This is a genomic window from Stenotrophomonas sp. MYb238 (assembly GCF_009496535.1).
Classification (GTDB): domain Bacteria; phylum Pseudomonadota; class Gammaproteobacteria; order Xanthomonadales; family Xanthomonadaceae; genus Stenotrophomonas.
The window spans coordinates 1-113,562 of the sequence record NZ_WIDL01000005.1 but is presented as its reverse complement, the minus strand read 5'-3'; the positions used below and the strand labels follow the sequence as shown (position 1 = coordinate 113,562).

The window sequence follows — 113,562 nt, the reverse complement described above, 5'->3', positions numbered from 1 at the left end:
CGCAGCCATCCTTACTTCGTGCTGCCGATCAGGTGCTTGACGCGAGCGATCTCGCGGCGCACCCGGCGGGTTTCGTGGGTCTTCGGCAGCTGGCCGGTGGCGGCCTGCATGCGGAGCGAGAACTGCTCCTTGCGCAGGTCGACCAGGTGGGCCTTGAGTTCGTCAGCCGACTTCTCGCGGAGTTGTTTGATGTCCATCAGCGCACCGTCCGGGTCACGAAAGTGGTGGTGACCGAGAGCTTGGCCGACGCCAGGCGGAACGCCTCGCGCGCCACTTCCTCGGAAACACCTTCGATTTCATAGATCATGCGGCCCGGCTGGATCTGGGCGACCCAGTACTCCACGCCACCCTTACCGGCACCCATTCGGACTTCGATGGGCTTCTTGGTGATGGGCTTGTCCGGGAAAACGCGGATCCACATCTTGCCGCCACGCTTGACGTAACGGCTGATCGAACGACGGGCCGCTTCGATCTGGCGCGCGGTCAGCTGGCCGTGAGCGGTGGCCTTCAGGCCGTACTCACCGAAGCTGACGGCATTGGCGCTCCAGCTCAGGCCGTCGTTGCGGCCCTTGAACATCTTGCGGTATTTGGTTCGCTTGGGTTGCAACATTGCCGTTACCTCGCTTCACGAGCCGGGCGCGACGGACGGTCGCCACGGTCGCCACGATCATTGCGATCGCCGCGCGGGCTGTCGTCCTGCTTTTCCTGGCCAACCTGGGAGAAATCGAAGACCTCGCCCTTGTAGATCCAGACCTTGATGCCGATGATGCCGTAGGTGGTGCTGGCCTCAGCGAAACCGTAGTCGATGTCGGCGCGGAGGGTGTGCAGCGGCACGCGGCCTTCGCGGTACCACTCCGAACGGGCGATTTCAGCGCCGTTCAAGCGGCCAGCCACGTTGACCTTGATGCCCAGGGCACCCAGGCGCATCGCGTTGCCGACCGCACGCTTCATCGCGCGGCGGAACATGATGCGACGCTCCAGCTGCTGCGCGATCGACTCGGCGACCAGCTGCGCGTCCAGCTCCGGCTTGCGCACTTCGGTGACGTTGATGTGCGCCGGGACGCCCATCACTTCGCTCACTTCCTTGCGCAGCTTCTCGATGTCCTCACCACGCTTGCCGATCACCACGCCCGGACGGGCGGTGTGGATCGTCACGCGCGCGGTCTTGGCCGGACGCTCGATCAGGATCTTGGAGATACCGGCCTGCGCCAGCTTCTTGCGAAGCATCTCGCGGACCTTCAGGTCGGCCGCCAGGTAGCTGGCGAACTCGGCCTTGTTGGCGTACCACTTGGAGTTCCAGTCCTTGGCGATGCCCAGGCGGATACCAATCGGATGTACTTTGTGACCCATCGTTATTTGCCCTCGCCCACGACCACGGTGATGTGGCTGGTGCGCTTGAGAATGCGCGTGCCGCGGCCCTTGGCGCGGGCCATGAAGCGCTTCAGGCTCGGACCTTCATCAACCATGATGGTCTTGACCTTCAGCTCATCGACGTCGGCGCCCTGGTTGTTCTCGGCGTTGGCGATAGCCGACTCCACCACCTTCTTGATGAGGGCGGCGGCCTTCTTGTCCGAGAACTTCAGCAGATTGACCGCACGCTCGGCCGGAAGACCGCGGACCTGGTCAGCGACCAGACGGGCCTTCTGCGGGGAGATGCGCGCGGTGCGCAGGATTGCTTTCGCTTCCATCGTCATCTCTCCTTACTTGCCCGACTTCTTGTCAGCACCGTGACCCTTGAAGGTCCGGGTGATGGCGAATTCGCCGAGCTTGTGGCCGACCATGTTCTCGTTGACGAGAACCGGAACGTGGTTCTTGCCGTTATGCACGGCGATGGTGATGCCTACCATTTCCGGCAGGATCATCGAACGGCGCGACCAGGTCTTGATCGGCTTCTTGCTGCCCGCAGCGGCCTCCACCTTCTTGACGAGGTGGTGATCGACGAACGGGCCCTTCTTGAGTGAACGTGCCATGGTCGATTAGCCCCTACGATCGCGGACGATGAACTGCTGGGTGCGCTTGTTATGGCGCGTCTTGTAGCCCTTGGTCGGCACACCCCACGGGGTGACCGGGTGCGGGTTGCCCTGGCCGGCCTTGGCCTCACCACCACCGTGCGGGTGGTCCACCGGGTTCATGGCGGCACCGCGGACGGTCGGGCGGACACCGCGCCAACGCTTGGCGCCGGCCTTGCCCAGCTTCTCCAGGTTGTGCTCGTCGTTGCCGACTTCGCCGATGGTGGCGCGGCACTCGACCGGCACCTTGCGCATTTCACCCGAGCGCAGGCGCAGGGTGGCGTAGATGCCTTCGCGGGCGACCAGCTGCACCGAAGCACCGGCGGCGCGGGCGATCTGGGCGCCCTTGCCCGGCTTCAGCTCGATGCCGTGGATCGTGGTACCGACCGGGATGTTGCGCAGCGGCAGGGTGTTGCCGGTCTTGATCGGCGCATGCGCGCCGGAGATGACCTGGTCACCCGCCTTCAGGCCCTTCGGGGCGATGATGTAGCGGCGCTCACCGTCGACGTAGCACAGCAGGGCGATGTGGGCGGTGCGGTTCGGATCGTATTCGATGCGTTCCACGCGCGCCGGAATGCCTTCCTTGTTGCGCTTGAAGTCGATGATGCGGTAGTGCTGCTTGTGGCCACCACCAACGTGACGGGTGGTGATGCGGCCGTGGTGGTTGCGACCACCGGACTTGCTCTGCGACTCCACCAGCGCAGCGTGCGGCGCACCCTTGTGCAGATCGGGCGTGACCACGCGCAGGGCCGAGCGGCGGCCTGCGGAGGTGGGCTTGAATTTCATCAATGGCATGGGATGTACCTCAGGCCTTGGCCGTTACATCGATGGACTGGCCATCGGCCAGGCGCACGTACGCCTTGCGCCAATCGCCGCGGCGGCCAGCGCGGTTACGGAAGGACTTGCTCTTGCCCTTGACGTTGACCACGTTGACGGCCTCGACTTTGACGTCGAACAGCTGCTCGACCGCGGCCTTCACATCGGCCTTGGTTGCTTCGTTCGAGACTTCGAAGACGTACTGGTTGGAGAGTTCCTGCAGGCGCGCGGTCTTTTCGGAGACTCGCGGAGCGCGCAGCACGCTGAAGATTTTTTCGTTGCTGCTCATGCCAGCCACTCCTCGACCTTCTTGACCGCATCGGCGGTGATGACGACCGTGTCGGCACCCACCAGAGCGACCGGATCCAGACCCTGGACGTCACGCACCTGCACGTAGGGCAGGTTGCGGGCCGACAGGTACAGATGCTCGGAAGCCTCTTCGGTGACGATCAGCGGACGCTTGCCCACTTCCAGGCCAGCCAGCTTGCCGATCAGACCCTTGGTACTGGTCGCTTCCACGTCGAAGGACTCGACGATGGTCAGGCGGCCCTGGCGGTTCAGCTCGGACAGGATGGCGCACATGGCGGCGCGGTACTGCTTGCGGTTGACCTTCTGCTCGAAGCTGCGCGGCTTGGCCGCGAAGGTGACGCCACCGCCGACGAAGATCGGAGCGGTCAGGGCACCGTGACGAGCGCCACCACCCTTCTGCTTCTTCGACTTCTTGGTGGTACCAGCCACTTCAGAGCGCGTCTTCTGTGCCTTGGTGCCGGCGCGAGCGGCGTTGCGGTAGGCAACGACGACCTGGTGGACCAGATCCTCGCTGAAATCGCGGCCGAACACGGCTTCGGAGACCGAGACCTTGTTGTTGCTACCCGTGATAACGAGTTCCATCGTCATCTCTCCTTATGCCTTGCTCGCCGGACGCACGATCACGTCGCCACCGGCAGCACCCGGAACGGCGCCGCGAACGGCGATCAGACCGCGCTCGACGTCGACCTTGACCACTTCCAGGTTCTGCGTGCTCTGCTGCACGGCACCCATGTGACCGGCCATCTTCTTGCCCGGGAAAACGCGACCCGGGGTCTGGCGCTGGCCCAACGAACCCGGCGCGCGATGCGACAGCGAGTTACCGTGGGTGGCGTCACCCATGGTGAAGTTGTAGCGCTTGATGGTGCCTTGGAAGCCCTTGCCCTTGGTGACACCCTGGACATCGACCTTCTGGCCGACGGCGAAGATGTCCGCCTTGACTTCGCCACCGACGGCGTAATCGCCGACCTGGGCGTCCTCGACGCGGAATTCCCACAGGCCACGGCCGGCTTCGACCTTGGCCTTGGCGAAGTGGCCGGCTTCCGGCTTGTTCACCAGGGCGGCGCGACGGGCGCCGACGGTCACCTGCACGGCGCTGTAGCCGTCGGTTTCGACGGTCTTGACCTGCGCGATGCGGTTCGGGGTGGCTTCGATCAGGGTCACCGGGATGGACTGGCCGTCCTCGGTGAAAACGCGGCTCATGCCGGCCTTGCGGCCCACGAAGCCCAACGAATACTTCTTCGTCATGGTCGCAGTCCTCAGGTCAGCTTGATCTGAACGTCGACGCCGGCAGCCAGTTCGAGCTTCATCAGCGCGTCCACGGTCTTGTCGTTGGGGTCGACGATGTCGAGCACGCGCTTGTGCGTGCGGGTCTCGTACTGGTCACGCGCGTCCTTGTCGACGTGCGGGGAAACCAGAACGGTGTAACGTTCGATCTTGGTCGGCAGCGGGATCGGGCCACGCACTTGCGCGCCGGTCCGCTTGGCCGTTTCAACGATCTCGCTGGCCGAGCGGTCGATCAAACGATGATCGAACGCCTTCAGCCGAATCCGGATCTTTTGGTCCGCCATGACGGTGTTCCTATAGGTCTAAAGAGCGACAGGCCCGGCCTCTTGTGTACCGGACCCCATGAATGCGCGCCGGCACCAGTCAGCCGCCACGCGAATCCTTTCAAAACAGCAGGGCGGCCCGGTTTCCCGGCCCGCCCCAGACACAAACAAACGCGCAGAAAGCGCCCCGATGCCCTGGAGCGACCCACGCGACCTGTCCTTAGTCTGGCGAATACGAAGCGCTTCCTGCCCTTCCTTTCGCTGGTTGCGAAGCACATGCAAGCATGGCCTTCGCGAGTGGTCGTGCATTCTGTCAGCATTCCCGGGGCTTTGCAAGTACCGGATACGCCCCGCCTCCTGCGCTTCAGCTGGCGGCCATGCCGGACCGGGAGGCGACACGGCCGCGCTCCCGTCCTGCCCGCCTTATTCGGCGGCCGGAGCGCCCGCCTGCAGCAGGCTGTTGAACAGCAGCTTGAACGAGCCGTGGGTCTGCGAGCGGAAGGTGATGTCCGTGCCGAAGAAGGTCAGCCGGCCGGCGCCGACGTCGGCCTCGGCGGCCAGCACCCCGCCCTGCAGGTGCTCCTGGCCCCAGGCCCAGCCGCTGCGCAGCGGCGTGGCCGAGTCGAAGCGCAGCAGCGGACGGATGTCGGCGCGGCCGGCCGGCAGGTCGAACACCGGCGCATTGTCCCAGCGGCCGTCGGAGAAGTACACGTCCAGCCGCTGCGGCAGCCCCCAGTTGAGCGGGCGCGACTTGTCCACCGCCACCTGCAGCACGCTGCCGGGGATGTAGTACTCGCGCTGGCTCAGCGCCCGGGGCTGGTCGTCCCCTCCCTTGGCCAGCAGGTGGCTGCGCAGCGGCAGGCCGAGCTGCACCGCCAGCCCGCTGGACGAACCGGTGGCGACGACATGGCCGCCGGCCTGCAGGAAGCGGCGCAGCGCGGCGACCGCGGCCTCGCCCTCCAGTTCGCCGAGCATCGGCCGGAATTCGGCCGGGATGGTGGCCGGGTCCGGCGAGGCCGGCGTACGGCCGGCCTTGCCCTCGATCGCCAGCGCCTTGGGCAGCGGCAGCGCGCCGCTGGGCAGGATCAGCACGTCGAACCGGCTGCGCAGGTCGCCATCGAGGATCTGCCGCGGGTACACCACTTCGTAGTCGAAACCGAAGCTGTCCAGGACCAGCCGGGTCCAGCCGGAAACCATCGAGCCGCCGTAGTGGTCCCACAACGCGATCCGCGGCGCCTTCACCGGCTCGCCGCCGCTGGCGCGACGGTCGGCGGCGACGGCCGCCACGCCGGTGCCGCGCAGGGCGGCGGCCAGGGTCCCGCTCGGCGCGGCCGGCACGAAGAAGGCGCCGTCGCGGTCCTGCAGGCGCCGCACCTCCACGCCGGCCTTCAGCAGGCGATTGACCGCGATCACGCTGTTGTTGGCGCGCGCATCGAGCAGGTAGCCGGTGGCCGAGGCCGGCACCGGCGCGTCGACCGGCACCTGCAGTTGTCCGGCCGGCAGCGCCTCGAACGGGCCGTCGAAGCCTTCCAGCACGCGGTCGAACGCCACGCCCATCTGGAAGGCCAGCGTCCAGCCGGCCGAGTCGTACGGCGCGATCGGCGGACCGCCCGCGTATTCGAAGTCGTGCGGGTGGTCCTGCGGCTCGAACATGTCCAGCACGTGCGGCCGGAACGCCTGGTCGGCCTTGACCACGAACGAGCCCACCGGGTACCTGCGGCCGGCCACGGCGAACGGCCGGGTGGCGCGCTCCACCTCCACGCCCGCCAGCTGCAGCGCGTTGACGAAGGCGGTCGCGGTCGGGAAGTCAGCCTGGTCGGCCGGGATGATGTAGCCGCGCGGGTCGCGCTGTTCCGGGCGCCGCAGCAGGGCGTCGACCTGCCCCGCATCCAGTTCCGCCGCCGGCTTGCCGTCCTTGCCGGCTTCGGCGCGCGCCTTGGCCAGGACGCTCGGGCTGGCCGTCCAGGTGTCGCGGCTGCCGCGCTCGATGGAGTTGCGGCCCATGCGATAGATGTTCCACAGCAGCTGCTCGCGGTTGCGCGAGGCGTAGTCCAGCAGCGCCCAGTTGGCGGTCAGGCTGTAGTCGATGGACTGGCGGAAATGCCAGGTCTGCGCCGGTACCGGCGCCGGCAGGTTGCTGTCGGGCAGCTGCCGGTCCGGCAGGAACGGGATCTGCATCGGCGTCGGGTTGCCGGTGATCTCGGTGAGCACGCCCAGCATGTTGTGGAAGTACGGCATGGTGCGCAGGCCGCCGTTCCACCAGGTCGAATACACGCTGCCGCCCTTGGACACCGCGCCGGGCTTATTCTCCTGCAGGAAACGCAGGTTCATCGTCGAGCCCAGCGACTCCAGCCCGACCGGGATCATCGCGTCGATGTTGTAGTTGTACGGGTCGCGGTACGGCGGGATCACGATGACCGTGCCCTTGGGCGAGGTCTGGTGGTGGTTGTAGACGATCTGCGGGTACCAGCGCGTGTACATCGCCAGGTTGAGGTTGCGCGTTTCCTGCAGCGCGGCCATGTAGAAGTCGCGGTTGTTGTCGTGGCCGGCGTACTTCTGGTACAGGCGCGGCGGCTTGTCGAGCACGCGTTTGGCCGGCACCGGCTCGCGCATGTACCAGTCCGAATACAGCTCCTGCCCGTCCGGGTTGGCATGGACCAGCAGCACGATGGTGTCGTCGAGGATGCGCCGGGTCTCGGCGTCGTCGCGGCTGGCCAGCTGCCACACGGTCTCGATCAGCTGGTGCGCGCCGACGGTCTCGTTGGCGTGCAGGCCGCCGTCGATCCACACCACCGCCTTGCCCTGCTCCGCCAGACGGCGCGCGACGGCCTCGTCGTCGCGCGCCCGCGCCAGACGCTCGGAGATGCCGCGGTATTCGTCCAGCCTGGCCAGGTTGGCCGGCGAGGAGGCGATCAGCATCAGCTGCGGGCGCCCCTCGGAGGTCTTGCCCAGCTCGACCAGACGGAAGCGGTCGGACTCGGCCGCGACCTTGCGGAAATACGCCTCGGTCTGGGTGTAGTTGGCGAGCATGTAGTCGTCGCCGATGGTGAAGCCGAAATGCTCCTTCGGCGATGGTGCCGCCGCCTGCGCCACCGCGGCGAACGCCGCCAGCGCCAGTGCCAGTGCCAGCGCCGCCCTGCGCCGCCCTTGTCCCGATTCTCGCAACATCCCGTCTTCTCCTCGCGTTTGTCCTGCCGTCGGCCAGGCCATCGCACGCACCTTAGGCGCATCCGCCCTGCCGCTTCGCGTAGCGAAGGTCATGGCGGCGGCGTGGCCGGTGCGCGCGCACCTGCGCGGCCCATGGATACAAGAGCGGAGCGGGAAACGTTTTCCGCCATCCGCAATGCGGAAAATCGTCCAGCCGCCTGCCGCGCGATGCGGAGTCGGGAAGCGCGACCCGTCGAGGGGGGCTAGGGCCCCAAAGTGGCGACGGCTGTACCGGGAGTCATGCGCCGCCAGCCGGCCTGGCGGCAGTCCCCCATCCCTTGTGGTCATTCGAACGACCGAGAAGGGACGCGAACCCGCGCCACCGCGCATGGAGTCGCCGCGGACCGCGCCGCGCGGCCGGCGGCGGGGGCATGACGAGCCACGCACCTGTCGGACAGGGAAATCGACCCAGATGCCCGCTGCATTGGGGCGCATGGCGCGCCGCCGGCTTGCCGGTACGCGCCCATTCCCCTGCCCTACCAAGCCGCTCGCCGCCGGAAACGATCAGTCCCAGGCCGGCGCCAGGCCTTCCGGGCTGACTTCGCGGCCGTTGCGCTCGAGCGCGGCGATGCGCGCCATGTCCCCGGCATCGAGCCTCAGCCCGCGGGCGAGCAGGTTGCTGGCCAGATTCTCGCGCCGGGTCGACGACGGAATCACCGCATGGCCCAGCTGCATCGCCCAGGCCAGGGCGACCTGCGCCACCGTGGCGCCGTGCTTGGCGGCGATGTCGGCCAGCACGGGATCCTTGAGCACCTTGCCGTAGGCCAGGGTCATGTAGGAGGTGACGGCGATGCCCTGTTCCTTCAGGAACGCGGCGAGCCTGCTGTTCTGCAGATAGGGGCTGAGCTCGATCTGGCTGGTGGCGATCTCACCCGCGCCGACCGCGGCGATGGCCTGCCGGGTCAGTTCGATGTTGAAGTTGGACACGCCGATGCGGCGGGCCAGGCCCAGCCTTTTGGCTTCGGCCAGCGCGGCCATGTATTCGGCCGGTTCGACACCGTTGCCGGGCGCCGGCCAGTGGATCAGGGCCAGGTCGACATGGTCGGTGCGCAGCTTGGCCAGGCTTTCGCGCAGGCTCGGGACCAGCTTGTCGGCGGCGTAGTTGTCGACCCAGATCTTGGTGGTGAGGAACAGGTCCGCACGCGGAACGCCGCTTTCGGCGATGGCCTGGCCGATGTCGGCCTCGTTGCCGTAGATCTGCGCGGTGTCGATGGCGCGGTAACCCAGTTCCAGCGCCGTCTTCACCGAATCGATGACGACCCGGCCGGCAAGCCGGTAAGTACCCAGGCCGAAGGAAGGAATGCTCATGGAATGACTCCTGGAGGAAAGGAAGAAAGGTTGCCTGCCCGCGGGTTGGGCGGCCGGCCGCTCAGGCGCCCTGCGCCACGCGGCGGCGGCCAGCACCGCCCAGCCAGACCAGGCCCAGGCCGCCGGCGGCCAGCGCGGCGCCCGCCAGCGGCACGGCGGCATAGCCCAGCCCCTGGTCGATGACCGCGCCGCCGAGGGCGGCGCCGACCGCGTTGCCGAGGTTGAACGCGCCGACATTGACCGACGAGGCCAGGCCCGGCGCCTGCGTGGCGGCCTGCATCACCCGCATCTGTACCGGCGGCACGATGCCGAAGGCGGCCGCGCCCCAGACCACCAGGCCGATGGCCGCGCCGGCATGGGTGGTCATCGCCAGCGGCAGCACCGCCATGACCACCGCGAGCGCGCCGAGGATCAGCATGGTCGCGCCGTCCAGCGACCAGTCGGCCAGGCGACCGCCGATGCTGTTGCCCAGGGTGAAGCCGATTCCGATCAGCACCAGCGCGAAGGCCACGAACCCCGGGCTGGCCCGGGTGATCCCGGCCAGCACCGGCGCCACGTAGGTATACAGCGCGAACATCGCGCCGGCGCCGAGCACCGTGGTACCCATCGCCAGCAGCACTTCGGGGCGGGCCAGCACCTTCAGCTCGCGGCGCACGTCCGGACGCGCGCCCGGCTCGCCCCTGGGCAGCGCCAGCCACAGCGCGGCGATGGTGACCAGGCCGAGCACGGCGGTGCCGCCGAAGGCCAGGCGCCAGCCCACCTGCTGACCGATCCAGGTCGCCGCCGGCACGCCGCCGATGTTGGCGATGGTCAGGCCCATGAACATGGCCGCGATGGCGCTGGCCTGCCTGTCCCGGGGCACCACGCTGGCCGCGACCACGGCGCCGATGCCGAAGAAGGCGCCATGGTTGAGGCTGGTGACCAAGCGCGACAGCAGCAGGGTCGTATAGCCCGGCGCGAACGCGGACAGCAGGTTGCCGACGGTGAACAGGACCATCAGCCACATCAGCGCCGCGCGCTTGCCGAAGCGGCTGAACAGCAGCGTCATCACCGGCGCGCCGGCCATGACGCCGATCGCGTAGGCGGAGACCAGCATGCCGGCAGTGGGGATGCCGACCTGCACGCCGTCGGCGATCACGGGCAACAGCCCCATGGGAGTGAATTCGGTGGTGCCGATGGCGAAGGCACCGATGGCGAGGGCGGACAGGGCGCGGGAGGATTTCATGGCGCGCAGTGTGCCCGGCTAATATTTGCCGATTAAGCCCTGTATCCACCAAATTCATTTGATCCAGAATCAACAATGAAGACCACTCTCGATGAACTGCAGGCGTTCGTGGCCGTGGTGGATGCCGGCTCGATCACCGCCGCCTCGGAACTGCTGGGACTGACGATCTCGGCCACCAGCCGCACGCTCGGGCGGCTGGAGGAAAAACTCCAGACGACGCTGCTGCGGCGTACCACGCGGCGGCTGGAACTGACGGAGGAAGGCACCGCCTTCCTGCAGCGCGCCCGCGCCATCCTCGCCTCCGTGGACGAAGCGGAGGAACAGATGGCGGCCCGGCGCATGCGTCCGACGGGACGACTGCGGGTCGATGCGGCCACGCCCTTCATGCTGCACGTGCTGGTGCCGCTGGTCGCCGGCTTCCGCGAGCGCTACCCCGAAGTCGAGCTGGAGCTGAATTCGAACGAAGGCATCATCGACCTGCTCGAGAAGCGCACCGACGTGGCGTTCCGCATCGGCGCGCTGAAGGACTCCACCCTGCACGCGCGCCCGGTGGGCGCCAGCCGCGTGCGGGTGCTGGCCAATCCGTCCTATCTCGAACGCCACGGCATGCCCGCCATGCCCGACGCACTGGCCGGGCATGCGCTGCTGGGTTTCACCCAGCCCGGGTCGCTCAACGAATGGCCGCTGCACGACGCGGCCGGCAATGTCCTGCGCATCCAGCCGACGGTCGCCGCTTCCAGCGGCGAGACGCTGCGCCACCTGGCCCTGGCCGGCCAGGGCATCGCCTGCCTCTCCGACTTCATGACCCGCCGGGACCGCCACGAGGGCCGACTGGTGCCCCTGTTCCCCGCGCAGACCCTGGACGTGCGCCAGCCGGTCAACGCGGTCTATTACCGCAACACCGCGCTGGCGGCGCGCATCACCTGCTTCGTCGACCATGTGGTCCAGACCCTGGGCGCGCAGCCGTTCGACGGCTGACGCCTCCACTCTGCCTCGACCTCGCGCCGGGGCGTGGTTGCGATCACGGAGGACGGCAACTGGGGCCTCGCCGGAAGCGGGTGCCGGCACCCTCGGCGCCGATGTTCCGGGGCGCCGCCCCGGAAGGCGGCAACGAAAACCGCCGGGGGCGGTTTTTTATATTGCCCGCCGATGCTCCGAAGGGTGTCCGCCGCGGATGACGGCAATAAAAAAGGGCGGCCCGGAGGCCGCCCTTCTTCCACGCTCCCCGCGGACGGGGATGACGCGCTTACTTGGTGATCTTGGCGACCACGCCGGCGCCGACGGTACGGCCGCCTTCGCGGATCGCGAAGCGCAGGCCTTCGTCCATCGCCACCGGGTTGATCAGCGTGACCGACATCTTCACGTTGTCGCCCGGCATCACCATCTCGACGCCCTCCGGCAGCTGCACGGCGCCGGTGATGTCGGTGGTACGGAAGTAGAACTGCGGACGGTAGCCCTTGAAGAACGGGGTGTGACGGCCACCTTCGTCCTTGGACAGCACGTACACCTCGGCTTCGAACTCGGTGTGCGGGGTGATCGAACCCGGCTTGGCCAGCACCTGGCCGCGCTCCACGTCGTCACGCTTGGTGCCGCGCAGCAGCAGGCCCGCGTTGTCGCCCGCCTGGCCCTGGTCCAGCAGCTTGCGGAACATTTCCACGCCGGTCACGGTGGTCTTCTGGGTCGGGCGAATACCGACGATTTCGATTTCCTCACCCACCTTGATCACGCCGCGCTCGATACGGCCGGTCACCACGGTGCCGCGGCCCGAGATCGAGAACACGTCTTCCACCGGCATCAGGAACGGCTTGTCGACGTCACGCTCCGGGGTCGGGATCCAGCTGTCCAGCGCGTCGACCAGCTTCAGGATCGCCGGCACGCCGATGTCGCTCTGGTCGCCTTCCAGCGCCAGACGGGCCGAACCGTGCACGATCGGGGTGTCGTCGCCCGGGAAGTCGTACTTGCTCAGCAGCTCGCGCACTTCCATTTCCACCAGCTCGAGCAGCTCGGCGTCGTCCACCATGTCGGCCTTGTTCAGGAACACGACGATATACGGCACGCCGACCTGACGCGACAGCAGGATGTGCTCGCGGGTCTGCGGCATCGGGCCGTCAGCGGCCGAGCACACCAGGATCGCGCCGTCCATCTGCGCCGCACCGGTGATCATGTTCTTGACGTAGTCGGCGTGGCCCGGGCAGTCAACGTGGGCGTAGTGACGGGTCGCGGATTCGTACTCGACGTGCGCGGTCGAGATCGTGATGCCGCGCGCCTTCTCTTCCGGCGCGGCGTCGATCGAGGAGTAGTCCTTGAACTCGCCACCGAAACGCTCGGCACCGATCTTGGTCAGCGCGGCGGTCAGCGTGGTCTTGCCATGGTCGACGTGGCCGATGGTGCCGACGTTGACGTGCGGCTTGGTACGTTCGAACTTACCCTTGGACATTTTGCGATTCCTTGATTAGCTGAAAGTTTGAGGGAGAACCTGAGCCCCGGAGGCTCAGGCCTTCTTGATGACGGTTTCGGCGATGTTGTTCGGCGCCGGCTCGTAGTGGTCGAATTCCATCGAGAACGTGGCGCGACCCTGTGTCATCGAACGCAGCTGCGTGGCGTAACCGAACATTTCGCCCAGCGGAATCATCGCATTGATGACCACGCCCGAAACGCTGGTGTCCGAACCCTGCAGCACGCCGCGACGACGGCTCACGTCGCCCATCACGTCGCCCTGGTAGTCCTCCGGGGTCACGATCTCGACCTTCATGATCGGCTCCAGCAGCACCGGCTTGGCCTTGGAGAAGCCCTGCTTGAACGCCATCGACGCGGCCAGCTTGAACGCCATTTCCGAGGAGTCGACGTCGTGGTACGAACCGAACACCAGCTTGACCTTCACGTCCACCACCGGGAAGCCGGCCAGCGGGCCGCTGGTGATGGTCTCGCGCAGGCCCTTCTCGACCGACGGGATGAATTCCTTCGGAATCACGCCACCGGTGATCTCGTTCAGGAACAGGAAGTCGTCCTTGATGTCGGCGCCGTGCTTCTCGCGGTCGGCGGCGGTGATCGGGGACATCTCGATCACGACGTGACCGTACTGGCCCTTACCACCGGACTGCTTGGCGTGCTTGTAGTCCGACTTCACGTCCACGGCCTGGATGGTCTCGCGGTACGCGACCTGCGGCTTGCCGACGTTGGCTTCGACGTTGAACTCGCGCTTGAGGCGGTCGACGATGATGTCCAGGTGCAGCTCGCCCATGCCCGAGATGATCGTCTGGCCCGACTCCTCGTCGGTCTTGACGCGGAACGACGGGTCTTCCTGCGCCAGACGGCCCAGGGCCATGCCCATCTTTTCCTGGTCGGACTTGGTCTTCGGCTCGACCGCCATCGAGATCACCGGCTCCGGGAACGCCATGCGCTCCAGGACGATCGGGGCGTCGATGGCGCACAGGGTGTCACCGGTGGTGACGTCCTTCAGACCCACCGCCGCGGCGATGTCGCCGGCCAGCACTTCCTTGATTTCTTCGCGGTTGTTGGAGTGCATCTGCAGCACGCGGCCGATGCGCTCCTTCTTGTTGCGCACCGAGTTCAGCACCTGGTCGCCAGCGTTCAACACGCCCGAATAGACGCGGAAGAAGGTCAGCGAGCCCACGAACGGGTCGGTCATGATCTTGAACGCCAGCGCCGAGAACGGGGCCTTGTCGCTGGATTCGCGCGACATTTCCTTGGTCTCGTCGTCGATGTCGGTGCCCTTGACCGCCGGCACGTCGACCGGCGACGGCAGCAGCTTGATGACGCCGTCGAGCATGGCCTGCACGCCCTTGTTCTTGAACGCCGAGCCGCAGAACATCGGGACGATCTCGGTGGCCAGCGTACGGATACGCAGGGCGTTGTAGATCTCGTCCTCGGTCAGCTCCTCGCCGCCCAGGTACTTCTCCATCAGCTCTTCGCTGGCTTCGGCGGCGGACTCGACCATGAACGCGCGCGCTTCTTCGGCCTGCGCCTGCAGCTCGGCCGGGATGTCGCGGTATTCGAAGCTCATGCCCTGGGACTTCTCGTCCCACGCGATGGCCTTCATCTTCACCAGATCGACCACGCCCTGGAAGTTGTCCTCGGCACCGACCGGGATCTGCATCGGCACCGGCACGGCGCCCAGACGCGCCTTCAGCTGGTCGCGGACCTTGAAGAAGTTGGCGCCGGTGCGGTCCATCTTGTTGACGAACGCGATGCGCGGCACGTGGTACTTGTTGGCTTGGCGCCACACGGTCTCGGACTGCGGCTGCACGCCGCCGACGGCGCACAGCACGAACACCGCACCGTCGAGCACGCGCAGCGAGCGCTCCACTTCGATGGTGAAGTCGACGTGCCCGGGGGTGTCGATGATGTTGAAGCGGTGCTCCGGCATCGACTTGTCCATGCCCTTCCAGAACGCGGTGGTGGCAGCGGACTGGATCGTGATGCCACGCTCCTGCTCCTGCTCCATCCAGTCCATGGTGGCGGCGCCATCGTGCACCTCACCCAGCTTGTGGCTCTTGCCGGTGTAGAACAGGATGCGCTCGGACGTGGTGGTCTTGCCGGCATCGATGTGGGCCATGATGCCGAAGTTGCGGTAACGCTCGATGGGAGTGGAACGGGCCACGGGGAGCCTCTCAGATTTTTCGGATTTCGGAATGGCCGAATGCCGCCTTTCGGCGGCCTTCGGGTTGACGCGGCGATTCTGTCACCGCGAGGTGACACGCAGTGGTGTCACCGGCCTGTGTTCACAAGGCCTTCAAACTCACCAGCGGTAGTGCGCGAACGCCTTGTTCGCTTCCGCCATGCGGTGGGTTTCTTCACGCTTCTTGATGGCGCCGCCACGGTTTTCCGAGGCGTCCAGCAACTCGGCGGCCAGCTTGCGCGGCATCGAGTTCTCGCCACGCTTGCGCGCCGATTCGATCAGCCAGCGCATCGCCAGGGCCATCTTGCGCGAGGCGCGCACTTCGACCGGCACCTGGTAGGTGGCGCCGCCGACGCGGCGGGACTTCACTTCGACGGCCGGGGCCACGTTGTCCAGCGCCTTCTGCACCAGCTCGATGGCATTGGGATTCTTTTCGCCGATCACGTCCATGGCGCCGTACACGATCTTTTCGGCGACGGACTTCTTGCCGCTCTGCATGACCATGTTGATGAAGCGGGCGATGGTTTCGCTTCCGTGCTTCGGATCGGGCAGGACGGAACGCTGCGGAGTATTACCCTTACGCGACATAGTGCTCTCCCCTTAGGCCTTCGGACGCTTGGCGCCGTACTTGGAACGGGCCTGGCGACGCTTGGCGACGCCGGCGGCGTCGAGCGAGCCACGAACGGTGTGGTAACGCACACCCGGCAGGTCCTTGACGCGACCGCCGCGGATCAGGACCACGGAGTGCTCCTGCAGGTTGTGGCCTTCACCACCGATGTAGGAAATCACTTCTTCCTGGTTGGTCAGGCGGACCTTGGCAACCTTGCGGAGCGCCGAGTTCGGCTTCTTCGGAGTGGTGGTGTAGACACGGGTGCAGACGCCACGGCGCTGCGGGCACTTGTCGAGCGCCGGCGAGGCACTCTTGTAGGTGGTCGCTTGCCGCGGCTTGCGGACCAGCTGGTTGATCGTCGCCATCAGTAGGTTCTTCTGATTGGGGCCGTGAAAAACGGCCAAGGATGCGGAAAATGTAAAGCAGGCCCGAAATTCAGGCCTGCCGAGACAGACGATTGTAGCAACCCGTCCAGAACGCAGTCAAACGCGTCCTTTCCAGGCCAGCCCTGATCCCGGGCCGTTACAGGGGGGCCTCCATGTACCCCGTTCAGGTCGGGCGACCGGTCCGCGGACGGACCGGCATCCCTTCAAAGCGCCCGGCCGGAGCCGGACCTACCTCACTCCTCGCCGCCCGCAGCCTGTTCAGCTTCGGTCGACGCAACCTCCGACTCGACCACCGCGGCCGTGCCGGCCAGGGTCTCGATCTCCGACTCGGTCAGGCCGGAGGCGCCGCGACGGCGCTTGGTGTGGTACGCAAGGCCGGTACCCGCCGGAATCAGGCGGCCGACGATCACGTTTTCCTTCAGGCCGCGCAGGTTGTCCGCGGTGCCGCGCACGGCAGCCTCGGTCAGCACGCGGGTGGTCTCCTGGAACGACGCGGCCGAGATGAACGACTCGGTCGCCAGCGAGGCCTTGGTGATGCCCAGCAGCACCGGCTCGAAGCGGGCCGGCAGCTCGTTGCGGGACGCCAGCCTGGCGTTCTCCTCGATCACGCGCTGGCGCTCGGCCTGCTCGCCATTGAGGAACTTGCTGCTGCCCTGGTCGATGATCTCGACCTTGCGCAGCATCTGGCGCGAGATCACCTCGATGTGCTTGTCGTTGATCTTCACGCCCTGCAGGCGGTACACGTCCTGGATTTCCTTGACCAGGTAGCGCGCCAGCTCCTCCACGCCCTTCAGGCGCAGGATGTCCTGCGGGCTCGGCTCGCCGTCCACGATGGTTTCGCCGCGGCTGACGTGCTCGCCTTCGAACACGATGATCTGGCGGTACTTCGGAATCAGCTCCTCGTGCTCGGAACCATCGGTGTCCTTGATGATCAGGCGCTGCTTGCCCTTGGTGTCCTTGCCGAAGCTGATGATGCCCGAACGCTCGGCCAGGATCGCCGGATCCTTCGGCTTGCGCGCCTCGAACAGGTCGGCCACGCGCGGCAGACCGCCGGTGATGTCGCGGGTCTTGGACGCTTCCTGCGGGATCTTGGCGACCACGTCGCCCACGCCCACCGGGGCGCCGTCCTGCAGGTTGACGATCGAACGCGGCGGCAGCAGGTACTGTGCCGGCAGGTCGGTGCCGGGGATGGTCAGGTCGTTGCCCTTGCCGTCGACGATGCGGACCAGCGGACGCAGGTCCTTGGCCTGCGAACCGCGACGCTTCGGATCGGTGATCTCGCGCGAGGCCAGGCCGGTCAGCTCGTCGGTCTTCTCGATGACGGTGACGCCGTCGATGAAGTCGATGAAGCGGATGAAGCCGGCCACTTCCGACACGATCGGGTGGTTGTGCGGATCCCAGTTGGCCACGGTCTGGCCGGCCTTGATCTCGGCGCCGTCCTTGACGGTGATGGTGGCGCCGTACGGCAGCTTGTAGCGCTCGCGCTCGCGGCCGTGGGCGTCGAGCACCGACACTTCGCCCGAACGCGACACCGCCACCAGCGAACCGTTGGCGTGCTCGACCGACTTGAGGTTGTTGAACTTGACCGAACCGGTGGTCTTGACGGTGATGTTGTCCACCGCCGCCGCACGCGACGCCGCGCCACCGATGTGGAACGTACGCATGGTCAGCTGGGTACCCGGCTCGCCGATCGACTGCGCGGCGATGACGCCGACCGCTTCGCCGATGTTGACGATGTGGCCACGTGCCAGGTCGCGGCCGTAGCAGCGGCCGCAGACGCCGAAGGCCGATTCGCAGGTGATCGTCGAACGCACCTTGATCGACTGCACGCCGGCTTCTTCCAGCTTGTTCACCCACTGCTCGTCGAGCAGCGTGTTGCGGGTGACGATCGGATCCTCGTCGTTGCCCGGCAGGAACACGTCCTCGGCCACGACGCGGCCCAGCACGCGGTCCTTCAGCGGCTCGACCACGTCGCCGCCTTCCACGATCGGGGTCATGGTCAGGCCTTCGGCGGTGCCGCAGTCGACCTCGGTGATCACCACGTCCTGCGCCACGTCGACCAGGCGACGGGTCAGGTAACCGGAGTTCGCGGTCTTCAGCGCGGTATCGGCCAGGCCCTTGCGGGCGCCGTGGGTGGAGTTGAAGTACTCCTGCACGTTCAGGCCTTCGCGGAAGTTCGCCTTGATGGGCGTCTCGATGATCGAGCCGTCCGGGCGCGCCATCAGGCCGCGCATGCCGGCCAGCTGGCGGATCTGCGCCTGCGAACCACGCGCGCCGGAGTCGGCCATGATGTACAGCGAGTTCATCGACTTCTGGTCGACGGTCTTGCCTTCGGCGTCCTCGACCTTCTCGGTACCGATGGTTTCCATCATCGCCTTGGCGATGCGCTCGTTGGTGCGCGACCAGATGTCGACCACCTTGTTGTAGCGCTCGCCGGCGGTGACCAGGCCCGACTGGTACTGCTCCTGGATTTCCAGCACTTCCTGCTCGGCTTCGCCCAGGATGCCCTTCTTCTCGTCCGGGATCAGCATGTCGTCGATGCCGATCGACACGCCGGCGCGGGTCGCGTAGGCGTAGCCGGTGTACATCAGCTTGTCGGCGAACACCACGGTGTCCTTCAGGCCGAGCAGACGGTAGCTCTGGTTGATCAGGCGCGAGATGTTCTTCTTGGTCATCTCGGTGTTGCACAGCTCGAACGGCAGGCCCTCGGGCATGATCTCGCTCAGCAGCGCACGGCCGACGGTCGTGTCCTGGATCGAGGTCTTGCGGACCTTGTTGCCCTGCTCGTCGCGCTCGACCTGGGTGATGCGCACCTTGACCTTGGCGTGCAGCTCGACCACGCGGTTGTCGTAGGCGCGCTTCACCTCGTTGGTGTTGGCGAACACCATGCCCTCGCCCTTCTTGTTGATCAGGGCGCGGCTGAGGTAGTACAGGCCCAGCACCACGTCCTGCGACGGCACGATGATCGGCTCGCCGTTGGCCGGGGACAGGATGTTGTTGGTGGACATCATCAGCGCACGCGCTTCCAGCTGGGCTTCCAGCGAGAGCGGCACGTGCACGGCCATCTGGTCACCGTCGAAGTCGGCGTTGAACGCGGTGCAGACCAGCGGGTGCAGCTGGATGGCCTTGCCTTCGATCAGCAGCGGCTCGAACGCCTGGATGCCGAGGCGGTGCAGGGTCGGCGCGCGGTTCAGCAGCACCGGATGCTCGCGGATGACTTCTTCCAGGATGTCCCAGACTTCGCCTTCCTCGCGCTCGACCAGCTTCTTGGCGGCCTTGATGGTGGTGGCCAGGCCGCGGCGCTGCAGCTTGGCGAACACGAACGGCTTGAACAGCTCAAGCGCCATCTTCTTCGGCAGGCCGCACTGGTGCAGCTTCAGGTACGGACCGACGGTGATCACCGAACGGCCGGAGTAGTCCACGCGCTTGCCGAGCAGGTTCTGGCGGAAGCGGCCCTGCTTGCCCTTGATCATGTCGGCCAGCGACTTGAGCGGGCGCTTGTTGGTGCCGGTGATGGCGCGGCCGCGACGGCCGTTGTCCAGCAGCGCGTCGACCGATTCCTGCAGCATGCGCTTTTCGTTGCGCACGATGATGTCCGGAGCGTTGAGTTCCAGCAGGCGGCGCAGGCGGTTGTTGCGGTTGATGACGCGGCGGTACAGGTCGTTCAGGTCGGAGGTCGCGAAGCGGCCGCCGTCCAGCGGCACCAGCGGACGCAGGTCCGGCGGCAGCACCGGCAGCACGGTCATGACCATCCACTCCGGACGGTTGCCCGACTCCAGGAAGGCCTCGACCAGCTTGATGCGCTTGGTCAGGCGCTTGAGCTTGGTTTCCGAACCGGTGGAGGCGATCTCCTCCTTCAGCTTCACCATCTCGGCCTGCAGGTCGATGGTGCGCAGCAGTTCGTACACGGCCTCGGCACCCATGGCGGCGTCGAAGTCGTCGCCATGCTCCTGGCGCGCCTGCAGGTACTGTTCTTCGGTCAGCAGCTGGCGGCGCTCCAGGGCGGTCAGGCCCGGCTCGGTCACCACGTAGGCTTCGAAGTACAGCACGCGCTCGATGTCGCGCAGGGTCATGTCCAGCATCAGGCCGATGCGCGAGGGCAGCGACTTGAGGAACCAGATGTGGGCGACCGGCGAGGCCAGGTCGATGTGGCCCATGCGCTCGCGGCGCACCTTGGCCAGGGTCACTTCGGTGCCGCACTTCTCGCACACGACGCCGCGGTGCTTCATGCGCTTGTACTTGCCGCACAGGCACTCGTAGTCCTTCACCGGGCCGAAGATGGCGGCGCAGAACAGGCCGTCGCGTTCCGGCTTGAAGGTGCGGTAATTGATGGTTTCCGGCTTCTTCACCTCGCCGAAGGACCAGGAGCGGATCAGGTCCGGCGAAGCCAGGCCGATCTTGATCGCGTCGAAGTCCAGCGTCTGGCGCTGCTGGTTGAAGAGATTGAGCAGGTCTTTCATGGTGTTCTCCGAAAGGAGGAATGCTGTGTCGATGGGCTGTCAGGGCGCTGCCGGCGGCGCCGCCGCAGTGATGCAGCGGCGCCTGCGCGATCAGTTGTCTTCCAGTTCCATGTTGATGGCCAGGGAGCGGATTTCCTTCACCAGCACGTTGAAGGATTCCGGCATGCCCGCGACCATCTCGTGCTCGCCGTCGACGATGTTCTTGTACATCTGGTTGCGGCCCTGCACGTCGTCGGACTTCACCGTCAGCATTTCCTGCAGGGTGTAGGCCGCGCCGTAGGCTTCCAGCGCCCAGACTTCCATCTCACCGAAGCGCTGGCCGCCGAACTGCGCCTTGCCGCCCAGCGGCTGCTGGGTGACGAGCGAGTACGGACCGGTCGAACGGGCGTGCATCTTGTCGTCGACCAGGTGGTTCAGCTTCAGGTAGTGCATGTAGCCGACGGTGGTCTTGCGGTCGAACGCCTCGCCGGTGCGGCCGTCGTACAGCTGCATCTGCGTCTTGCTGGCGTTGAAGCCCAGCTGCTCGGTGTCGCTGTCGCCGTCCGGGTAGGCCAGGTTCAGCATCTCGCGGATCTCGTCCTCGTGCGCGCCGTCGAACACCGGGGTGGCCATCGGCACGCCGTCGGTCAGGTTCTTGGCCAGCGCGATCAGTTCCTCGTCGCTGAACTGCGACAGGTCCACGCGCTCGCCGGACAGCTTGCTGTCGTGGTTGTAGATCTTGCCCAGGAACTCGCGCAGCTCGCTGACCGCGCGCTGCTGCTCCAGCATCTTCTGGATGCGCCGGCCCAGGCCCTTGGCGGCCCAGCCCAGGTGCACCTCGAGGATCTGGCCGATGTTCATGCGCGACGGCACGCCCAGCGGGTTGAGGCAGATGTCCACCGAAGTGCCGTCGGCCATGTACGGCATGTCCTCGACCGGCACCACGTTGGAGACCACGCCCTTGTTGCCGTGGCGACCGGCCATCTTGTCGCCCGGCTGGATGCGGCGCTTCACGGCCAGGAACACCTTGACCATCTTCAGCACGCCCGGGGCCAGGTCGTCGCCCTGGGTGATCTTGCCGCGCTTGTCGGCGAAGCGACGCTCGAATTCCTTCTCGTGCGCCTGGATCTGCTTCTGCGCGCGCTCGATCGCTTCGGAGGCGTCCTCGTCCTTCATGCGCAGGGTGAACCAGTCGGCCTTCTTCAGGCCGTCCAGGAAGGCGTCGGTGATGGTGTCGCCCTTCTTCAGGCCGGCACCGCCGTTGGCCACCTTGCCGACGATCTGCGAGCGCAGGCGCGCGTAGATCGCCGCTTCCAGGATGCGGAACTGGTCGTCGAAGTCCTTCTTGACGCGCTTGATCTCGTTCTCTTCGATCTGGCGCGCGCGCTTGTCCTTCTCGATGCCGTCGCGGGTGAAGACCTGCACGTCGATGACGGTGCCGTCCATGCCCGGCGGCACGCGCAGCGAGCTGTCCTTAACGTCGGAGGCCTTCTCGCCGAAGATCGCGCGCAGCAGCTTCTCTTCCGGGGTCAGCTGGCTTTCGCCCTTCGGGGTGACCTTGCCGACCATGATGTCGCCGGCGCGGACTTCGGCACCGATGTACACCACGCCGCTCTCGTCCAGGCGGTTCAGCGCCTGCTCGGAGACGTTCGGGATGTCGGCGGAGATTTCCTCCGGCCCCAGCTTGGTGTCGCGCGCGACGCAGGTCAGCTCTTCGATGTGGATCGTGGTATAGCGATCCTCTTCCACCACGCGCTCGGAGAGCAGGATGGAGTCTTCGAAGTTGTAGCCGTTCCACGGCATGAACGCGATCAGCATGTTCTGGCCCAGGGCCAGTTCGCCGATGTCGGTCGACGGGCCGTCGGCCAGCACGTCGCCACGCGCGATCACGTCGCCCACGTTCACCAGCGGACGCTGGTTGATGCAGGTGTTCTGGTTCGAACGGGTGTACTTGATCAGGTTGTAGATGTCCACGCCGGCGTCGGCGGCATCGGTGATCTCGCTCTCGTTGACCTTGACCACGATGCGGCCGGCGTCGATCTGCACGATCTCGCCGCCGCGACGGGCGTTCACGGTCACGCCCGAGTCGCGCGCCACGGCGCGTTCGATGCCGGTACCCACCAGCGGCTTCTGCGCACGCAGGGTCGGCACCGCCTGGCGCTGCATGTTCGCGCCCATCAGCGCGCGGTTGGCGTCGTCGTGCTCCAGGAACGGCACCAGCGCCGCGGCGACCGACACGGTCTGCATCGGCGAGACGTCCATGAAGTGCACTTCCGCCGGCGGCTTGAGCAGCGACTCGCCCTGGTAGCGGCACGGCACGAACAGCTCGGTGAGCATGTTCTTGGCATCGGTCAGCGCGTTGGCCTGGGCGATGACGTACTCGTTTTCCTCGATCGCCGACAGGTACTCGATGTCGTCGGTGACCTTGCCGTCCACGACCTTGCGGTACGGCGTCTCGAGGAAGCCGTACTGGTTGGTGCGGGCGTACACGGCCAGCGAGTTGATCAGGCCGATGTTCGGGCCTTCCGGGGTTTCGATGGTGCAGACGCGGCCGTAGTGGGTCGGGTGCACGTCGCGCACTTCGAAGCCGGCGCGCTCGCGGGTCAGGCCGCCCGGACCCAGCGCCGAGACGCGGCGCTTGTGCGTCACTTCCGACAGCGGGTTGTTCTGGTCCATGAACTGCGACAGCTGCGAGGAACCGAAGAATTCCTTGATCGCGGCGGCGACCGGCTTGGCGTTGATCAGCTCCTGCGGGGTCAGGCCTTCGGACTCGGCCATCGACAGGCGCTCCTTGACCGCGCGCTCGACGCGGACCAGGCCCACGCGGAACACGTTCTCGGCCATTTCGCCGACCGAACGCACGCGACGGTTGCCCAGGTGGTCGATGTCGTCGACCACGCCGCGGCCGTTGCGGATCTCGGTCAGGACCTTGATCACGTCCAGGATGTCCGAGCTGTCGCCGTGGGCGGCGACCAGGCGCTTGGATTCCTCGTCGTTGCGCTCGCCGAAGTACTTGCGGTCGTAGAGCACGGCTTCGCCGGTGACTTCCTTGCGGCCGACACGGCGGTTGAACTTCATGCGGCCGACCGTGGACAGGTCGTAGCGCTCGAAGGTGAAGAACAGGTTGTGGAACAGGTTCTGCGCGGCGTCCTTGGTCGGCGGCTCGCCCGGGCGCATCATGCGGTAGATCTCGACCAGGGCCTCGAGCTGGGTCTTGGTCGGGTCGATGCGCAGGGTGTTGGACAGGTACGGGCCGCGGTCCAGGTCGTTCACCCACAGGGTGCCGATGGCGTCCACGCCGGCCTTGCGGAAGTTCTGCAGCTGTTCGTCGGTGATCTCGTCGTTGGCCTGGGCCAGCAGCTCGCCGGTGTTGGCGTCGACCACGTCGTGCGACAGGATGCGGCCGACCAGGTAGTCGTCCGGCACGGCCAGCGCGGCGATGCCCGAGGCCTGCAGCTGCTTGACGTGGCGCGCGGTGATGCGCTTGCCGGCTTCCACGATGACCTTGTCGCCGTCGGCCAGGTCGAAGCCCAGCGTTTCGCCGCGCAGGCGCTCGGCCACCAGCTCCAGCTGCACGCCCTCGCCTTCCGGCAGGATGTGGAAGGTGTTGATGTCGAAGAACTCGTTGAGCATTTCTTCGTTGTTGTAGCCGAGCGCGCGCAGCAGGATCGACACCGGCAGCTTGCGGCGGCGGTCGATACGGGTGAACAGCGCGTCCTTCGGGTCGAACTCGAAGTCCAGCCAGGAGCCGCGGTAGGGAATGATGCGGGCGCTGTACAGCAGCTTGCCCGAGCTGTGGGTCTTGCCGCGGTCGTGGTCGAAGAACACGCCCGGCGAACGGTGCAGCTGCGAGACGATGACGCGCTCGGTACCGTTGACGATGAAGGTGCCGTTGTCGGTCATCAGCGGGATCTCGCCGAGGTAGACCTCCTGCTCCTTCACGTACTTGATCGCCTTGGTGGACGATTCCTTGTCGTAGATGACCAGGCGCACGGTCACGCGCAGCGGCGCGCCGTAGCTCATGCCGCGCTGGCGGCACTCGCGCTCGTCGAACACCGGCTCGCCCAGCTTGTAGCCCACGTACTCCAGGGCGGCGTTGCCGCTGTAGCTGGAGATCGGGAACACCGACTTCAGCGCGGCGTGCAGGCCGTGGTCGGAGCGCTTGGCCGGATCAGTGTTTTCCTGCAGGAACTCGCGGTACGAGTCGACCTGGATGGCGAGCAGGAACGGCACCTCGAGGATCGAGCGCTGCTTGCCGAAATCCTTGCGGATGCGCTTTTTTTCGGTGTACGAATAGGACGTCATGGGATCTTCCACCTTGTTGTGCGGGCCGTGCGTCCACGACCCGGAAGGGAACTTTTAAATTGTCAGTTGGAAGTCGCTGGTATTGCCGGCACCAGCACGCCTTCTCCCGCTACTTCCAACTGCCAACTCGTCTGCCTGCCGCCCTGCCCGCCGCGCGATGCGCCGGCTGGCCAGGGTTGGAACGCAGCCCGTGCTGGGCTTCTCACCGCGCCGGGCATGCCCGGCTCTACAACGACCAAAGGCCGGGGGCTTTAGGCCCCCAGCCTTGGCTGCATCGCCGTGAATCGATGGCGACGCAAGGGAACTGCTTACTTCAGCTCGACGGTGGCGCCGGCGGCTTCCAGTTCCTTCTTGAACTTCTCGGCGTCTTCCTTCGAAGCGCCTTCCTTCACGACGCCACCGGCCTCGGCCAGATCCTTCGCTTCCTTCAGGCCCAGGCCGGTGATGGCGCGCACGGCCTTGATCACTTCGACCTTCTTGGCGCCGGCATCCTTCAGGATGACGTTGAACTCGGTCTGCTCTTCGACGGCAGCGGCCGGGCCGGCAGCGGCGACGGCCATGACCGGGGCAGCGGCGGAAACGCCGAACTTGTCTTCGATGGCCTTGACCAGCTCCATCACTTCCATCAGGGACTTCTCGGCGATGGCGTCGACGATCTGTTCGTTGGTAAGGGACATTTTGATTACCTTTGGAAAATATTCTGGGTTGAGGTTCTATTCAGAACCACGAAAACGTCGAACTCAGGCGGTTTCAGCGGCCGGCTCGGCGGCTTCGACAGCCGCACCACCGTTCTGCTTCTCACCAACAGCCTTGACGGCGCGCGCGAACATCGTGACCGGCTCGGTCAGGACGCGGGCCAGCATGGCCAGGGCCTGATCACGGGTCGGCAGCGATGCCAGCACGTCGACGTGGCTCGCCGGGTAGACTTCGCCACCCACGGCCACGATCTTCGCCTGCAGCTTGTCGTTGCCCTTGGCGGCATCCTTGATCAGGCGACCGGCAGCGCCGGGCTCCTCGAGCGAAAACGCATACAGCAGCGGACCGACCATCTGGTCCTTAGCGACTGCGAAATCGGTGCCTTCGACGGCGCGCGCGGCCAGCGTGTTCTTGACAACCTTCAAGAAAACGCCAGTTTCGCGGGCCTGCTTGCGCATCGCGGTCATCTGAGCGACCGTGGTGCCAGCGTATTCGGCTGCGATCAAGGAGTGGGCCTTGGCGGCGACGTCTGCCAGCTCGGCGACTACTTCTTGCTTCTGGGACAGATTGAGAGCCATTGCACTCCTCCAATTGAACTCCGCTTACGGCTCCTGCCGTGTGCGGTCCTGTGCGGCATCCGTCCTGGACGCCGGGAACATCGGGATGATGCTCCGGGGGTGGGCCGTTCTAGACCTGGAGTGGGCCAACCTGGGAAACCCAGACGTGCGTGAACCAGAAAAACTCCAGAAGGGCACCATCTACGCAGGGTGATTCCGGGGAATCGATTAAGCGATCCCGCTATGCCGGCGGCGACTCCTTGCCAGATCGAGCTTCCGTGCCCGTCGCCGGTATGCGCTGACCGCGCCTGCGGTCTTTGACGGCTACCGCGGACGATGCACTGCCCGCGATGCCTTCAAATGTCACGGCCACGGCACCGAAGCGCCGCGGCCGCTTGAAACGATTACTTCAGGGTCAGCGACGACTGGTCGACGGTGACGCCCGGGCCCATCGTCGAGCTGACCGAGACCTTCTGCAGGTAGGTGCCCTTCGAGGTGGCCGGCTTGGCCTTGATCAGGTCCAGCAGCAGCGCCTGCAGGTTCGACTGCAGCGCGGCGTTGTCGAAGCTGGCCTTGCCGATGGTGCAGTGGATGATGCCGGCCTTGTCGGTGCGGTAACGGACCTGGCCCGACTTGGCGTTCTTCACGGCTTCGCCCGGGTTCGGGGAAACGGTGCCGACCTTCGGGTTCGGCATCAGGCCGCGCGGGCCCAGCACGGTGCCCAGCTTGCCGACGACGCGCATGGCGTCCGGGGTCGCGATGACCACGTCGTAGTTCAGGTCGCCGGCCTGCATCTTCTCGGCCAGGTCGTCCATGCCGACGGCTTCGGCGCCAGCGGCCAGGGCTTCGTCAGCCTTGGCGCCGGCCGGAGCGAACACGGCCACGCGGACCGACTTGCCGGTACCGGCCGGCAGCACGGTCGAACCGCGCACCTGCTGGTCGGACTTCTTCGCATCCACGCCCAGGCGCACGGCCACGTCGATCGACTCGACGAACTTGGCCTTGGTGGCGGTCTTCAGGATGTTGATCGCGTCCTCGAAGGCATAGGTCTTGCCCGGAACGACGGCGGCCTTGATGGCCTTCTCACGCTTGGTCTGTGCCATCAGATTAACCCTCCACCACCAGGCCCATGGAACGGGCCGAGCCCGCGATCGTACGCACGGCGGCGTCCAGGTCGGCAGCCGTCAGGTCCGGCTCCTTCGCCTTGCAGATTTCTTCCAGCTGCTTGCGCGTGACCTTGCCCACCTTGTCGGTGTTCGGACGCTTGGAGCCGGAGGTGATGCCCGCGGCCTTCTTCAGCAGCGTGGTCGCCGGGGTGCTCTTGGTGATGAAGGTGAACGTACGGTCCGAGTAGGCCGTGATGATCACCGGCACCGGCAGGCCCGGCTCCAGCTTCTGCGTGGCGGCATTGAACGCCTTGCAGAACTCCATGATGTTCAGGCCGCGCTGACCCAGCGCAGGACCGACCGGCGGCGAGGGGTTGGCCTGACCGGCCTTCACCTGCAGCTTGATGTAACCGACAACTTTCTTTGCCATTTGAGTGCTCTCCGGGTGCTAGCGCCTTGCGACAACAGGCTCCCCATCGGACCGGGAATCACGCGTCCCGGCATCGCGTTTTGAAATCTTGGAATCGCGCCAAAGGCCACCTCGCGGCAGCCTTTGGTTTCAGCCCCTTGCAGGGAGCCGGCAATTCTAGCAGTTTTTCCAAGGCCAACCTGAACAGGCTGGCGATACGATCAGACCGCCTTCTCGACCTGGCCGAATTCGAGCTCGACCGGGGTGGCGCGGCCGAAGATCAGCACCGACACGCGCAGGCGGCTCTTCTCGTAGTTGACTTCCTCGACCACGCCGTTGAAGTCGTTGAACGGGCCGTCGATGACGCGGACCATCTGGCCCGGCTCGAACAGCACCTTCGGACGCGGCTTCTCGACGCCTTCCTGGACGCGGTCCAGGATCGCGGCGGCCTCGTCGTCGCGGATCGGCAGCGGGCGATCGGCGGTACCGCCGATGAAACCCATCACCTTCGGGGTTTCCTTGACCAGGTGCCAGCTTTCGTTGTCGATGCGCGGGATGCCGGCTTCCTCGTGGGTCTCGATCTGGACCAGCACATAACCCGGGAAGAACTTGCGCTCGGAACGGCGCTTCTGGCCGGAACGCATTTCCACCACTTCCTCGGTCGGAACCAGGACGTCGCCGAAACGCTCCTCCATGCCATCGCGGACGATGCGGTCACGCAGGGCCTGGGCAACCGACTTCTCGAAGCCCGAATAGGCGTGGACGACGTACCAACGTTTCACTGTTATCTCCTCAACGACCCAGGAACCACTGGGTCAGCTTCTGGATCGCGAAGTCGAAACCACCCAGCAGCAGGCTCAGCACGATCACCACCACGATCACCACCCACGTCATGCGGATGGCTTCCTGGCGGGTCGGCCACACGACCTTGCGCAGCTCGAAACGAGATTCGGAAAGGAATTCGCGGGCCTGGTGACCCTTGGCGGTGAGCATGAACAGCGCGCCGCCGGCAACCAGGCCGACGACCACGGCCAGCGCACGCAGCTGACCCGACCATGCACCCAACTGGGCCGAGCGCAGCGGAGTGGAGAACCAGAACCAGACGAACAAGCCCGCCAGCACCAGCAGCCCGGCGCCAACGTACTTGACCATATCGCCACCCGAAGCGGCGCTCTTGGAATGTTCGATCTTGCTGTTCATCCGACTCTTGTTGCGGGCGCGACCAAGGTCACTGGATAGAGTGTGGCAAGTGGCACGCCAGGAGGGACTCGAACCCCCAACCTGCGGTTTTGGAGACCGCTGCTCTGCCAATTGAGCTACTGGCGTATGACTTGGCTTGTTTCACGTCCCTTAGACGGCGAAGGCGGACCGAGGTTCCCGGCCCGCCATTCGCGTACCAGCGGCAGACTCAACTACCGCCGGATACTGCAGGCTTACTTGGTGATCTTGGCGACCACGCCGGCGCCGACGGTACGGCCGCCTTCGCGGATCGCGAAGCGCAGGCCTTCGTCCATCGCCACCGGGTTGATCAGCGTGACCGACATCTTCACGTTGTCGCCCGGCATCACCATCTCGACGCCCTCCGGCAGCTGCACGGCGCCGGTGATGTCGGTGGTACGGAAGTAGAACTGCGGACGGTAGCCCTTGAAGAACGGGGTGTGACGGCCACCTTCGTCCTTGGACAGCACGTACACCTCGGCTTCGAACTCGGTGTGCGGGGTGATCGAACCCGGCTTGGCCAGCACCTGGCCGCGCTCCACGTCGTCACGCTTGGTGCCGCGCAGCAGCAGGCCCGCGTTGTCGCCCGCCTGGCCCTGGTCCAGCAGCTTGCGGAACATTTCCACGCCGGTCACGGTGGTCTTCTGGGTCGGGCGAATACCGACGATTTCGATTTCCTCACCCACCTTGATCACGCCGCGCTCGATACGGCCGGTCACCACGGTGCCGCGGCCCGAGATCGAGAACACGTCTTCCACCGGCATCAGGAACGGCTTGTCGACGTCACGCTCCGGGGTCGGGATCCAGCTGTCCAGCGCGTCGACCAGCTTCAGGATCGCCGGCACGCCGATGTCGCTCTGGTCGCCTTCCAGCGCCAGACGGGCCGAACCGTGCACGATCGGGGTGTCGTCGCCCGGGAAGTCGTACTTGCTCAGCAGCTCGCGCACTTCCATTTCCACCAGCTCGAGCAGCTCGGCGTCGTCCACCATGTCGGCCTTGTTCAGGAACACGACGATATACGGCACGCCGACCTGACGCGACAGCAGGATGTGCTCGCGGGTCTGCGGCATCGGGCCGTCAGCGGCCGAGCACACCAGGATCGCGCCGTCCATCTGCGCCGCACCGGTGATCATGTTCTTGACGTAGTCGGCGTGGCCCGGGCAGTCAACGTGGGCGTAGTGACGGGTCGCGGATTCGTACTCGACGTGCGCGGTCGAGATCGTGATGCCGCGCGCCTTCTCTTCCGGCGCGGCGTCGATCGAGGAGTAGTCCTTGAACTCGCCACCGAAACGCTCGGCACCGATCTTGGTCAGCGCGGCGGTCAGCGTGGTCTTGCCATGGTCGACGTGGCCGATGGTGCCGACGTTGACGTGCGGCTTGGTACGTTCGAACTTACCCTTGGACATGGCTGCTTCTTCTCGGTAACAGGTTGGTTATGGCGCTTTGAGCAAGATGGTGCTCACGAAAGGAATCGAACCTTCGACCTCCTCCTTACCAAGGAGGTGCTCTACCGACTGAGCTACGTGAGCGAGTTTTGTATTATGGCATGTTTTTTCATTCGTTCAATGGAGCGGGAGACGGGAATCGAACCCGCACCATCAGCTTGGAAGGCTGAGGTTCTACCATTGAACTACTCCCGCACCGGGAACGACGCCACAACATGAAACTGGTGGAGGGAGGTGGATTCGAACCACCGAAGGCGTAAGCCAGCAGATTTACAGTCTGCCCCCGTTGGCCGCTTGGGTATCCCTCCGCTCCACCCCTCTTTGATGACCTTGGCCTAACCGGTCAGGGGTGGGAGAGCCCGCTATTCTGGTGATGGCGCACGATGCTGTCAACAGAAATTTTCACATTCCGCGAAAATTCCGCTGCCCGCCTCCGCCGCGCTTTCACTCGCCCGGCATCTTCAGCTTTTCGTCGGCGAAGACCGCCACGTGCGGCACGCCATCGGCACCGATCCAGCCGCGGTACATGCCCTCGGTATTGAACGGCGTGGCCGCCTTGCCGTCGGCCGACAGCACGATCGCGCCGCCATCGCCGCCCAGTTCCGGCACGCGCTTGACGATGACCTCCTCGCCGGCCTGCGCCGGGGTCTCCCGCAGGTACTTCATGCGCGAACAGATCTCGTGGGCCGCGGCCAGGCGGATGTAGAACTCGCCCCAGCCGGTGCCCGACACCGCGCAGCTGTCGCTGGCGTAGGTGCCGGCGCCGATGATCGGCGAATCGCCCACGCGCCCGTAGCGCTTGTTGGTCATGCCGCCGGTGGAGGTGCCGGCGGCGAGCTTGCCCTGCGCATCCAGCGCCACCGCGCCGACGGTGCCGAAGTGCTTTGCCGTCTCCAGGTCGGCGTGCGCTTGGCCGGCCGCCTCCTCCTTCAGTGCACGCTGCAGCTGCTGCCAGCGCTTCTCGGTGCGGAAATAGGAGGGATCGACCTGCTCGATCTTCTGCTCGGCGGCGAACATCTCCGCGCCCTGCCCCACCATCATCACGTGCGGCGAGTGCTCCATCACCGCGCGCGCCAGCAGGATGGGGTTCTTGACGGTATGCACGCCGGCCACCGCACCGGCGCGCAGCGTGGCGCCATCCATCAGCGAGGCGTCGAGTTCGTTCCTGCCGTCATGGGTGAAGACGGCGCCGCGGCCAGCATTGAAGGTCGGATCGTTCTCCAGCACGGTGATCGCGGCGGTCACCGCATCCATCGCCGGCTTGCCGGCGGCAAGCGCCTCGTGCCCCTTGCGCAGGGCGGCTTCCAGGGCGGCGCGGGCGGCGCGCATTTCTTCCGGCTTGAGGTCCTGGCGCTCCACGCCCGCCCCGCCGTGGATCACGAGCAGCGGCGACGCCGGCGCCGCCATGGCGGCCGCGGAAGACAACGAGGCCAGGCCCAGCAATACGGCGGAAGTCAGCTTCATGTTTCTTCACTCTGGAAAGGTGCCCGATTCTAGGCACGCCTTCGCCGCGCTGAACAGTCGCCGCGCCGGCGACGCCCCGCGCGGGCAAAAAGGAAAGGGGCCGAAGCCCCTTCCATCCAACGCCCCGGCGTACTGCCGCCGGTCAGTCCGGCTGGAGTTCCAGCTCCCCGTCCACCACGCTGGCGACCGCGGTGAACGCCGGGTTGTCCACCGTGAAGCCGTCCAGGTGCAGCCGGCTGCCGGAGCCCACGCCCGTCACCGGGATGGAGCTGAATTCCAGCGACTGCCCGCTGCTCAGGCGGTCGGCGGTGCGCTGCGGCATCACCAGCCAGGCATAGCCATCGTCGAGCGAGTACACGCGGCCGCGGCCGTCCGCTTCCACGCACAGGGCGGTGTCCTCGTCCACGCCGATGCCGACGATGTCGTCCTGCCCCTTTTCCTGGGCGGCGCGCGCGACGAACACGATCAGCCGCCCCAGGCGGTCGCGCTTGGCGAAATGGGTGTCGGTGACGACGTTGGACAGGTACGGCATGGCCAGGAAGTCCCGGTCCATGGTGACCTCGCTGCCCATCGGATCGCTCAGCGCGGCCGGCGAGTTGATGCTGCCACCGTCCAGCGCGCCGTAGCTGTAGCCGCCAAGGATCGCCAGGCCGGCGCTGGTGCCGCCGATCGGCTTGCCCGCCGCGACGTGCTCGTTGAGCGCCTGGTTCAATTCGGTCCCTTTCCAGAAGCGGATGTAGCGCGACTGGTCGCCGCCGGCGATGAAGATCGCATCCGCGCCGCGCACGACGCGCAGCACCGCCGGGTCGTCGGCCGCCTTGCGGCTGTCGAACACCAGGGTCTGCACCGAGGTGACCCCGCCGATGTCGTGGTACAGCTCCTTCTGCAGGTTGTCGTCGCCGGAGGCGCGCAGGATCACTACGCGGCCGTGGCCCGCGCGCTCGACCCACCAATGGAAGGCATCGGGAACCCAGTCGCCGCCGCCCATCAGCATCATCGCCGCCTGGGTCCGGCCGGGGCGCGGCGCGTCGAGATCGCCCACCTCGTAATAGCGGTAGCCCGGATCGGACAGCCCGCGGCTGCCGGCCGCCCCCGCCGCTCCAGCCAAGGCCAGCGCGGCCAAGGCCAGGACGATACGCCCGTAACGGAAGATCTCCGGTTTCATACCGCCCTCCAACACCGCATGTAATCGCTTCCACGCCGTAATGCCAGACTTTCCGGCAGTGGTCAAGCATGTAAAAAAGGTGTTAGATGACCACGCCCCATTCACGTTTCGAACGGGGCCTTCCCGGCGCTTGCGCGGGCCGACCAGAACACTCCCGGAACACTTTCAGCAGAGATCCGATTCATGCGCAGACACGCGATGGTGCGTTCAATCCAGTTGGCCTTGCTTGGCATGGCCGCCCCCGCAATGGCTCTGGCCCAGAGCACCGACAACGATCAAACCAAGCAGCTGGATACCGTGCAGGTCACCGGTTCGCGCATCCCGCGCGCGCAGGTCGAAGGCCCCGCCCCGGTCACGGTGGTCAACGCCGAGCAGATCAAGGCGGCCGGCTTCACCTCGGTCCCGGACGTGCTGCGCTCGCTGAGCCAGAACAACGGCTACACGCAGGGCCAGCAGAACACCACCGGCGCGCAGTCGACCCCGGGCGCGCAGGCTGTCGACCTGCGCGGCCTCGGCCCCAACCACACCCTGGTGCTGATCAACGGCCGCCGCGTCGCCGATTTCCCGCTGCCGCTCAACGGCAAGAGCAACTTCACCGACATCGGCAACATCCCGCTGGGCATGATCGACCGCATCGAGGTGCTGACCGGCAGCGCCTCGGCGGTCTACGGCTCCGACGCGATGGCCGGCGTGATCAACTTCATCCTGAAGAAGTCCACCGACGGCACCACCATCGACTACCGCTACGGCGACACCAGCCGCGGCGGCGGCGAATCCCACGACCTGACCCTCACCACCGGCTTCGAACGCGGCAACTTCAGCGGCATCGTCGGCGTGGAACTGATGGACAAGCGCCCGGTGTGGGGCACCCAGCGCAAGGTGCAGGACTCCACGCTCGACGGCCCGACCGCGCGCAGCCGGCTGCCGAGCCTGGTCGCCCGCCGCTACGACGTCGACGACGACGTGGCGCTCGATCCGGAAGGCGACTGCGCCGCGCTGGCGGGCACGAACAGCGGCACCACCCATCTGGCCGAGGACCGCTACGGCGAGCCCTATTGCGGCAGCGAGCGGGTCACCGCCCAGCGCACCATCAACAACCAGCGCAAGGGCGCCACCGCCTACGGTTCGTTCGAATACCGCTTCGACGACACCCTGTCCTGGTTCGCCGACGTCCAGCTCGGCCGCCAGGAGGTCAAGCTGATGACCGGCAACGGCAGCCCCACGGCGGTCAGCGACAACATGGGCTGGGAATTCCACGACCCGGCCTCGACCGACAACAACGACAAGGTGTTCTACAACGCCGGCACCGGCCACTACGAGATCTGGCAGCGGCAGTTCAGCCCCGAGGAAGTCGGCGGGCTGAAGAACCGCATGAACACCACCACGCAGAAGACGCTGTCGGCGACCACCGGCCTGAAGGGCATGTTCGGCGACGCCTGGAACTGGGAAGGCGCCTACAACCACTCCCAGTACAAGGCCGACGTGAAGATGCCGCGCATCAGAGCCGACGCCGCCAACCGCCTGTTCCTGGGCGAGCGGCTGGGCTACGACGACGACGGCTACGCGATCTACAACCCGGATCCGGAACGCCTGTTCAAGCCGCTGACGCCGGCCGAGTTCGCCTCCATCGCGGCGATGTCCACTTTCCGCCCCGAGGCCAAGAACGACAACGTCAGCTTCACCGCCGATACGTCGGACCTGTTCTCGTTGCCGGCCGGCGACGTGGGCTTCGCCGGCGTGGTCGAGTATGGCCGCCAGTCCTACGCCATCCACCCCGACCCGCTGGCGCTGACCGCGGACGCCTATTACGGCCCGCAGTACGGCGATGGCAGCGGCAGCCGCAACCGCTGGAGCGCCGCGGGCGAACTGCGCGTGCCGGTGGCGTCGAGCCTGCAAGCCAGCCTGGCCGGTCGCTACGACCGCTACAGCTTCGGCAACAGGCATCCGGGCAAGTTCACCTACAGCGCGGGCCTGGAATGGCGCCCGTTCGACACGCTGCTGGTGCGCGGCTCCTACGGCACCGGTTTCCGCGCGCCGGACATGCACTACCTGTTCGCCGGCGACGACTACTACCGCAAGGTCTCGACGGATTACTACCAGTGCCGCCAGGACGAGCCGGGCTTCAGCGACGGCGACTGCTGGGACGACGGCAGCTGGGACAGCAACACGCTCGACGTCTATGCCGGCAACAAGGACCTGGACGTGGAGACCAGCAAGTCGTTCACCGCCGGCTTCGTGTGGTCGCCCATCGCCAACTTCGACCTGGCGGTGGACTACTACAAGATCAAGGTGATGAACCAGGTGCAGTCGCAGGACCGCGAAATCCTGCGCATCACCGAAGCCAACTGCCGCCTGGGCAAGACCGACACCGGCGCGACAGTCGACCCGAGCTCGCCGACCTGCGTGGACGCGATGGCGCGCGTGATCCGCGATGCCGGCGGCACCATCACCAGCGTCCACTTCGCGCCGATCAACATCGCCCGCGAGGAGACGTCCGGCATCGACGTGGCCGCGAACTACCGCCTGCAGACGGCGGCGGCCGGCGACTTCAGCTTCACCGGCACCTACACCTGGGCCCATCGCCACACCCGCCAGCAGTACCCGGGCGATCCGACCGAGGACATGCTGTCGGTCACCTTCAGCGACACCACCCTGCCGCGGGTCAAGTCCAACCTGGGCGTGACCTGGGACAAGGGCGCGTGGGGCGCCAGCCTGTTCGGCGACTACCTGGGCCGCGTCGCCAACTACGACAACGATGCCTGGACCGAAGCCACCTGGCGTTTCAATGCCGGCGCGCGCTACGACATCAACGACCACCTGCGGGTGTCGCTGTCGGTCAACAACCTGTTCGACAAGATGCCGCCGCGCGACGCGACCTGGGCCGCGTACCCGTACTACAACACCTCGTGGTTCGACGCGATCGGCCGCAGCTACTTCGTACAGGTCACCTGGAAGCTGGGCGGCAAACCGCTGTAAGCCGGCAGCGCCCGGAAAGCAAACCGGAAAACCCGCCGAAAGGCGGGTTTTCCCGTCTTTGGCGGCAGCTTGTTCGCGCGCGTGCGGACGAATCGTGCGAACGGGTTCGCGGCCGAAGCCGCTGCTGCTCGGCGAGCACGCGTTGCCGTTGAGGCCATTGTCTGCACTGTGTGAAACGCGCCAAGGAAGACCGGCGAGGCGGATTCACAGCCAGCGAACCCGTAGCGGAAAACCACGGGGCAATTTTTCATGTACGGGATCGGGATCGCCCAGATCGCCTGGGCGTCATGCGGACCGCGTTTCGCGGCTGAAGCCACTCCTACGGTGCACCGGTACGCACGAGCTCGCCTTGCGCGTCGTGGTTGGAAGCCCGATGTGAATCGCGTTGGGGAAGCCCCGCAAATCGAGGAGGATTCGTTTCCGGCAAGCCGGAAGCGGGAATTCGCCGGGAAGTGGAATTTTCATCCATGGAAGCGGGATCGCTTTGATCGCCCAAGCGCCATGCGAACCGCGTTCGCGGCTGAAGCCGCTCCTACAGCGTGCGCCAATACGCACGAACCCGCCTTGCGGGTCCGGGCATGGCCTGCGCCGCGTTCTCGTCGTACTTCGGCTGACGGGGTGGATCAGTCTGGTGGGCCAGCACCGCGATCCTCTGACCGGCCATGTGCTCAGCGAGCTGTATCGGGTTCACGAAAGCGCCCTGCACTTCCAACAGGCCTGCGCACTCGATGCCAGTCTGCCCGCGCTTTTGCAAGCCTCCATCGGCCACGAAAACAACCAGGTGGATCGGGTGGCCGTCCACATTCAGGCAACGCTGGCGCAGGCACCGGAAGCTGCTTCCATTGCGGCCCACGATCAATTCCGCGATGACGATGATTTGCCCCCGATGCCGCCGTCGCCGGCAAGCGAGGCAGCTGACCCACTGCCATTGGCTGGCGATTCCGCTGGCAGCACGCTTGTTCCGCAACAGACCGGGCACGCTCGCCACATGACGACTGAGCAGAGCAGTACGTATAAGACGTATATGTATAAAAAAGAACGTACGTACCGCGCGCGCGAAGAAAACAGCGATCCCGCATCGCGGCGGTTGAGCTTGCCGCCCTGCCTGAGCAATGCCCAGGCAGACCAGCAAAAGGACGTGCAGGCCGCCTTGCGGCGGCTGCCGCCGCAGCATCGCCAGGAAGTGCTCGACGAGTTGCAGGCACGCAGCCAGAGCGGCACCGTGCGCAATGTCGTGGCCTACTTCTTCGCCTTGGTGAAGCGCGTCTTTGCGGGTGAATTCCGCCTGTGGGCAGGTCGTAAGGAGACATCTGCCGCCCCACGGCCTGCCGAAAATCGGCCTGCTGGTGTGCCACGCACCGAACACCGTCCAGAACCGACTGCGCCACCGGCATCGCGTGAAACCGCCCTGGCGCACATCGCCAACATCCGCAAGATGCTGAATGCCCCGACGAACGCTGGGGACATCGCAGCACAGGCAATGCAGACCAGGGGATGGCAGCCGCTTCATGCGTAGCAAATGCTGCCGCGAAACGGGTCGTCACTGCACGCCGCAGTGACGACCCCGCCCACGCCAGCAACAATGCGGGCGAATGCCGAATCCTATTGCGTGCGGCAGACATGATGATGGCCGCCCTACACTGACCGGGCAGTTGCCAAGACCGATGGGCTTTGTACATCGTTGCCCCCAACAGCGCAGGTTCCTGCAAGCGCTGGCCCGACAGGGTGAAGCCACCCCAGGTATGCCCAGGCTCAGACCGCATACCGACCCTACCCAAGGGCAGAGCCTTCTTCGTCTGTTTGAACTCATCCCTACCGCGCCGCCTTGCGCACCGTCCTTTGCGGCAATTGCCTTTGTGCAACGTACAGGGCTGCCGCTGCATTTCTCATCCCACTCACTTCATAGGAGGACTCGTCCACGTTCGCATCACTTTCGTCTTGTAGTACCTCCGTCCGGGCTTCCAGCAGGAAGCAAGACGGACGCCTCATTCGAGGCTCTGGTGTCTCCTGAACACCATGCCCTTGCCCTCACGGGATCTCGTCTTGGCGAGTTGGCACCAACACTAACCATTGAGTTTCAGGACAACGCAGTACGGCCATTTGCTTGGAGGCCGGAAGATGGACGACTTGACCTACACCCTGCGGCAGCTATGCCAGCGCAACCGTGACGGCAGCCACAACACACAGGCCGACCGGATGCCTTCTCTCGCGCTGGCTGCGCGGCAACTGCGCGAGGCCGGTTTCCGGCAGATGAAGGCTTCGTCGCTCAAGGGCAAACATGTCCAGGCGCTGCTGGAACGCTGGCAAGGCGAAGATTTGTCGTCTGGCACTATCAAAAATCGGCTCTCCCACCTGCGCTGGTGGGCGGAGAAGATCGGCAAGGCCGGCATCCTGCCCTCGGACAACACACAGCTTGGTGTGCCCGAGCGCCGCTATGTGACCAACATCAGCAAGGCCCAAAAACTGGGTACAGGTCTTGAACAGGTCACCGACGCGCACGTACGCATGAGCCTTCATCTACAGGCCGCCTTCGGATTACGTCGGGAGGAAGCGATCAAGTTCCAGCCCAGTTACGCAGATCGGGGCGACCACATCGCCCTGAAGGGATCGTGGACCAAGGGCGGTCGGGAGCGAACTGTGCCCATCACCACGACAGAGCAACGCGACGCGCTCCACGCAGCACACCGCCTGGCGGGCACAGGATCACTGATCCCGGCAAACAAGACCTACATCCAGCAGCGGCACATCTACGATGGGCAGTGCAAGGCGGCGGGGCTGAGCAATATGCATGGGCTGCGGCATCAGTATGCACAGATGCGATATGAAATATTGACGGGGTGGAAGTCACCAGCAGCAGGCGGACCTGGCAAGGCTCAATTCGGTCTGTCGCAGCGCTTGGTCGACCGCCACGCCCGCCAGCAAATCAGCCGTGAACTCGGGCATGAGCGGTTGACGTTGACGTCGATCTATCTGGGAGCTTGAGGTTGGCTAGGCGGGTGCTTAAATATCATTTCAATGATAGACTTCAGTCGATTTAAGACGACTTTAAAACATAATTCCAGAGCGCCATCGACATGAGCACTGAACCGTGGGTGACTGCTGAACACGTGGCCCAGCATCTGGGTGTCGCCAAAGACACTGTTTATCGCTGGAGAGAGCGCAAGGGCCTACCAGCGCACCGCGTAGGGCGGCTGTGGAAGTTTCAATTGTCCGAAGTGGACGAGTGGGTGCGCGCAGGCGGAGCTGACGAAGGTGCCACTGAGTCAGGGAGTCAACACACATGAGCACTACGGCTTTTACCCGCCCATGCAATGGCGCTCGTAAACCATTTGGGTCCTTGAGAAAAGAGTCATGACGACCTCAGAACAACAAATCGAACTCGATCTGATCGCCAAGCTTGGTGACCTCAAGTACACCTATCGCCCAGATATCCGGGACCGTGCTGCGCTAGAGGCCAACTTTCGCGCCAAATTTGAGGCACTCAACCGGGTGCGTCTGACCGACAGTGAGTTCCAACGCTTGCTGGACAGCATTATCACGCCCGATGCCTACAACGCCGCCCAAACGCTGCGCAACATCAACGCCTTCGAGCGCGACGACGGCACACCGCTGAACTACACCTTGGTGAACATTCGGGACTGGTGCAAGAACGACTTCGAGGTCGTCAACCAGCTGCGCATGAACACCGACAACAGCAATCACCGCTACGACGTGATCCTGCTTATCAACGGCGTGCCGGTGGTGCAGATCGAGCTGAAGACGCTGGCGGTCAGCCCGCGCCGCGCGATGCAGCAGATCGTCGATTACAAGGGCGACCCCGGCAACGGCTATGGCAAAACCCTGCTGTGCTTCTTGCAGCTCTTCATCGTCAGCAACCGCACCCACACCTGGTACTTCGCGAACAACAACGCCCGGCACTTCAGCTTCAATGCCGATGAGCGCTTCTTGCCGGTCTACCAGTTCGCCAGCGAAGACAACAAGAAGGTCACCCAGCTCGACAGCTTCGCCGACAAGTTCTTGGCCAAGTGCACTTTGGGCCAGATGATCAGCCGCTACATGGTGCTGGTCGCCAGCGAGCAGAAGCTGCTGATGATGCGGCCGTACCAAATCTATGCCGTCAAAGCCATCGTGGAGTGCATCCACCAGAACTGCGGCAACGGCTACATCTGGCACACCACCGGCTCGGGCAAGACGCTGACCTCGTTCAAGGCCTCCACCCTGCTCAAAGACAACCCGGACATCGACAAGTGCCTGTTCGTGGTGGACCGCAAAGACCTGGATCGCCAGACGCGCGAAGAATTCAACCGCTTCCAGGAAGGCTGCGTCGAAGAGAACACCAACACCGAAACACTGGTGCGCCGCCTGCTGTCCGACGACTACGCCGACAAGGTGATCGTCACCACCATCCAGAAACTCGGCTTGGCGCTGGACGAGAACAGCAAGCGCAACAAGCAGAAAGAAAAGCAGGGCCAGGAGACCTACAAGCAGCGTCTGGAGCCCCTACGGGAGCAGCGCGTGGTGTTCATCTTCGACGAGTGCCACCGCTCGCAGTTCGGAGACAACCACAAGGCCATCAAGGAGTTCTTCCCGAAGGCCCAGTTGTTTGGCTTCACCGGCACCCCGATCTTCAAGGACAACGCCACGGCCGTACAGATCGAAGGCCAGCAGGCCAGCTATCGCACCACAGATGACCTATTCCAGCGCTGCCTGCACGAATACACGATCACGCACGCCATCGAAGACCAGAATGTCCTGAAGTTCCACATCGACTTCTTCAAGCCCGAGGGCAAAAAGCCGCCCAAGCCGGGTGAGGGGCTGCCGAAGGCCAAGGTCATCGAGACCATCCTGGCCAAGCACGATGCCGCCACCAACGGGCGCAAGTTCAATGCCGTACTGGCCACCGCCAGCATCAATGACGCCATCGAGTATTTCGAGGCCTTCAAGGAACTGCAGGGTAAAAAGCGGTCAGAGGATGACAGCTTCGGTCCGCTGAACGTGGCCTGCGTGTTCTCTCCCCCTGCCGAAGGCAACAAGGACGTTCAGCAGATTCAAGAAGACCTGCCGCAGGAGAAGGCCGACAACCAGCAGGACCCCGAAGGCAAGAAAGCCGCGCTCACGCGCATCATGGCCGACTACAACGCGCGCTTCGGCACGAACCACCGCATTGCCGAGTTCGACCTGTACTACCAGGACGTGCAGAAGCGCATCAAGGACCAGCAATACCCGAATGCCGACTTGCGGCACAGCCAGAAGATCGACATCACCATCGTGGTGGACATGCTGCTCACCGGCTTCGACTCCAAGTACCTCAACACGCTGTACGTGGACAAGAACCTCAAGTACCACGGCCTGATCCAAGCGTTCTCGCGCACAAACCGCGTCTTGAACGACAGCAAACCCTACGGCAATGTGCTCGACTTCCGCCAGCAGCAAAAGCCTGTGGAAGAGGCCATCGCGCTGTTCTCGGGCGAGAAGACCGACAACCCGCGCGAAATCTGGCTGGTGGACCCGGCGCCCAAGGTCATCGACACCTTGCAAGCCGCAACGCAAAAGCTGGCGGACTTCATGCAGTCACAAGGCCTGACGAACGCCCCGGAAGAAGTCGCCAACCTGAAGGGTGACGCTGCGCGCAGCCAGTTCGTCAACCTCTTCAAAGAAGTGCAGCGCCTCAAAACGCAGCTGGATCAATACACCGACCTGTCGGAAGAGCAGAAAACGCAGATCAACCAGATCGCCCCGCCCGACCAGATGCTGGGCTTCAAGGGCGTGTACCTGGAGACGGCCAAGCGCCTGAAGGCCCAGCAAGATCGCGACCACACCCCTCCCGAAGTGCAGCAGCTCGATTTCGAGTTCGTGCTCTTCGCCTCGGCGGTGATCGACTACGACTACATCATGGGCCTGATTGCCCGCATGACGCAGCAGAAGCCCGGCAAGCTGACCTTGAACCGCGAGCAGCTCATCGGCCTGATCCAGGCCGATGCCAAGTTCATCGACGATCGAGACGACATCGCCGAGTACATCCGCGGGCTGCCCGTGGGCCAAGCCTTGGACGAGGACGCCATTCGCAATGGCTTTGACCGCTTCAAGGTCGCGAAGAAGCAACGTGTGATCGCCGACATCGCAAAGCGCCATGGCCTGGCAATCGATGCTCTTCAAGGCTTTGTCGATGGCGTGCTGCGTCGCCGCATCTTTGATGGCGAAGCGCTGAGTGAACTGATGGCGCCGCTGGACCTGGGTTGGAAAGCACGCACGCAGAAGGAATTGGCGTTGATGGAAGAACTGACGCCGCTGCTGCACAAACTGGCGCAAGGGCGAGAGATTTCCGGACTCAGCGCATATGAGCAGTAGAGGAATTCAACAATGAAAAATAGCGATCAAAAATCCATTCGATTGACAACCGCTCATATTCACTCACTTTTTTCATTTCCCAGCGAATGGGCCGTAAGGCCTCTGCACGAGGTTTTGCTAGAGCACGGCGAGAAAGACGACGGAAATTGCGAAGTCCACTCTGTTTCAGTGCAAAAGGGGATAATAAATCAAAGGGAACACCTCGGCCGGAGTTACGCCACCTCGGATACCGGAAAATATAATTTAGCGCACCATCATGATGTAGTTTACACAAAAAGCCCCACCGGAAGCTTTCCATTCGGCATAGTCAAGCAAAACAAAACAAAAAAAGATGTAATCCTGTCGCCACTGTATGGAGTTTTTCGCCCACAGAGCGCAAGCATTGGCTTAATTGTTGAAAGCTTTTTTGAATCCCCATCCCGATCAATAAAGTTTCTTGAACCGCTGGCCAAGAAGGGCGCAAAAAACACAATTCAAATTTCAAACAGCACGTTTCTTTCTGGAAAAATACCTTTCCCAAAAACGGCTGAAAAGCAAGATTGCCTGGCTGCATTCATATCTTCAGCCGAAGAGTTGATCAGCCTGGAGAGCGAAAGACTTGAATCCCTTAAAGAATTCAAGAGAGCTCTCCTGCAGAGCCTATTCCCTAGCAAGGGGTTAGCAACCCCAAGCTTGAGGTTTCCAGAGTTCCGCGAGACTGCCCCATGGGCTAAGCGCCCGGCAGCGGAGATTTTTAGCAATCGGGTTGATCGAGGAAATTCAAATCTCCCGATTTATTCCGTCACAATGACTGAAGGCATGGTTCCTCGATCATCGCTAGACCGAAAAATTGATGACCTCGCCGATTCCAACGGGAACAAAGCTGTAAAAAAGGGCGATATTGTCTATAACATGATGCGCATGTGGCAAGGTGCTCTCGGTGTTGCGCCGGAGGATTGTATGGTCAGCCCTGCCTATGTGGTCCTTGTCCCTCGAGACATAAATCCAAATTTCTTTTATTACCTCTTGAAACTGCCAGAGACAATGCAAGTCTTGACGGCACATTCTCGAGGACTAACGGAGGACAGGCTCCGATTGTATTTTGATGACTTTTCCAAGATACAACTGCACTGTCCACCCATCGAAGAGCAGAATAAGATTGCGGATTCGTTAATGTCTCTTGATGAGGTCCTCAACGTGCAAAGCAAGAAAGTGCAGGCATTGAGAACTCATAAGGAGTCTTTACTGCAGAGTCTATTCTTTGTAGGAACTCGGACTTCAGAATGAGAAATTCTAAATCCTTTGCAGGAATAATCGAAGTTTCCGCCCACCTCCGAAAAGAACTAGAAAACAAGAACGTAATTATTTTATATGCCTACAACGGCACGGGAAAAACACGCCTGTCCATGGCGTTTAAGGATATCGGCAAACAGGGTGGCGCTGACGATGATGTACGTGACACCCTCTACTTCAATGCCTTCACCGAAGATCTCTTCCACTGGGATAACGACCTGGAGGGGGACAGCGACCGCAAGTTGACGCTGAACGCCGACTCGCGCTTCTTCTCCGGCTTGGCCGAATTGGAGATGGACAACCGCATCCGGCCGCTGCTGCAGCGTTACGCGGACTTTGACTTCCGCATCGACACCCAGGAATGGGCGGTGCGGTTCTCGCGCACGGTGAACGGGGAGGTCATCGACAACATCAAGGTGTCGCGCGGCGAAGAGAACCTCTTCGTCTGGTGCTTCTTCCTCGCCGTCATGCGGCTGGCGATGGACCCGGAGATCGAGGCCTACCGCTGGGTGAAGTACGTCTACATCGACGATCCGATTTCGTCGCTCGATGAGCACAACGCCGTCTCCGTGGGCAACCACCTTGCGCAGCTATTGAACAAGGCAGACAACCCGCTGAAGATCATCATCTCGTCGCACCATCCGCTGTTCTTCAACGTGATGCACAACGAACTGGATGCGCGCAAGTCGAAGAAAGTCTCGGCGCACTTCTTGTCGCGATCCAAAACGGACGGCTCATACAACCTGGCCTACACCGGGGCGACTCCGTTCTTCCACCATGTGGCGGTGCTGACGGACCTGTACCAGGCTGCTCATTCGGGCGAGCTGTACACCTACCACTTCAACATGCTGCGCTCGGTGCTGGAGAAGTCAGCGAGTTTCCATGGCTTCTCGAAGTTCTCGGCCTGCATCCCGACCGACGATGCGGACGACCCGGAAGGCGTGTTGCATGCCCGGCTCATCAACATCCTGAGCCACGGCGACTATTCCTTGTTCGAACCCGTGCCGATGGGAGACGAGAACAAGGAGCACTTCAAGACGATTCTTGATGGCTTCCTGAATCGCTACCCGTTCAACCCCGATTTGTTCCCCCAGCCTGCACCGGCTGCTGGGCCAGCAGGTACACCATGACCGATTTCGAAAAGCAAAAACTGGGCAAGACCCTTTGGGCGATTGCAGACCAACTGCGCGGCGCCATGAACGCGGATGACTTTCGCGACTACATGCTCGCCTTCCTGTTCCTGCGCTACCTCTCGGACAACTACGAGGCCGCTGCCAAAAAAGAGCTGGGCCAGGACTACCCGAAGCAGATCGACGGTTCAGTCACTACGCCGCTGCAGCTTTGGTACGAGGCCAACGAAGGCGATGTCAAAGAATTCGAGAAGCAGATGCGCCGCAAGGTGCACTACGTGATCGAGCCGCAGTACCTGTGGGGCAACATCGCCGAGATGGCGCGCACCCAGGATGGTGAGCTGCTTAAGACGCTGCAGAGGGGCCTGGGCTACATCGAGACGGAATCATTCGCCAGCACCTTTCGGGGTTTGTTCTCCGAGATCAACCTCGCCTCGGACAAGCTTGGCAAGACCTACGCCGAGCGCAATGCTCAGCTGTGCAAGATCATCAAGGAGATCGCGAACGGGCTGAGCCAGTTCTCGACCGACAGCGACACGCTGGGCGATGCCTATGAGTATCTGATCAGCCAGTTCGCAGCAGGCTCGGGCAAAAAGGCGGGCGAGTTCTACACCCCGCAGCCCATTTCAAGCATCCTGTCAGCCATCGTCACGCTGGACGGGCAGGAGCCCGCCACGGGCCAACGCTCGCACCTGGACAGCGTGCTGGACTTTGCCTGCGGGTCTGGCTCGCTGCTGCTGAATGTGCGTCACCGGATGGGGCCGCACGGCATCGGCAAGATCTATGGGCAAGAGAAAAACATCACCACCTACAACTTGGCGCGCATGAACATGCTGCTGCACGGGGTGAAGGATTCAGAGTTCGATATCTTCCACGGCGACACCCTACTCAACGAGTGGGATGCCCTGCGCGAGACAAACCCGGCCAAGATGCCAAAGTTCGATGCAGTGGTGGCCAACCCGCCATTCAGCTATCGCTGGGAGCCCTCGGAATCGCTCAGCGAGGACATGCGCTTCAAGAACTATGGCCTGGCGCCCAAGTCGGCGGCGGACTTCGCGTTCCTGCTGCATGGCTTCTACTTCCTGAAGCAGGACGGCGTGATGGCCATCATCCTGCCGCACGGGGTGTTGTTCCGTGGCGGCGCCGAGGCCCGCATCCGCACCAAGCTGCTCAAGGATGGGCACATCGACACGGTGATTGGCCTGCCCGCCAACCTGTTCTTCTCCACCGGCATCCCGGTGTGCATCCTTGTGCTGAAGAAGTGCAAGAAGCCGGACGACGTGCTGTTCATCAATGCCGCAGAGGAGTACGACAAGGCCAAGCGGCAGAACGTGCTTCAGTCCGAGCACATCAACAAGATCATCGACACCTACCAGTACCGCAAGGAAGAGCAGCGCTATTCGCGCCGCGTGAGCATGGAAGAAATCGAGAAGAACGATTTCAACCTGAACATCTCGCGCTACGTGAGCACGGCTGAGGCCGAGGAAGAGATCGACTTGGCGGTGGTGCATGCCAACCTGCTCGCCGCCGAACAGAAGATTACCGAAGCCAAGAAGCGACACAATCAGTATCTGGCTGAACTGGGATTGCCTTTATTGCCCTAGGCGATCCCCCAAATGGGGTAATCCAATACAAATTACCCTATTTTTTACTTCACTACCCTATTTCCCGCATCAGCCTCTCGACAAAAGCAAACTGCAAGGGAACGGTATCCAAGGGACAAAGGCCCGAGCCAGAAAAGGAAAGGGCCACCCCTGTCCATTAATTCCGCGACACCCGGCCAAATCTTCCCTATGCTGTGCCGCTGCCCTCCGCCGCACCCAGATAGTCCGCCCAGTCCTGCAACAGCGTCCTTCTCTGATCCAGCAGCAGCGCCTTGTTGTAGGTCGCCCGTACCTTGTTGCTCTCCACGTGGGCAAGCTGTCGCTCGATCGCATCGGGCCGGAATCCGTTCTCGTTGGCCCAGGTTGAAAAGGTCGTCCGCCAACAGTGCGGTGTTGTTCCCCGGCCCAGGTTCATGTCGCGCATGGCATAGGTCAGCCGATTGGGTGTGGTGAAGCCCTTGCCGCTCCGGTGCGGGAACAGGTAGCGGCCACCGCCCGTGATGCGCTGCAAGTCCTTCAGTACTGCAACGGCCTGTATGGACAGCGGGCAGACATGATCGCGCCGGGCCTTCATCTTGGCCGCGGGCCGACGCCACAGCGCATCCTCAAAGTCGAACTCGTCCCACTCGGCATCCGCCGCCTCCCCTGGACGGCAGGCGGTCAGCGCAATCAGCCGCAGGCACAACGAGGTCTCCGGATAGCCCCGGTAGCCGCGCAACTCCTGATAGAACTTCTGGATTTGCTCTCGCGTCATCGCCGCCTTGCTCTCGCTGGACGGCACGCGCAGCAGCCCGCGCAGGCTGGGGATCGGATTGGCCTCGACCAGCCCCCGCACCACCGCGAACTCAAAGATCGCCGAAAGATCGCCTTTGACGTGGATGGCCGCCCACGCACCATGAGCCTTGCACTCCTCCAGCAACGGGCGGATCTGCTTGACGCCAATGTCACTCATCGGCATTCCGTCGAACTTGGGCGACAGGTACTTCCTGATGCGGGATTCTTTCGTGCGATAGGAACTGAGCGCAAAGACTGGCTTGATCTCGGCCAGGTAAGCCTGCGTCACCTTGGCGAACAAGCTTTCCTTTGCACGCTTGCGTTCCTCCAGCGCCTCCAGGTTGCGCTCTTTGACCTGCCGCCGCTCATGCGCAGGATGAATGCCTTGCTTGACCAGGGCACGCGCCGTCTCTCGGGCCGCACGTGCATCCGCAAGGCTTACTTGAGGAAAGCCGCCAATGGCAAAGAGGTTCTCCTTGCCTTGCAGGCGGTACTTCCACCGCCAGAGCTTGCCGCCGGTGGGCTTGACCAGCAGGAACAGGCCCCCGCCGTCTGAAAGTTTCCAGTCTCGATCAGTCGATTTGGCCGACCTAACCTTGAGGTCGGTGAGTAGATTCTCGGGCATCGTTGGACTCCACTGCGGGGAGATGTACCCCCACGGTTGAACACGAGTACCCCCAACGCTACCCCCAAATTTTTCAGACCTCGATGAACAATAGGAACGCTCAGCAGACCGTATTGTTTGGCAAGTCCTTGATTTAAAAAGACCTGCCCAATCCACCGAGCGCTATCAAGCGCTCATGAGTTCCGAAAAATCCGTCAGACGTTGAAGCGGAAGTGCAGCACGTCGCCTTCCTTGACGATGTAGTCCTTGCCTTCCAGGCGCAGGCGGCCGGCTTCCTTGGCGCCCTGCTCGCCCTTGAGGTTGATGAAGTCGTCGTAGCCGATGGTCTCGGCGCGGATGAAGCCGCGCTCGAAGTCGGTGTGGATCACGCCGGCGGCCTGCGGCGCGGTGGAACCGGCGCGCAGTTGCCATGCGCGGACTTCCTTCACGCCGGCGGTGAAGTAGGTCTGCAGGCCCAGCAGCTTGTAGCCGGCGCGGATCACCCGGTTCAGGCCCGGCTCGTCCAGGCCGAGGTCCTTGAGGAACTCGTCGCGGTCGGCGTCTTCCAGCTGCGACAGTTCTTCCTCGATCGCCGCGCACACCGGCACCACCTCCGCGCCTTCGGCCTCGGCGCGGGCGCGCACGGCATCGAGGTGCGGGTTGTTCTCGAAGCCGTCCTCGGCGACGTTGGCGATGTACATCAGCGGCTTGAGCGTGATCAGGAACATGTCGCGGATCAGCGCCTTCTCTTCCGCGTCCAGGCCGGCCGAGCGCGCCGAACGGCCCTGGTCGAGCGTGGCGGCCAGCTTCTCCAGCACCGGCTTGCGCGCCAGCGCTTCCTTGTCGTTGGCCTTGGCCGCGCGGGTGGCGCGGTCCAGCGCCTTCAGCACCGACTCGAGGTCGGCCAGCGCCAGCTCGGTGTCGATGGTCTCGATGTCGGCGATCGGGTCGACCTTGTTGGAGACGTGGATGACGTTGCCGTCCTCGAAGCAGCGCACGACGTGTGCAATGGCGTCGGTCTCGCGGATGTGGGCCAGGAACTTGTTGCCCAGGCCCTCGCCCTTGGACGCGCCGGCGACCAGGCCGGCGATGTCGACGAACTCCATCGTGGTCGGGATCACCCGCTCGGGCTTGACGATCGCCGCCAGCGCATCGAGCCGCGGATCGGGCACCGGTACGATGCCGGTGTTCGGCTCGATCGTGCAGAACGGGAAATTGGCCGCGGCGATGCCCGCCTTGGTCAGCGCATTGAACAGGGTCGACTTGCCCACGTTGGGCAGGCCGACGATGCCGCATTTGATACCCATGCCACAAACTCCAGGATTCGGGATTCCGGCCTGCGCTCTCCGGCGGCGTCGCCGCGCGCGAAAGCGCAGGCCGCAATCACGGTTTGCCCGTGTGCAGCCGCTTCATGGCCTCGTTGAAATCGCCCTGCACCGCCAGCGGCAGCACGTCGATGGCGTCGTCGATGGCGCGCGAGACCAGCACTTCGTCGTCCTTCGACGGACGGCCCAGCACCCATGGCACCACGCGGTCCTTGTGGCCGGGATGGCCGATGCCGATGCGCAGGCGGTGGAACCTGCCATGCCCGAGCAGGCGGATGGTGTCGCGCAGGCCGTTCTGGCCGCCATGGCCGCCGTCGAACTTCAACCGCGCCGTACCCGGCGGCAGGTCCAGTTCGTCGTGCGCGAGCAGGGTCTGTTCCGATTCGATCTTCCAGAACCGCTGCGCGGCGGTGACCGACTTGCCGGACAGGTTCATGAAGGTGGCCGGCTTGAGCAGCCATACCGGCTGGCCGCCGATGTCGGCCTTGGCCACTTCGCCGAACAGCTTGCCTTCGAGCGTCCAGCGCGCGCCCGCCCGTTCGGCCAGGGCCTCAACGAAATGAAACCCGGCATTGTGCCGGGTCCGGGCGTGTTCGGTTCCGGGATTGCCCAGACCGACGATCAATCTCAGGCCAGTCATGCGTCCACCGTTGGCTGCGTCCGCCCGGTGCGGGCGGACGCAACCGGCCGATTACTCGGCGGCTTCCTCGGCGGCGGCGCTCGGCGCCTTGGCGATGACGACGGCATCGTCGTGGTCCTTGCCCAGCTTCAGCGCCGGGATTTCCACGCCCGCCGGCAGCTTGATCTGCGACAGGTAGATGATGTCGCCGGCGGCCAGGGCGGCCAGGTCGACTTCGATCGACTGCGGCAGGTCCTTCGGCAGGCAGGTGATGTGCACTTCCTTCAGCTCGTGGGTGACCAGCACGTCGGCGGTCTTGCCGGCCGGGGAGATCTCCTCGTTGATGAAGTGCAGCGGCACGGTGGCGTTGAGCACTTCGTTCTCGTTCACGCGCTGGAAGTCCAGGTGCATGACCAGCTGCTTGTACGGGTGACGCTGCATGTCGCGCAGCAGCACCTTGTAGATGCTGCCGTCGAGGTTGAGGTCGATGATCGAGGAGTAGAACCACTCGTTCTGCTGGGCCAGCCAGATTTCGTTGTGGTTGAACTCGACCATCGCCGGCTCGCGGTCACCGCCGTAGACGATGCCCGGGACCAGACCGGCGTGACGCAGGCGGCGGCTCGCACCCTTGCCCTGCACGTCGCGACGGGCGACCTTGATTTCGTGGGACTTTGCCATTGTTGACTACTCTTCTTGGTTGTTGCACCGCAGGCGGTGCGTGATGGAGGCATCCCCGCGACCAGGGATGCCGCTGCCGGTTCCGGCAAGGCGCCGGAACCCGGGGTTCTTCAATCCACGTACATCGAGCTGACCGACTCGCCGAAGGCGATGCGGCGCATCGTCTCGGCCAGCATCTCGGCCACGCTGATCTGGCGGATCTTGGTGCAGACACGGGCCACGTCGGACAACGGGATCGTGTCGGTCACCACCAGCTCGTCGAGCTGGGAGTTGTTCAGGTTGTCCACCGCCGGGCCCGAGAGCACGGCGTGGGTGCAGTACGCGGCGACCTTGACCGCGCCGCGCGCCTTCAGCGCGGCGGCGGCGGCGCACAGGGTGCCGGCGGTGTCGACGATGTCGTCGACCATCACGCAGGTCTTGCCCTCGACGTCGCCGATGATGTTCATCACCGTGGCGACGTTGGCGCGCGGACGGCGCTTGTCGATGATCGCAAGGTCGGCGTCGTCCAGGCGCTTGGCCACCGCGCGGGCGCGCACCACGCCGCCGACGTCGGGGCTGACCACGATCAGGTTGTCGGTGCCGTAGGCGCGCCAGATGTCGGCCAGCAGCAGCGGCGAGGCATACACGTTGTCCACGGGCATGTCGAAGAAACCCTGGATCTGGTCGGCATGCAGGTCGACCGTGAGGATCTGGTCGGTGTGCACGGCCGAGAACATCTTGGCGGCGACCTTGGCGGTGATCGGCACGCGCGAGGAGCGCATGCGGCGATCCTGGCGGGCGTAGCCGAAGTACGGCACCACCGCGGTGACGGATGCGGCGCTCGCGCGCTTGAGCGCGTCGATGATCACCAGCAGCTCCATCAGGTTCTCCGCGCTCGGCGCGCAGGTCGGCTGCACCACGAACACGTCCTGCTTGCGCACGTTCTCCTGGATCTCGACCTGCACCTCGCCGTCGGAGAACTTGGAGACCAGCGCCTTGCCCGGCTGCACGCCCAGCTCCTTGCAGATGCTCTGCGCCAGGTGTTTGTTGGCATTGCCGGAAAAAACCAGCAGGTTCTGTGCATCTTGCATGTCGGCTTTCTCGGGCGGCGGCGAAAGAGCGGGAGCGGGGGAACATCCTGTGGCGGCAGCGTCTGGCATCCGGGGCCGGCGCGTTTGCTTCCCCGCACGGGAGCGTGCGGGCTGCCGCGGGAAAACCCGGGCAGTGGCAGGGGCGGTAGGATTCGAACCTACGAATGCCAGGATCAAAACCTGGTGCCTTGGGCCTCTTGGCGACGCCCCTGCATCAATCCATCACTGCTTCGTTTCCAGCGCATCGAGCAATGGCGAGCGCGCTGCGCCCGCGACCACCCATGCGCGCAGTTGGCCCGGCAATTCCGCCCGCGCCTGCTCGGCGGCAGCACGCGTGGCGAATTCGACGAAACAACCGCTTCCCGACCCGGTGAGGCGTGCCTGGCCGACGCGCGAAAGCGCCTGGAACACCGCTTCGACGGCGGGTTCCCGGCATCGCAGCACCGGTTCGAACGCATTCCCGAGGACGGTCCCGGAAGCGAAGTCCGCTATTTTCGCGGGCGCGGCATCCCGCGTCAAATCCGGGGAACCGAACAGGTCGGCGGTGGGCACGTGCACGCCCGGATCGACCAGCAGGTACCAGGCCGGCGCCAGGTCCAGCGGCGCCAGCCGTTCGCCCACGCCCTCGGCCCAGGCATTGCGCCCGCGCACGAACACCGGCACGTCGGCGCCCAGGCGCAGGCCCAGCCCGGCCAGCGCGTCCTCGTCCAGGCCGGTGTTCCACAGCGCATTCAGCGCGACCAGCACGGTCGCCGCGTCGGACGAGCCTCCGCCGAAACCGCCACCCGCCGGGATGCGTTTTTCGACGCGGATATCTACGCCTTGCGTGCAATTGGCCGCATCTTTCAGCGCAATCGCCGCGCGCACCACCAGGTCGTCGGCCTCGGCCACCCCGGGAACGGACAGCCCCTCGCGGCGGACCCGGCCATCGCCGCGCAGGCGCAGGCCGATGCGATCGCCCCAGTCCAGCAGGCGGAACACGGTCTGCAGTTCGTGGTAGCCATCCGGCCGCCGGCCGGTGATGTGCAGGAACAGGTTCAGCTTGGCCGGCGCCGGCCAGTACGACCAGCCGGCCGCGTCCGCGACGGTGCTCATTGGCCGTCCATGCTCCATTCGTCGACGATCAGCCGCACCTTGGCGTCGCCGTTGACCGCCTCGATGCGGCGCGGCAGGGCCGGCCGGGCCTCTTGCTGCGGGTACCAGTCCAGATAGTCGATGCGCCAACCGTCCTGCTCGAGGACCCGGGGCAGTCCTGCGGCGTCATAGCCCTGATAGGCCGGCGCGACCGCGCCCGGCGCGGGCATGCCGCGCACCCAGGCCGCCAGCCGTTCCACCGGAATCTCCCAGCCGGTGGCCTGCAGCAGCACCTGCCCCGCATCCGCGCCGCTGCGCGGACCGCCTTCCAGCCCGTCCAGCCGTACCGGCTGCCCGGCACCGCCGCTCAGCTGCCAGCTCTGCCGCGTCACCGGCGCGGCCAGGCCGACCTGGTAGGCATCGCCCCGCTGCTGCCAGTCGATGCGGCCATTGCCGCCGTTGCGGCCCTTGCTGATGGCGACCCGGCCCTGGAACGACCACATCGGCAAGGTATCCAGTACCGCCAGCCGCGCCGTTTCGAGGGCCGGTTCCGACGTCGTATGCACCTGCGCGGCCGGCGGCGCCTGCCGCGTCGCCATCGAACCGCAGCCCGCCAGCGCACCGGCCAGGAACAGCGCCGCCATCCACCGCCACATCGTCGTCATACGCCAAGCGCCTCGACCGCACGCTGCAGCGCGCGGTTGTCAGGGTCCAGCCGGCGGGCCTCGTCGAAGAAGCGCCGCGCCTCGTCCTTCTGCCCGAGCGCCCACAGCACCTCGCCGACGTGCGCGGCGATCTCCGGGTCCTTGTTCAGGCTCCAGGCGCGACGCAGCTGCACCAGCGCCTCCTCCTTCCGCCCCAGCCGGTAAAGCACCCAGCCATAGCTGTCGACGATGGCGGCGTTGTCCGGCTCGGCCACGCGCGCGCGGTCGATCAGCTCCAGCGCCTCCTGGTAGCGCGCGGTGCGGTCGGCCAGGGTGTAGCCCAGCGCGTTGAGCGCGGCCACGTTCTCCGGTTCGGCGACCAGGATCTTGCGCAGGTCGGCCTCGGCGCGCGCGATGTCGTCGCGCCGCTCCCAGGCCAGCGCGCGCGCATAGAGCAGCGCGCCGTCGTCCGGGTAGGCGGCCAGGCCGCGGGTCAGGATGTCGACCTCGGCATCGTTGTGTTCCTCGCGCTGCTGCAGCTCGGCTTCCAGCAGGTAGGCATCGCGGCGCACGTCGTCGTCCACCGAGGCGTCGGCCTGGATGGCGTGGACCTCGTCGGCGGCCTGCGCCTTCTCGCCGAGTTCGTGCAGGGCATTGACCGCGCGCAGCCGCGCTTCGTTGCGCTGCGGGCCGCCCGGCACGCCGTGGTACCAGTCCACCGCCTCGCGGTAGCGCTTGAGGTACTCGGCGATGCGGCCCAGCAGCAGGCGCTGGTCCGGATCGGGCTTGCTGGCCCTGGCGGAGATGTCGCGGTAGAGCGCCAGCAGCCCGGCGTCGTCCTTCTGCTTGGCCAGCAGCGAGGCGCGCATGCCCCAGGTCTGCACGTTCTGTTCGCCCACCGAAAGCATGCGCTCGGCGGCCCGGGGCTCGCCGAAGGCGTCGTAGGCGAACGCCAGCGCGTTGCGCAGTTCCTCGTCGCCCGCGGCCCTGGGCTCGATGTCCTTCAGCAGGGCCAGCGCATCGTCCTTCCTGCCGGCCTGGTTGAGCTGGGTGGCGTGCAGCAGGGCCACGCGCGGTTCGTCGGGGAACCGCCTGACCACCTCGCCGACCATGCGCTGGGCCAGTTCCGGACGCTCCATGCGCAGCGCCAGCCGGCCGAATTCCTGCCAGGCCTCCAGATCGTCGGGGATCGCGCCGGCATCGACCAGCTCTCCCAGCACCTTGGCCGGCGCGGCCGGATCGCGGCCGCCGGTGGCCAGGGCCAGCACCGCATAACGCCAGGCCCGCGGCTCGCGCGAGCGCAGCACCGCCAGCAGTTCCTTGCGCGCCAGCCGGGTGTCGCCCTGGCGTAGCGCCAGCGAGGCGCGGGTACCGCGCACCGCCAGCGCGCCGGGATCGCGCTGCGCCCACAGCGCCAGCGCCTCGGCCGCGCTGGCCTCGTCGTCGGCCAGCATCGCGATGCGGGTGGCGCGCTCGGCCAGCCCCACGTCGCCCGCGCCCTCGCGCGCGGCCTGCAGGTACCAGCGCGCGGCATCGGCCAGCTTGCCCGCCTGCAGCGAGAACTCCCCCGCCAATACCGGGGTCAGCGAGGCCTCGCCTGCCGTCGCCGGCGGTGGCGGGGCCGCCAGCAACGCCGGCGACGGCAGGCAGAGCAGCAGCAGGCCGCACAGGGATTTGAAGCGGGTTCGGTTGAAAATGGGCATCTACTGCAACCGGGCCGTAAAATGGGGGCCATCAACAGCCAGCAGCTTATCGCAAGCAACTGAACAGAATGACCCTGTGGGTGCTCGGACTGAACCATCAGACCGCGCCGGTGGAACTGCGCGAACGCGCAGCCTTCGGCGGCGAAGCGCTGCCCCGCGCACTGGCCTCGCTGCGCCAGTCGCCGCAGCTGGCCGAAGCCGTGCTGCTGTCCACCTGCAACCGCACCGAGCTGTATGCCATGGCCGAGGACGGCCAGTCCCTGGCGCAGTGGCTGGAAAGCCATGCCGGCGACCTGCAGGGCTACCTGTACCAGCACCGCGACGACGATGCGGTGCGCCACCTGTTCCGCGTCGCCACCGGGCTGGACTCGATGGTGCTGGGCGAGCCGCAGATCCTGGGCCAGGTGAAGGACGCCTGGGCGCTGGCGCACGACAGCGGCGCCATCGGCAACAACCTGGACAGGCTGTTCCAGCAGACCTTCTCGGTGGCCAAGCGCGCGCGCACCGATACCCGCGTCGGCGCCAACCCGGTATCGGTGGCCTCGACCGCGGTGCGCCTGGCACAGGATTCGTTCGCGCGGCTGGACGACTCCACCGTGCTGCTGGTCGGCGCCGGCGAGACCATCGAACTGGCCGCCAAGCACCTGGGCGAAGCGCGGGTGAAGCGCCTGCTGATCGCCAACCGCACCCTCGCCCACGCCCAGGACCTGGCCAGCCGCCACGGCGGCGTGGCGCTGCCGCTGACCGAACTGGAGCGCCACCTGGCCGAGGCCGACGTGGTGTTCTCGGCCACCGCCGCGCGCGAGCCGGTGATCCTGCAGCGGCAGGTCGCCGCCGCGCTGCGTGCGCGCCGGCACAAGCCGATGCTGCTGTTCGACCTGGCGGTGCCGCGCGACATCGAGGCCGGCGTGGGCGAACTGGCCGACGCCTATCTCTACACGGTCGACGACATGGAGCGCGCCGTGGAGGAAAACCGCCGCAGCCGCCGCGAAGCCGCGACCGAAGCGGAGGCCATCATCGACCTGCAGGTGTCCCGCTACATGGAGAACCTGCGCGCCACCCACCTGCAGGCGCCGCTCAAGCAGCTGCGCGCGTTCGGCGAGGCCACCCGCGCCGAACTGCTGGAGAAGGCCCGCCAGCAGCTGGCCCACGGCAAGACCGCCGACGAGGTGCTCGAGCAGCTCGCCCACGGCCTGACCAACCGCCTGCTGCATCCCCCTACCGCCGCGCTGCGGCAGGCCGCGCTGGAAGGCGACGCCGACCTGACCCGCGCCGCCGAGCGCCTGTTCCCGGCCGCGCCCGGGTACCGCCACCCCGTTGCGAGGACCGATGACGCCGACCCTGCGCCGTAAGCTGCTGGCCCTGGCCGAGCGCCGCGAAGAACTGGAACGCCTGCTTGCCGACCCGGACGTGGTCGCCGACAACGCGCGCTTCCGCGACCATTCGCGCGAATTCGCCCAGCTCGAGCCGGTCGCCGCCGCGCTGGCCGCCGAGACCCGCGCCCGCGCCGACCTCGCCTCGGCCGAGGCGATGCGCGCCGACCCGGAATTGCGCGAGCTGGCCGAGGAGGAGATCGCCGCGGCGCAGGCGCGCCTGCAGGCGCTGGACGAGGAACTGGCCCTGCTGCTGGTGCCCAGAGACCCGCGCGACGAAGGCAACCTGTTCCTGGAAGTGCGCGCCGGTACCGGCGGCGACGAGGCGGCGATCTTCGCCGGCGACCTGTTCCGCATGTACGCCCGCTATGCCGAGCGCCAGGGCTGGAAGGTGGAGATCGAATCGGACAACCCCGGCGAGCACGGCGGCTACAAGGAAGTGGTGGCGCGCGTGGTCGGCCGCGGCGCGTATTCGAAGCTGAAGTTCGAGTCCGGCACCCACCGCGTGCAGCGCGTGCCGGCCACCGAATCGCAGGGCCGCATCCATACCTCGGCCGCCACCGTGGCGATCATCCCGGAAGCCGACGATGTCGAGGACATCGCCATCAACCCGGCCGACCTGAAGGTCGACACCTTCCGTTCCTCCGGCGCCGGCGGCCAGCACGTCAACAAGACCGAATCGGCCATCCGCATTACCCACGTGCCGAGCGGCGTAGTGGTCGAATGCCAGACCGAGCGCAGCCAGCACGCCAACCGCGACAAGGCGATGAAGCGGCTCAAGGCGCAACTGCTGGATGCCGAGCGCAGCAGGCAGGCCGCGGCCGAGGCGCAGACCCGCAAACTGCAGGTAGGCAGCGGCGACCGCAGCCAGCGCATCCGCACCTACAACTTCCCGCAGGGCCGCATCACCGACCACCGCGTCGAGGGCCTGACCCTGTACGACCTGCCCAACATCATCGAAGGCGACCTGGACGCCCTGGTCGGCCGCCTGCTGCACGAGCACCAGGTGGACGAGCTGGCGCGGTTGTCCGAGGGCAGCTGAGCCACGCCTGCCGCTTCGCGCGGCCACCATCCGGAAGGATGCGCGGGCGCGGCGCCGGAATGGCGGCAGAATCGGACGCATCGCGACAGAGGGTCCAGCCACCGCATGAACGCCCCGTACGACGAACGCCAGCAGCTGCGCATCGCGGTGCAGCGCCAGCCCGCCGACTTCATCGCCTGGGTGATGCTGGCCGACGCCGAACTGGGCGCGGGCGACCTGGCCGCCGGCGAACGGGCCGCGCAGCGCGCGCTGCAGCTGCGCCACGACCATCCCGAGGCGCTGGCAAGGCTGGGGCGCGCGCGCTGGATGCAGGGCCGCCACGAGGAAGCGGCCAACCTGCTGCGCCACGCCTCGCGGCAGGTGCCGCAGCATCCCGGCATCGCGCTGTGGCTGGGCCATGCGCTGGAGGACGCCGGCCAGCCGGAAGCGGCCGCCGATGCCTACCGCCGCGCCCATGCGCTGATGCCGGAAGAGGCGTACATGGCCGCGCAGCGGTTGAACTGGCAGCGGCGGCTGTGCGACTGGCGCGGGCTGGAAGCGTTGTCGCGGCAGGTCCGCCACGCCGTGGCGCAGGGCAATCCCGCGGTGGAACCGTTCGCCTTCCTCAGCGAGGACGCCAGCGCCGCCGAACAGCTGGCCTGCGCCCGCCAGCGCGCACAGGCCGTCGCCGCCGCGACGCCGCGACTGCCGCCGGCGCCGCCGCGCGCGCAAGGCCCGCTGCGGGTGGGTTTCCTCTCCAATGGCTTCGGCGCGCATCCCACCGGGCTGCTGACGGTGGCGCTGTTCGAGCAGCTGCGCGCCCACGCCGGATTGCAGGTGCACCTGTTCGCGCTCAACCGCGACGACGGCAGCGGCATCCGCCAGCGCCTGCACGCAGCGGCGCATGCGCTGCACGCGGTCGACGCGATGCCGCACGCGGCCATCGCCCGGCGCATCCGCGAGGCCGGCATCGACGTGCTGTTCGACCTGCGCGGCTGGGGCGGCGGCGGCACCCCGGAAGTGCTGGCGATGCGGCCGGCGCCCGTGCAGATCAACTGGCTGGCCTACCCCGGCACCTCCGGCGCGCCGTGGATCGACTACGTGCTGGCCGACGGCTTCGTGCTGCCGCCGGCGCTGGAACCGGCCTTCAGCGAGAAGGTGCTGCGCCTGCCGCGCGCGTTCCAGCCCTCGGACAACACCCGCGTAGTCGAGCAACCGCCGTCGCGCCGCGAGTGCGGCCTGCCGGAGCGTGGCGACAACGGCGAAGGCGTCGTGTTCTGCTGCTTCAACAACAGCTACAAGCTCAACCCGCGCAGCGTCGCGCGCCTGCTGGAAGTGCTGCGCGGCGTGCCCGGCAGCGTGCTGTGGCTGCTGTCCGGGCCGGGCCTGGCCGACGACCGCCTGCGCGAGGTCGCACGCTCGCAGGACATCGATCCGGCGCGGCTGGTGTTCATGCCCAAACTGCCGCACATGCAGTACCTGGCGCGCTACCGCCACGCCGACCTGTTCCTCGACACCCATCCCTACAACGCACACACCACCGCCTCGGACGCGCTGTGGGCCGGCTGCCCGGTGCTGACCGCGCCCGGCGCCACCTTCGCCGCACGCGTGGCCGGCAGCCTCAACCATCACCTGGGGCTGGACGGGATGAACGTGGCCGATGACGCGGCCTTCGTCGCCACCGCGATCGGGCTGGGCAACGATCCGGCCGCGCTGGCAGCGGTGCGCGGGCGGCTGGCCGATGCCCGCCGCACTTCCGGCCTGTTCGACATGGCCGGCTTCGCCAGCGACTTCGCCGCCCTGCTGCGGGACCTGGCCGACCGGTAGGAGCGCACCTTGGTGCGCGATGAGGCTTTCCCGGTACGGCCCATCGCGCACCAAGGTGCGCTCCTACGGCGACGGCTAACGCAGCCGTTTCACCCGCTGCCGGTAATCGCCCACGTTGTCGCCGTCGATGCGCCGCTGCTGGGTGCCCTTCACCTCGCCGACCTTCCGCTCCGAACCGGTCACCGGCTTGGCGTCGATGTCGGTCTCGTGCTCGAAGCCATGCGATTTGTCGGTGTTGCGGTAGTACCGGTACAGCGCCCAGTACAGCGCGGTCGCGCCGGCCGGGCCTGCGGCCAGCAACCAGAGTCCACTGTCGTCGCTCATGAGGCAGCCACCAGGAATGCGATTGCGAGGGCTTCGATGATCGTGCCGGCGGTGAGCGCGGCCAGCAGCAGCTTCCACTGCTGCACCGGCACGCTGCCCATGGTCTCGCCGGTGCGGCCGTTGACCGCGATGTAGTGCAGCATGCCGCCGTTGCTGCCGGGCTGGTGGTAGGAGTACAGCCACACCGGCAGGTACATCGACACCCAGCGGGTACCGTGCACCTCCAGCTGCTCCTGCTCCCAGCGCACGCCGCGGTCGTAGCGGCGCACCGAACGTTCCACCTGCGCGCGCGCGATCGACAGCAGCTGGTCTTCCAGGCGCGGGCGCAGCTTCTCGACGTCGAGGTCGCGCTTCTCCGAGGTGAAGCCGGCCAGGTAGGAGGCGTTCCACTTCAGCGCGTTCTTGGTGTCGAACGGCAGGATGGTGTTGATGATGTTGTTGGTGTTGGCGCGCGTGTCCAGGTTGCCGCGCCCGGCGGAGGATTCCAGCGGCAGGTCGTCGACGGTGAAGTCCACCTGCCGCTCCACCTGGTAGACGTCGGCGTCGTAGTAGGTCTGCTTGTTCTTGTCGGTGCCGCGGGTGTATTCGCGCGTCTTGATCTCGCCCTTGCCGGCCACCGCGGCGCTGACGTTGCCGTCGACGATCATGTACGGCAGGTAGACGCCGACCACGTTCTCGGGCGTGAACTGCTCCTTGAACGCCTTGAGCGCGAACAGGCGGCGCTTGTCCACGAACTGGCGGATGCGCGCGACCGCGTCGTCCTTCCTGATGTGGAACGGCAGCACCGCGTCGGGCACCGCGCCGTTGGCGATCTGCTCGTTGACGCCGAACACGTGGCGGCACCAGTGGCAGCGCGCGGTCATGGTGCTTTCGGTGTTGACCGTGACCTCGGCGCCGCAGCCGCTGCACTTGAAGGTCATCAGCGCGGAGGTATCGGCGTCGATGTCGCGCGCGCCGGAGGCGATGACCGTGCCGCGCAGCTGGTCGATGGCCTCGCCGAGCCCGAACTCCTCCTCCACGCGTGCGCCATGCCATTCATGGCGGCAGTACAGGCAGACCAGCACGTCGGTGCCGGCGCGGGGGCGGATGTCGGTGGCGCCGCACTTGGGACAGCGGTTGAGGCCGTCCTTCAGCTCGGTGGCGGAGGTATCGATGGCCAGCGGATCGGGGGCTTCGACCTCGTCACGGATGGCCTGCGGCAGGTGCGCGGTATCCAGCGGGAAGCTGCCGGGCGCAGGCGGGACGTCACGCGGCGAACCCGGTCCGTCCAGCGCCGCCGCCGGCAGGGGCGGCGGTGCGGAGGCGGACCCGGGCAGCGGCGGAGGGCCGTTTCGGGGATCGGACATGGGCGTCGTGCGTCCTGCCGGTTACAGGCCCAGCGCCTTGGCTTTCAGCGCGTCGTAGTCGCCCTGAGTGATCAGGCCCAGGTCCAGCATTTCCTTGGCCTTCTTCAGCCTGGCGACCGGATCGTCCGCGGCCGGGGCGACCGGCTGCTGCATGCCGCCGACGCCGAACATGCCCGAGGCCATGCCGACCCCGACCAGCCCCGCCGCGCCGCCGTTCTCGCCGGCCGACTGGATGCCCTGGGCGACGCTGGCCTGCAGGTTGGAATTGCCGCGCGCGCCGGACAGCGCATCGGCGCGCTGCACGGTCTTGAGCAGTTCGCGGGTGTTGGCGTCGTACTCGATGGAGACGATGGCGGTCTTGACGATCGCCAGGCCGCGGTCGGACTGCCATTGGTAGGCCTGCTCGACGGCCGCCGACAGGCTCTGCGCGAAGCCGATCGAGTCCTGCTGCAGCTTGGTGATGCGGTTGCCCTTGCCCGGATCGTTCGTATACAGGCTGAAGGCCGGTGCCAGCGAACCCACCACTTCGTTGAACAGCTGGCTGGCGGCGGCGTTATCCAGGTCGGTAAAGTCGAACACCTGGCCCGGGCGCAGGTAGCTGGCCGGCACGAAGTTCTTCACGAACAGGATCGGGTCGACGATCTTCAGCGTGTACGAGCCGCGCGTGACCGCGCCGACCTGGGTGTTGAGGAAGCCGTCGTCCCAGTAGATCTCGGACTGGGTGCCGAAGCGGTTGTCCGGCAGTTCCTTCAGCGAGACGAAGAACGCCGCCTGCTGCGCGCCCGGCTGGCCGCCGAACTTGAAGCGCTCCCAGCTCTGCTTGATGAAGGTGCTGACCAGGCCGTCGCCGGCGAAGATCGACTGCGAGTTCGGATCGTCCGAACGCCACTCGTAGCCGCCCGGCTCGGCGACGAAACCGGTGATCGCGCCGTCCTGGAACAGCAGCAGGCCGTAGCCCTCGGGCACCACGATCTTCGAACCGTTGCTGATGATGTTGGACGAGCCGCCGGTATTGGAGCCACGGCCGGCGTTGGTGCCGCGCGGCACTGCCGCGAACAGCGCCGCCGTCGCCGGCAGGCCGTCCGGCACCGTGAAGAAGTCCTTCCACTGGTCGGCCAGCACGCCGCCGATCGCACCCTTTGCTGCCTGGACAAGCCCCATCGCACTGCTCCTGATCCATTGCCGGGCACCACGCCCGGCGCATCGGCAAAACTACATGAAAACCGGTGACCGAGACATCGCCCCGCGCGGCGCCGCAGGCCGGCCGCATGTCCCGACAACGCCCCCACGGCCGCTGCGCTAGGCTCGCACCTCCAGACAAGGAACCGCCATGGGCAAACTCAAGCGCAAGGAATACGAACGGCTGCTGGAACCGATGCAGCTGGAACTGGCGGCGATGGCGCGCTGGGTCCAGCATTCGGGCCAGCGCCTGCTGGTGCTGTTCGAGGGCCGCGACACCGCCGGCAAGGGTGGCGCGATCCAGGACGTCGCCCGGCACCTGAACCCGCGCCAGTGCCGCGTCGTCGCCCTGCCCAAGCCGACCGACCGCGAGAGCACGCAGTGGTATTTCCAGCGCCACGTCGCCCACCTGCCCGCCGCCGGCGAGATCGTGCTGATGGACCGCAGCTGGTACAACCGTGCCGGCGTGGAGAAGGTCATGGGCTACTGCAGCGACGCCCAGTACCAGGCCTTCCTCGCGCAGGCGCCGGTATTCGAGCGGCTGCTGGTGGACGACGGCATCCTGCTGTTCAAGTACTGGCTGTGCGTGGACCAGGAGCAGCAGGAAAAACGTTTCGCCGAACGCCGCGAGGACCCGCTCAAGGGCTGGAAGCTGTCGCCGGTGGACCTCAAGTCGCGCCTGGAATACGGCGCCTATACCGTTGCGCGCGAGGCCATGCTGGACGCCACCCACACCCGCCATGCGCCGTGGACGCTGGTGGATTTCAACGACCAGAAGCGCGGCCGCCTGACCCTGATCCGCGACCTGCTCGACCGGCTGCCGGAAACCGCCATTGATGACCCGCCGGTCGAACTGCCGCCGCTGCCGGGCAAGCCGAAGAAGGAAAGATACGGCGAGGTGAAGCCGCTGCCGCCCTACCCGGTGGCGTGAACCGCCGTTCGCCCGGAATGCCTGTGCCGGGTGAGCTCAGAACCTACAGGGCCACCGCACCTGCTCCCCGTAGAGGCGGGGCTTGTTCCGCATCGGGTCTCGCCGGGAAAGCCTGTGCTGGGAGAGCCCGACACCTACAGGGCCACCCCAACTGCCTTCCTGTAGATGCGGGGCTTGCCCCGCATGGCGCTTACCGGGGCAAGCGCCATCCATCTCTGCCGGGCGGCTTCAGGCCGCCTTGCCGCCGGCCTCGGCGATGGCCTGTTCGATCTGCCTGGCGTCCACCGGGCCGAGGAACTGCCTGGCGACCTTGCCGTCGGGCGCGATCAGGTAGGTCATCGGCAGGCCGCGCGGCGTGGCGAAGTCGGCCGGCGGGTTGTAGGGGTCGAGGATGACGATCGGGTAGGCCACCGGGTGCTTGTCCAGGAAGGCGCGCATCTCGTCCGGCTCGATGTCCTCGTAGGCCAGCCCGACCACCTCGACATTGCCGCGCATCGCATGCAGCGCCGACAGCTCGGGCATCTCCTGCAGGCATGGCCCGCACCAGGTCGCCCAGAAATTGACCACCACCCACTGGCCGCGATGGCTGGCCAGGTCGTAGTCCTTGCCGTCCACGGCCTTGGCCTGGAAGCGCGGCATGTCCGCGGTCTTCGCCACCGCGCCGCTTGCGGCGGCATCGGGTGCGGCGTCAGGTGCGTCAGCCGGGGCGGCGGCCTGAGGCAGCGGGGCAGTCGCGGCGGGCGCCCCGGCGCCGGGCTGCCCGCAGCCGGCCAACACCAGCGCCAGCAGCGCGACGGGAAGCAATCGGATGGTCATCGTTCGTCTCCGGTGATGGCGTAGATCTGGTCCACGTTGCGCTTGAGCAGCTCGCGCAGCGGCACGCGCAGGTCGTCCAGCGCGCGGCAGGCCGCCTGGCCCAGTGCGTCCTCGCGGAACGGCAGGTATTCCTCGGCGACCGGGATGCGCAGCTGCGAGCTTTCGTACAGCTCGCGCAGGGTGATGCGCTCCAGGTCGCGGGCCAGCAGCCACTGCCCGCGCTCGTCGCGGCGCAGCAGGTCGATGGTTTCCATCTGGCACAGCAGTTCCTGCAGCAGCGAATCGGTGAGCATCGGCTCCAGCGCCAGCAGTTCCTCCTCGCCAAGTCCGCGGCCGTGCTCGCGCGCCTCGCGGAAGCGCCCGATCAGCCGCAGCAGCGCGTACAGTTCGCAGCCCTGCGGCAGGCGCAGCGCCGCTGGCTGGTAGCGGAACGCGGCGATCGACGAGGCCAGCGACGCGCCCAGCAGCACCGACACCCAGCCCAGGTAGATCCACAGCAGCAGGATCGGCACGAACGCCACCGTGCCGTAGAGCTTCTGGTAGGACTGGAAGCTGCCCAGGTACAGGCCCATGCCCCACTTCACCAGTTCCAGCATCACCACCGCCAGCAGCGCGCCGGGGATGGCGTGGCGCCATTTCACGATGTGGTGCGGCACCACCCGGTAGACCAGCATCACGCAGGCGAACTCGATCAGCACCGGCGCCAGGCGCAGCGCCAGGTCGGCCAGCCAGCGTCCCTCGACGGTGCCGAACAGCGGCAGCGCGAACACCTTGGCCGACACCGCCAGCGACGCGGCGGCGAGCATCGCGCCCAGGGTCAGCACGGTCCAGTACACCAGGAAGCGGGTCAGCCGCGGCCGCGCCGAGGCCACCCGCCAGATGCGGTTGAAGATCTGCTCGATGCTGTTGAGGGTGATCAGCAGCGAGGCCACCAGCGCGATGAAGCCGGCCGCGGTGAGCTGGCCGACGCTGGCCGAGAACTGCCGCAGGTAGCCTTCGGCGGCGCGCGCGGCCGAGGGCACGAAGTTGGAGAACACGTAGTCGCTGAGCGCCTCGCTCCAGCGGTCGAACATGGGGAACGCCGACAGCACGCCGAACACCACGATGGCCAGCGGCACCAGCGCGAACACGGTGGTATAGGCCAGCGCGCCGGCCGCCTCGAACAGGCGGTCGTCGAGGAAACGGTGCCACAGGAAACGGGCGAAGCTGGCCCGGCGGCCGCGGTCACGGACCCGTTCCATCCATAGATTGAGCGAATCCAGAGGTTCCATGCGGCAAGGGTACCCGATGCAAAGCGCGGCCCGCATCGCCGATACTGCCGCCTCCCGTGTGAGGTGTGGATGGCGAAATGGCGGAAATCCTGGTGCTGTACTACAGCCGTGGCGGCTCGGTGGCGCGGCTGGCGCGGCAGATCGCCCGCGGCATCGGCGAGGTGCCGGGCATGAGCGCGCGCCTGCGCACGGTGCCGCCGGTGGCCGCGGTCACCCAGACCAGCGCCCCGCCGGTGCCCGAGGACGGCGCCCCCTATGTCGAGATCGCCGACCTGGCCGAATGCGACGGCATCGTGCTCGGCAGCCCGACCCGCTTCGGCAACATGGCCGCGCCGGTCAAGCATTTCCTCGACGGCCTCGGCGCCGAATGGGTCAACGGCACCCTGTCCGGCAAGCCGGCGGCCGTGTTCACCTCCACCGCGTCGATGCATGGCGGGCAGGAATCGACCCTGCTGTCGATGCAGCTGCCGCTGCTGCACCACGGCTGCCTGATCGTCGGCATTCCCTTCACCGAGCCGGCGCTGAGCCACACCACCGGCGGCGGCACGCCCTATGGCGCCAGCCACGTGGCCGGCGCCCAGGACGACCCGCAGCCCAGCGACGACGAGGCCCACCTGGCGCGCGTGCTGGGCCGGCGCGTGGCCGACATCGCACGGAGGCTGGCGCGATGAACGCAACGCCGACACGACGCCCGACCCTGCTGCTGGCGCTGATCGCGCTGGCCGCGCTCTACACCTGGTGGTTCCTCGACGACAAGCACTGGCTGGCCACCCAGCTGGTGTTCACCGGGCCGCCGCTGCTGCTGGCCATCGCCCTGCGCCTGGGCTGGCGGCTGGCACCGTTCTGGTCGGGCGTATGCGCGCTGGGCTGGTTCAGCCATGGCGTGATGAGCGCCTGGAGCCATCCGGAAACCGCGCGCCTGGCCTGGGTGGAAATCCTGCTGTCGCTGCTGGTGATCGCCCTGGCCAGCCTGCCGGGCCTGCGCGCGCGCTTCGGCAGGCGCGGCAGGTAGGTCGCGGCTACGCCTCCGGTGCCTTGGTCGTCGGAAGCGCAGTCCCGACCTGCAGCGCCCTCGTAGGAGCGGCTTCAGCCGCGATGAGGCCTGCGCACCAGACTTCCCCGCAGGCGCGCACGGCTGGTTACCGGACAGGCGTGAAAGCCCCATCGCGGCTGAAGCCGCTCCTACGGGGCGTTCGGTGGGCCTTATCATTGTCGTCTCGCACCTGGATTCACCGCAATGATGGAAGACCTCCTGATCGTCACCACCGGTGGCACGATCGACAAGATCTATTTCGACGACAAGTCCGACTACCAGATCGGCGACCCGCAGATCGGCATGATCCTGCGCGAGCTGGGCGTGACCTTCCGCTTCAACGTGATCCCGATCCTGCGCAAGGACTCGCTGCACATCACCGACGAGGACCGCGAACTGATCCGCGCCACCATCGCCGCCCAGCCCACCCGCCACGTGCTGGTCACCCACGGCACCGACTCGATGGTCGCCACCGGCAAGGTGCTCAAGACCATCCCCGGCAAGACCATCGTGATGACCGGCGCGCTCAGCCCGGCGCGTTTCCGCGGCTCAGACGCCGAGTTCAACATCGGCTGCGCCATCGGTGCGGTGCAGTCGCTGCCCGAGGGCGTCTACATCGCCATGAACGGGCGCGTGTGGAATCCGGACAAGGTGCGCAAGAACGTCGAGGCCAACCGCTTCGAATCGGTCTGACATGGCCCGCGGCACCCGCGCCACCGCCGCGCTGGACAAGGCCGGGATCGCCCACGGCCTGCACGCCTACGACTATTCGGCCGAGGTGAACAGCAAGGGCCTGGCCGCGGCGCGGGCGCTGGGCATCGACCCGGCGCGGATGTTCAAGACGCTGATGGCGTGGGTGGACAAGCAGCCGGTGATCGCGGTGATCCCGTCCGACCGGCGGCTGTCGCCGAAGAAGCTTGCCGCCGCCTGCGCCGGCAAGCATGCGCAGATGATGGAAGTCGCCGAGGCCGAGCGCCGCAGCGGCTACAGGGTCGGCGGCATCAGCCCGTTCGCGCAGCAGCGCCCGGCCACGGTGCTGTTCGCCAGCGCGGCGCAGGAGCACGAACGCATCTGGATCAACGCCGGCCAGCGCGGCCTGCTGCTCGACATCGCCCCGGCCGACGCGCTGCGCGTCCTGCAGGCGCGGCTGGCCGACCTCTGCGAAGAATGATCCGCCCCCCGTAGGAGCGGCTTCAGCCGCGATGGGGCTTTCCCGACACAAGTCCGCAAGTACGCCCGACCATCGGCAATGCCATCGCGGCCGGGCGGAAGCTGCACGCTCCCGTCGATTCCTGCACCGACACACGAACTCCCGTCAATCGGGAAAGCCCCTTCGCGGCTGAAGCCGCTCCTACGGACGCGGAAAGCCCCGCGTGGGCGGGGCTTTTCGTGTGCAACGCATGGCGCCGACTCAGCCGTCCAGACGCACCAGCCAGCCGTGGCGGTCCGGCAGGCGGCCGTACTGGATGTCGGTCAGTTCCTTGCGCAGCGACATGGTGACCTCGCCGGCAGGAGCATCCAGATTGCCGACCGAGAAGCCTTCGCCCTTGAGCTGGCCGATCGGGGTGATGACCGCGGCGGTGCCGCAGGCGAACACCTCGGTGATCTCGCCCGAGGCCACGCCCTGCTTCCACTCGTCGATGGAGACCTTGCGCTCCTCCACGGTCATGCCGCGGTCGCGCGCCAGCTGCAGGATGGATTCGCGGGTGATGCCTTCCAGGATCGAGCCCGACAGCGCCGGGGTGACCAGCTTGTTTTCCTTGCCGTAGACCAGGAACACGTTCATGCCGCCCAGCTCTTCGATGTACTTGCCCTCGACGGGGTCGAGGAACAGCACCTGCGAGCAGCCCTGCGCCTGCGCCTGCTGCTGCGGCAGCAGCGAGGCGGCGTAGTTGCCGCCGCACTTGGCCGCACCGGTGCCGCCCTTGGCAGCGCGCGCGTAGTCGGTGGACAGCCAGATCGCCACCGGCGCCACGCCCTTGGCGAAGTACGGGCCGGCGGGGCTGGCGATCACGTAGTAGCTGGCCTTGTGCGCGCCGCGCACGCCGAGGAACGCCTCGTCGCCGATCATGAACGGACGGAAGTACAGGCTGGCCTCGTCGGCGTCGGACACCCAGTCCTTGTCCAGCGCGACCAGCTGCTTCAGCGACTCGACGAAGATCTCCACCGGCAGTTCCGGCAGCGCCAGGCGCGCGGCCGAGCGCTGCAGGCGGCGGCCGTTGGCGTCCGGGCGGAAGGTCCACACCGAACCGTCGGCATGGCGGTAGGCCTTGATGCCCTCGAAGATCTCCTGGCCGTAGTGCAGCACCGCCGCGGCCGGGTCCAGCGCGATCGGGCCATACGGCGTCACCGCCGCGTCATGCCAGCCGGTGTCCTTGTCCCAGCGCACGGCCACCATGTGGTCGGTGAAGTGCAGGCCGAAACCCGGCTTCTCCAGGATCTTGGCGCGCTCGGCGGCGCTGCGCGGGTGGTCCGAACGGGTGACGTGGAAGCTGAGGGACTGGGACACCGGATGTTTCCTTCCAGATTGCGGTTTCTGAAGCCGGACCGCCTGCGGGCCGGCGCGTTGCACACCTTACAGCATGCCCGTTTCGAGCCGTGCCGCCTCGGACATCATGTGCTTGCCCCATGGCGGGTCGAACACCAGCTCGACATCGGCCTCGGCCACGGTCGGGATCATCTCCAGCTTGCTGCGCACGTCGTCGACCAGGATCTCGCCCATGCCGCAGCCCGGCGCGGTCAGGGTCATGCGCACGTCCACCTCGCGCCGGCCATCGTCCAGGTGCTTGATGTCGACGTCGTAGATGAGCCCGAGATCGACGATGTTGAACGGGATCTCCGGGTCGAAGCAGGTGCGCAGCTGCTCCCAGACCAGCTTTTCCACGTCCTCGTCGCCGGCGTCCTCGGGCAGTTCCAGCCCCGGCGGCGGTTCCTTGCCGATGGCGTCGCCGTCCTTGCCGGCGATGCGGAACAGGTTGCCTTCGACGAACACGGTGTAGCTGCCGCCCAGCGCCTGGGTGATATAGCCGTAGCTGCCGGCCGGAAGGGTCACGCTGTCGCCCTGCGGCACCATCACGGCCGGGCAATCGCGTTCGAAATGGACGGGTTCGCTGCTGCGGGAGTACATGTGGATCGATATGGGGACGCGGACGCTACCCGCAAGGCGGCCATTTTAGCCGACTGGGCGTGCCGGCCGCTGAAGGCTATGCTGCGTGACCTTTCCGGGAATCCCCATGTCTCCTGCCCCACCGCCCGCCAGCCGCACCCAGCACTGGCTCTGGCCCCTGCTGTTGCTGCTGGGAAGCGTCACCCTGGCCATCGCCTGGCTGATGGTCGCCCTGGCTACCGGCTCGCAGGCCGGCTGGATGGCGGTCGCCGCCGCCGCGGAAGCGGCCTGGATGCTGCGCCTGGGCACGCTGCCGGGCGGCAAGGCCCGGATCGGAGTGGCGATGCTGGCGACCGTGCTGATCGCGCTGGCCGCCAACTGGGGCATCGCGGCGGCCTATATCGGCGGCCCGATGGGCCTGGCGCCCTGGGAATCGGCGTTGCGGCTCGGCCCACACCTGGCCTGGACCCTGATCGGCCTGGCCAACGGCACCGCCGAAATCCTCTGGCTGCTGGCCGGGCTGGCGGTCGCGTGGTGGCTGGCGCGGTAGCGCGCGGCGGACGGCAACGTCCGCCTTGCGCTCAATGCCCGCCGTCCAGCGCCTTCAGCTCGCTGACCAGCGCGCCCGCCGCCTCGGCGCCGTCGCCGTACAGCATGCGGGTGTTGTCGGCGTAGAACAGCGCGTTCTCGATGCCGGCGAAACCGGTGCCCTTGCCGCGCTTGATGACGATGGTGTTCTTCGAATCCACCACGTCCAGGATCGGCATGCCGTAGATCGGGCTGGACGGGTCGGTCTTGGCGACCGGGTTGACCACGTCGTTGGCGCCGATCACCAGCGATACGTCGGTGGTGGCGAACTCGGAGTTGATGTCGTCCATGTCGGCGATCAGGTCGTAGGGCACGCCGGCCTCGGCCAGCAGCACGTTCATGTGCCCGGGCATGCGCCCGGCGACCGGGTGGATGGCGAACTTCACCTTGACCCCGCGCTCGATCAACCGCTGCGCCAGCTCCCAGATCTTGTGCTGGGCCTGCGCCACCGCCATGCCATAGCCGGGTACGATCACCACCCGCTCGGCGAAGGCCATCATCGCCGCCACGTCGGCGGCCTCGATCGGTTTCTGGCTGCCGCTGATTTCCGCCGCGCCCTGCCCGCCGCCGCCGAAGTTGGAGAACAGCACGCCGCTGATCGGCCGGTTCATCGCCTTGGCCATCAGCCGCGTCAGCAGGATGCCGGCCGCGCCGACCATCATGCCGGCGATGATCAATGCCTCGTTGCCGAGCACGTAGCCCTCGAAGGCCACCGCCAGGCCGGTGAAGGCGTTGTACAGCGAGATCACCACCGGCATGTCGGCGCCGCCGATGGGCAGGGTCATCAGCACGCCCAGCGCCAGCGCCGCCACGAAGAAGACGATGATCGCCACCGGCTGCAGGCTCACCGCCGCCCATACGCCCAGCGCCACCATCGCCACGGCGACCAGCAGGTTGAACGCCTGCTGCCCGGGGAAGGTGACGCGCTTGTCCAGGCGACCGTCGAGCTTGGCCCAGGCGATGATCGAGCCGGACAGCGACACCGCGCCGATGGCCGAACCGATGATCGCCAGCGCCAGCACCGTGGCCGAGGGCTGCCGCGCCGCGAGCGCGGCGATGGCCTCCGCGCTCCAGTGGCTGGTATCGCGGCCGGCCACGTCGGCGAAGCGCAGCAGTTCCACCGCGCCGATGGCCGCGGCCGAACCGCCGCCCATGCCGTTGTACAGCGCCACCATCTGCGGCATGTCGGTGATGGCGACCTTCTTGGCCGACACCCAGGCCAGGCCGGTGCCGAGCACCAACGCCACCAGGATCAGCGCGATGTTGTGCAGCCCCGGCAGGAAGAACGTGGCCACGGTGGCGAGCAGCATGCCCACGCCCGCCCAGTGGATGCCGCTGCGCGCGGTCCTGGGCGAGGCCATGCGCTGCAGGCCCAGCAGGAACAGCGTGGCGGCCACCAGGTAACTCGCCTTCACCAGCAACGTCATGCTCATGCCGCCTTCTCCAGAACCATCATTTCCGTAACGGGAGCACGCCTGTCGCGGCGATGGTACTCGCGCATCTCGATCGCCGTCTTCAGCAGCCCGATCATGCCCATGCCGAAGGCCACCAGGCCCAGCGACAGCTGCGACAACGCCGCCGACTCCGCCAACGCGGCGCCCAGCAGACCGAGCACGATCGGCAGCAGCGCCTGCGCGGTCAGCAGCCAGAGCATCCAGCAACCCTTGCGCGGGTCTTCCCATACATCGCGCGAGACCTTGTTCTGGGTCCGGGTCGGGTCCTGCAGCGAGGACATGCCGATGCCGACGCCGGCATACAGCAGCGCGCTGTTGAACGCGTCGAGCAGGCCGTCCAGGCCCCTGAACAGCGGCAGCGCCGCGTAGGCGAGTGCGACCAGCAAGGCCGGGTACTGCAGATAGCTGAGCCGCTGGAAGACCTGCCGCGCCTCGAACCGCCGCGCGGGCGCCAGGGACGCCGGCACGGTCACTTGCCCCTTCCTTCCGGCTTGCGCGAGCTCTTGAACATCTCCAGCATGCGCTCGGTGACGACGTAGCCGCCGGCGGCGTTGCCCGCGCCCAGGGCGACGGCGACGAAGCCGATGGCCTTTTCCAGCGTGGTATCGGCATGGCCCAGCACCACCATCGCGCCGATCAGCACGATGCCGTGGATGAAGTTGGAACCGGACATCAGCGGCGTGTGCAGGATCACCGGCACCCGCGAGATGATCACGTGGCCGGCGATCGCCGCCAGCATGAAGATGTACAACGCCACGAACCCGTCGCTCATTGCTCTCTCTCCGGGGCTGGAACGCCCGCCCCGCATCATAACCACGCGATGAACGCCGGCGCGACCGTTGCCATGTCAACCAATCCGGTCGCCGGGCGTTATCACCGTCAGGACCGACCGGAACGCTACCCTGTGCTGGTGACCAGCCCGCCCCTGATGCCCGTTGCAGCCCCCGCCTCGCTGGAAGCTTTCCTGGCCGGCGTCGGGCCGCGCGCGTTCCGCTTCGCCGAGGCCGGCCTGCGCCAGCGCGAGGACGCGCTGGACGCCGTGCAGGACGCGATGGAGCGCATGCTCGGCTACCGCGACCAGGCGGCCGAGGAATGGACGCCGCTGTTCTGGAGCATCCTGCGCCGGCGCATCATCGACCTGCAGCGCCGGCGCGGCTTCCGCCTGAAGTTCTGGGCGCCGGCGCAGGACGAGGATGGCCCGATCGACTGGGCCGACGACAGCCCGGGGCCGGCACAGCAGCACGAGCAGCACGAGGACTACGCGCGGCTGGTGCAGGCGCTGCGGCAGTTGCCGGCGCGGCAGCGCGAGGCGTTCAGCCTGCGCGTGCTGCAGGAACTGGATGTGGCGACCACGGCCCGGATCATGGGCTGCTCGGAAGGCTCGGTGAAAACCCATCTGTCGCGCGCGCGCGACGCATTGCAGAAACAACTGGAGGCCACGCGGTGAACCGCCTGCCCACATCCCAGCACGACGACTTCGACCACTCGCTGCGGCAGCTGCAACGGCATGCCGAAGGCGCGGTTTCCCCGGCCACGCTGACGCGCCTGCGCCAGGCGCGCCAGCAGGCCACGGCCGCTGCCGAGGCCTCGCCGTGGCGGCGCCGCGGCTGGTGGCTGGCCACCGCCTGCTCGGCGGTGCTGGCCGTCACCGTGGCGGTGCAGTTCAACCGCACCGCGCCGGTACTGCCCGCCAGCGTGGCGGCCGATGCCGCCGACGAACTGTCCGACGATACCCTGCTGTTCGACGAAAGCCCGGAGCTGTACCTGTGGCTGGGTGCGGACACCGTGGCGATGGAGTGAGAACGATGAAGACCCGCCCGTACTTCCTGCTGCCGCTGCTGCTGGCCTGCGCCGTGCCGGCATTCGCCCAGCAGCCGCCCCTGCCCGAATGGGACCAGCTCACCCCGGCCCAGCGCGAAACCCTGATCGCGCCGATGCGCGACCGCTGGAACGCCTCGCCCGACCACCGCCAGCGCATGTACGACCACGCCCGCGGCTGGCAGCAGATGAGTCCCGAGCAGCGCATGCAGGCGCGGCGCGGCATGCACCGTTTCCAGAACATGTCGCCGCAGCAGCAGCGCGAGGCCCGCGCCCTGTTCTCGAAGATGCGCACCATGGACAAGGCCCAGCGCGAACAGCTGCGCGAGCAATGGCACCGCATGACGCCCGAGCAGCGCCAGCAGTGGATGGAAGCGAACCCGCCACCGCCGCGCGACAGGTAGCCGTCCGTCCCGTCGTCCCTTGACGGGCGGTTGCCGCACCGCCCATGGCGTGGAAGGTCCGACGCCGCGTCCGATTCCGCCACCTGACACAGGCGGCCGCACCACTGGCCGTGCCGGGATCACGCACCCATCGACAGCTCCGCACCTTTACGGCGGCGGCCGTTGCGGAAGCCGCGGCCGACAGGGACATTCAGCGCCCGGTAGCCGGCACCTGCGCTTCGATGGCCGCCAACCATTGCCGGCGGCCGAACAGGACGAATCGGTAGTCGCGCTCATCGGTCGCCACCGCCAGCGAGTTTGGGAGCAGCGGCAGCACGCCGAGAAGACGGGTCCAGCAGGGCCGCGCGCCACGTATCCGCGCCAACGGGATCTCCGTATCCCCGTCCTGTACGTTGAATCCGTGCGAGCGGAACAGCAGCCGCCGGTCGGTCAGGAACAAGCGGCCGCCGACCGCCTCAATGCCGCGCTGGAGATTGGCCGCGCCCTCGCGCAGCAGCGTCTCGCCGGCGGCCAGTTCGATCGCGGGCACCGGCTCAGACCGGGGGGATTTCGCCGGCGGCCGGGCGCTCGGGCCATACCGTCTTCGCCAGCAGTTCGTCGTTCCAGTCGAAGGCCAGCGCGCCTTCCTTCAGGAACAGTGAGACGAAGTTGAGCACGTTGCGCGCGTACATCTCGCTGGCGTGGACCGCGCCCATGCTGGCCAGGTCGAGCGGGCCGGCGACGGTCACGCCGCCCACGTCGAGGGTTTCGCCCGGCCGCGTGGCCTCGCAGTTGCCGCCGGTCTCGGCGGCCAGGTCGACGATGACGCTGCCCGGGCGCATGCCGGCGACCATCGCCGCGGTGACGATCTTCGGCGCCGGGCGGCCGGGCACGGCGGCGGTGCAGATCACCACGTCCACGCCCTTGAGGTGCTCGGCCAGGCGCCGCTGCTGCTCGGCGCGTTCGGCGTCGGTGAGCTGGCGCGCATAACCGCCTTCGCCGGCGGCGCTGACGCCCAGGTCCAGGAACTTGCCGCCGAGGGACTCGATCTGCTCGCGGGTTTCCGGGCGCACGTCGAAACCTTCCACCTGCGCGCCGAGCCGCCGGGCGGTGGCGACCGCCTGCAGGCCGGCCACGCCGGCGCCGACCACCAGCACCTTCGATGGGCGGATGGTGCCGGCGGCGGTGGTCAGCATGGGGAAGAAGCGCGGCGCCAGCTGCGCGGCGATCAGGGTGGCCTTGTAGCCGGCCATGCCGGCCTGCGAACTGAGCACGTCCATGGCCTGCGCGCGGGTGGTGCGCGGCAGCCGCTCCAGCGGGAAGGTCACCAGCTGCCGCGCCTGCAGCGCCGCGGCGCGCGCGGGTTCGGCCTGCGGCTGCAGGGTGCCGACCAGCACCGCGCCGGGCTTGAGCCGCGCGATCAGCTGCGGCGCCGGCGCCTGCACGCACAGCACCAGGTCGGCGCCCTCCAGCGCGTCGTCGATCTGCGCGCCGGCATCGCGGTAAGCCTGGTCGGTGAAACCGGCGGCGATACCGGCGCCGGCCTGCACATGCACCCCCGCGCCGGCCGCCAGCAGCTTCTTCACCGTTTCCGGCGTGGCCGACACGCGCCGCTCGCCTGCCGCGGCTTCCTTCAACACCCCTACCTCAACGGCCATGCCCGTCCCCGATGCGCAGTGGAATACCCGCCGGATCGTAGCAAAGCCGGACGCCGGCAACCCGGCGCCTTCAGTGCAGGGTCGTGGTCTGCGGGTCCAGGCGCTCGATCACGCCCTGCATGGCGGTGTCGAACGCGCCGTCGTCCACGTGCGGGCGCAGGCGGCCGAGCCGTTCCATCACCACCAGTTCCTCGGGCGAGGCCACGCAGAAACGGATGCCGCGGCGGTTGACGAACAGCAGGCGCGAGGAAATCGGGCTCACCCAGGACAGCTTGCCGGCCTGCACCTTGCCGTCCTTGTCGATGAAATCCAGCCAGGTGCCGATGTCCATGGCGCGGTAGCGCGCGGCATCGGCATGGTCGACGCTTTCCGGGCGTGCCTCGGCGCCCAGGTCCAGGGCGGCGGACTCCTGCGCGGGCGGCGTGGGCAGGCTCACCTGCGGCAGTTCCGGCAGCGCGCGCTCCAGTTCCGGGCGCGCCTCGGCGATGGCCTGCAGCGTGTCGTGCAGGGCGTCGACCGCGCCCACGCTGCCCTCGCCATGCAGGCCGACGCTGGCGAACACCTTGCGCAGGCCCGGCTGGACGGATTGCAGCCATGGCTTGCCGACGACATGCCGGCGCGCCTCGGCCACTTCCTCCAGCAGCACGTCGGCCAGCGCCAGCGCCTCGCCGACGGACTCGCCGTCGTCGCCCTCGCGCAGCAGGCTCATGGTCAGGTGGTGGTTCCAGGGCTGGCGCAGGAAGGCCTCGATCGCCGCCGGCAGCGGCGCGCCCTGCAGGCGCCGCTCCAGTTCGGCCAGGGCGCGGGCGCGCGCCAGTTCCAGCTTCTCCTGCCCGCGCTGGGTCTCGGTGGCGCGGCGCTCGGCGATCTCGATGCGGCGGCGGTGCTGGGCGAGGAAGTCGCGGAACTCCTCCTCCAGGGTCAGGAAGATCGCCAGGTTCTCGTTGAACTCGGCGATCAGCCGGTCGATGATCTCCTCGACCTTGCCCATCAGCGCGCGCTCGGCCTGGCTTTCGCCGGCGTTGCCCTCGCAGGCCTCGGCCAGCGAGTTGAGCAGGCGCCGCGCCGGGTGGGTCTTCTGCACGAACATGCGCCGGTCCAGCAGCGCGACCTTGACGAAAGGCACCACCAGGCGGCCGATCAGCTCGCGCGAGCGCCCCTCCAGCTCGCGCTCGTCCAGCATCACGTCGAACAGCATGCCGACCAGGTCGATGGCGTCCTCGTCCTGCGGGTCCAGCCGCGCCTGTCCCGGATCGACGCCGAGGCGGGTGGCGCCGGAAATCACTTCGTTCTTGAGCCGCTGCGCCAGCGATTCGCTCTGGTCGCCCACCGCCGCGCGCAGGGTCGCCGTCGGCGTGGCCTGCAGCAGCGAGAGCACGGACATCATTTCGTGCTGGCTCAGCGGCCGCTGCTGCCCGACCGCCACCTGGGCGGCGGCGGTGGCGTCCTCGCGCACATGGCGGGGCTGCGCGAGCAGCTCGTGCAGCGCCTCCAGGATCATGTTCTGGTTGCCCAGCGCCGGGTCGCCCTCGTAACCGCCATAGGCGCCGGCCTGCAGCTCGCTGCGGTGCCGGGCCCAGCGCTCGGTGAACCGGCGCGCCCAGGCCGGGGCGTTCTGCGGGTCGGAGAAGTCCTCCTCGCCGCCCTGCGGCATGCCCGGTTCGGCGGCGGCCTCGGCCATGGCCGGCGCACGTGCCGGGCGCGCCGGCGCGGCCGGGCGCTGCGGCTGCGAGATGCCGGGCATCACCCCGGCCTGCACCAGGCGCTCGTCCACGTCGCGGTAGATGCGCCCCACCTGGGCGGCGAATTCGCGTTCGCACAGCTTGATCAGCACCAGCCGCACCTCGGCGGCCAGGTCGCACGCACCGAAGGCCTCGTGCACCGCCACGCCGATGTGTTCCGGGCCGATCGGGTTGGTGTCCACGTCCAGCGCCTCGACGCCGCTGATCCACGCCAGGCGGCGGTCCAGCCGCGCCAGCACCGGTTTCCAGTCGCGCAGCACCACGCCGGCGAAGTTGCGCACCGCCAGCCGCGACTCCAGTTCGTGCTCGGACATCAGGCTCAGACCGCCCTCGCCCTGCGCGGCCTGGGCCAGCGTGGCCTCGGCCGACAACGGCGCGGCGGCCTCCAGCGCGGCCCAGGCCTGCTGCAGGTGCGCGGCGAAACGCGCGGCGATGTCCTCGCGGCGGCGGCGCAGTTCGCGCATGCCGTCGAGGAACACCAGCTGCGATGCGCCGGCGGTTTCGGCGCGGTCGAACAGGGCATCGTCGAACCCGGCCAGCACCTTGGCGAACGCGGCCGACAATGGCGGCAGCGCGGCCTCGCGCGACAGCGCCAGCAGGTCCGGATTGTGGCCGGGACGCGCGGCAGGATGCGGATTGGACATCATGCGCAATGGCTCCGCACCTTCGCAGGCGCTGCTCTTCTCGGACTCGTATGGAAGGAAGCGGACAGCCCCCCGGTTTCCGCCCACGCATGGTAGGAGGAGAAGCTGAACAGGGCCAGTGATGCAGTCCGCACTTTGTACCTCGCCGCCGGCAACCCGGCATCTCCCGCCATGCTAAGCGTCCGGCGTGGAATTGGCGAGAAAGGCGCCAGCCGGGGCCGCCGACGGAGCGCACAGAACCGTCGTCCCCGGCACGGGCCGGTCCTCCGGCGATGTCTATAATCCACGGCCACCTTCCGCGCACCCGCATCATGTCCGATTCCTGCTTCATGCAAGCGCTGGGCCAGCGCCGTTCGGTCCCGTCCCTGCAACTGGGCGAACCGGCCCCCGACGACGCCACCGTGCTGGCCATGCTGGCCGCCGCGGTGCGCGTGCCCGACCACGGCAAACTGGTGCCGTTCCGCTTCCTCCGGCTGCGCGGCGACGCCCGCCATGCGCTGGGCGAGTACCTGGCCCGGCGCAGCCGCGAGCGCGATCCCGACGCCTCGCCGGCGGTAATCGAGAAGGACCGCCAGCGCTTCTCCCACGCCCCGCTGATCCTGACGGTGATCGCGCGCCTGCAGGACAACCCCAAGGTGCCCGCGCAGGAACAGCTGCTGACCGCCGGCTGCGCGTGCTTCGCGCTGCTGCAGGCGGCGCAGGGCTTCGGCTTCGGCGCGCAGTGGCTGACCGCGTGGATGGCCTACGACGAAGGGGTCGCGCGCCACCTGGGACTGGCCGGCAACGAGCGCATCGTCGGCTTCATCCATGTCGGCTCGCCGAAGCTGCAGGTGCCCGAGCGCGAGCGTCCGGACCCCGCCGGCCTGCTGGAGGACTGGCAGCCGTGACGGGCATGGCGCCGGCACGGCCGCTCTACCTGGTCGATGCCAGCCTCTACGTGTTCCGCGCCTGGCACTCGATGCCCGACAGCTTCCAGGACGCGCAGGGCTGGCCCACCAATGCCGTGCACGGCTTCGCCCGCTTCGTGCTGGAACTGCTCGAGCGCGAGCGCCCGGCGCATATCGCCATCGCCTTCGACGAGGCGCTGGACAGCTGCTTCCGCCACCGCCTCTACCCGTCCTACAAGGCCAACCGCGAGCCGGCGCCGGAGGCCCTGCGGCGCCAGTTCGCGCACTGCAAGGCGCTGTGCGCGGCGCTGGGGCTGGTCGTGCTGGCCGACCGCGACTACGAGGCCGACGACCTGATCGGCAGCGCGCTGCACGCCGGGCGCGGCCATGCGCTGCGCGGGGTGATCGTCTCGGCCGACAAGGACCTGTCGCAGCTGCTGCTCGAACACGACGAACAGTGGGACTACGCCCGCAACCAGCGCTGGGGCGCGGCCGGGGTCAAGGCGCGCCATGGCGTGCACGCGCACCAGATCGCCGACTACCTGGCGCTGTGCGGCGACGCGGTGGACAACATCCCCGGCGTCAGCGGCATCGGCGGCAAGTCGGCGGCGGTGCTGCTGGCCCATTTCGGCAGCCTCGACGCGGTGCTGGAGCGGATCGACGAGATCCCCTTCCTGCGCCTGCGCGGCGCCGCGCAGATGGCCGCGCGCCTGCGCGAGCAGCGCGAACTGGCGCTGCTGTTCCGGCAGCTGACCACCATCGCGCTCGACGCGCCGCTGGCCGCGGCCACGCCCGGTTTCGCCCGCGGCGCGGCTGACGCGGACATGCTCGGCGGCCTGTGCGAAGCGCTGCGCTTCGGCCCGCTCACCCGGCGCCGGCTGCTGGCCGCCGCCGGACTGGAATCGCCCCCTCCCCCTGCCAACGCATACGCATGAGCCAGCACACCGCCGAACCCCGCGTCGTCTACGAAGGCCGCTACCAGCGCATGGTGGTGCGCGGCACCTGGGAATACAGCGAGCGCACCCACGCCGGCGGACTGGCCGCGATCATCGTCGCCGTCACCCCGGACGACGAGGTGCTGTTCGTCGAGCAGTTCCGCGTGCCGCTGCAGGCGCGCACCATCGAGATGCCGGCCGGGCTGGTCGGCGACATCACCGCCGGCGAATCGATCGAGGCTTCCGCCATCCGCGAGCTGGAGGAGGAAACCGGCTGGACCGCCGCGCACGCCGAAGTGCTGATGATCGGCCCGACCTCGTCCGGCGCCAGCAGCGAGAAGGTCGCGTTCGTGCGCGTCACCGGCCTGCGCCGGGTCGGCGAGGGCGGCGGCGACGACAGCGAGGACATCACCGTGCACCACGTTCCGCGCCGCCGCGCCGCGGCGTGGCTGGTGGAGAAGATGGGCCAGGGTTACGAGCTGGACGCCAAGCTCTGGGCCGGCCTGTGGATGATCGAACACCACCTGGACGGCCGCCCGCGATGAGCCTGCTCGAACGCCCGGCCGGCATGCCCGCCGCGCCGCTGCTCGGCCCCCGCGACCCGCCGCCGTTCGCCGTGCACAATCCGCACGGCCGCTCGCCGTTCCTGCTGCTGGCCGACCACGCCGGGCAGCGCGTACCCGCCGCGCTGGGCGACCTGGGCCTGGTACAGGCGGAGCTGGACCGCCACATCGGCTGGGACATCGGCATCGCCGGCACCACCCGCGCGCTGTCCACGCGGCTGGACGCGTGGGCGATCGAACAGACCTACTCGCGCCTGGTGATCGACTGCAACCGGCCGCTGGCCTCGCCGACGCTGATGCCCGAAACCAGCGACGGCACCGCCATTCCGGGCAACGCCGGAGCGGACGCCGCGCAGCGGCAGCAGCGCATCGACGCCATCCACGCGCCCTACCACGCGCGCATCGCCGCCGAGCTGGACCGCCGTCGCGATGCCGGCAGGCCGACGCTGCTGGTGATGATGCACAGCTTCACCCCGGCGATGAACGGCATGCAGCGGCCCTGGCATGCGGGCGTGCTGTACCACCGCGACGCGCGTTTCGCCCATGCGCTGCTGCAGGCCCTGCGCGACGAAGGCGACCTGGTGGTCGGCGACAACCAGCCCTACTCGGTGAGCAGCACCAGCGACTACGCGGTACCGGTGCATGGCGAAGGCCGCGGGCTGGTGCACGTGGAGCTGGAGATCCGCCAGGACCTGATCGCCGACGACGCCGGCCAGCAGGCCTGGGCGGAGCGGCTGGCGCGGCTGTTCACCGCATTGCAGCCGACGCTGCTGGCCTGCGCCGCCACGTAGGAGCGCACCCCGGTGCGCGAGGGCTTTCCCCTTTGAATCCCGGCGCGGGGATGCGCGGGCTGCCGCAGGGGGGGCTGCATGAACGCCCTGTCGCGCACCGAGGTGCGCTCCTACGGAAGACATCCGTGCGGTAGTGCCCGGGTCTCGGGTTCCGCTGCGGGAGACGCAGCGGACAGCAGCAACGGAAGCGCCGGCCCGGCCGGCACTCCCGCCAAGGCTCAGGCGAAGCTGTCGGTGGCGCGCACCAGCGCATCCACGTTCTCGGCCTCGAACGCCGAGTGGCCCGAAGCCGGGGTGATGTGCAGCTGCGCCTTCGGCCAGGCCTTGTGCAGGTCCCAGGCATTGGCCAGCGGGCACACCACGTCGTAGCGGCCGTGCACGATCACGCCGGGGATGTCGGCGATGCGATGCGCGTCGCGCAGCAGCTGGTCCTCGACCTCGAAGAAGCCGCCGTTGACGAAGTAGTGGTTCTCGATGCGGGCGAAGGCCAGCGCGAACTGCGGGTCTTCGTGGCTGTTGATGAAGTCGTCGTCCACGTGCAGGAAGCTGGTGGCGCCTTCCCACACGCTCCAGGCCCTGGCCGCGGCGAGGCGGGTGGCCTCGTCGTCGCTGGTCAGGCGGCGGTGGAACGCCGAGATCAGGTCGTGCCGCTCCACCGGCGGGATCGCGCCGACGTAGTGGTCCCAGGCGTCCGGGAACAGGCGGCTGGCGCCTTCCTGGTAGAACCATTCCAGCTCCCAGCGGCGCAGCATGAAGATGCCGCGCAGGACCAGCTCGGTCACGCGTTGCGGATGGGTCTGGGCATAGGCCAGCGCGAGGGTCGAACCCCAGCTGCCGCCGAATACCTGCCACGCGTCCACGCCCAGCGCCTCGCGCAGCGTCTCGATGTCGGCCACCAGGTCCCAGGTGGTGTTGTCCACTAGGTCGGCATGCGGCGTGGAGCGGCCCGAGCCGCGCTGGTCGAACAGGATGATGCGGTACTTCGCCGGGTCGTGGAACTGGCGCATCTTCGCGGTGCAGCCGCCGCCGGGGCCGCCGTGCAGCATCACCACCGGCTTGCCGTCGGGGTTGCCGCACTGTTCGTAGTACAGCGTGTGGCGCTCGTCGACCTTGAGCGTACCGGTGTCGTAGGGCGTGATGGCGGGATAAAGCGTGCGCATGCGCGGACTCACTGCGTGGAGAACCCCCGATTGTAGGCCCGGGCAACGTCGCCGGGGATGCTTCCGGGCATGGGGTTCAGCCGCACACGCGGTTGCGGCCCTCGCGCTTGGCGCGGTACAGCTGGCGGTCGGCGGCGGCCAGCAGGGTGCGCGGGGAATCCTGGTCCGGACCGCGCTCGGCCACGCCGATGCTGGCGGTGACCACCAGCCCCGGATCGACCGCGTCCATGCGCTGGCGGGCCAGCGCCAGGCGCAGCGACTGCAGCCGTTCGGTGGCCTGCTCCAGCGTCAGGCCGCGCAGCACCGCCAGGAATTCCTCGCCGCCATGGCGCGACACGAACAGGTCGCCGTCCAGGTGCTGGCGCAGCAGCCCGGCCACGTCGCGCAGCACGTGGTCGCCGCCCTCGTGGCCGAGGCGGTCGTTGATCCGCTTGAAGTGGTCGATGTCGATCAGCGCCACGCTGAGCGGTTCGCCGTCGCGCCCGGCGTCTTCCAGCGCCTGGCGCAGGTGGATCTCGGCCGCGCGGCGGTTCGGCAAGCCGGTCAGCACGTCGTGCGTGGCCTGGTGCTCGAGCTGCTGCAGCAGCCGATCGCGTTCGATGCCGGCCAGCTCCAGCGCGCGGTTCTTGTCGCTCAGTTCCTCGGTGCGCGCGGCGATCACCCGGTTGAGCCGGCGCTGGCTGCGCCGGTAGCTGGCGGTGCGCAGCCAGAACCCCAGCACCACCGCGGCCACCAGCAGCAGCCCGGCCAACACGCGCGAGGACGTGCGTTTCCACAGCGGCGGCACGACTTCCAGTTCCAGCGTCGCCGCACCCACTTCCGGCAGCCGCGCCCAGTCCAGCGGCAACGCCATGGCCTGCACTTCCAGCCGGTACTGGCCGGGCGGCAGGTTGGTGTAGACCGCCTCGGTGCCGGTTCCGGCCTCCACCCACGCCGCGTCGAAGCCATGCAGGCGGTAGCGGTAGCGCATCTTGTCCGGCGCGCGGAAGTTCAGCGCCGCGTAGTCGACGGCCAGGCGGCGCGCGCCCGGCTCCAGCCGCAGGCGCCCGGCCTGCGCCTGCGCGACGCCGTCCACCGATACCGACTCGAACACCACCGGCGATGCCTTGCCGTCGTAGCGGCCGGCGATCCGCGGGTCGACCAGCCCGAGCCCGGCCGAGGTCGGGAACGCCAGCGCGCCGTTGCTGGCGCGCCAGCCGGCCGGCATCGATGCGCCGTTGCCCTGGTTGCCCGGCATGCCGTCGCTGTGGTCGACCACGTGCACGGCCAGCTGCCGCCGGGTGCCGGCGTCGATCTGGTCCAGTTCCTTGCGGGCGATGCGGAACACGCCGATGTTGCTGGGCAGCCACAGGTTGCCGGCCTGGTCGTCGATGATGCGGAACAGCTTGTCGCGCGGCAGGCCGTGGCGGTGGTCGTAGACCCGGAAGGTGCCCTCGCGCATGCGCAGCAGGCCGCGGTCGCTGGCGATCCACAGGTCGCCCCCGGCATCGCGCAGGAAATCGAACACGTACTGCGCGGGGATCTCGTCCTCGGCGTCCCAGGTCCGCAGCGTGCCGTCGGCGCCCAGCGCGGCCATGCCGCCGGTGGTGCCGATCCACAGCGTGCCGTCGTTGTCGCGGTACAGCGCCTGCACCACCGCCGAGGGCTGGCCCTTGCTGTCCAGCCGCAGCTGCAGCTGTCCGTTCCGGTAATGGCTCAGGCCATGGGTGCCGCCGATCCACAGCCCGCCGTCGGCATCGGCCAGCAGCGCGCGCACGATCGGTTCGCCGCGGCCGTCGAGCCGGATCCGCTCCTGCACCCTGCCCTGCGCATCCAGCCGGAACACGCCCTGGCCGTAGGTACCCGCCCACAGCGTGCCGTCGCGCCAGGCCAGCGCCAGCACCGATGGATCGCGGCCGTTCCCGCTGCCCAGCCGCACCGGCTGCATGCGCCGTTCGTGCCAGCGCTCCAGGCCGTCGGCATGGCCGATCCACAGCGACCGGTCCTCGCTCTGCAGCACCACGCGCACGTAGTCGCTGCGCAGGCCGTCGGCGCGGGTGAAGCCGACCGCGGCGACCTCGGCCACGCGGTGCAGGCCGTCGGTGCTGCCGCTCCAGATCAGGCCCTCGCGGTCGGCGAGCAAGGCCGGGCTCACCGGCCCGGCGATGGCCAGGCGTTCGTCGCCATCGCCGGCATGCCGCAGCAGTTCGCCGCTGCTGCTGGACAGGCTCATCCAGATCGCGCCGACCGCGTCGCGCAGGACCGTGTCCACGCGCCGGCCGGCCTGCAGGTGCGTGACCCTGCCGGCCCCATCGCGCCAGTAGACGCCGTCGTCGGTGGCCAGCAGCCAGCCGCCGGCGCCGTCGGCGGCGATGCCGCGCACCGCGGTGGCCGCCGCCCACTCCCTGGCCCAGGGCGAAGCGCGTCCGTCGTGCAGGCGGAAGGCACCGGCGTCGGTGGCGACGAGCACGGCGCCGCCGTCGCCCCGGGCCAGCGCGTTGACCCGCCCGTCCGGCAGGCCGGCGTCGCCGCCCACCTCGCGGATGCGGCCGGCGGCGTCCATCCGCAACAGGCGCCTGGCCGAGGCGATCCACAGGCTGCCGTCGGCGTCGCGCAGCAGCGCGGTCACCGGCAGGCGCCGCGCCGCGGCCTCGCCCAGGTGCTGCCAGCGGCCCTGGTGATAACGGAACACGCCGTCGGCGGCGGTGCCGAACAGCACGCCGCCATCGGCCTCGGCAAGAATGCAGAACACGCCCGACAGCTCCGCGCCCGGCGTGTTCTGGCGGTCGAAAACGGTGAACTGGCGGCCGTTGAAGCGCACCACGCCTTCCCAGGTCCCGGCCCAGATGAAGCCGTCGCGGTCCTGCGCCAGCGCATGCACGAGGTTGTGCGGCAGGCCGTCGGCCATGGTCCAGCCGCTGACCATGTAATGGCGGCCGTCCTGGGCCGGCGCCGCCGCCGGGAAACACAGGCAGGCCAATGCCAGCACCGCGCCCCAGCGCCACGACGGCGGCCATGCGGCGCGCACGCGGGAAACCACGCCCTTGGCGATCTCGATGCTACCGGCCAACAGAACCGTCCCCCTTCGCGGCTTGGCGCGCCTGCCACCCAGGCCGTCGCGCCGCACCAATCTACCACCGCGAAGGGGGCGCGCATCCGCCGCAAAACCCCGGCGGACGCGGCGTTCAGCTTGCCGCTTCGTCCGGCCGCACCCGGAACCAGGCCGCGTACAGCGCCGGCAGGAACACCAGAGTCAGCACCGTGCCGACGATCAGCCCGCCCATGATCGAGATCGCCATCGAACCGTAGAACGCGCTGCGCGAGAGCGGGATCATCGCCAGCACCGCGGCCAGCGCGGTCAGCACGATCGGGCGGAAGCGGCGCACGGTGGCGTCGATGATGGCGTGCCAGCGGTCGTGCCCGGCGTCGATGTCCTGCTGGATCTGGTCCACCAGGATCACCGAGTTGCGCATGATCATGCCCGCCAGCGCGATGGTGCCCAGCAGCGCCACGAAGCCGAACGGCACGCGGAAGATCAGCAGGAACAGGGTCGCGCCGATGATGCCCAGGGGCGCGGTGACCAGCACCATCGCCGCGCGCGAGAAGCTGCGCAGCTGCAGCATCAGCAGGGTCACCACCACGATCAGGAACAGCGGCATGCCGGCCTTGATCGAGTTCTGCCCGCGCGCCGAATCCTCCACCGTGCCGCCGACTTCCAGCAGGTAGCCGTCCGGCAGCGCGGCGCGGATGCCGTCCAGGGCCGGCAGGATCTGCCCGGTGACCTCCGGCGGCAGCAGGCCGTCGGCGATGTCCGCGCGCACGGTCACGGTGGGCAGGCGGTTGCGGTGCCAGATGATGCCGTCCTCGAACACATACTCGAGCCGGGCCACCTGCGACAGCGGCACCGCGGTGCCGCCGGGCGTGGGAATGGCCAGGCTGGCGAGCAGCTCGAGCTGCGCGCGTTCCTCCTCCGGGCCGCGCAGCAGCATGCCGATCTGGCGGTTGCCTTCGCGGTAGGTGCTCACCTGCATGCCCGACAGCGAGCTGCCCAGGAAGTGCGCGATCTGCGCGCTGCTCACGCCCAGCGCGCGGGCGCGGTCCTGGTCCACCACCAGCCGCACCACCTTGCTCGGCTCGGACCAGTTGAGGTTGACGTTGGCCACGTGCGGGTTCTGCCGCACCTTGTCGGCCACCTGCCGGGCGATGGCCTGCACCCGGTCGATGTGCTCGCCGGACACGCGGAACTGCACCGGGTAGCCCACCGGCGGGCCGTTTTCCAGCCGGGTCACGCGCAGCTGCACGTCGGTGAACTGCGGCACCACTTCCTTGAGCAGCCAGTCGCGTACGTCCTCGCGCGCATGGATGTCCTGCGCCAGCACCACGAACTGGGCGAAGTTGGTCGCCGGCAGCTGCTGGTCCAGCGGCAGGTAGAAGCGCGGCGAGCCGCTGCCCACGTAGCCGACGTAGTTGGCGATGCCCTCGCGCTGTTTGAGCAGTTCCTCCAGCTTGTGCGCCTGCGCCTGGGTCGCGGCCAGCGACGCGCCTTCGGCCAGCTCGATGTCCACCATCAGTTCCGGCCGGGTCGAGTCCGGGAAGAACTGCTGCGGCACGAAGCGGAACATCGCCAGCGAGAATACGAACAGGCCGACGGTGGCGAAGATCACCAGCCAGCGGCGGCGCAGGCAGGCGTCGAGGAACCGCCGGAAGCGCTGGTAGAACGCGCTCTTGTACGGGTCGTGGTCGTGCGCCAGTTCCTTCGGCCGGACCAGGTTGGCCAGCGCGGGGTTACGGTCGGCCCAGCGCAGGCGCTGCGCATGCCAGCGCGCGGCGAGGCTGCCCGGCCGGGGGGCCGCACGGTTGTGCAGGTCCGGCAGCATCTTGTCGCCCAGGTACGGGATGAACAGCACCGCGGCGATCCACGACACCACCAGCGCGATCGTCACCACCTGGAACAGCGAGCGGGTGTACTCGCCGGTGCTGGAGGCGGCGGTGGCGATGGGCAGGAAGCCGGCGGCGGTGATCAGCGTGCCGGTCAGCATCGGGAACGCGGTCGATTCCCAGGCGAAGCTGGCCGCGCGCAGGCGGTCGTAGCCCTGCTCCATCTTGGTGGCCATCATCTCCACCGCGATGATCGCATCGTCCACCAGCAGGCCCAGCGCCAGCACCAGCGCGCCCAGCGAGATCTTGTGCAGGCCGATGTCGAACTGGTGCATGACGAAGAAGGTCATCGCCAGCACCAGCGGGATCGATACCGCCACCACCAGCCCGGTGCGCCAGCCCAGCGAGAAGAAGCTGACCAGCAGCACGATCACCACCGCCTCGGTCAGCACCTTGACGAACTCGCCCACCGAATCCTCCACCGCATGCGGCTGGTCGGAGACCTTGCGCAGCTCCATGCCGGCCGGCAGCGTCTTCTGCAGGCGCGCGAACTCGGCGTCCAGCGCCTTGCCCAGCTTGAGGATGTCGCCGCCGTCCTTCATCGCTACAGCAATACCGATGGCGTCCTCGCCCATGAAACGCATCTTCGGCGAAGCGGGGTCGGCGAAACCGCGCTTGATCTGCGCCAGGTCGCCCAGGTGCACGGTGCGGTCGCCGGCGCGGATCGGGAAGGCGGCGATGTCCTCGACCGACTGGAACTGGCCGGTCACGCGCAGCTGCACGCGGTCGCTGGCGGTCTCGAACCAGCTCGCCGGGGCGATGGCGTTCTGGTCGGCCAGCGCCTGCTGCACCTGCTGCATCGACACGCCCAGCGTGGCCAGCTTGGTGTTGGACAGCTCGATCCACACCTTCTCGTCCTGCAGGCCGAGCAGATCGACCTTGCCGACGTCGGCCACGCGCTGCAGTTCCAGCTGGATGCGGTCGGCGTAGTCGCGCATTAGCGCGTAGTCGTAGCCCTTGCCGGTCAACGCGTAGATGTTGCCGAAGGTGTCGCCGAACTCGTCGTTGAAGAACGGCCCGACCACCTCGGCCGGCAGCTGCGAGCGGATGTCGCCGACCTTCTTGCGCACCTGGTAGAACAGCTCGGGCACGTCCTTGGAGCGCATCGAGTCGCGCGCCATGAAGATCACCTGCGACTCGCCCGGCCGCGAGTACGACTGGATGAACTCGAACTGCCCGGTGTTCATCAGCGCCTTCTCGATCGGCTCGGTCACCTGCCGCGAGACCTGCTCGGCGGTGGCACCCGGCCACGCGGTCTGCACGACCATCGCCTTGAAGGTGAACGGCGGGTCCTCGGACTGGCCCAGGTGCTTGTAGGACCAGGCGCCGATGACCGCCAGCGCGATCATCATGAACAGCACCAGCGGGCGGTTGCCCAGCGCCCATTCGGAGAGATTGAAGCGGCGCACGGGTTACTCCTTGCCTGCCAGATGGGACAACCGCACCGCCATCGCAGCGCGGGCGTCACCGCTCATCCCGTTTCCCCGCTCCGCGCCCCGGCCCGCGCCAGCGGCGCGGACGCTCGAAGGCACGCGCGCCAGTGGCGCGCAGACTGCGCCGCCTCGCCCCAATGGAAGAAGGGCGGAGGTGCCATGCACGAATCTCCTCGACAGGTTCATCGTGCGGCCTCCTGCGCCGGCTTCGGCATCTTCGGGTCGACGGGCTTGTTGCTGCGGTCCACCGCCGTCACCGGCTGGCCCTCGCGCAGCAGGTGGCCGCCGGCGGCGACCACCCAGTCGTCGGCTTTCAGCCCCGACAGCACCGGCACGCTCTGCGCGCCATAGGCGCCGAGCGTCACCTCGCGCAGGTGCAGCGTGCCCTTGCTCGGGTCCACCACCCATACCCCGGCCTGCTGCGGGGACTTGCCCGGCTGCACCGCCGCCAGCGGCACGCTCAGCGCGCCGCCCCTGCCGTGGGCGATATACACGCGTGCGCTCTGCCCCAGCTCCACCGCATCCAGCGCTTCGGCCGCCAGGCTCACGCGCGTGGCGTAGGTGCGCGCCTGCGCATCGGCGGCCGGCGCGATCTCGCGGATGGTGCCGGGCCAGCGCTTGCCGGGACGGTTCCACAGTTCCACTTCCACCGCCTGGCCCACCGCGAAATCGCGGATGCCGCTTTCGGGCAGGGCGATGGCGACCTCGCGGGCGCCGTCGGCGGCCAGCGTATAGATGGTCTGGCCGGCGGCGACGACCTGCCCGGCTTCGGCCTGGCGGCTGGCGATCACGCCGTCGGCGGGCGCACGCAGCTGCGCGTAGCCGGCCTGGTTGCGGGCCACGTCCAGATTGGAACGGGCCGCGTCGGCCTGGCCCTGCGCCGCCTTCAGCGCGGCGGTCTGCGCGTCCAGCGCCGAGCGGCTGACCAGTTGCTGCCCGGCCAGCGTGGCGTAGCGCTTCTGTTCGTCGCGCGCGCGCACCAGGTCGGCCTCGGCGGCGGCGTACTGCGCCTGCGCCGCACGCGCCTGCAGCGCGTAATCGGCCACGTCCAGCTCGGCCAGCAGCTGGCCCTTGCTTACCCGCTGGCCGGCATCGACCTCGCGCCGCAGCAGGTTGCCGCCCACCCGGAACGACAGCGCCGCCTCCTGGCGCGCCCGCACCTCGCCCGGATAGGCGGCGATGGCGTCTCCCCCGCCTTGCGGGTGGACGACCAGGACCGGTACGGCAGGTGCGGGAGCGGGCTCGGATCTGCCGCAGGCGGCCAGCAGGGCCACCAGCAGGGAACCGCCAATCCATCGAGCAGTATTCATGGGCAGGGATCGCAGGGGAGGAGGAAGGGGGATGGCGGCGTTCACCGCCATTACTGAACGAGGCGGTATAGTATAAATATCGAACCAGCTGGTCTAGTATTGCGCGATGTCTTCGCATCACCCTTCCCACACCCCCGGCAAGTCCGCCCCGCGCGGCGCCGGTCCCGGCCGCCCCAAGGACCTGGGCAAGCGCGCCGCGATCCTGGAAACGGCCAAGGAAATGTTCATCGAACTGGGTTTCAACGGCGTGAGCATGGACGGCATCGCCGCCGGTGCCGGCGTCTCCAAGCTCACCGTCTACAGCCACTTCGGCGACAAGGAGACGCTGTTCTCCGAGGCGATCCAGGCCAAGTGCGTGGAGATGATGCCGGACGAACTGTTCGTGACCGACAGCGAGGGCCCGCTGCGCGACCAGCTGCGTGGGATCGGGCACGCGTTCTTCGCCCTGATCAGCAGCGACGCGGCCATCGCCACCCAGCGCATGATGATGACGCCGGAAACCGACGACCGGATCCGGCAGATGTTCTGGCAGGCCGGGCCGCAGCGCACTGAGATCGCGCTGGCCGAATTCCTCGGCGCGCGCGTGGCGCGCGGCGAACTGGCCATCGACGATGCGCACTTGGCCGCGCGCCAGTTCTTCTGCCTGATCAAGGGCGAACTGCACGCGCACATGATGTGCGGGCTGTGCTCGGCCCCGGAGCAGCGGGACGCCGAGGCGCACATCGCCACCACGGTCGATTTCTTCATCCGTGCGTATGCGCCCCGCTCCTAACCTGAACGAACCGGAGGTCGTGATGACTTCCGGCACTGCGGACCTGCCGCGGGCACGGCGATGCTTGCCGCGCACTGCCCGCGCCAACCGGTAAAATGGCCGGCCCACTGCGCCGGATTGACGAGACACCATGACGATCGATTATTCCCACGCCCGCGAAATGATGGTCGAACAGCAGGTACGTCCCTGGGACGTGCTGGACCTGCGCGTGCTGGACGTCCTGGCGCGGCTGCCGCGCGAAGCCTTCGTGGCCGAGTCGCACAAGGCGCTGGCCTATGCCGACATCGAATTGCCGCTGGGCCATGGCCGGAAGATGATGAAGCCGGTCGTCGAAGGCCGCATGCTGCAGGCGCTGGACCTGCAGCCGGGCGACGAAGTACTGGAAATCGGCACCGGCAGCGGCTTCATCAGCGCCTGCCTGGGCGAACTGGCCCGCGAGGTGCTGAGCCTGGAGATCCAGCCGGAGCTGGCCGAACGCGCCCGCGCCAACCTGGATGCCGCCAGGCTCGGCTCCAACGTGCGCATCGAGGTCGCCGACGCCCTGCAGTGGCAGACCCAGCGCCATTTCGACGCCATCTGCATCACCGGCGCGGTGGACACCGTGCCGGCGCACATCCTGAAGTGGCTGCGCCCCGGCGGCCGCCTGTTCGTCATCCAGGGCCGCTCGCCGGTAATGGAGGCGGTGCGGGTCAAGGCCGACGGCAGCGTCGAATCCCTGTTCGAAACCGACATCGACTATCTGCAGGGTGCCGCCCCGGCCCCGCAGTTCCAACTCTGATCCGCTACATCCAAGGAAGCCGCAATGATCCGCCGATCCCTCGCACTTGCGCTGGCTGTCGCCCTCTCGCCGCTGGCGGCCAACGCCGCCGACCTGCTGCAGGTCTACGAAATGGCCCGCAACGGCGATCCGCAGCTGGCCTCCGCCGAATCCAACCGGCTGTACACCAAGGAAGGCCAGGTGCAGGCGCGCGCGGCCCTGCTGCCGTCGCTGGGCGGCACCGCCTCGCTGAACCGCACCCGCACCTCGCTGGAAGGCGTCAGCGGCTCGACCACCTCCACCGCGCGCCGCTACAACATCAGTGGTGAGCAGACCCTGTTCAACTGGACCCAGTTCGCCAACCTGCGCGCGCAGCGCGAGATCAGCAAGGCGGCCGACTTCGACCTGGAATCGGCGAACGACGACCTGATCGTGCGCACCGCCACCACCTACTTCAACGTGCTGGTGGCGATCGAATCGCTCAGCGCCGCGCAGACCAACGAGGCGGCGGCCAAGAAGCAGTTCGACTACGCCGACAAGCGCCTGGAAGTGGGCCTGGCGCCGATCACCGACGTGCACGAAGCCCGCGCCCAGTACGACCAGGCGCGCGCCAACACCATCCTGGCCCGCAACACGCTGGCCGACGCCTACCAGGCGCTGACCGAACTGACCGGCCAGCCGGTGCAGGGCCTGCGCAGCCTGCCGGAAGACTTCCGTCCGGAACTGCCGGCCAACCGTGGCGACGTGGACAAGCTGGTGGCCGACGCGATCACGCAGAACCCGGCGCTGAAGGCGCAGGAACTGAAGGTCAACGCCGCCGAGTCCGGCGTCTCGGCCGCCCGCGGCGGCCACTACCCGACCCTGTCGCTGGGCGGCACCTGGGGCAAGAGCGCCAACTGGGGCGACAGCGTCGGCGCGTCGTCGTCCGGCCCGGATGCGACCACCAACTCGATCGGCCTGACCCTGAACGTGCCGATCTTCGCCGGCGGCGCCACCCAGTCCTACGTGCGCCAGGCCCTGGCCCAGCGCGACATGGCCCAGGACGGTTACGAGCAGCAGAAGCGCGCGCTGGACCGCAACACCCGCAATGCCTACCAGGCGGTAGTGGCCGGCATCAGCGAGGTCGAGGCGCGCCGCCTGGCCGTGGTGTCGGCGCAGAGCGCCTACGACGCCTCGCAGGTCGGCCTGGAAGTCGGCACCCGCACCGTGCTGGACGTGGTGCAGAACCAGCGCACCCTGTTCCAGGCCAAGCTCGACTACGCGCAGGCCCGCTACAACTTCCTGCTCAGCCGCCTGCAGCTCAGCCAGGCCATCGGCGGGCTGGACGTGGCCGAGGTACAGGACGTCAACCGCCTGCTCACCCAGGATGCGGAAGCCCAGCTGGCACCGGGCAGCATGCAGTAATCCCCGCCCTGCATCGGCGTGGAAACGGAAAGGCGGGCTTCGGCCCGCCTTTCTCGTGTCTGCCAATCCGTTCGCCGGGCTCGCGTGGCAGTGGACGAAGCGAGCGCCACCTCTGCCCCCACACAGACATAGCGAGCGGTAGGAGCGGGTTCACCCGCGATCGCCGTTGCCGTTGCCGTTGCCGTTGCCGTTGCCGTTGCCGTTGCCGTTGCCGTTGCCGTTGCCGTTGCCGTTGCCGTTGCCGTTGCCGTTGCCGTTGCCGTTGAAGCGTACACGCAAAGTCATCACACAGACGCCGCCGCGATCTCCAACCTGACCCTTCCCTGCAATACCCATGCGCGGCAACGCGTACATACCCTTCACTCCGGCGCCGGCAGGCGCGGTCCGATCAGTTCCAGCGTGCGCTCCAGCGCGCCGCGGCCGTTGGCGACCAGCTCGGCGCCCGCCTCGACCATCCGCCGGCGGGCCGGCGCATCGCCCAGCAGGTGCAGCAGTTCGTCGCCGACCTGGGCGACGTCGCCGCGGATGCACAGCGCGCCGGCTTCGCTCATGCGCCGCGAGATCTCGGCGAAATTGTGCAGGTGCGGGCCGGTGATCACCGCCGTGCCCATCGCCGCCGGCTCGAGCAGGTTGTGCCCGCCGATGGCCTGCAGGCTGCCGCCGACGAAGGCGACCTGCGCGCAGGCGAAGAACGGCATCAGTTCCCCCAGCGTGTTGATCACGAATACCTGGGTGTCCGCGCCGGGCCACCGCTCGGCGCTGCGCGTGGCCACGCGCCAGCCCTGCGCGCGCACCGCCGCCTCGACCTTGCCGAACCGTTCCGGATGCCGTGGCGCCCACAGCAGCAGGGCGTCGGGATGGCGCTCGAGCACGCGCGCATGCAGGTCGATGACCGCCTGCTCCTCGCCTTCGTGCGTGCTGGCGGCGATCCACGTCGTCCGGCCGGCGGGCACGTGCGCATGGAAGGCGGCAAGCATTTCCGCCGGGTCCGGCGGACGGATGTCGAACTTCAGGTTGCCCAGCGCGCGGACCTGTTGCTCCCGCGCGCCGAGCATGACGAAGCGGCGCGCGTCCTCGCGCGACTGCGCGGCCACGCAGGTCACCGTGCGCAGCGCGCGCCCCACCAGCGGCCGCAGCAGGCGATAGCCCTTCAACGAACGGGCCGACAGCCGCGCGTTGAGGATGTAGACCGGAACGCCGCGGTCGCGGCAGCCGAACAGCAGGTTCGGCCACAGCTCCGTCTCCAGGATCAGCGCCAGGCTGGGGCGGAAATGCTCGAGGAAGCGGCCGACGCTGCCCGGCACGTCGTACGGCAGGTAGACGTGGTCCACCGCCTCGCCCCACAGCGCGCGCACCCGCTGCGAGCCGGTCGGGGTGATGGTGGTGATGACCCAGCGGATGTCCGGCCGCTGCCGGCGCAGGGCATCGACCACCGGCGCGGCGGCGTTGACCTCGCCCACCGACACCGCATGCAGCCACACGCACGGCCGGCGGCCGCTCTCCGGATAGGAGGCATAACGTTCGTCCCAGCGCTTGAAGTACTCGCGCACGCGGAAGCCGCGCCAGACCAGGTGATAGACGGTGATGGGCAGCAGCAGGTACAGCAGGGCCGAGTACAGGCCCCGCAGCAGCGTTTCGACGGGATCCTTGCGCATGCGGCGAGGATACCTAGGAGCGGGGAACTAGTGGATAGGAAGCAAGGGAAAGCGGCCATGCCCTGTTTGCCTTTGCCGGTCGCGGGTTCCCATCCACCGGTTCCTCATTAGAATCCCACCCATGTCCGACACCCCCACCACCGCCACCCGCCCGTCGCCGTGGCAGCCCCGCCACTGGCCGACGTTCGCCTGGCTGGGTCTGGCCATGCTGGGTGCGCGCCTGCCCTGGTTGCTGCAGCGCGCGATCGGCCGCGGCATCGGCTGGCTGGCGCTGCACCTGGCCGGTTCCCGCCGCCACGCCGCCGAAGTGAACATCGGCCTGTGTTTCCCCGAACAGGACGAGGCCTGGCGCCGGCAGCTGCTGCGCGACAGCTTCGACGCGCTGGGCGTGGGCATCTTCGAGTTCGCGCGGGCGTGGTGGGGCGGCATCGACGCCATCCGCCCGCAGGTGGAGATCGAAGGGCTGGAGCACCTGCGGGCATTGCAGGCCGAAGGCCGTGGCGTGCTGCTGGTGTCCGGGCACTTCATGACCCTGGAGATGTGCGGGCGCCTGCTGTGCGACCACGTGCCGCTGGCCGGCATGTACCGCCGCTACCGCAACCCGGTGATGGAATGGGCGGTCAAGCGCGGCCGCCTGCGCTACGCCAGCGCGATGTTCGCCAACGAGGACATCCGCGCCACCGTGCGCCACCTCAAGAAGGGCGGCTTCCTGTGGTACGCGCCCGACCAGGACATGCGCGGCAAGGATTCGGTGTTCGTGCCGTTCTTCGGCGTGCCGGCCTCCACCATCACCGCCACGCACCAGTTCGCGCGCCTGACCGGTTGCGCCGTGGTGCCGTACTTCCACCGCCGCGAAGGCGGGCGCTACCTGCTGAAGATCGCCGCGCCGCTGGCCGGCTTCCCCACCGACGACGCGGTCGCCGATACCGCGCGTGTCAATGCCGCCATCGAGGAAATGGTGCGCGAGGCGCCCGCCCAGTACCTGTGGATCCATCGCCGCTTCAAGCGGCAGCCGGAAGGGCGCAGCCGCTTCTACGAGCGCGGCTGAGCGCTTTGCGCCGAACGTTCGGCCGGGTTGGCCAGCAGCGCGCCGGCGAACAGCGCGGCCAGCAGCAGGGTCGCGCCGCCCCAGAACGCCGAGTAGAACGCCAGGTGGGTATTGAACGGGAACACCGTCACCGCCAGCGCCAGCGTCGCCGGCCGTGCGCGCGTGCGCGCCTCCTCGTCCGCATAGCGCCAGGCGCGCCAGGCCATGGCCGCCCCCGCCAGCCACAGCAGCAGGCCCAGCACGCCGGTCTCGGCCAGGATCTCCAGCACCAGCTGATGGGCGTGCAGGGCGGGACCGGCGCCCCACGCCGCGTACTGCCCCGGCGCCGGATCGCACTGCGGATAGGCGTTGCGGAATTCGCGCACGCCCACGCCGTTGAACGGATGCGCGCGCACCATGCAGGCCGCGGCCGTCCAGATCTGGCCGCGCCCGGACAGCGCCGCATCCACGCCTTCGGCATCGCCGGCCAGCGCCAGCGTCGTGCGCGCGACACGCTCGCGCACCTGGGTGGAGAATCCCGCCAGCGCCACCGCGCCGAGGACGGCGGACAGCAGCAGCAGCGCCATGCCCTTCCTGCCCAGCAGGCGCCAGCCCGAGAACAGCACCACCAGGGCGTAGGTGAGCCATGACGCGCGCGAGCCGGCCAGCACGATCACCGCGCCGGTGGGCACCGCCGCCAGCAGCCAGCCCCAGCGTCCCCAGCGCGCGGCGGCGGCGAACAGCAGGAACGGCGCGAGGCTGGCCAGCACTTGGCCGAACTTCAGGTTGCACGGCCCGAACACGCCGCTGAGCCGGTCCACCAGCGCCGTTTCCCCGGCGCTGCACAGGCCATGTCCGTTGATCAGCCACTTGAGCTGGTCCATCGACCAGAACAGCGGGCTGGTGCCGGCCGCTGCCTGCGCCAGCGCATCCAGAACCCAGAGCGCGACGACGACGCCCAGCCCGGCGAAGGTGATGCGGCGCCGCGCGTCGGTCGCCACCGCGACGGCGACCAGCCACATGAAAGGCAGATGGCGCAGCCCGGCCGCCACCCTGCCCCAGGCCTTGGCCGGATCGTCGGCGTCCAGCGCGGAAACCAGCTGCGGCAGCCAGTAGGCCAGGAACAGCGTGCTGGTCAACGCCCATGCCGGCACGCTGAGCAGGGAAGTGCCGCCGGCACGGAAACGCAGCTGCAGCAGGCGGACCACCGCCGCCACCGCGCCCAGCCCCAGCACCGCCTCGGCGATGCCCGGCGCCGGCCACAGCGCGACAAAGGCGATCACCCAGGCCGGCGCCCATTTCCCGGGAGCGGACGGCGCAGGCTGCATGCGGGAATCAATCGACAAGTTCGCCATAGGTATCCAGCGTCGCGCGCTGCATCGCCCGCAAGGTGTAAGGAATGCGCCGCGGCAGCGATGGCGGTTGCCGCAGCAGCTCCATCGCCCGCGCCGCCAACGCCGCCGCCTCGCCCTTGGGCACCGCGCCGGTGGGCTGCAGTTCGGCCAGCAGTTCACCCACGCCGCCATGGTCCCAGCCCAGCACCGGGCGGCCGACGGCCAGCGCCTCCAGCACGGTGCGGCCGAAGGCTTCGGGCTTGTCCGACAGCTGCAGCACCAGGTCGCTGGCTGCGTAAGCCTGCGCGATCCGCGCGGTCGGTTCGGTGATGGCGACACCATCGGCGATGCCCAGCGCCGCGGCCTGTTGTTCGAGTTCGCGCACGTAGGCCTCGCGCCCGGGTTCGCGTGCGCCGGGCATCCACAACCGCGCCGGCATGCCCTGCTGCCGCAGCGCCGCCAGCAGGCGCAGCGCGTGCGCATGCCCCTTGAGGCGGGTACCGCGGCCGGGCAACAGCAGTAGCGGCCCTTCGCCGGCCAGCGCTGGATGCAGCGCGTCCACCGACAACCGCGCACGCCGGTCGGCCGGCGCCACGTGCGGGAACTGCGCCAGGTCCACGCCGCGCGGAATCACCCGCAGGCGCTGCGGATCGGTGTGCGGGTAATGGCCGAGCAGGTAGTCGCGCACGGTCCTGGACACGCAGATCACGCGCTCGCCGCTGGCCATGATGGCGCTGTAGCGGCCCGGCGAATTCAGCCCGTGCATGGTCGTGACCCAATGCGGGCGCCGTTCGCGCGGCAGGCCGCGCAGCGCATGCCAGCCCAGCCAGGCCGGCAGCCGCGAACGCGCGTGCACGATGTCGGCGCCGGTTTCGGCGAACAGCCGCCGCAGCGACACCACGTGGCGCAGGGTCAGCAGCGACTTGCGGCCGATATCCAGCGCCAGATGCTCGGCGCCCAAGTCCAGCAGCGGCTGGACCAGGCGGCCGCCGGCCGAGACCACGATGGCGCGATGCCCCGCTTCCACCAGCGCCTGCGCGATTTCCAGCGTCGAACGCTCCACGCCGCCGGAGTGCAGCGCCGGCAGCAGCTGCACCACGGTCAGGCGGCGCATCGTGGCGTTCAGTCGACCAGCACGAACACCGCGCCGCAGTACGGGCATGCGGCTTCGCCGTTGGGCTCTTCGTCGATCGGCAGGTAGACCCGCGGATGCGAATTCCACAGCGCCATCTCCGGGGTCGGGCAGCTCAACGGCAGATCGGCACGGTGCACGTTGTAGCGGTTCTGCGCGTTCGCAGGCGCGGTGGCGGTATGGCTCATGGCGTCATTCACACAGGAAAACCGGGACCGGCCAATTCTAGCAGCGCCGGGCAGGCGCATGAGCCACGCCGGGCATAACCGGCCGCCATGCCCGTCGCCGTTTTTTTCAATGGCCGCGGCCAGGGCGCCCGCCTATGGTGGCCCGGCATCCACCGTCGCGCCGCCCGGGAGCCGCCATGCCGCCCATCGTCCGCCTTGCCATCGCCATCGCCGCGGTGTCGTTCTGGCCCTCCGGGCGGGCGGCCGCCCCGCAGCCGGCGGACCTGGTGATCGCCGGCGGGCGGATCCACGATGGCGGCGGCGGTCCGGCCGTCACCGGCGACGTCGTCATCGCCGGCGACCGCATAGTCGCGGTCGGCCCGGGAGCCGGCAGACGGTATGCGGCCGCGCGCACGCTCGATGCCACCGGCAGGATCGTCGCGCCCGGCTTCATCGATCCGCATACCCATCCCTATACCTACATCCGTTCGGACGATGCGGGCGTGCGCCGCAACGCGCCGTGGCAGTACCAGGGCGTGACCACCATCGCCCATGGCGTCGATGGCGGCGGCACTCCGGAAGTAGCGCGCGAAAGCGAGGCGTTCGCGCGCGCCGGCGTCGGCACCAACCTCGTTCCCTACGTGGGTTTCAGCCCGGTGCGGCGCGCCGTGCTCGGCCACGCCGCCCGCGCGCCGACACCCGCCGAACTGCAGCGCATGCGCGCCCTGGTGGCGCAGGGCATGTGCGAGGGCGCGGTCGGTTTCTCCACCGGCCTGTTCTACGCGCCGCAGAGCTTCGCCAGCCGCGGCGAGGTGGTGGCGCTGGCGCGCGAAGCGGCGATCCGCGGCGGGCTGTACGACACGCACCAGCGCGACGAATCGTCCTACGACATCGGCCTGCTGGCCTCCACTCGCGAGGCGCTGTCGATCGGCCGCGAGGCGGGGCTGCCGGTGCACATCGCGCACCTCAAGGCGCTGGGCAACGACGTGCATGGCATGGCGCCGGCACTGGTGGCGCTGATCGAGCAGGCGCGCGCGCAGGGACAGCGGGTCACCGCCGACCAGTATCCGTGGCTGGCCTCGGGTACCGGCATCACCGCCGCGCTGCTGCCGCGCTGGGCTGTGGACGGCGGCAACGGCGCGCTGCGGGAACGGCTGCAGGACCCGGCGCAGCGCGAGCGCATCCGCGCCGCGATGCGCGGGAACCTGCAGCGTCGCGGCGGCGCCGAGGCGCTGCTGCTGATCTCCGCCGACCAGGAATGGACAGGACGGACGCTGGCGGCGATGGCCGGTGAATGGACGCTCGACCCGATCGATGCGGCGCTGCGCATCATCGAACACGGCATCGACCATCCGGACCGCAACAGCGGTTCGGTGGCCTCGTTCAACATGGACGAGGACGATGTGCAGTTGCTGATGCGCCAACCGTGGATGGCGACCAGCTCGGACGGCAACGACGGGCATCCGCGGCAGTACGCCAGCTTTCCGCTGAAGTACCAGCGCTACGTGCGCGAACTGGGCGTACTGAGCACCGAGGAATTCATCCACCGCTCCACCGCGTTGACCGCACGCATCCTGGGGCTGGAGCAACGCGGCGAACTGCGGCCGGGTTTCTTCGCCGACGTGGTGGTGTTCGACCCGCAGCGGTTCATGCCGCACGCCGACTACCTGCACCCGCGCGAACTCTCTTCCGGCATCGCCCTGCTGCTGGTCAACGGCGCAGTCGCCATCGAGGACGACGTGCAGACCGACGCGCTTGCCGGTCGCGTGTTGCGGCATTCGCCGCCGCCGGGCACCTGTCCCTGAGCAAGTGGACGGCGGCGCATCGACCGTCGCCGCGTACACCGATCGGACCGTCGCGCATCGCCCCACGCTTCGCATCGGCGCGTCTGCGCGATGCAGATCGCGCGCAGGCGAACGCATCCACGCAATAGCCGCAAGCTATGCCCGACCGACGGAACGGAAAGTCTGCGCGCGTGCATCCGTGGCTACCATCCGGGCATGCGGATGTCTTCCGCGTCCATGCAAGGGGAAACGCACGATGAAACCGCAACCGGCACTTTCGATCCTGAGCCTCATGCTCGCATCGGCCATCGCCATGGACGCGGCGGCCGCGCAGGAACAGGCGCCGCCGCCGGCGGAAGCCGGCAACGATCCGCAGCAAGCCAAGGCCACCACGCTCGATGGCGTGGTCGTGGTCGGCAGCCGCTTCGCCGGCAACAGCCAGACCGGCATGCTGCCGGTCAACACCATCTCCGAGGAAGACATCCAGGCCACCGGCGCGGTGTCCGGCGAGGACCTGCTGCAGAGCCTGCCGCAAGTGGGCGACATGATGTTCGACAACACCGATACCTCCTCGAACCTCAACGCCGCGCGCGGCGACGTGGGCTCGGTCAACCTGCGCAATCTCGGCACCGGCAACACCCTGCTGCTGGTCAACGGCCGGCGCATGGTCAACCACCCCGGCACCCAGACCGAGAACTACGTGCCGCGGCAGACCGCCAACATCAATGCCATTCCGCTGTACGGCGTCAAGCGCATGGAAACGCTGCTGGGCGGCGCCTCCGCGCTGTACGGCTCCGACGCCGTGGCCGGCGTGATGAACGTGGTGATGGACACGCATTTCCAGGGCCTGAAGGTCCAGGGCCAGTACGGCGGCTCGGAAGGCACGGACTTCCGCCAGGGCAACATCAACGTCAAGGCCGGACACTGGTTCAACGATGGCCGCACCCGCGTCACCGTGCTCGGCGGACACACCTACCGCAGCGTGATGGAGGCCTCCGAACGCGACTATTCGGCCGACCAGAACCACATGGATTTCATGGTTGGCACGCCGTGGGAAGGCATGACCGCCTTCGACGACCGTTCCACCTCCAGCGCATGGGGCGTGTTCCAGGCCGTCAACGGCCGCCAGGTCAAGCAGAACGGCAGGAACATCACCAACAGCAGCGGCAGCTTCCACATCGAGCCCATCGCCAACGGCTGCGTCACCGCGCTCAATGACGACGTCTGCATCCAGACCGGCGCGCAGAGCACCGCCATCGACCGGCCGCTACGCTTCAACGCCAACTCGCAGCGCTACCTGATGGGCGGGCTGGACCGCAACAACCTGTTCGGCACCATCGAACACGACATCGACGACAACTTCGTCGCCTTCGGCGAACTGAACTATTACCAGTCCAGGTACGAAGGCATGCGCGAACAGGCCGCCTCGCTCGCCGCCGCGCCGATCATCGTGCCCGCGTCCAACTACTGGAACCCGTTCGGCGCGAAGTACCTGGCCGACGGCTCGCTCAACCCCAACCGCCTGCCCGGCCTGAACGTCGCCGACGAGGGCGTGGACCTGCGCATCAGCAACTACCGCGCCACCGAGACCACGCGCCCGTACACCGTCGACGACGATTCCTACCGCGTCATGGGCGGCGTGCGCGGCATGCTCGCCGGATTCGACTGGGAAAGCGCGGTGCTGTACTCGCGCGCCACCACCCTGGATACCCAGCACGGCTCGATCAGCAACACCCTGTTCGCGCAGGCGCTGGCGCGCAACGATCCCGGCGCCTACAACCCGTTCGGCGGCGGCAATCTGCAGGACTGGTCGGCGCCCGGCAATGCGCCCAACGACCCGGCCACCATCGCAAGCTTCCTGGTCCCGGTGAAGCGCCGCGCCACCGCCTCGCTGTTCCAGGTGGATACGCGCTTCACCCGCGAACAGCTGTTCGCCCTGCCCGCCGGCGACGTGGGCCTGTCCTTCGGCGCCGAGTGGCGGCGCGAGACGCTGGCCGACGAGCGCGACGAGCGCATGAACGGCGGCGTCACCTACACCAATCCGCTGACCGGGGACATCACCTCCGACGTGCTGGGCGCCAGCCCGGCCGGCAACACCAGCGGCGACCGCAACGTGGCCTCGGCCTATGTCGAGTTCGCCGTGCCGCTGGTGAAGCCGGAAATGGGGATCCCGCTGGTCCGCTCGCTGGATCTGCAGATCGCCGGACGCTGGGAGCACTATTCCGATTTCGGCAACGTCTCCAACCCGAAGGTCGCGCTGGCATGGGACGTGTTCGACGGCTTCATGCTGCGCGGCAACTGGTCCACCAGTTTCCTGGCCCCCAACATCCTGCAGATGTATACGGACGGCACGGTGGTCAGCAACAGCCGGCTGGACTACTACCAGTGCGAGGCCGACCTGCGCGCCGGCCGCATCGCCAGCTTCAGCCAGTGCGGCAAGTCCTACAGCACCCAGGCAGTGCGCGAGGGCAACCTCGACCTGAAGCCGGAAACCTCCGAGGCGTGGTCGGCGGGCATGGTGTTCCAGCCCCGCTTCCTGCCGCGCACGGCAGGACAGTTCACCTTCACCATGGACTACTGGTCCATCAAGCAGGAGGACATGATCGCCGTCACCGGCGAACAGACCCACCTGGCGCTGGACTACCTGCTGCGCATGCAGGGCTCGTACAACCCCAACGTCCTGCGCGAGGCGCCCGACGACGCCAAGCAGGAAAACTTCGCCGGCACCGGGCTGGAAGCGGTCGGCAACGTGCTGCAGGTGCGCGACCAGTACACCAACCGGCTGCCGCGCCTGACCCGCGGCATCGACTTCGGCCTGTCCTGGCGGCTGCGCAGCGACCGTCTCGGCACCTTCAATGCCAGCCTCGACGCCAGCCGGCTGATCGAGCAGACGCAGATGCCCTCCGACCTGGAGAGCATGATCGAGCAGGCGCAGCAGTCCGGCCTGATCGACGGCGGCTTCACCATCCGCAGCGCCGGCAACCTGCTCGGCATCAACGGCACCCCGGAATGGCGCGCCTCGTTCAGCGCCAGCTGGCGCTACCGCGACTGGAGCGTGGGCACCTTCGTGCGCCGCGTCGGCGCGTTCGATTCGAGCGACGCGCAGCTGGCCGACGGCACCCTGTACCGGATCCCGGCCTGGACCACCACCAACCTGTGGCTGGAGCGCCGCTTCGGCGAGGCAGGCGGCCTGCTGGCCGACAGCAGCGTGCGCCTGACCGTGCGCAACGTCGCCGACCGCGAGCCGCCGCTGTCCGGCCGCAGCCTGGGCTTCTACTCCTCGCTGCACAACGCGCTGGGCCGCGGCTACTACCTGACCTTCACCAAGTCCTTCGAGTAACCAGGCGCGGCGGGATCACGCCGCCGCGTCCACTGCCGCGAAGCCATGCCAGCGGGCAGGCGCATGCCGGAACCGGGACATCCCCGGCTCCGGCGGAGCGGAACGTCGACGCCGCCGGCGTCGGCCGCCCGTTTCAGGACAGGATGCCCAGCAGCCCGCCCACGCCGATGCCAACCACGGTACCGACGAAGAGACCTGCCAGGAACTGCAGCCGCAGCGGATCGGAGACGCCGTGCCTGCCGCCGTGGTCCGAACTCTTCTTGAACATGCCTCATCTCCCGATATGAACAGCGAACACGGAGGGGCGCGGCGACTGCGCGCGAAAGCGGGACCCCTTCCCGCCAGCAACCTCCCTGTTCCCTCCGCATGGCGTCCCGCCGATCGAGAGGGCGGCCCCCTCTCCTGCCTCTCGGAGGCTCTCCGGCCTCACGTGGATTTCACCCGAGATGCCCCGCTTCCCGTAACTGTCAGAATTGACAGGTCTGGTCGTTTTCCCGCGATTCGCGGGCCGGCCGCCCGGCCAGTTCGATCCAGCAGGCGAAGGTGGGATGGCCTTCGATCATCACCGGCGGCGCGGCGCGGTGGACATGGAAGCCGGTCCGGCGCAGCAACCGCTCCATCGCCAGCGGCGAGACCGTGATGAGCCGTTTCCCTCCCTGCTTTTCCACGTAGTCGGCGGCGAGCTGCAGGATGTCCACCGCCAGCGCGGAGGGCCGCAGCGTGGAAATGCCGGTCCGCGCGCCCCGCAGGTCCATCACCGCGAAGCGCGACAGTTCCCACACTTCTTCCGAGCGTGGCGGCGGCTGGCCGTTCATCAGCTGCGGGAACATCTCGCCCAGCAGGTAGGGTCCGGTGGTCGGCAGCAGGCGCGCGTAGCCGACGATGTCGTGCTGTTCGTCGCGCACGATCACGTGCACCGTTTCCGGCCGGTCGAAGCTGTCGCGTTCGATTCCCGGCGGCGTGTCCATCTGCCAGCCCAGCGTTTCGATGAAGACCCGGTAGCGGTACTGGCCCAGCGCCTCGTTCAGCAACGGCGACAGATTGTTCGCACTGGCAAGGATGAATTCCATGACGCATTCCCCTGTTCCTGATGGATGGGGAATGAGTCTTGCAATGCGGTACAGGCCTGATAACTGTCAGGATTGACAGGTCACCGAGCACCCGGGCGCAGGAGGGCATGCTCCCGTACGACCCGCTCGCGAACCGGAGGGGGGCTGCCCACCTCCGGGCCGGACGTCAGCGGAAACCGATGGCGTCCAGCACCACCGGCTTCCATTCCAGCGCCTCGACCAGCCGCTGCAGGCAGCGGGCGGTGTGGTCCGGGCCGATGTCCCTGCCCTGTTCATCCACCAGCATCACGTTGCTGCGCGGGGTGTCCCGGCATGCGGCGGACACCGGGCGGGACAGGGTATCGATATGCCAGTCCCAGCCCACCGAGACGGCCGGCGCGGAGGTCGTGGCCCATTCGGTATAACCGCTGATGTCCGAGTGGACCGCGCCCATGGCGCCGGTGCGCTCCTCCTCGTCCAGCCCCGACACCAGGTGCACGAGCCGGATCTGGTCCAGCGCCCGGCGCGGAAGGCGGATGTAACCATCGTCGTCAGTCATTATCATGCGGCCTTTGGCAGTGCAGGCAGCAGTGATGGACTGCGCCGGACGGTTGGGTTGCCCAATCTAGATGCCCGGTACATGCGCTGGAAACTGTCAGTGCTGACAGTACCGCTGGACCAGGGTCACATTTCATCGAGGGTGGGAAATGGAAGCGTGGCGGGAAGACCAACTCAATGCGCTGCTGGCGCCCGGCGGACAGGACGACCTGTTCGGCACGGTTGCCGGGCTGGTGCGTGCGCTGGGCTTCGAACACTGCGCCTATGGCATGCGCGCGCCGTTGCCGCTGGCGCAGCCGGAGATCGTGATGCTCAACGACTACCCGGGAGCCTGGCAGAAGCGCTACCAGGACAATGCCTATCTCCAGGTCGATCCCACGGTCCGCCAGGGCGCGGCATCGCTCGATCCCTTCGCGTGGTCCAATTCCGACGATCCGCTCGATCCGGCCGCCGCGTTCTGGGAGGACGCCCGCCTGCACGACATCGCCTGCGGCGTGTCGCTGCCGGCGCTGGCGGCCAACAGCGTGCGCGGCATGCTAACGGTGACCCGCGGCGGGGAAAAACTGGGTGCGCAGGAACTGCGCGCCAAGTGGCCGCAACTGCTCTGGCTGGGTCAGGTCGCCCATCACGGACTGGCGCGGGAGATGCTCGCGCGCTGGCGTGCGACCTCGCGCGAGGCCATGAGCGAACGCGAGATCGAAATTCTGCGCTGGGTCGCCGAGGGCCACACCAACCGCCAGATCGCCGCCCGCCTCAACATCACCGAGCGCACGGTCAACTTCCACCTCAACAACGCCATGACCAAGCTCGACGTCGGCAACCGCACGGCCGCGGCGGTACGCGCGGTGGTGCTGGGCATCCTCGCCTGATCCGGCGCCGGTCCGTCCGGCGCTGGCAACCACGCCCCATGGATGCGACAAGGCCGGCATATGCCGGCCTTGTCGTTGTTGCCGCGGAAGCGCTGCTCAGGCGCCGCGTTCGGCGTCCATCTGCTTGCGGATCTGCGCATCGACCGCGGCGATGGCGGTCATGTTCAGCACGCGGCGCGAGCTGGCGCTGCTGGTGAGGATGTGCACCGGCTTGGAGATGCCCATCAGGATCGGGCCGATCGCCACGCCGTCGGTGAACACCCGCACCAGGTTGTAGGCGATGTTGGCCGCTTCCAGGTTGGGCAGCACGAACAGGTTGGCGCGGCCCTTGAGCGTGCTGTTGGGCAGCAGCTTCTCGCGCAGCGCCTCGTCCCAGGCGGTGTCGCCCTGCATCTCGCCGTCCACGTTCAGGCGCGGGTTGCGCTTGAGCAGCTGCTCGCGCACCTGGCGCATCTTCAGCGCGTCCTTGGAGTCGTGGCTGCCGAAGTTGGAATGCGACAGCAGCGCCACCTTCGGCTCGATGCCGAACAGCTTCATGCGGTAGGCCGCCTGCAGCGTGGATTCGACGATCTGCTCCACGCTCGGGTCTTCCTGCACGTGGGTATCGACGAAGAAGAACACGCCCTGCGAATTGATCACGCCGGTCATCGCCGAGGTGGAACTCACGCGCGGCTCCAGCGGGATCACGCTGCGCACGTAGCCGAGCTTCTTGTGGAAGCGGCCGACCACGCCGCTGAGCATGGCGTCGGCCTCGCCGCGGGCCACCATCACCGCGGCGATCAGGGTCGGCCGCGAGCGCAGCAGGTTCTTGGCCGCAGCAACGGTGACGCCCTTGCGCCCGGTCAGGCCGTGGTAGTACTGCCAGTAGTCGTTGAAGCGCGGGTCGTCGTTGATGTTGGTGATCTCGAAGTCCACGCCGGGCTTCATGCGCAGGCCCAGGCGCTCGACGCGCGATTCGATCACGTCCGGGCGGCCGATCAGGATCGGCAAGGCCACGCCCTCGTCGATCACGTTCTGCACCGCGCGCAGCACCACTTCCTCCTCGCCCTCGGCGTAGACCACGCGCTGCTTGTCCGCGCGCGCCTGGTCGTAGACCGGCTTCATGAACAGGCTGGTGCGGTAGACGAACTGCGCCAGCTTCTGCCGGTACGCCGCCATGTCGTCGATCGGCCGCGTGGCCACGCCCGAATCCATCGCCGCCTGGGCCACGGCCGAGGACAGCTCCACCAGCAGGCGGCGGTCGAACGGGCGCGGGATCAGGTAGTCGCGGCCGAAGCTCGGGGTGTCGCCGCCGTAGGCCGCGCCGAGGTCGGAGGCCTCCTTGCGGGCCAGCGCGGCGATGGCGCGCACGCAGGCGACCTTCATCGCCTCGTTGATGCCGGTGGCGCCGACGTCGAGCGCGCCGCGGAACAGGTACGGGAAGCACAGCGCGTTGTTGACCTGGTTCGGGTAGTCCGAACGGCCGGTGCCGATGATCGCGTCCGGGCGCGCGGCGCGCGCCAGTTCCGGCATGATTTCCGGGGTCGGGTTGGCCAGGGCGAAGATCACCGGGTCCGGCGCCATGGTCTTGACCATCTCGGCGGTGAGGATGCCCGGGGCCGACAGGCCCAGGAAGATGTCCGCGCCCTCGACGATCTCGGCCAGGGTGCGCTTGTCGGTATCGCGCGCGTAGCGCGCCTTCTCCGGGTCCAGCCCTTCGCGGCCCTTGTAGATCACGCCGTCGCGGTCGAAGGCCAGCACGTTCTCCGGGCTGACGCCCAGTTCCACCAGCATGTTCACGCAGGAAATGCCGGCCGCGCCCATGCCGGTGGTGGCGACCTTGACCTGCCCGATCTTCTTGCCGGTGATGTCCAGCGCGTTGAGGATGGCCGCGCCGACGATGATCGCGGTGCCGTGCTGGTCGTCGTGGAACACCGGGATGTTCATGCGCTCGCGCAGCTTGCGCTCGACCACGAAGCATTCCGGCGCCTTGATGTCCTCCAGGTTGATGCCGCCGAAGGTCGGCTCCAGCGAGGCGATGATGTCGACCAGCTTGTCTGGGTCGTTCTCGTCCACCTCGATGTCGAACACGTCGATGCCGGCGAACTTCTGGAACAGCACGCCCTTGCCTTCCATGACCGGCTTGCCGGCCAGCGGGCCGATGTTGCCCAGGCCCAGCACCGCGGTGCCATTGGAGATCACCGCCACCAGGTTGCCGCGCGCGGTCAGCTCGCTGGCCGCGGCCGGATCGGCGACGATCGCTTCGCAGGCATAGGCCACGCCGGGCGAGTACGCCAGCGACAGGTCGCGCTGGGTGAGCATCGGCTTGGTGGCGGCGACCCGGATCTTCCCCGGCGGCGACATGCGGTGGTAGTCGAGGGCGGCCTGCTTGAAATCTTCTTTGGACATCGACGGGACTTGCTGTGGCTGAATGCCCGATTCTAGCGACTCGACGACGACATGAACCGTTTCACCGGCGACTGTATTCAGGACAGCGCGCCCGATTCGCCATGCTGCCCTGCAACAATATGCGAAAATATTTTTCATGACGCCACTTATCTGCTACATAGACACCTCTCCAGCGGGGAATACGGGGACATCATCGAAGTGATCCGGCATGGATAAAAAACTATTTCACGACGCGCCCGCCCTGCTCCGGGGCAAGGGCCTGGGCGCCAGCGACGGCGCGCTGTCGACGACGGACGCCGGCCGCCAGGGCTGGTCCATCCTGCGCGAACAGGTGAGCCTGCCTGCCGCCGTCCTGCTGCGCTCGGCGCTGCTGCACAACCTGGAATGGATGCGCCGCTTCGTCGCCGCCTACGGCGTGCAGCTGGCGCCGCACGGCAAGACCACGATGAGCCCGGAACTGTTCCGCCTGCAGCTCGACGCCGGCGCCTGGGGCATCACCGTGGCCACCGCGCCGCAGGCGCGCGAGGCGTGGCTGGCCGGCGCGCGCCGCATCCTGATCGCCAACCAGCTGGTCGGCCCGGCCAACATGGCCATCGTCGCCGACCTGCTGGACGCCGGCGACACCGAGGTGTTCTGCCTGGTGGACTCGGCCGACAACGCCGATGCGCTGGGCCGCTGGTTCCACGCGCGCGGGCTGCGCCTGGACGTGCTGCTGGAAATCGGCATTGCCGGCGGCCGCACCGGCGTGCGCGACGACGCGCAGGCGCAGGCGGTGGTCGAGGCCGTGGCGCGGTGGCCGCAGGCGCTGCGGCTGGCCGGCGTGGAAGTCTACGAAGGCGTGGCGGGCGACGAGGCCGGCGTGCGCGCGGTCCTGCGCCGCAGCGTGGAGACCTTCCAGCGCCTGCGCGACGGCCGCGCCTTCGCCCGCGTGCCGGCGCTGCTGACCGGCGCCGGCTCGGCGTGGTTCGACGTGGTCGCCGAGGAATTCGCCGCGCTGTCCGGCGACGTCGCGGCCGAGATCGTGCTGCGCCCGGGCTGCTACCTCACCCACGACGTCGGCGCCTACCGCCAGGCCGCCACCCGCATCCATGCAGGCAACCCGGTCGCGCGGCAGATGGGCACCAGCCTGCAGCCGGCGCTGCGGCTGTGGGCCTACGTGCAGTCGCGGCCGGAGCCGGACAAGGCCATCGTCGGACTGGGCAAGCGCGACGCCGCGTTCGATGCCGGCTTCCCGGTGCCGGCGCTGCATTACCGGCCGGGCGACGCTGCTCCGGCCGACGCCGCCGCGCACTGGCAGGTGACGGCGATGATGGACCAGCACGCCTTCCTGCAGGTGCGGGCCGGCGACGACCTGCGCGTGGGCGACATGCTGTGCTTCGACATCTCCCACCCGTGCCTGACCTTCGACAAGTGGCGCCACCTGCTGGTGGTCGACGACGACCACGCCGTGGTCGACGCCGTTTCCACGCAGTTCTGACCGCCTGCCCGGACCGGTACGCATGAGCCATGGACACCTGCTGCTGATCTACGCCGTGCTGGCGATCCTCGCGTTGATCGTGCTGATCGCCCGCTACCGCCTCAATCCCTTCATCAGCGTCACCCTGGTCTCGGTCGGGCTGGCGCTGCTGGCCGGCATGCCGGCGCCGGAGATCCTGCCCGCCTACGAGCAGGGCGTGGGCAAGACGCTGGGCCATATCGCGCTGATCGTGGCGCTGGGCACCATGCTCGGCAAGATGATGGCCGAGTCCGGCGGCGCCGAGCGCATCGCGCGCACGCTGATCGCGCGCTTCGGCACGAAGAACGTGCACTGGGCGATGATGCTGATCGCCTTCTGCATCGGCCTGCCGATCTTCTTCGAGGTCGGTTTCGTGCTGCTGATCCCGATCGCGCTCAACGTCGCCCGCCGCACCGGCGTGCCGCTGCTGCTGGTCGGCCTGCCGATGGTCGCCGGTCTGTCGGTGGTGCACGGGCTGGTGCCGCCGCACCCGGCGGCGATGCTGGCCGTGCACGCCTACGGCGCCGACGTCGGCCGCACCGTGTTCTACGCGCTGCTGGTGGGCCTGCCGACCGCGGCGCTGGCCGGGCCGCTGTTCGCCAGGGTGGTCGCGCCGCGGGTCAAGCTGCCGGCGCGCAACCCGATGGAGGCGGCGCTGCTGGACGAGGGCCACGGCCGCATTCCCGACGACCAGCTGCCGGGTTTCGGCATCACCATCGCCACCCTGCTGCTGCCGGTGGCGTTGATGCTGCTGGGCGGCTGGGCCGACCAGATCGCCACGCCCGGTTCGCCGCTCAACCACGGCCTGCGTTTCATCGGCCATTCGGTGGTGGCGCTGCTGCTGGCCACGCTGCTGAGCTTCGTCACCCTGGGGCTGCTGCGCGGCTTCAACCGCGAGCAGATCCTGAAGTTCTCGCAGGAATGCCTGGCGCCCACCGCCGCCATCACCCTGCTGGTCGGCGCCGGCGGCGGCCTCAACGGCATCCTCGTGCATACCGGCGTGGCCAGCCAGATCATCGACCTGTCCCGCCAGTTCGACCTGTCGCCGCTGCTGATGGGCTGGACCATGGCCGCGCTGATGCGCATCGCCACCGGCTCGGCCACGGTGGCGATGACCACCGCCTCGGGCATCGTCGCTCCCATCGCCGCCGCCCTGGGCTACCCGCACCCGGAACTGCTGGTGCTGGCCACCGGCGCCGGCTCGGTGGTGCTGTCGCACGTCAACGACGGCGGCTTCTGGCTGGTGAAGGAATACTTCAACATGTCCGTGGCCCAGACCTTCAAGACCTGGACCGTGCTGGAAACCCTCATCTCCGTCACCGCGCTCGCGCTGGTGGCGGCCCTCGCCGCCGTGCTCTGAACCGAAGATCCCATCATGTTCGACATCGTCTACGAACTGCGCCAACGGCTGCACGAATTCAGTCCGGTCGAGGTCCGCATCGCCACCACCATCCTCGCCGACGTCGATGCCGCCGCCCAGTACGGCGTCACCGAGCTGGCCGAGCGCGCCGAGGTCAGCGCCGCGGCGATCTCGCGCTTCGCCAAGACCCTGGGCTGCGAGCACGTGCGCGAGCTGCGCGCGCGGCTGGCGTCGGCCAGCGCGGTCGGCAAGCGCTTCCTAGAACAGCAGAACGCGCCGCCGGTGTCGGCGCTGTTCGCGCAGATCTGCGACGACATCCAGGCCAGCCTGCGCCACAACCTGGCCAACCTGCAGGAAGAGGTGGTGCAGCAGCTGGCCGACGCGGTCTGCCAGGCGCGGCGCATCCACGTGTTCGGCATCGGCGGCTGCTCCACCGTGTTCTCGCAGGAACTGCAGAACCGGCTGATGCGCTTCGGCCTGCCGATCACCGCCTGCAGCGACGCGGTGGTGATGAAGATGACCGCCGCCATCCTCGGCCCGCAGGACCTGGTGCTGGCGCTGTCGGTCAGCGGCATCACCCCGGAAGTCACCTCGGCGGTGGAGATCGCCCGCACCTACGGCGCCCGCGTCGGCGCCATCACCCGCGCCGGCACGCCGCTGGCCGACCTCAGCGACTGGCTGCTGCCGATCAGCATCGAGGAAACCGATTTCGTGTTCAAACCCTCCGCCTCGCGCTACGCGATGATGCTGGCCATCGACGTGCTGGCCACCACCACCGCGCTCAACGGCGCCAGCGACAACCACGAGCACCTGCGCCGCATCAAGCTGGCGCTGGACCGCTACCGGGGCGGCGACTCGCGCCTGCCGCTGGGCGACTGATCGATGCACGACGTACTGATCCGCAATGCGCTGGTGCTCGACGGCGGCGACCGCGCCGGCCGCCACGGCGACGTGGCGATCCGCGACGGCAGCATCGTCGCGGTCGGCGCGGTGCCCGGCGCGGCGCGGCAGGTGATCGACGCCGATGGCCGCGCGCTGGCGCCGGGCTTCATCGACGTGCATACCCACGACGACCTGGAAGTGCTGCGCAACCCGGACATGGCCAGCAAGCTGTCGCAGGGCGTGACCACGGTGGTGGTCGGCAACTGCGGCATCAGCGCCAGCCCGGTGCGCATCCGCGGCGAGGTGCCGGACCCGATGAACCTGCTCGGCGATGCCGGCGATTTCCGCTTCGCCGATTTCGCCAGCTACCGCCAGGCGGTGGAGGCCGCGCGGCCGGCGGTGAACGTGGCCGCGCTGGTCGGCCATACCGCGCTGCGCCAGAACCACATGGACCGGCTGGACCGCGCCGCCACCGCCGACGAGATCGCCGCGATGCGCGCGCAGCTGCGCGCGAGCCTGGCGCAGGGCGCGCTGGGCCTGAGCAGCGGCCTGGCCTACGGCTCGGCGTTCCACGCGCCGTCCAGCGAAGTGGCCGAACTGGCGGCGGAACTGCCGCCCGGCGGGTTGTACGCCACCCATCTGCGCGACGAGTTCGCCGGCATCATCGAGGCCATGGACGAAGCCTTCGACGCCGCGCGCGCGCCGCAGGCGGCGGTACGCGTCTCGCACCTGAAGTGCGCGGGCATCGACAACTGGGGCCGCAGCCGCGAGGTGCTGCACCGCCTGGACGCCGCATCCGGCAGCCAGGACGTGGCCTGCGACTGCTATCCCTACGCCGCCAGCGCGTCCACCCTGGACCTGAAACAGGTCACCGACGCCTACGACATCCTGATCACCTGGTCCGAGCCGGAACCGGCGCAGGGCGGACGCCTGCTGGCCGACATCGCCGCCGACTGGGGCGTTCCGCTGCTGGAGGCGGCCATCCGCCTGCAGCCGGCCGGCGCGGTCTACCACTGCATGGACGAGGCCGACGTGCGCCGCATCCTGGTGCATCCGTTGACCATGATCGGCTCGGACGGCCTGCCGCGCGATCCGCGCCCGCATCCGCGCCTGTGGGGCACGTTCCCGCGCGTGCTGGGCCATTACGCGCGCGACGAGGCGCTGTTCCCGCTGCACACCGCCGTGCACAAGATGACCGGCCTGCCCGCCTCGCGCTTCGCGCTGGGCGCGCGCGGCTTCATCGGCGTGGGCGGGTGCGCCGACCTGGTGCTGTTCGACCCGGCGCGGGTGCGCGACACCGCCAGCTTCCACGACCCGGTCCGCGCGGCCGAGGGCATCGATGCGGTGTGGGTCAACGGGCAGCTGGCCTACGACGGCAACGACGTGGTCGCGCGCCCGGGGCGGTTCATCGCGCCGGGCCACTGATCCCCTTCTCCCTCCGGGAGACAACCCGGCAGGATCGCCGGATTGCACGGCGAAGCCGTCCCAAGGGTGCAGCACAGGAGTGTGCCGCAATCCCGAAGGAGCGGATGAGGGGACGGGCGAAGCCTCGCACCATCAGGCCGCGCGAGGCTTCGCCCGTACCCTCACCCCAACCCCTCTCCCGCAGGAAGAGGGGCTCTGGTTACCGCAAACCAAGTCAGGAGCATCCATGAGCGACATCAAACGTTACGGCGCCGAAGGCGGCGTCGGCCAGGGCAGGCAGCACATGCCGTTCTCGCGCGCGGTCGAGGCCGACGGCTGGCTGTACGTCTCCGGCCAGGTGCCGATGCGCGACGGCGAACTGGTCGGCGGCACCGTGGCCGAACAGGCGCACGTGGCCATCGGCAACGTGCTGGCGATCCTCGCCGAGGCCGGCTACGGCCCCGAGCACGTGGTGCGCTGCGGCGTATGGCTGGACGACGCGCGCGATTTCTACGCGTTCAACACCGTGTTCAAGCATTACTTCGGCGAACACCCGCCGGCGCGCGCCTGCGTGGAGAACCGCATGGTGGTGGACTGCAAGGTGGAAGTGGACTGCGTCGCCTGGAAGCGCCCGCAGCGCTGAAACCACGCAAATCCCCATGCCGGACGACGCCCGGCATGGGCAACGCCGGCAGCCATGCATAACGGCCGGCTATGCGGCCGCGATCTTTTGCGACTGGCGCCGCGCCCGGTTCCGTGGCTATGGTGGGCGTCGCCACGCCGTGCCACGTCCCGTGTTGCGGCGCGACATTCCGGTCCGCCGCCACGGAGATCCGTCCTGCCTGCCCGCGTCCACGCCGGCCACGGCCATCCCTTTCCGACCCGACTGGCGGAAAACCCGCCGTCGGCCATCGAACCGTCTGCCATCCGTCATGCGGACGGGCCGGCGTCGCCGGACTGCCCGTGGCTCCGTTCCCCTCCCCCGTGCCGCGGA

General features: G+C 67.7%; 99 protein-coding genes and 5 tRNA genes. 37 read left to right on the top strand and 67 right to left on the bottom strand.

Annotation, left to right across the window (positions count from 1 at the left end; all coding sequences use genetic code 11):
* Positions 1 to 11: 11 nt before the first annotated feature.
* The 13 genes from rpmC to CQ393_RS05075 form a co-directional block, all read right to left on the bottom strand.
* On the bottom strand, positions 12 to 197 hold the full coding sequence (gene rpmC / locus CQ393_RS05135; RefSeq protein ID WP_055767495.1) for a 50S ribosomal protein L29: 186 nt from the start codon (positions 195 to 197) through the stop codon (positions 12 to 14).
* Positions 197 to 610: a 50S ribosomal protein L16 gene (rplP, locus tag CQ393_RS05130; RefSeq protein WP_054663318.1), complete on the bottom strand. Its 414-nt coding sequence runs from the start codon at positions 608 to 610 to the stop codon at positions 197 to 199. The genes rpmC and rplP overlap by 1 nt, the downstream gene beginning before the upstream one ends.
* A 5-nt stretch (positions 611 to 615) precedes the next feature.
* Positions 616 to 1,350: a 30S ribosomal protein S3 gene (gene rpsC / locus CQ393_RS05125; protein WP_153190536.1), complete on the bottom strand. Its 735-nt coding sequence runs from the start codon at positions 1,348 to 1,350 to the stop codon at positions 616 to 618.
* Between the two features lie 2 nt (positions 1,351 to 1,352).
* Positions 1,353 to 1,688 carry a 50S ribosomal protein L22 gene (gene rplV / locus CQ393_RS05120; RefSeq protein WP_054668596.1) on the bottom strand — a complete coding sequence of 112 codons (336 nt, stop codon included), beginning with the start codon at positions 1,686 to 1,688 and terminating at the stop codon, positions 1,353 to 1,355.
* Positions 1,689 to 1,700: 12 nt separating this feature from the next.
* A complete protein-coding gene (gene rpsS / locus CQ393_RS05115; RefSeq protein ID WP_104938139.1) occupies positions 1,701 to 1,970 on the bottom strand; it encodes a 30S ribosomal protein S19 in 270 nt (89 codons plus the stop codon).
* Between the two features lie 6 nt (positions 1,971 to 1,976).
* Entirely contained in the window at positions 1,977 to 2,804 is an 828-nt protein-coding gene (rplB, locus tag CQ393_RS05110) for a 50S ribosomal protein L2 (protein WP_056931946.1), read from the bottom strand.
* A gap of 10 nt (positions 2,805 to 2,814) precedes the next feature.
* Positions 2,815 to 3,114, bottom strand: coding sequence for a 50S ribosomal protein L23 (gene rplW / locus CQ393_RS05105; RefSeq protein ID WP_054663307.1), 300 nt, complete (start codon positions 3,112 to 3,114; stop codon positions 2,815 to 2,817).
* A complete protein-coding gene (gene rplD / locus CQ393_RS05100) occupies positions 3,111 to 3,716 on the bottom strand; it encodes a 50S ribosomal protein L4 (protein WP_054668595.1) in 606 nt (201 codons plus the stop codon). Before rplD ends, rplW begins: the two co-directional genes overlap by 4 nt.
* A 12-nt stretch (positions 3,717 to 3,728) precedes the next feature.
* The gene (gene rplC, locus CQ393_RS05095; protein ID WP_153190535.1) at positions 3,729 to 4,379 is read right to left on the bottom strand and encodes a 50S ribosomal protein L3; all 651 of its coding nucleotides are present in this window, start codon (positions 4,377 to 4,379) and stop codon (positions 3,729 to 3,731) included.
* A gap of 11 nt (positions 4,380 to 4,390) precedes the next feature.
* Positions 4,391 to 4,702: a 30S ribosomal protein S10 gene (gene rpsJ / locus CQ393_RS05090; RefSeq protein WP_005408208.1), complete on the bottom strand. Its 312-nt coding sequence runs from the start codon at positions 4,700 to 4,702 to the stop codon at positions 4,391 to 4,393.
* Between the two features lie 402 nt (positions 4,703 to 5,104).
* Positions 5,105 to 7,849 (bottom strand): M14 metallopeptidase family protein, encoded by a 2,745-nt coding sequence (locus CQ393_RS05085; RefSeq protein ID WP_153190534.1) that lies wholly within the window; start codon positions 7,847 to 7,849, stop codon positions 5,105 to 5,107.
* Positions 7,850 to 8,392: 543 nt separating this feature from the next.
* Positions 8,393 to 9,196, bottom strand: coding sequence for a 2,5-didehydrogluconate reductase DkgB (dkgB, locus tag CQ393_RS05080; protein WP_153190533.1), 804 nt, complete (start codon positions 9,194 to 9,196; stop codon positions 8,393 to 8,395).
* 61 nt (positions 9,197 to 9,257) lie between these two features.
* Positions 9,258 to 10,421: an MFS transporter gene (locus tag CQ393_RS05075; RefSeq protein ID WP_153190532.1), complete on the bottom strand. Its 1,164-nt coding sequence runs from the start codon at positions 10,419 to 10,421 to the stop codon at positions 9,258 to 9,260.
* A 75-nt stretch (positions 10,422 to 10,496) separates the two neighbouring features.
* Between CQ393_RS05075 and CQ393_RS05070 the strand changes: the two genes are divergently transcribed.
* Positions 10,497 to 11,399: a LysR substrate-binding domain-containing protein gene (locus CQ393_RS05070; RefSeq protein ID WP_153190531.1), complete on the top strand. Its 903-nt coding sequence runs from the start codon at positions 10,497 to 10,499 to the stop codon at positions 11,397 to 11,399.
* A 268-nt stretch (positions 11,400 to 11,667) separates the two neighbouring features.
* Here CQ393_RS05070 and tuf (CQ393_RS05065) read toward each other — a convergent pair whose 3' ends face one another.
* The 19 genes from tuf (CQ393_RS05065) to CQ393_RS04975 form a co-directional block, all read right to left on the bottom strand.
* On the bottom strand, positions 11,668 to 12,858 hold the full coding sequence (gene tuf / locus CQ393_RS05065) for an elongation factor Tu (protein ID WP_153190526.1): 1,191 nt from the start codon (positions 12,856 to 12,858) through the stop codon (positions 11,668 to 11,670).
* A 54-nt stretch (positions 12,859 to 12,912) separates the two neighbouring features.
* The gene (gene fusA, locus CQ393_RS05060; protein WP_343199588.1) at positions 12,913 to 15,042 is read right to left on the bottom strand and encodes an elongation factor G; all 2,130 of its coding nucleotides are present in this window, start codon (positions 15,040 to 15,042) and stop codon (positions 12,913 to 12,915) included.
* A gap of 138 nt (positions 15,043 to 15,180) precedes the next feature.
* Positions 15,181 to 15,648, bottom strand: a complete 468-nt coding sequence (gene rpsG / locus CQ393_RS05055) for a 30S ribosomal protein S7 (protein WP_104938134.1) — start codon at positions 15,646 to 15,648, stop codon at positions 15,181 to 15,183.
* Between the two features lie 12 nt (positions 15,649 to 15,660).
* The gene (gene rpsL, locus CQ393_RS05050; protein WP_004145320.1) at positions 15,661 to 16,035 is read right to left on the bottom strand and encodes a 30S ribosomal protein S12; all 375 of its coding nucleotides are present in this window, start codon (positions 16,033 to 16,035) and stop codon (positions 15,661 to 15,663) included.
* Positions 16,036 to 16,289: 254 nt separating this feature from the next.
* Positions 16,290 to 20,516 (bottom strand): DNA-directed RNA polymerase subunit beta', encoded by a 4,227-nt coding sequence (gene rpoC, locus CQ393_RS05045; protein WP_153190530.1) that lies wholly within the window; start codon positions 20,514 to 20,516, stop codon positions 16,290 to 16,292.
* A gap of 90 nt (positions 20,517 to 20,606) precedes the next feature.
* On the bottom strand, positions 20,607 to 24,800 hold the full coding sequence (rpoB, locus tag CQ393_RS05040) for a DNA-directed RNA polymerase subunit beta (RefSeq protein ID WP_153190529.1): 4,194 nt from the start codon (positions 24,798 to 24,800) through the stop codon (positions 20,607 to 20,609).
* Positions 24,801 to 25,108: 308 nt separating this feature from the next.
* Entirely contained in the window at positions 25,109 to 25,477 is a 369-nt protein-coding gene (rplL, locus tag CQ393_RS05035; protein WP_054663288.1) for a 50S ribosomal protein L7/L12, read from the bottom strand.
* A 63-nt stretch (positions 25,478 to 25,540) separates the two neighbouring features.
* Positions 25,541 to 26,074 carry a 50S ribosomal protein L10 gene (gene rplJ / locus CQ393_RS05030; RefSeq protein WP_055767461.1) on the bottom strand — a complete coding sequence of 178 codons (534 nt, stop codon included), beginning with the start codon at positions 26,072 to 26,074 and terminating at the stop codon, positions 25,541 to 25,543.
* Between the two features lie 383 nt (positions 26,075 to 26,457).
* The gene (rplA, locus tag CQ393_RS05025) at positions 26,458 to 27,156 is read right to left on the bottom strand and encodes a 50S ribosomal protein L1 (protein ID WP_153190528.1); all 699 of its coding nucleotides are present in this window, start codon (positions 27,154 to 27,156) and stop codon (positions 26,458 to 26,460) included.
* Positions 27,157 to 27,160: 4 nt separating this feature from the next.
* Positions 27,161 to 27,589, bottom strand: coding sequence for a 50S ribosomal protein L11 (gene rplK / locus CQ393_RS05020; RefSeq protein WP_057636147.1), 429 nt, complete (start codon positions 27,587 to 27,589; stop codon positions 27,161 to 27,163).
* Between the two features lie 200 nt (positions 27,590 to 27,789).
* On the bottom strand, positions 27,790 to 28,350 hold the full coding sequence (gene nusG, locus CQ393_RS05015; RefSeq protein WP_343199579.1) for a transcription termination/antitermination protein NusG: 561 nt from the start codon (positions 28,348 to 28,350) through the stop codon (positions 27,790 to 27,792).
* A gap of 10 nt (positions 28,351 to 28,360) precedes the next feature.
* The gene (secE, locus tag CQ393_RS05010; RefSeq protein ID WP_153190527.1) at positions 28,361 to 28,768 is read right to left on the bottom strand and encodes a preprotein translocase subunit SecE; all 408 of its coding nucleotides are present in this window, start codon (positions 28,766 to 28,768) and stop codon (positions 28,361 to 28,363) included.
* A gap of 50 nt (positions 28,769 to 28,818) precedes the next feature.
* Positions 28,819 to 28,894 (bottom strand) — tRNA-Trp (locus CQ393_RS05005).
* A 107-nt stretch (positions 28,895 to 29,001) separates the two neighbouring features.
* Positions 29,002 to 30,192, bottom strand: a complete 1,191-nt coding sequence (gene tuf / locus CQ393_RS05000) for an elongation factor Tu (RefSeq protein WP_153190526.1) — start codon at positions 30,190 to 30,192, stop codon at positions 29,002 to 29,004.
* 47 nt (positions 30,193 to 30,239) lie between these two features.
* Positions 30,240 to 30,315: transfer RNA gene (locus CQ393_RS04995), tRNA-Thr, on the bottom strand.
* Between the two features lie 37 nt (positions 30,316 to 30,352).
* Positions 30,353 to 30,426: transfer RNA gene (locus tag CQ393_RS04990), tRNA-Gly, on the bottom strand.
* 27 nt (positions 30,427 to 30,453) lie between these two features.
* Positions 30,454 to 30,539 (bottom strand) — tRNA-Tyr (locus tag CQ393_RS04985).
* A 136-nt stretch (positions 30,540 to 30,675) separates the two neighbouring features.
* On the bottom strand, positions 30,676 to 31,638 hold the full coding sequence (locus CQ393_RS04980) for an isoaspartyl peptidase/L-asparaginase (protein WP_228114297.1): 963 nt from the start codon (positions 31,636 to 31,638) through the stop codon (positions 30,676 to 30,678).
* Positions 31,639 to 31,837: 199 nt separating this feature from the next.
* Complete coding sequence (locus tag CQ393_RS04975) at positions 31,838 to 32,860, bottom strand: cyanophycinase (protein ID WP_153190524.1); 1,023 nt, start codon at positions 32,858 to 32,860, stop codon at positions 31,838 to 31,840.
* 183 nt (positions 32,861 to 33,043) lie between these two features.
* Between CQ393_RS04975 and CQ393_RS04970 the strand changes: the two genes are divergently transcribed.
* From CQ393_RS04970 to CQ393_RS04935, 8 genes are all read left to right on the top strand, one after another.
* On the top strand, positions 33,044 to 35,836 hold the full coding sequence (locus CQ393_RS04970; protein WP_153190523.1) for a TonB-dependent receptor: 2,793 nt from the start codon (positions 33,044 to 33,046) through the stop codon (positions 35,834 to 35,836).
* Positions 35,837 to 36,221: 385 nt separating this feature from the next.
* Complete coding sequence (locus tag CQ393_RS18175; RefSeq protein ID WP_306767949.1) at positions 36,222 to 37,352, top strand: STY4528 family pathogenicity island replication protein; 1,131 nt, start codon at positions 36,222 to 36,224, stop codon at positions 37,350 to 37,352.
* A gap of 602 nt (positions 37,353 to 37,954) precedes the next feature.
* Positions 37,955 to 38,818 carry an integrase domain-containing protein gene (locus tag CQ393_RS04960; RefSeq protein WP_153190522.1) on the top strand — a complete coding sequence of 288 codons (864 nt, stop codon included), beginning with the start codon at positions 37,955 to 37,957 and terminating at the stop codon, positions 38,816 to 38,818.
* 92 nt (positions 38,819 to 38,910) lie between these two features.
* On the top strand, positions 38,911 to 39,120 hold the full coding sequence (locus tag CQ393_RS04955) for a helix-turn-helix domain-containing protein (protein ID WP_153190521.1): 210 nt from the start codon (positions 38,911 to 38,913) through the stop codon (positions 39,118 to 39,120).
* 67 nt (positions 39,121 to 39,187) lie between these two features.
* Positions 39,188 to 42,184: a type I restriction endonuclease subunit R gene (locus CQ393_RS04950; protein WP_153190520.1), complete on the top strand. Its 2,997-nt coding sequence runs from the start codon at positions 39,188 to 39,190 to the stop codon at positions 42,182 to 42,184.
* A 12-nt stretch (positions 42,185 to 42,196) separates the two neighbouring features.
* Positions 42,197 to 43,450: a restriction endonuclease subunit S gene (locus CQ393_RS04945; RefSeq protein WP_153190519.1), complete on the top strand. Its 1,254-nt coding sequence runs from the start codon at positions 42,197 to 42,199 to the stop codon at positions 43,448 to 43,450.
* On the top strand, positions 43,447 to 44,586 hold the full coding sequence (locus CQ393_RS04940; RefSeq protein WP_153190518.1) for an AAA family ATPase: 1,140 nt from the start codon (positions 43,447 to 43,449) through the stop codon (positions 44,584 to 44,586). The genes CQ393_RS04945 and CQ393_RS04940 overlap by 4 nt, the downstream gene beginning before the upstream one ends.
* Entirely contained in the window at positions 44,583 to 46,190 is a 1,608-nt protein-coding gene (locus CQ393_RS04935) for a type I restriction-modification system subunit M (protein ID WP_153190517.1), read from the top strand. Before CQ393_RS04940 ends, CQ393_RS04935 begins: the two co-directional genes overlap by 4 nt.
* Positions 46,191 to 46,377: 187 nt before the next feature.
* Here CQ393_RS04935 and CQ393_RS04930 read toward each other — a convergent pair whose 3' ends face one another.
* From CQ393_RS04930 to CQ393_RS04890, 9 genes are all read right to left on the bottom strand, one after another.
* A complete protein-coding gene (locus CQ393_RS04930; protein WP_153190516.1) occupies positions 46,378 to 47,589 on the bottom strand; it encodes a site-specific integrase in 1,212 nt (403 codons plus the stop codon).
* Positions 47,590 to 47,783: 194 nt separating this feature from the next.
* Positions 47,784 to 48,875: a redox-regulated ATPase YchF gene (gene ychF / locus CQ393_RS04925; protein ID WP_153190515.1), complete on the bottom strand. Its 1,092-nt coding sequence runs from the start codon at positions 48,873 to 48,875 to the stop codon at positions 47,784 to 47,786.
* Between the two features lie 76 nt (positions 48,876 to 48,951).
* Complete coding sequence (gene pth, locus CQ393_RS04920; protein ID WP_153190514.1) at positions 48,952 to 49,533, bottom strand: aminoacyl-tRNA hydrolase; 582 nt, start codon at positions 49,531 to 49,533, stop codon at positions 48,952 to 48,954.
* 51 nt (positions 49,534 to 49,584) lie between these two features.
* Positions 49,585 to 50,190 carry a 50S ribosomal protein L25/general stress protein Ctc gene (locus CQ393_RS04915; protein ID WP_153190513.1) on the bottom strand — a complete coding sequence of 202 codons (606 nt, stop codon included), beginning with the start codon at positions 50,188 to 50,190 and terminating at the stop codon, positions 49,585 to 49,587.
* 110 nt (positions 50,191 to 50,300) lie between these two features.
* Entirely contained in the window at positions 50,301 to 51,260 is a 960-nt protein-coding gene (locus CQ393_RS04910) for a ribose-phosphate diphosphokinase (protein WP_153190512.1), read from the bottom strand.
* Between the two features lie 134 nt (positions 51,261 to 51,394).
* A tRNA-Gln gene (locus CQ393_RS04905) sits at positions 51,395 to 51,471 on the bottom strand.
* A gap of 11 nt (positions 51,472 to 51,482) precedes the next feature.
* The gene (gene ispE, locus CQ393_RS04900; RefSeq protein WP_153190511.1) at positions 51,483 to 52,355 is read right to left on the bottom strand and encodes a 4-(cytidine 5'-diphospho)-2-C-methyl-D-erythritol kinase; all 873 of its coding nucleotides are present in this window, start codon (positions 52,353 to 52,355) and stop codon (positions 51,483 to 51,485) included.
* A complete protein-coding gene (lolB, locus tag CQ393_RS04895; RefSeq protein WP_153190510.1) occupies positions 52,352 to 52,999 on the bottom strand; it encodes a lipoprotein insertase outer membrane protein LolB in 648 nt (215 codons plus the stop codon). Before lolB ends, ispE begins: the two co-directional genes overlap by 4 nt.
* Positions 52,996 to 54,681: a tetratricopeptide repeat protein gene (locus CQ393_RS04890; RefSeq protein ID WP_153190509.1), complete on the bottom strand. Its 1,686-nt coding sequence runs from the start codon at positions 54,679 to 54,681 to the stop codon at positions 52,996 to 52,998. The genes lolB and CQ393_RS04890 overlap by 4 nt, the downstream gene beginning before the upstream one ends.
* A gap of 68 nt (positions 54,682 to 54,749) precedes the next feature.
* Here CQ393_RS04890 and hemA point away from each other — a divergent pair, with 68 nt between their 5' ends.
* The 3 genes from hemA to CQ393_RS04875 all read left to right on the top strand — a co-directional run bounded on the left by hemA (position 54,750) and on the right by CQ393_RS04875 (position 58,902).
* Entirely contained in the window at positions 54,750 to 56,033 is a 1,284-nt protein-coding gene (gene hemA / locus CQ393_RS04885) for a glutamyl-tRNA reductase (protein WP_153190508.1), read from the top strand.
* On the top strand, positions 56,011 to 57,096 hold the full coding sequence (prfA, locus tag CQ393_RS04880; protein WP_153190507.1) for a peptide chain release factor 1: 1,086 nt from the start codon (positions 56,011 to 56,013) through the stop codon (positions 57,094 to 57,096). Before hemA ends, prfA begins: the two co-directional genes overlap by 23 nt.
* A gap of 105 nt (positions 57,097 to 57,201) precedes the next feature.
* Complete coding sequence (locus CQ393_RS04875; protein WP_153190506.1) at positions 57,202 to 58,902, top strand: tetratricopeptide repeat protein; 1,701 nt, start codon at positions 57,202 to 57,204, stop codon at positions 58,900 to 58,902.
* Between the two features lie 75 nt (positions 58,903 to 58,977).
* Here the strand turns inward: CQ393_RS04875 and CQ393_RS04870 are convergent, their stop codons facing one another.
* The 3 genes from CQ393_RS04870 to CQ393_RS04860 are packed head-to-tail and all read right to left on the bottom strand — an operon-like array spanning position 58,978 to position 61,733.
* On the bottom strand, positions 58,978 to 59,226 hold the full coding sequence (locus CQ393_RS04870) for a hypothetical protein (protein ID WP_153190505.1): 249 nt from the start codon (positions 59,224 to 59,226) through the stop codon (positions 58,978 to 58,980).
* Entirely contained in the window at positions 59,223 to 60,572 is a 1,350-nt protein-coding gene (locus CQ393_RS04865) for a TFIIB-type zinc ribbon-containing protein (RefSeq protein WP_153190504.1), read from the bottom strand. Before CQ393_RS04865 ends, CQ393_RS04870 begins: the two co-directional genes overlap by 4 nt.
* Positions 60,573 to 60,593: 21 nt before the next feature.
* The gene (locus tag CQ393_RS04860) at positions 60,594 to 61,733 is read right to left on the bottom strand and encodes an SPFH domain-containing protein (protein WP_153190503.1); all 1,140 of its coding nucleotides are present in this window, start codon (positions 61,731 to 61,733) and stop codon (positions 60,594 to 60,596) included.
* Positions 61,734 to 61,902: 169 nt separating this feature from the next.
* Between CQ393_RS04860 and ppk2 the strand changes: the two genes are divergently transcribed.
* Complete coding sequence (gene ppk2, locus CQ393_RS04855) at positions 61,903 to 62,682, top strand: polyphosphate kinase 2 (protein ID WP_153190502.1); 780 nt, start codon at positions 61,903 to 61,905, stop codon at positions 62,680 to 62,682.
* Positions 62,683 to 62,910: 228 nt separating this feature from the next.
* Here ppk2 and CQ393_RS04850 read toward each other — a convergent pair whose 3' ends face one another.
* Both CQ393_RS04850 and CQ393_RS04845 read right to left on the bottom strand, forming a co-directional pair.
* Complete coding sequence (locus CQ393_RS04850) at positions 62,911 to 63,498, bottom strand: TlpA disulfide reductase family protein (RefSeq protein WP_153190501.1); 588 nt, start codon at positions 63,496 to 63,498, stop codon at positions 62,911 to 62,913.
* Complete coding sequence (locus CQ393_RS04845; protein ID WP_153190500.1) at positions 63,495 to 64,769, bottom strand: YihY family inner membrane protein; 1,275 nt, start codon at positions 64,767 to 64,769, stop codon at positions 63,495 to 63,497. Before CQ393_RS04845 ends, CQ393_RS04850 begins: the two co-directional genes overlap by 4 nt.
* A 77-nt stretch (positions 64,770 to 64,846) precedes the next feature.
* On the opposite strand from CQ393_RS04845, the gene wrbA reads away from it, so the two are divergent.
* The 4 genes from wrbA to ybaK all read left to right on the top strand — a co-directional run bounded on the left by wrbA (position 64,847) and on the right by ybaK (position 66,973).
* Positions 64,847 to 65,440: an NAD(P)H:quinone oxidoreductase gene (wrbA, locus tag CQ393_RS04840; protein WP_153190499.1), complete on the top strand. Its 594-nt coding sequence runs from the start codon at positions 64,847 to 64,849 to the stop codon at positions 65,438 to 65,440.
* Positions 65,437 to 65,781 (top strand): DUF2069 domain-containing protein, encoded by a 345-nt coding sequence (locus tag CQ393_RS04835; RefSeq protein ID WP_153190498.1) that lies wholly within the window; start codon positions 65,437 to 65,439, stop codon positions 65,779 to 65,781. The genes wrbA and CQ393_RS04835 overlap by 4 nt, the downstream gene beginning before the upstream one ends.
* A gap of 228 nt (positions 65,782 to 66,009) precedes the next feature.
* Entirely contained in the window at positions 66,010 to 66,495 is a 486-nt protein-coding gene (locus tag CQ393_RS04830) for an asparaginase domain-containing protein (RefSeq protein ID WP_153190616.1), read from the top strand.
* Between the two features lies 1 nt (position 66,496).
* Positions 66,497 to 66,973 (top strand): Cys-tRNA(Pro) deacylase, encoded by a 477-nt coding sequence (gene ybaK, locus CQ393_RS04825; protein ID WP_153190497.1) that lies wholly within the window; start codon positions 66,497 to 66,499, stop codon positions 66,971 to 66,973.
* A gap of 240 nt (positions 66,974 to 67,213) precedes the next feature.
* Here ybaK and CQ393_RS04820 read toward each other — a convergent pair whose 3' ends face one another.
* Positions 67,214 to 68,311, bottom strand: coding sequence for a branched-chain amino acid aminotransferase (locus tag CQ393_RS04820; RefSeq protein ID WP_343199564.1), 1,098 nt, complete (start codon positions 68,309 to 68,311; stop codon positions 67,214 to 67,216).
* A 66-nt stretch (positions 68,312 to 68,377) separates the two neighbouring features.
* A complete protein-coding gene (gene sufT / locus CQ393_RS04815) occupies positions 68,378 to 68,929 on the bottom strand; it encodes a putative Fe-S cluster assembly protein SufT (RefSeq protein ID WP_153190496.1) in 552 nt (183 codons plus the stop codon).
* 106 nt (positions 68,930 to 69,035) lie between these two features.
* On the opposite strand from sufT, the gene CQ393_RS04810 reads away from it, so the two are divergent.
* Positions 69,036 to 69,458 carry a hypothetical protein gene (locus tag CQ393_RS04810; RefSeq protein ID WP_153190495.1) on the top strand — a complete coding sequence of 141 codons (423 nt, stop codon included), beginning with the start codon at positions 69,036 to 69,038 and terminating at the stop codon, positions 69,456 to 69,458.
* 31 nt (positions 69,459 to 69,489) lie between these two features.
* Here the strand turns inward: CQ393_RS04810 and CQ393_RS04805 are convergent, their stop codons facing one another.
* The 3 genes from CQ393_RS04805 to CQ393_RS04795 are packed head-to-tail and all read right to left on the bottom strand — an operon-like array spanning position 69,490 to position 71,722.
* Complete coding sequence (locus CQ393_RS04805) at positions 69,490 to 70,929, bottom strand: NAD(P)(+) transhydrogenase (Re/Si-specific) subunit beta (RefSeq protein WP_153190494.1); 1,440 nt, start codon at positions 70,927 to 70,929, stop codon at positions 69,490 to 69,492.
* Positions 70,926 to 71,423: a hypothetical protein gene (locus CQ393_RS04800; RefSeq protein ID WP_153190493.1), complete on the bottom strand. Its 498-nt coding sequence runs from the start codon at positions 71,421 to 71,423 to the stop codon at positions 70,926 to 70,928. The genes CQ393_RS04805 and CQ393_RS04800 overlap by 4 nt, the downstream gene beginning before the upstream one ends.
* On the bottom strand, positions 71,420 to 71,722 hold the full coding sequence (locus CQ393_RS04795) for an NAD(P) transhydrogenase subunit alpha (protein ID WP_228114285.1): 303 nt from the start codon (positions 71,720 to 71,722) through the stop codon (positions 71,420 to 71,422). Before CQ393_RS04795 ends, CQ393_RS04800 begins: the two co-directional genes overlap by 4 nt.
* A 156-nt stretch (positions 71,723 to 71,878) precedes the next feature.
* On the opposite strand from CQ393_RS04795, the gene CQ393_RS18170 reads away from it, so the two are divergent.
* From CQ393_RS18170 to CQ393_RS04780, 3 genes are read left to right on the top strand one after another with little or no spacing between them, the layout of a single operon-like run.
* Positions 71,879 to 72,397, top strand: a complete 519-nt coding sequence (locus tag CQ393_RS18170) for an RNA polymerase sigma factor (protein ID WP_228114295.1) — start codon at positions 71,879 to 71,881, stop codon at positions 72,395 to 72,397.
* 41 nt (positions 72,398 to 72,438) lie between these two features.
* The gene (locus CQ393_RS04785) at positions 72,439 to 72,750 is read left to right on the top strand and encodes a hypothetical protein (RefSeq protein ID WP_153190615.1); all 312 of its coding nucleotides are present in this window, start codon (positions 72,439 to 72,441) and stop codon (positions 72,748 to 72,750) included.
* 5 nt (positions 72,751 to 72,755) lie between these two features.
* Positions 72,756 to 73,172, top strand: a complete 417-nt coding sequence (locus tag CQ393_RS04780; RefSeq protein WP_153190490.1) for a DUF3106 domain-containing protein — start codon at positions 72,756 to 72,758, stop codon at positions 73,170 to 73,172.
* A 190-nt stretch (positions 73,173 to 73,362) separates the two neighbouring features.
* On the opposite strand, the gene CQ393_RS04775 is transcribed toward CQ393_RS04780, so the two are convergent.
* The 3 genes from CQ393_RS04775 to CQ393_RS04765 all read right to left on the bottom strand — a co-directional run bounded on the left by CQ393_RS04775 (position 73,363) and on the right by CQ393_RS04765 (position 77,198).
* Positions 73,363 to 73,701, bottom strand: a complete 339-nt coding sequence (locus CQ393_RS04775; RefSeq protein ID WP_343199561.1) for a GRAM domain-containing protein — start codon at positions 73,699 to 73,701, stop codon at positions 73,363 to 73,365.
* A 4-nt stretch (positions 73,702 to 73,705) separates the two neighbouring features.
* Positions 73,706 to 74,809 carry an NAD(P) transhydrogenase subunit alpha gene (locus CQ393_RS04770; RefSeq protein ID WP_153190489.1) on the bottom strand — a complete coding sequence of 368 codons (1,104 nt, stop codon included), beginning with the start codon at positions 74,807 to 74,809 and terminating at the stop codon, positions 73,706 to 73,708.
* A 70-nt stretch (positions 74,810 to 74,879) separates the two neighbouring features.
* Positions 74,880 to 77,198 (bottom strand): DUF1631 domain-containing protein, encoded by a 2,319-nt coding sequence (locus CQ393_RS04765; protein WP_153190488.1) that lies wholly within the window; start codon positions 77,196 to 77,198, stop codon positions 74,880 to 74,882.
* Positions 77,199 to 77,506: 308 nt separating this feature from the next.
* Here CQ393_RS04765 and CQ393_RS04760 point away from each other — a divergent pair, with 308 nt between their 5' ends.
* The 4 genes from CQ393_RS04760 to CQ393_RS04745 are packed head-to-tail and all read left to right on the top strand — an operon-like array spanning position 77,507 to position 80,371.
* Entirely contained in the window at positions 77,507 to 78,082 is a 576-nt protein-coding gene (locus tag CQ393_RS04760) for a nitroreductase (RefSeq protein WP_153190487.1), read from the top strand.
* Positions 78,083 to 78,087: 5 nt separating this feature from the next.
* The gene (locus CQ393_RS04755) at positions 78,088 to 79,017 is read left to right on the top strand and encodes a 5'-3' exonuclease H3TH domain-containing protein (protein WP_153190486.1); all 930 of its coding nucleotides are present in this window, start codon (positions 78,088 to 78,090) and stop codon (positions 79,015 to 79,017) included.
* Positions 79,014 to 79,562: an NUDIX hydrolase gene (locus CQ393_RS04750; RefSeq protein ID WP_153190485.1), complete on the top strand. Its 549-nt coding sequence runs from the start codon at positions 79,014 to 79,016 to the stop codon at positions 79,560 to 79,562. Before CQ393_RS04755 ends, CQ393_RS04750 begins: the two co-directional genes overlap by 4 nt.
* Entirely contained in the window at positions 79,559 to 80,371 is an 813-nt protein-coding gene (locus CQ393_RS04745; RefSeq protein ID WP_228114283.1) for an N-formylglutamate amidohydrolase, read from the top strand. Before CQ393_RS04750 ends, CQ393_RS04745 begins: the two co-directional genes overlap by 4 nt.
* Positions 80,372 to 80,589: 218 nt before the next feature.
* On the opposite strand, the gene pip is transcribed toward CQ393_RS04745, so the two are convergent.
* The 4 genes from pip to CQ393_RS04725 all read right to left on the bottom strand — a co-directional run bounded on the left by pip (position 80,590) and on the right by CQ393_RS04725 (position 89,191).
* Positions 80,590 to 81,531 (bottom strand): prolyl aminopeptidase, encoded by a 942-nt coding sequence (pip, locus tag CQ393_RS04740; protein WP_153190484.1) that lies wholly within the window; start codon positions 81,529 to 81,531, stop codon positions 80,590 to 80,592.
* 76 nt (positions 81,532 to 81,607) lie between these two features.
* Entirely contained in the window at positions 81,608 to 84,580 is a 2,973-nt protein-coding gene (locus CQ393_RS04735; protein ID WP_153190483.1) for a ligand-binding sensor domain-containing diguanylate cyclase, read from the bottom strand.
* Between the two features lie 115 nt (positions 84,581 to 84,695).
* Positions 84,696 to 87,857, bottom strand: coding sequence for an efflux RND transporter permease subunit (locus CQ393_RS04730; protein WP_343199555.1), 3,162 nt, complete (start codon positions 87,855 to 87,857; stop codon positions 84,696 to 84,698).
* Positions 87,858 to 88,063: 206 nt separating this feature from the next.
* Complete coding sequence (locus CQ393_RS04725) at positions 88,064 to 89,191, bottom strand: efflux RND transporter periplasmic adaptor subunit (RefSeq protein ID WP_153190482.1); 1,128 nt, start codon at positions 89,189 to 89,191, stop codon at positions 88,064 to 88,066.
* Positions 89,192 to 89,297: 106 nt separating this feature from the next.
* On the opposite strand from CQ393_RS04725, the gene CQ393_RS04720 reads away from it, so the two are divergent.
* From CQ393_RS04720 to CQ393_RS04710, 3 genes are all read left to right on the top strand, one after another.
* Positions 89,298 to 89,963: a TetR/AcrR family transcriptional regulator gene (locus CQ393_RS04720; protein ID WP_153190481.1), complete on the top strand. Its 666-nt coding sequence runs from the start codon at positions 89,298 to 89,300 to the stop codon at positions 89,961 to 89,963.
* Between the two features lie 130 nt (positions 89,964 to 90,093).
* Positions 90,094 to 90,741, top strand: a complete 648-nt coding sequence (locus CQ393_RS04715) for a protein-L-isoaspartate O-methyltransferase (RefSeq protein ID WP_153190480.1) — start codon at positions 90,094 to 90,096, stop codon at positions 90,739 to 90,741.
* 24 nt (positions 90,742 to 90,765) lie between these two features.
* Positions 90,766 to 92,124, top strand: a complete 1,359-nt coding sequence (locus CQ393_RS04710; protein ID WP_153190479.1) for a TolC family outer membrane protein — start codon at positions 90,766 to 90,768, stop codon at positions 92,122 to 92,124.
* A 150-nt stretch (positions 92,125 to 92,274) separates the two neighbouring features.
* On the opposite strand, the gene CQ393_RS18350 is transcribed toward CQ393_RS04710, so the two are convergent.
* Positions 92,275 to 92,409 (bottom strand): hypothetical protein, encoded by a 135-nt coding sequence (locus tag CQ393_RS18350; protein ID WP_265588069.1) that lies wholly within the window; start codon positions 92,407 to 92,409, stop codon positions 92,275 to 92,277.
* Positions 92,410 to 92,483: 74 nt separating this feature from the next.
* Positions 92,484 to 93,779 carry a lipid IV(A) 3-deoxy-D-manno-octulosonic acid transferase gene (gene waaA / locus CQ393_RS04705; protein WP_153190478.1) on the bottom strand — a complete coding sequence of 432 codons (1,296 nt, stop codon included), beginning with the start codon at positions 93,777 to 93,779 and terminating at the stop codon, positions 92,484 to 92,486.
* 121 nt (positions 93,780 to 93,900) lie between these two features.
* Here waaA and CQ393_RS04700 point away from each other — a divergent pair, with 121 nt between their 5' ends.
* Positions 93,901 to 94,827, top strand: coding sequence for an LpxL/LpxP family Kdo(2)-lipid IV(A) lauroyl/palmitoleoyl acyltransferase (locus CQ393_RS04700; protein WP_153190477.1), 927 nt, complete (start codon positions 93,901 to 93,903; stop codon positions 94,825 to 94,827).
* Here CQ393_RS04700 and CQ393_RS04695 read toward each other — a convergent pair.
* Genes CQ393_RS04695 through CQ393_RS04685 form a run of 3 tightly spaced genes read right to left on the bottom strand, consistent with a single transcriptional unit; the run spans position 94,812 to position 97,460 of the window.
* Entirely contained in the window at positions 94,812 to 96,134 is a 1,323-nt protein-coding gene (locus CQ393_RS04695; protein WP_153190611.1) for an O-antigen ligase family protein, read from the bottom strand. The genes CQ393_RS04700 and CQ393_RS04695 overlap by 16 nt on opposite strands.
* A 7-nt stretch (positions 96,135 to 96,141) precedes the next feature.
* Positions 96,142 to 97,254 (bottom strand): glycosyltransferase, encoded by a 1,113-nt coding sequence (locus CQ393_RS04690; RefSeq protein WP_153190476.1) that lies wholly within the window; start codon positions 97,252 to 97,254, stop codon positions 96,142 to 96,144.
* 8 nt (positions 97,255 to 97,262) lie between these two features.
* Positions 97,263 to 97,460 carry a zinc-finger domain-containing protein gene (locus CQ393_RS04685; RefSeq protein WP_153190475.1) on the bottom strand — a complete coding sequence of 66 codons (198 nt, stop codon included), beginning with the start codon at positions 97,458 to 97,460 and terminating at the stop codon, positions 97,263 to 97,265.
* A 176-nt stretch (positions 97,461 to 97,636) separates the two neighbouring features.
* Between CQ393_RS04685 and CQ393_RS04680 the strand changes: the two genes are divergently transcribed.
* Together CQ393_RS04680 and CQ393_RS04675 are read left to right on the top strand one after the other, a co-directional pair.
* Positions 97,637 to 99,244: an amidohydrolase family protein gene (locus CQ393_RS04680; protein WP_228114281.1), complete on the top strand. Its 1,608-nt coding sequence runs from the start codon at positions 97,637 to 97,639 to the stop codon at positions 99,242 to 99,244.
* A gap of 235 nt (positions 99,245 to 99,479) precedes the next feature.
* Positions 99,480 to 102,563 (top strand): TonB-dependent receptor, encoded by a 3,084-nt coding sequence (locus tag CQ393_RS04675; protein ID WP_153190473.1) that lies wholly within the window; start codon positions 99,480 to 99,482, stop codon positions 102,561 to 102,563.
* A 133-nt stretch (positions 102,564 to 102,696) separates the two neighbouring features.
* On the opposite strand, the gene CQ393_RS18345 is transcribed toward CQ393_RS04675, so the two are convergent.
* From CQ393_RS18345 to CQ393_RS04665, 3 genes are all read right to left on the bottom strand, one after another.
* Complete coding sequence (locus CQ393_RS18345; protein WP_265588068.1) at positions 102,697 to 102,831, bottom strand: hypothetical protein; 135 nt, start codon at positions 102,829 to 102,831, stop codon at positions 102,697 to 102,699.
* Between the two features lie 199 nt (positions 102,832 to 103,030).
* Complete coding sequence (locus CQ393_RS04670; protein ID WP_153190472.1) at positions 103,031 to 103,633, bottom strand: acyl-homoserine-lactone synthase; 603 nt, start codon at positions 103,631 to 103,633, stop codon at positions 103,031 to 103,033.
* Positions 103,634 to 103,799: 166 nt separating this feature from the next.
* Positions 103,800 to 104,171 carry a DUF4902 domain-containing protein gene (locus CQ393_RS04665; RefSeq protein WP_194269593.1) on the bottom strand — a complete coding sequence of 124 codons (372 nt, stop codon included), beginning with the start codon at positions 104,169 to 104,171 and terminating at the stop codon, positions 103,800 to 103,802.
* 148 nt (positions 104,172 to 104,319) lie between these two features.
* On the opposite strand from CQ393_RS04665, the gene CQ393_RS04660 reads away from it, so the two are divergent.
* Positions 104,320 to 105,039 carry a LuxR family transcriptional regulator gene (locus CQ393_RS04660; protein WP_153190470.1) on the top strand — a complete coding sequence of 240 codons (720 nt, stop codon included), beginning with the start codon at positions 104,320 to 104,322 and terminating at the stop codon, positions 105,037 to 105,039.
* Positions 105,040 to 105,135: 96 nt separating this feature from the next.
* Here CQ393_RS04660 and CQ393_RS04655 read toward each other — a convergent pair whose 3' ends face one another.
* Positions 105,136 to 107,427: an NADP-dependent malic enzyme gene (locus CQ393_RS04655; protein WP_153190469.1), complete on the bottom strand. Its 2,292-nt coding sequence runs from the start codon at positions 107,425 to 107,427 to the stop codon at positions 105,136 to 105,138.
* A gap of 208 nt (positions 107,428 to 107,635) precedes the next feature.
* On the opposite strand from CQ393_RS04655, the gene CQ393_RS04650 reads away from it, so the two are divergent.
* The 5 genes from CQ393_RS04650 to CQ393_RS04630 all read left to right on the top strand — a co-directional run bounded on the left by CQ393_RS04650 (position 107,636) and on the right by CQ393_RS04630 (position 113,211).
* On the top strand, positions 107,636 to 108,904 hold the full coding sequence (locus CQ393_RS04650; RefSeq protein ID WP_153190468.1) for an amino acid deaminase: 1,269 nt from the start codon (positions 107,636 to 107,638) through the stop codon (positions 108,902 to 108,904).
* A 22-nt stretch (positions 108,905 to 108,926) separates the two neighbouring features.
* On the top strand, positions 108,927 to 110,282 hold the full coding sequence (locus tag CQ393_RS04645) for a gluconate:H+ symporter (protein WP_153190467.1): 1,356 nt from the start codon (positions 108,927 to 108,929) through the stop codon (positions 110,280 to 110,282).
* Between the two features lie 15 nt (positions 110,283 to 110,297).
* Positions 110,298 to 111,161 (top strand): MurR/RpiR family transcriptional regulator, encoded by an 864-nt coding sequence (locus CQ393_RS04640; protein WP_153190466.1) that lies wholly within the window; start codon positions 110,298 to 110,300, stop codon positions 111,159 to 111,161.
* Between the two features lie 3 nt (positions 111,162 to 111,164).
* The gene (locus tag CQ393_RS04635) at positions 111,165 to 112,589 is read left to right on the top strand and encodes a D-aminoacylase (RefSeq protein WP_153190465.1); all 1,425 of its coding nucleotides are present in this window, start codon (positions 111,165 to 111,167) and stop codon (positions 112,587 to 112,589) included.
* 226 nt (positions 112,590 to 112,815) lie between these two features.
* Entirely contained in the window at positions 112,816 to 113,211 is a 396-nt protein-coding gene (locus CQ393_RS04630; protein ID WP_153190464.1) for a RidA family protein, read from the top strand.
* Positions 113,212 to 113,562 lie beyond the last annotated feature (351 nt).

Bases quoted from the DNA above. Each gene is read 5' to 3' on its own strand.
- CQ393_RS04660 (WP_153190470.1), top strand. From the start codon at position 104,320: ATGGAAGCGTGGCGGGAAGACCAACTCAATGCGCTGCTGGCGCCCGGC.
- CQ393_RS04765 (WP_153190488.1), bottom strand. From the start codon at position 77,198: ATGATGTCCAATCCGCATCCTGCCGCGCGTCCCGGCCACAATCCGGAC.
- waaA (WP_153190478.1), bottom strand. From the start codon at position 93,779: ATGCGCAAGGATCCCGTCGAAACGCTGCTGCGGGGCCTGTACTCGGCC.
- rpoB (WP_153190529.1), bottom strand. From the start codon at position 24,800: ATGACGTCCTATTCGTACACCGAAAAAAAGCGCATCCGCAAGGATTTC.
- ychF (WP_153190515.1), bottom strand. From the start codon at position 48,875: ATGGGTATCAAATGCGGCATCGTCGGCCTGCCCAACGTGGGCAAGTCG.
- CQ393_RS05075 (WP_153190532.1), bottom strand. From the start codon at position 10,421: ATGAAATCCTCCCGCGCCCTGTCCGCCCTCGCCATCGGTGCCTTCGCC.
- rpsL (WP_004145320.1), bottom strand. From the start codon at position 16,035: ATGGCGACGATCAACCAGCTGGTCCGCAAGCCGCGGCAAGCGACCACC.
- rplC (WP_153190535.1), bottom strand. From the start codon at position 4,379: ATGACGAAGAAGTATTCGTTGGGCTTCGTGGGCCGCAAGGCCGGCATG.
- CQ393_RS04670 (WP_153190472.1), bottom strand. From the start codon at position 103,633: ATGGAATTCATCCTTGCCAGTGCGAACAATCTGTCGCCGTTGCTGAAC.
- CQ393_RS04685 (WP_153190475.1), bottom strand. From the start codon at position 97,460: ATGAGCCATACCGCCACCGCGCCTGCGAACGCGCAGAACCGCTACAAC.
- rplW (WP_054663307.1), bottom strand. From the start codon at position 3,114: ATGAGCAGCAACGAAAAAATCTTCAGCGTGCTGCGCGCTCCGCGAGTC.
- pth (WP_153190514.1), bottom strand. From the start codon at position 49,533: ATGACTGGCCTGAGATTGATCGTCGGTCTGGGCAATCCCGGAACCGAA.
- CQ393_RS04745 (WP_228114283.1), top strand. From the start codon at position 79,559: ATGAGCCTGCTCGAACGCCCGGCCGGCATGCCCGCCGCGCCGCTGCTC.
- rpoC (WP_153190530.1), bottom strand. From the start codon at position 20,516: ATGAAAGACCTGCTCAATCTCTTCAACCAGCAGCGCCAGACGCTGGAC.
- CQ393_RS04950 (WP_153190520.1), top strand. From the start codon at position 39,188: ATGACGACCTCAGAACAACAAATCGAACTCGATCTGATCGCCAAGCTT.
- tuf (WP_153190526.1), bottom strand. From the start codon at position 12,858: ATGTCCAAGGGTAAGTTCGAACGTACCAAGCCGCACGTCAACGTCGGC.
- tuf (WP_153190526.1), bottom strand. From the start codon at position 30,192: ATGTCCAAGGGTAAGTTCGAACGTACCAAGCCGCACGTCAACGTCGGC.
- CQ393_RS04845 (WP_153190500.1), bottom strand. From the start codon at position 64,769: ATGGAACCTCTGGATTCGCTCAATCTATGGATGGAACGGGTCCGTGAC.
- CQ393_RS04870 (WP_153190505.1), bottom strand. From the start codon at position 59,226: ATGAGCGACGACAGTGGACTCTGGTTGCTGGCCGCAGGCCCGGCCGGC.
- CQ393_RS18350 (WP_265588069.1), bottom strand. From the start codon at position 92,409: ATGACTTTGCGTGTACGCTTCAACGGCAACGGCAACGGCAACGGCAAC.
- CQ393_RS04970 (WP_153190523.1), top strand. From the start codon at position 33,044: ATGCGCAGACACGCGATGGTGCGTTCAATCCAGTTGGCCTTGCTTGGC.
- ispE (WP_153190511.1), bottom strand. From the start codon at position 52,355: ATGAGCACCGTCGCGGACGCGGCCGGCTGGTCGTACTGGCCGGCGCCG.
- CQ393_RS04630 (WP_153190464.1), top strand. From the start codon at position 112,816: ATGAGCGACATCAAACGTTACGGCGCCGAAGGCGGCGTCGGCCAGGGC.
- CQ393_RS04695 (WP_153190611.1), bottom strand. From the start codon at position 96,134: ATGCAGCCTGCGCCGTCCGCTCCCGGGAAATGGGCGCCGGCCTGGGTG.
- CQ393_RS04875 (WP_153190506.1), top strand. From the start codon at position 57,202: ATGAACGCCCCGTACGACGAACGCCAGCAGCTGCGCATCGCGGTGCAG.
- CQ393_RS18345 (WP_265588068.1), bottom strand. From the start codon at position 102,831: ATGTTCAAGAAGAGTTCGGACCACGGCGGCAGGCACGGCGTCTCCGAT.
- CQ393_RS04915 (WP_153190513.1), bottom strand. From the start codon at position 50,190: ATGGCAAAGTCCCACGAAATCAAGGTCGCCCGTCGCGACGTGCAGGGC.
- rpmC (WP_055767495.1), bottom strand. From the start codon at position 197: ATGGACATCAAACAACTCCGCGAGAAGTCGGCTGACGAACTCAAGGCC.
- rpsG (WP_104938134.1), bottom strand. From the start codon at position 15,648: ATGTCGCGTAAGGGTAATACTCCGCAGCGTTCCGTCCTGCCCGATCCG.
- CQ393_RS04655 (WP_153190469.1), bottom strand. From the start codon at position 107,427: ATGTCCAAAGAAGATTTCAAGCAGGCCGCCCTCGACTACCACCGCATG.
- rplK (WP_057636147.1), bottom strand. From the start codon at position 27,589: ATGGCAAAGAAAGTTGTCGGTTACATCAAGCTGCAGGTGAAGGCCGGT.
- rpsJ (WP_005408208.1), bottom strand. From the start codon at position 4,702: ATGGCGGACCAAAAGATCCGGATTCGGCTGAAGGCGTTCGATCATCGT.
- CQ393_RS04640 (WP_153190466.1), top strand. From the start codon at position 110,298: ATGTTCGACATCGTCTACGAACTGCGCCAACGGCTGCACGAATTCAGT.
- CQ393_RS04860 (WP_153190503.1), bottom strand. From the start codon at position 61,733: ATGGGGCTTGTCCAGGCAGCAAAGGGTGCGATCGGCGGCGTGCTGGCC.
- CQ393_RS04770 (WP_153190489.1), bottom strand. From the start codon at position 74,809: ATGGCCGTTGAGGTAGGGGTGTTGAAGGAAGCCGCGGCAGGCGAGCGG.
- pip (WP_153190484.1), bottom strand. From the start codon at position 81,531: ATGCGCACGCTTTATCCCGCCATCACGCCCTACGACACCGGTACGCTC.
- CQ393_RS04690 (WP_153190476.1), bottom strand. From the start codon at position 97,254: ATGCGCCGCCTGACCGTGGTGCAGCTGCTGCCGGCGCTGCACTCCGGC.
- rplD (WP_054668595.1), bottom strand. From the start codon at position 3,716: ATGGAACTCGTTATCACGGGTAGCAACAACAAGGTCTCGGTCTCCGAA.
- CQ393_RS04865 (WP_153190504.1), bottom strand. From the start codon at position 60,572: ATGTCCGATCCCCGAAACGGCCCTCCGCCGCTGCCCGGGTCCGCCTCC.
- rpsC (WP_153190536.1), bottom strand. From the start codon at position 1,350: ATGGGTCACAAAGTACATCCGATTGGTATCCGCCTGGGCATCGCCAAG.
- CQ393_RS04675 (WP_153190473.1), top strand. From the start codon at position 99,480: ATGAAACCGCAACCGGCACTTTCGATCCTGAGCCTCATGCTCGCATCG.
- CQ393_RS04960 (WP_153190522.1), top strand. From the start codon at position 37,955: ATGGACGACTTGACCTACACCCTGCGGCAGCTATGCCAGCGCAACCGT.
- CQ393_RS04650 (WP_153190468.1), top strand. From the start codon at position 107,636: ATGGATAAAAAACTATTTCACGACGCGCCCGCCCTGCTCCGGGGCAAG.
- CQ393_RS04795 (WP_228114285.1), bottom strand. From the start codon at position 71,722: ATGAGCGACGGGTTCGTGGCGTTGTACATCTTCATGCTGGCGGCGATC.
- CQ393_RS04635 (WP_153190465.1), top strand. From the start codon at position 111,165: ATGCACGACGTACTGATCCGCAATGCGCTGGTGCTCGACGGCGGCGAC.
- CQ393_RS04810 (WP_153190495.1), top strand. From the start codon at position 69,036: ATGTCTCCTGCCCCACCGCCCGCCAGCCGCACCCAGCACTGGCTCTGG.
- rplP (WP_054663318.1), bottom strand. From the start codon at position 610: ATGTTGCAACCCAAGCGAACCAAATACCGCAAGATGTTCAAGGGCCGC.
- CQ393_RS04955 (WP_153190521.1), top strand. From the start codon at position 38,911: ATGAGCACTGAACCGTGGGTGACTGCTGAACACGTGGCCCAGCATCTG.
- CQ393_RS18170 (WP_228114295.1), top strand. From the start codon at position 71,879: ATGCCCGTTGCAGCCCCCGCCTCGCTGGAAGCTTTCCTGGCCGGCGTC.
- rplV (WP_054668596.1), bottom strand. From the start codon at position 1,688: ATGGAAGCGAAAGCAATCCTGCGCACCGCGCGCATCTCCCCGCAGAAG.
- CQ393_RS04980 (WP_228114297.1), bottom strand. From the start codon at position 31,638: ATGGCGGCGCCGGCGTCGCCGCTGCTCGTGATCCACGGCGGGGCGGGC.
- sufT (WP_153190496.1), bottom strand. From the start codon at position 68,929: ATGTACTCCCGCAGCAGCGAACCCGTCCATTTCGAACGCGATTGCCCG.
- CQ393_RS04945 (WP_153190519.1), top strand. From the start codon at position 42,197: ATGAAAAATAGCGATCAAAAATCCATTCGATTGACAACCGCTCATATT.
- CQ393_RS04750 (WP_153190485.1), top strand. From the start codon at position 79,014: ATGAGCCAGCACACCGCCGAACCCCGCGTCGTCTACGAAGGCCGCTAC.
- CQ393_RS04850 (WP_153190501.1), bottom strand. From the start codon at position 63,498: ATGACCATCCGATTGCTTCCCGTCGCGCTGCTGGCGCTGGTGTTGGCC.
- ybaK (WP_153190497.1), top strand. From the start codon at position 66,497: ATGGCCCGCGGCACCCGCGCCACCGCCGCGCTGGACAAGGCCGGGATC.
- CQ393_RS04760 (WP_153190487.1), top strand. From the start codon at position 77,507: ATGTCCGATTCCTGCTTCATGCAAGCGCTGGGCCAGCGCCGTTCGGTC.
- CQ393_RS04710 (WP_153190479.1), top strand. From the start codon at position 90,766: ATGATCCGCCGATCCCTCGCACTTGCGCTGGCTGTCGCCCTCTCGCCG.
- CQ393_RS04940 (WP_153190518.1), top strand. From the start codon at position 43,447: ATGAGAAATTCTAAATCCTTTGCAGGAATAATCGAAGTTTCCGCCCAC.
- CQ393_RS04665 (WP_194269593.1), bottom strand. From the start codon at position 104,171: ATGACTGACGACGATGGTTACATCCGCCTTCCGCGCCGGGCGCTGGAC.
- CQ393_RS04680 (WP_228114281.1), top strand. From the start codon at position 97,637: ATGCCGCCCATCGTCCGCCTTGCCATCGCCATCGCCGCGGTGTCGTTC.
- rplJ (WP_055767461.1), bottom strand. From the start codon at position 26,074: ATGGCTCTCAATCTGTCCCAGAAGCAAGAAGTAGTCGCCGAGCTGGCA.
- CQ393_RS04975 (WP_153190524.1), bottom strand. From the start codon at position 32,860: ATGAAACCGGAGATCTTCCGTTACGGGCGTATCGTCCTGGCCTTGGCC.
- hemA (WP_153190508.1), top strand. From the start codon at position 54,750: ATGACCCTGTGGGTGCTCGGACTGAACCATCAGACCGCGCCGGTGGAA.
- rplB (WP_056931946.1), bottom strand. From the start codon at position 2,804: ATGCCATTGATGAAATTCAAGCCCACCTCCGCAGGCCGCCGCTCGGCC.
- CQ393_RS04720 (WP_153190481.1), top strand. From the start codon at position 89,298: ATGTCTTCGCATCACCCTTCCCACACCCCCGGCAAGTCCGCCCCGCGC.
- secE (WP_153190527.1), bottom strand. From the start codon at position 28,768: ATGAACAGCAAGATCGAACATTCCAAGAGCGCCGCTTCGGGTGGCGAT.
- CQ393_RS04835 (WP_153190498.1), top strand. From the start codon at position 65,437: ATGAACGCAACGCCGACACGACGCCCGACCCTGCTGCTGGCGCTGATC.
- prfA (WP_153190507.1), top strand. From the start codon at position 56,011: ATGACGCCGACCCTGCGCCGTAAGCTGCTGGCCCTGGCCGAGCGCCGC.
- CQ393_RS04910 (WP_153190512.1), bottom strand. From the start codon at position 51,260: ATGCAAGATGCACAGAACCTGCTGGTTTTTTCCGGCAATGCCAACAAA.
- CQ393_RS04725 (WP_153190482.1), bottom strand. From the start codon at position 89,191: ATGAATACTGCTCGATGGATTGGCGGTTCCCTGCTGGTGGCCCTGCTG.
- CQ393_RS04715 (WP_153190480.1), top strand. From the start codon at position 90,094: ATGACGATCGATTATTCCCACGCCCGCGAAATGATGGTCGAACAGCAG.
- CQ393_RS04700 (WP_153190477.1), top strand. From the start codon at position 93,901: ATGTCCGACACCCCCACCACCGCCACCCGCCCGTCGCCGTGGCAGCCC.
- rplA (WP_153190528.1), bottom strand. From the start codon at position 27,156: ATGGCACAGACCAAGCGTGAGAAGGCCATCAAGGCCGCCGTCGTTCCG.
- lolB (WP_153190510.1), bottom strand. From the start codon at position 52,999: ATGACGACGATGTGGCGGTGGATGGCGGCGCTGTTCCTGGCCGGTGCG.
- CQ393_RS04935 (WP_153190517.1), top strand. From the start codon at position 44,583: ATGACCGATTTCGAAAAGCAAAAACTGGGCAAGACCCTTTGGGCGATT.
- CQ393_RS05085 (WP_153190534.1), bottom strand. From the start codon at position 7,849: ATGTTGCGAGAATCGGGACAAGGGCGGCGCAGGGCGGCGCTGGCACTG.
- CQ393_RS04780 (WP_153190490.1), top strand. From the start codon at position 72,756: ATGAAGACCCGCCCGTACTTCCTGCTGCCGCTGCTGCTGGCCTGCGCC.
- rpsS (WP_104938139.1), bottom strand. From the start codon at position 1,970: ATGGCACGTTCACTCAAGAAGGGCCCGTTCGTCGATCACCACCTCGTC.
- wrbA (WP_153190499.1), top strand. From the start codon at position 64,847: ATGGCGGAAATCCTGGTGCTGTACTACAGCCGTGGCGGCTCGGTGGCG.
- CQ393_RS05070 (WP_153190531.1), top strand. From the start codon at position 10,497: ATGAAGACCACTCTCGATGAACTGCAGGCGTTCGTGGCCGTGGTGGAT.
- CQ393_RS04645 (WP_153190467.1), top strand. From the start codon at position 108,927: ATGAGCCATGGACACCTGCTGCTGATCTACGCCGTGCTGGCGATCCTC.
- CQ393_RS04890 (WP_153190509.1), bottom strand. From the start codon at position 54,681: ATGCCCATTTTCAACCGAACCCGCTTCAAATCCCTGTGCGGCCTGCTG.
- CQ393_RS04755 (WP_153190486.1), top strand. From the start codon at position 78,088: ATGGCGCCGGCACGGCCGCTCTACCTGGTCGATGCCAGCCTCTACGTG.
- CQ393_RS04830 (WP_153190616.1), top strand. From the start codon at position 66,010: ATGGAAGACCTCCTGATCGTCACCACCGGTGGCACGATCGACAAGATC.
- dkgB (WP_153190533.1), bottom strand. From the start codon at position 9,196: ATGAGCATTCCTTCCTTCGGCCTGGGTACTTACCGGCTTGCCGGCCGG.
- rplL (WP_054663288.1), bottom strand. From the start codon at position 25,477: ATGTCCCTTACCAACGAACAGATCGTCGACGCCATCGCCGAGAAGTCC.
- CQ393_RS04805 (WP_153190494.1), bottom strand. From the start codon at position 70,929: ATGAGCATGACGTTGCTGGTGAAGGCGAGTTACCTGGTGGCCGCCACG.
- ppk2 (WP_153190502.1), top strand. From the start codon at position 61,903: ATGGGCAAACTCAAGCGCAAGGAATACGAACGGCTGCTGGAACCGATG.
- CQ393_RS04930 (WP_153190516.1), bottom strand. From the start codon at position 47,589: ATGCCCGAGAATCTACTCACCGACCTCAAGGTTAGGTCGGCCAAATCG.